We start from the raw sequence: 115,343 nt of genomic DNA, 5'->3' as shown, positions 1-115,343 counted from the left end.
CAAGGATCAGAAATACGATCACAACCGGCAGAATCGACGGGATCGTAATCGCCGTAATCTGCTTCACCCGGCTCGCACCGTCCATGGAAGCCGCCTCATACAGCTGCGGATTGATACCAGCAATGGCCGCTAAGTATACGATGGAAGAGAAGCCGATCTCCTTCCACACATTGGTCGCGGTCAGAATGCCCCAGAAGTATTTGGGCTCGGACATGAAGTTGATTGGTTCGTCGATGAGGTTTAGCTTCTGCAGCAGAATATTCAGGCTGCCATTGTCGGTGGATAGAATGGAGATAATCATGCCGGATACGATAACCCAGGACAAAAAGTGGGGCAAATAACTGATCGTTTGAATCACTCTTTTGAACGTTCGCCTTCCGATCTCGTTCAGCATCAGCGCGAGCAGGATCGGTGCGGGAAATCCGATGCACAGTTTAAGCATGCTGATCACCAGCGTGTTCCGCATAATCGTCCAAAACTCGGGCGCCTCAAAAAACATCACAAAATGCTTGAACCCGACCCAAGGACTGTTCATAAAGCCCCGAAACAGGCTATAGTCCTGAAATGCCATCAACACCCCATACATCGGAATGTAGCTAAATACAAAAATGAAAAGCATGGCAGGAATGACCATAAGCTGGAGATCCCACTGTCTGGCCAATTTCGTCCATGGCCCCTTCTTGCGATTAGGTTCCGGGTTGCGCTGGATTTCGGATGGCAACGACATTTTACTCCCCCTTTCTACATCTAAGGTCAGTTTATCTGACATATATCTTTAAGAATACTTGTCATTATTGTAGTGCAGCCCTTAGCTCATTTCTCTGCTAAAACGAGTAAAAACCAGCACTATTCCACTGGTTTTTACAACTGCTGTCTCTGTGAAGCCTTTGGCGTCATGCCAACATGCTTTTTAAAGAGCCTATTAAAATTGGTTAATGTGCGGAATCCGCATTCCAAAGCGACGTCCGTCACCTTCATCTGTCCTCCCTCCAGCAGCTTTATCGCCTGCTCAAGTCGGATATGAATGAGATACAGGAGCGGCGGCATGCCTACGGCCCGCTTGAAGATTTCGCTGAAACGGGACGGGCTGAGGTAAACGAGGGCAGCGAGCTCCTCCAGCGTCCAGGGATGGGCATAGTTCTCCTCCATGATCATGATCACCTGGCGCATCTTCTCCAGCTGCCTTTCACTGATGCTCGGCTCACTGCGGCCCTGGCCTTCAAAACGGCACTCCCGATTGACCGTGGCAAGAAATTGCAGCAGAAGCGAGTGTACCATCGTGGTGTAGGATCGCTGCTCTTGCTCATGCTCTGCCTGCATCTGCAGCAAAATAGGGCGGAGTTTATCCATGGCCGGGTGATCGCGGGGAATCAGATTGGAGAAATGCTTGCCCATTTCGCGAAACGGGCTGAACAGCTCGGGGTCGAATCTGAGGTTGTGAATAAACCACGTGGAGTCAAATGAGATGACCAGCATGACAAGGTCCTGGGATTCGTAAGCACAGTGCAGATCATTGGAGTTGATGAGCAGCACATCCCCCTGCTCGAACTCAAATTTCTTCCCGTTGATGACGTAATAACCGGTGCCGCTCTTGATGTAATTAATCTCCAGTACATTGTGCCAATGGAGCTTCTGATACAGGCTGGTCACACCGATCGTATCGGCGATTAGCACCGGATAATTTCTAGCCAATCTTACTTTTTCCTTGGGGATCGCTTCTTCGCGCAGCACAAATGTCATGACTAACACCTCACATCTTTTGTGTGTTTTATAACATTTAAACATACGTTTTTATGTTAATTATACTACCACCTCACCTTTGTTACTGTAAACGAGCAAAGTCTTAGTTTTTTCGCCAACAGAAACAAGCTGTCCCCCGCCATTTTCGGCTTCAGACAGCTTGTTTCTGTGTGACGATATCAAGTAAGACCGTTCATTCGTCAACGAATGACTCGATCGGGTCAGCTTCTCATGTGCTTACGAAGGACCAGCTAGCAGCTAGCTTGCAGGCGTAAATTTAATCCAGTCATAGTAAGCGCGGATCGGATGACCTGGATAGGTGAATTTCCCCGTCCATATTTCTGCCGGCCCCGCACCAGACCACAGGTTGACCATAATATACCCCGGACTTGTCGGCAGCGGGCCCCTCGAACCGGTTTCGGTGTGGACCAGCCTGCCGTCAACATACCACTTGATTGACGTCGGCGACCATTCAAAGGCATAGTCATGGAAATCGAGCGAAGCATCAAAGCCCAGGTCGATCACGGTGCTATGCCCACCAACCCCGTTCGTAAAATAGTTGGTTTCCATCTTCGTGGTGTCTTTGCCCAAAATTTCGATGTCGATTTCGTCATTGGAGGTACCTGGAGCAGCTCCGGAATAAGTAAACAGGCTTGTGACAAGGCCGGCTCCTTTGGCGGCCTTAATCCGCGCTTCGACCCGCCCGTATCCATATTTCTGGGTCGTGGCATATTCGGCTGATGCATAGGGTTTGCCCGAGCAGTTGGACGGGCAGCCTACATTATCGAGACGCAGAGCCATAATGCCATTGGAAAATTCCTGGTTGGACGCTTTCCAGCCAACGCCGAAGTCCACGCCGTTGCCCCAGCCGTCCGATGTGTAGAACATGCCGGGATTCGGCCCGTTCAGCGGCTCGGTAAACGCGGCCCCCTGGGCCTGGACCGGCTGGGTTGCAGATACGCTGATCAGCAGCGCAGCTGCGGCCAGCAAAGCCGTCATTTTCACTCGGATTGACATCCATTTTGTCATGAGTCACACCTCTTCCATGGATTTTTGAGAATGTGCTTGAACATCGCTGTCCTTGCCCTCCTGCTTTCTCGATTCCACCTCCTTCTCTTATTTACCTGTTATAATACACGAGCCTTGTTTGATGAACTGCGCTATTCCTATCAAAAACCTACACTATTATACTTTTTTTCCATATTTCTGTTCATCCTGTTTGCCATGCGGATCTGTAACAGGCAGCGAAATATGAATCACGGTGCCTTCGGTCTCTGTATCCAGCCTAACTTGTCCACCATGCTTCTCCACCGCCGCTTTCACGATGGAAAGTCCAAGGCCGCTGCCCCCGTCACTTCTGCGGGCCTGATCTCCGCGCACAAACGGATCGAAAATCGCTCTGCCCAGATGTTCAGGGATTCCTGGTCCGTTATCCCCCACCGTTAGATGAACGCCATTCTGTTCACGTAGCACCACCCAGACCCTGCCTCCCCTGCGGTTATATTTCAGTGCATTGGTCAGCAAGTTGGCAACCGCTCTTCTCATGTAGCCTTCATGACCATGAAGCCGCACGGGCCGCTCCGGTATGGAAATATCCAGTTCAATCCCCTTCTGCTCGAACGAGTCGTACAGATCGGCTGCGGTGGTCCGGCACAGCTCTGCAAAGTCCAATGGTTTCCGCTCAAAAGGAAGCTCGGTGCTCTCGAACTTCGTTAACGCAAACAGGTCATCGACCAGGGCAGCAATGTAAATCGCCTTGTTAAAAATATGGCTGGCATATTTCCTGCGCTGACGCTCATTCTCCTCGATGCCTAGGCGAAGCACCTCGGCATAGCCCTGGATCGTTGTGATTGGCGTTTTCAGATCATGGGCAATATCCATCAGCATCCGGCGTCGATCCTCCGCAAGCTTTCGATTCATCTGCTCCGCTTGCTCCAGCTTGTCCGCCATCCGGTTGAAATTACGCTGGATGTCCATCAGCTCACGGTTCGCAGGCATATGAAGCCGGCCCCCTTCCTCCCCCTCAGACATCTTCCCGAGCCGCTGGGAAATAGCAGCAAGAGGAGCCGTAATTCGTCTGGCTGTCATGCGGCTGTATAGCCACAGGCTCAAGAGAAATGCCAGCAGAAATAAGAGCAGCCCGCGGAGTATAAAACCCGAGAACACCCTGGTCTGTTCTTCATTCGGCTTCACCATCCGGCTTTCCTTCACAACAGCCCCGCTCGGGATAGCTACGAGCAACCGGTATTCCCGGCCCTCTTCGGTTATAAAAGGCGCCGCGGAATAATAACCTGAGCCGCCTTCATAGAACAGAGCGTTCAGCTCTTTTTCCGTGTAGCTGGTCCGGGCTTGTCCTTCACCTCGCACAAAGACCGAATTCAAGTTATCATCAAGGATCTGGATATAGCCCCCGAAATGGTGAACCGTCTCATACGGGATGTCCTCCCAGTTGTCGCGGATCAATTCATCCGCCTTCACCATAGGCAGCGTTTCGCTTAAGTAGACATCGCGCGCCCCGTACATATGGTTATACACCAGAAATCCGATCAGTCCCAGGATGACGGAAAACAGGATATAATTCATCATCAGGCTCGTATGCACACTCCTGCCCTTCATCTGAAATCATCCCCCTGGAGCGCCAGTTTATAGCCAAGACCCTTGATCGTAACGAGAAAACGCGGATCGCGGGCATTGTCCTCCAGCTTGTCCCTCAGCCTGCTGATCTGCACCATCACGGTGTTGCTGTCCTCAAAATAAGGCTCATTCCACACAGCTTCATAGATTTGCCGCTTCGTAAATATCCGTCCGGGCGCGCCCATGAACAGCTGTAGCAGCTTGTACTCGAGCGGTCCAAGCTGAACGGCCTCCCCCCGCTTGTACAGCATACAGGCACGGTGGTCCAGCGTTAGCGGACCGCATACCGTCCTTGAAGGCGGAGGCTGATCGGCCCCGGGGACAAGCGGCCTCCCCTCGTTTAACTCATAGTAGCGCCGCAGCTGCGCCTTGATCCTGGCGACCACCTCAATCGGACTGAACGGCTTGGAAATAAAGTCATCGGCTCCAAGCGCAAGTCCGGTAACTTTATCCACGTCGCCCGTCTTGGCTGACACGATAATGACCGGAAGGCGGAGCTTCTCGCGGATGCGGGCAATGAGCTGAAAGCCATCCAGCTCCGGCATCATAATATCAACCAGGGCCAAATCCACATGCTCCTGCGAAAGGATATGCCAGGCCTCACGGCCGGAATAGGCTTCCAGTACCCGGTAGTGCTCCCGTTCCAGAAACAGCCGGAGCAGCTCCACGATTTCCGTCTCGTCATCGGCGACAAGTATCGTATGCTTCTTCTGACGTTTTACTTGAAATTCCACAGTGATTTCCTCCCCAACAGTTAACGGCTGACCGCTGCTTCCTATCAGCCCAATATACACGATACTCCGCGAATTCAGGCTGCTGTTTTCACAAATTTAAGTTTTATGTAAGGTTGACTACAACCCGAGGACAGGTTGGCTTGATATGATCGTGATATGATGTAAATATGGAGGATCAATATGCGTACTTTCGAAATCTTACTGCTTATCGTTAACCTCGGACTGCTTATCATCTGCACGCTCTGGCCAAGCAGGCATCCGTTAAGGCTGCGCGCTGCGGCAGCCGGAATAACGGCGCTGCTGAGTATGATCCAGATGGTGGCCGAGGGCTTCCGCTGGCAGATGATCCCCGTGTATGCGGCAAGCGTACTGCTGGGACTGTCAGCACTTGATCTGATCCTAAGCAAGCACAAGCGCTCCCGGCAACCACGCCCAGGACCCCGCTTCGGCATCCGCTGGCTGCGGACCTGTGTTACGGTGCTGCTGCTTGTGATGTACACCGGCGTTTCTGTGGCGCTTCCGTCCCTGCTTCCGGTGTTCGCATTTGCCACACCAAGCGGACCGCACGGCGTCGGGACAACCTCCTTGATTCTCGTAGACGAGCGTAGAGATGAGCCCCATACGGAGGATCCATCCGACCACCGAAGGCTGGCGCTTCAGATCTGGTATCCTGCCAGCGTCGAGGAGCGTCCCCATGACAAGAGGGCCGATTATATCGAGCATCTCCCCGTTATATTGGAAGGCTTAGAGCAAGCGATCTCCATACCTCCGTTCCTGATGAGCCAGTTGCGATATGTGAAAACCCATGCCTACTGGGAAGCTGAAGTCGCTCTAGATCAGGAGCGCTATCCTGTGCTGCTTTTCTCCCATGGATTGACTGGCTTTCGCAATCAGAACACGTTTCAGGTTGAGGACCTGGCAAGCCGGGGCTACATCGTAGTTGGCATCGATCACCCTTATGACGCTGCTGCCGTCGTCTTCCCGGATCATACGGCCATGTTGAAGCTGGATAACCTGTCGGGCTTTGAAGCTTATGAGGCCAAAAACCGGCTGTGGGTTGAGGACATCAAGTTTGTACTTGATTATTTGGAGCGCGTAAGCCCGGCGGAAGAGGAGCATTTCCTGTCAGGCCGCATGGATATGGACAAGGTGGGCATGTTTGGCCACTCCTTCGGCGGAGCAACTGCCGCACAGATGCTGATGGAGGATCCCCGGATAAAAGCCTCCTTGAATATGGATGGCGCGCTGTACGGACAGCCGATTCCGGAAGAAGGCTTTGACAGACCCTATATGCAGATGAACGCGGACACAAGCATCGATTACGAAAATTTTGTCCAGTCTTTGGATGAAGCCATCGAAGCGTCCGGCAGCAGCCGCGAGGAATACGAAGCCTTCTGGGCCGAGATGACTTCCAGGCGCAACCATGCTGCTTCCGGAGATTCAGCGTATTCTATCGTATTGGCCAAAGCCGACCATATGAGCTTTACCGATTTCTATCTGTTCTCGCCGCTGCTTGCGCTGAACAGCACGTCTCCCCGGCAGCTGCACCATTCGGTTAATGAAGTGACGGCGGCATTTTTCGATCAATATGTGAAGGGGGAAGACGGCATATCCATTGAACGGACGATCGACAGCCTGCATGGCATCACAGCGGAACAACGCTGAATGACAGCCGGGGATAAGTCCGATGAACCAACGAAAAACCGGAGCGCACATGGGGTTCAAACAAAAGCCAGCTGTGCATCTCCGGTTCTATTGCGTTATGATGTCAAGCACGGATGATTAGCTTATGCCGAATAAACACAGGCCTTATTGTCCGCTTGCCGCCTGAAACTCTTCCAGATGCAGGACCCGTTCAGCAAAATTCCATACATAATCCGCATCACGCAGCCTGTCGCGGATCTGCTCTTCCCAGACCTCGGCATCCCGAAGCACGGATAAACTTCCTTCTTCTCCATACCAGGATTCCACCAGCTCCCTGTCCGCCACAAACACAGTCTCATCCTCGAACACAAACTTCAGCTTCTCGAGATTATCGATCATAACGAAATTCGCCGTTGCATTATGCCGTTGCATTATATAGAAGAATTTCCTTCAGCTTATGCGGGTCCGTATCGCCAGCGGCAGTCTGGTACCGGATTTCTGCCGTCAACACTTCGGGATATAGCTGGAACGTCCGCCCTATATTCCGAAACGGAAGAGAAGCGTTCAAGTTGATCAAATTCCCCGCATCCCCCATATATGGGCTGGCATAAGCCAAAGTGGGCTCAATGTGATGGGTGAGGGGATCATTCTGGTCCATTTCATACTGCTTAGCCTGCCTATCAAGCTTGGGCTTCACGTAACCTTCCATGACGGCCAACCCGATCATGCCGACCACCAGAAGCACGACAATCCATACGCCTGTACGTCTCATGACTGCTTCACCTCATACTTCGTGATATACTGCCCCGCCTTTCGCGTTGCCAGCGGAATAATGATCGTTGTCAGCGGAAGAACAAGCTGCAGCATCGTTTCATAGAAATCATAAGGCCCGCTAAAACCTACCTGTCGCCCAAACCATAGATCTGAGCCAAACTTAATGAGAAGACTGTATCCGGTTATCACGATAGCAAACAGCCCCCATAATATCCACACTCTTCGAATCATCCGCCCAATCTTGCCGGTATCTACCTGATCGATTTCAGCCGAGCTGGGAAAGCCTTTCTGCAGCATCGTAAGCAGCAGCACGCCGCCCGCTATCCCGAGCACCATGAACAGTGTGTTCACCATCACGCCTGAGAGGGTGAGCCTGGCGGGAATGGTCACAATCCAGGCGATGAAAACATACAGCAACGCTCCCTGCATGACATCATATCGATAACGATGAATATACACCGTCTGCTTGTCGTCAATAATGCTGTCGATATCGTCCAGATCCCGGATCGCCTGACTGATGGCTTCCTGATAATCCATACCGCTGCTCATACAGTCTGCGACCTTCGCTTCCAGATTGCTGAGAATCTCCTGTTTCAGCTCCATCACAGCTTTCGTCTTGCGCTTGTTGGCAAATAATCGGTCTACAAAAAGATTCAGATCATTTCTGTCCGTCACCTGATGCCAGCTCCTTTCCATCTCCAATGAGAACATCAATAATGGCTCGTGCAGCTTGCCATTCCTGCCATTTCACCTTAAATCGCTCCCGGCCATCGGGGGTAAGCGTGTAATATTTGCGGCGGCCGCCTTGCGTCTCCTGGCCCCAATAGGATCGGATCAGCCCCTGCTGCTCCAGCCTGCGTAGACTCGAATATAGCGTGGGCTCTTTGAGCTCAAATCTGCCGCCACTGCGAATGCCAAGCTCTTTAATAATCTGATAGCCGTAATTATCCGCATCCAGCAGTACCCGCAAAATAAAGGCGTCGATGTTCCCGCGAACCAGATCACTGTTATGTAACGACTCCATTAGGCTGTAACCCCCTTATTAACAACACAGGTACAATATAACGCATATAACTATGTCTGTCAAAGTAATATTAGAGACATAACGGACACCTTCCCTCTGTACTGTTCATGCAGCAGCGTTTACACATAAAAAAACGACCCGGAAAAGGTTGGCCCTCATTCCGGATCGTTTCGATCCCCATCGATGATGGTGGTCAGGTTACATCCATCTCGTAACCCTGCGCTGAAGTGATTTTATGATTTCGATTCAAGCGTTTTCTTCCAAACGCCAAGCAGCATGGCTGAAATAACAGCCCCAATCGCTACGGCCAGCAGGAAGAGCATCGCATGATTAGCCAGTGCGGCCACAAATATGCCTCCGTGTGGTGCCGGCACATTAATGCTCCACAGCTGGGTCAATCCGCCAGCAACCGCCGAGCCGAGAATACAGGAAGTGAGCACTCGCAGCGGGTCGGCTGCTGCAAACGGAATCGCCCCTTCCGTAATGAAGGATAATCCCATAACATAGTTTGTTATGCCTGATTTGCGTTCCTGCTCTGTAAACTTCGGTTTGAAGAAGGTTGTTGCCAATGCAATCGCAAGCGGAGGCACCATCCCTCCAGCCATAACAGCGGCCATCATAGCTCCATTCGTGTTGCCGCTAGAGGCAAATACCCCGATCGCGAACGTGTAGGCCGCCTTGTTAAAGGGGCCGCCCATGTCAATAGACATCATGCCTCCAAGCACAAGGCCAAGGATAACCGCATTGGCGGTTCCCAGATTGTTCAGGATGTCTACCATGCCCAGGTTCAGCCAACTGAACAACGGGGAGAAGAGGTAGAACATGATTGTTCCGGTGATGAGCAACCCTAACACCGGGTACAGCAGTATCGGTTTCAGTCCATCCAGCGCTCTCGGCAGGCCGGTAAACCACTTGCGAAGCAGAATCACGACATACCCCGCCAGGAATCCGGCTGCCAGTCCGCCAAGGAAGCCCGAGCTCGAATTCAATGCGATCAATCCCCCGACCATGCCAGGCATTAAAGCTGGACGATCGCCGATGCTGATCGCAATGAATCCAGCCAGTACCGGGATCAGGAAATGAAAGGCCCCTTCGCCTCCGCCAATGGTCTGGAGCAGCTGGACAAGCGGATGGTCAGCGCCCGCCAGCTGCTCCAACAGGAATGAAACAGCCAGCAGAATGCCTCCGCCAACAACAAACGGAAGCATATGGGAGATTCCGTTCATCAGATCCTTGTATATTTTGCTTCCAATTCCGCTCTTCTCGCCATCCTCCTGTGCGTCCGCGCCGCCGCTACTGTGATAAATCGGGGCATCTCCTGCCAGCGCTTTGCGAATCAGCTCCTCCGGTTTGCGGATGCCATCACTGACTGGCCTCTGCAGCACAGGCTTTCCGTCAAACCTGGACATTTCCACCTTTTTGTCTGCAGCGATGATAACCCCTTTCGCGCGCCGAATTTCATCCTCTGTCAGCACATTTCCTGCCCCTTCAGAGCCATTGGTTTCTACACGGATATTGACGCCCAGCTCTTGAGCCTTCTTAATGAGAGCGTCTTCAGCCATGAACGTATGGGCAATGCCGGTCGGACACGCCGTGACCGCTACGATCAAATCGTTTCCCTCATTCATATCCGCGTGTTCCTTCTCGGCTTTCTTCGCCTGCGAAGCTGTTGCCTTCTCCGCCTTGGCCTGTTCGGCTTTGGCTTCTTCTGCCTTAGCTTGTTCTGCCTTGGCTGCTGCTTCAGCCTGCTTGCTATCGAACAGCGCTGTAACTTCATCAGGCGTCCTGGTCTCCATTAACTGGCCGATAAACTCGGCATCGATTAACAGTTTCGACAGCGCAGCTAGCGTACGCAAATGGGTATTGCCCGCGCCTTCAGGCGCAGCAATCATGAAGAACAGATGCGCCGGCTCCCCGTCAAGCGCTGCGAAATCTACGCCTTGGTTGCTTTTGGCGAAGACCACGGTCGGCTCATTGACGGCCTTTGTTTTGGCATGCGGCATCGCAATGCCTCCCCCGATCCCCGTGCTCGATTCGGCCTCCCGCTTTAAGATCATCTCCTTGAACAAGACCGGATCGTTGATGCGGCCGCTAGCAGTGAGGCTTGCGATCAGCTCATCGATCGCTGCTTCCTTGGATGTCGCCTTCAAATCCATGATCATCGTTTCGCGGATCATTAAATCCGTTATCTTCATCGGTTCCACTCCCTTGTCCTCAATTTAGAGCGATGCTCTCGTGTTGCCCGTCATCTTGCTATATGAAAGCCTGCATCACCACTCGGTTATATTCACCTGCGGACAAAGCTCTTCGATCCGGCTTCTTGTCGCCAGATCGTCGGAGAACGCTGTCGCGCTTCCCGAAGCAACGCCGGTTCGAAAAGCCTCCATTAGCCCTTGGCCAAGCGCCAATGTTCCTACAAACCCGGCAATCATGGAATCCCCTGCCCCTACGGAATTGCGAACCGCACCGGCAGGTACATCCGCATGGAATACCCGATCCGCTGTAATCAAGAGCGCTCCTTCTCCTGCCATCGATACAAGAACATGCTGGGCGCCCATATCCAGCAGCTTTCGGCCGTAGGTGACTAGCTGCTGCTGCGTCTCCATCGCCACACCGAACAATTCGGCGAGCTCATGATGATTCGGTTTCACAAGCAGCGGTTTATGTTTCAAAGCTTTGAGAAGCGCTTCCCCGGTTGTGTCGATGACAAAATCAGCACCGGTTGTGCTGCACACCGAAGTTAAGCGATCATAGTAATCTGAACCGAGAGACGGCGGCGCGCTCCCCGACAGCACCACGATGTCTCCTTCACGAATCCGGGATAGCTTATGAACAAGCTCCTCTGCCTCCTCTTCCCGGATCATCGGCCCCAGACCGTTCACCTCGGTCTCATCTCCATGCTTGAGCTTAATATTGACTCGCGTATCATCCTGGATCGTGACAAAATCAGTGCGGATACCGCCCTTCGTTAACGTCTCATCCACGAAGCGGCCCGTAAATCCGCCCAAAAAACCAAGCGCCGTATTCTCCGCACCGAGTTGTCCCAGCACCCTGGATACATTAATCCCCTTGCCGCCGGGAAACTTTAAATCCCGTGTCATTCGATTGAGGCCGCCTAGCTGCAGCTCTTCTACTTCCACGACGTAATCGATGGAAGGATTCAATGTTACTGTATATATCATCATGATCCCTCAATTATTTTGGTTTTCTGTGAAATGACCTTTCTCCACGACGCGGATAAGGATTCCGTAATCAGCACGGCTTCATTCATATCCAGCAGCTTGGCAAAAGACACCTCGCCTATTTTGCTGGAATCTGCCAGGACGTAGCTTGTTGCCGATAACTGATGGGCCCGCCGCTTAACAAGCGCTTCCTCGGGATCCGGTGTCGTATATCCCATCTCAGGATCCACGCCATTGGCGCCCAGAAAGCAGCGGTCAAAGCGAAAGTTGTCCATATTCTGCAAGGCTATGCTGCCGATGACAGCCTTTGTATGCATCTTCATCATCCCGCCCAGCAAATAGCTCTTGATGCGCTTGCTCACCAACGCTTCAATATGAGACAGACCGTTGGTCACTACGGTAATATTATTTGCTTTTATGAATGGAATCATCGCAAGGGTCGTTGTCCCCGCATCCAAATAGATGCTTTCGCCATCCCTCACTAACTCCGCTGCCAATTTTGCGATAGTGTTTTTTTCTTGAATGTTTTTGGAAGATTTCTCGTCCATGCCGGGCTCCAGCATCTTGTCACCAGGCAACGCGGCCCCGCCATGAATACGCTTTAACATTCGGCGTTCTTCAAGGTCGATCAAATCCCGCCTGACCGTTGATTCCGAAGCTCCCAGCAGTTCAACCAACTCCTGAAGCTTTACGACACCGCGCTCTTGTAAGCGCTCTAATATGATTCGGTATCTCTCTTCTGTCAGCATTTGAATCCCCCTCCGATTTCTATCGTACCATAAAACCCGCAAAAAACAATCATATTATTTCATAATCATTCACAATCATTCAAAAATGTCCACGACGTCAACTTACAAAAACATAGATTTCAGAAAGCGCTTAACGATTCAAAATCTCTGTTCATTCGACATCGTTAGCGGTATAATGACGGAAGCTTGAACATGAAATCGTATATAATAAATACTATAAGGATTTGCTTCTATATTATTTTCCGGGAGGCTACACTTTGTACCGCAAATACAGCCGACAACTGAAGTATTACATCCTCAGACTGCTTCGTATGAAAAACAGCAACCATCGTATCGCAATCGGCTTTGCTTGGGGCTTCTTCCCATGCTGGTATCCTACGTTCGGAATCGGCATGGTGTTGTCCATGGTGTTAACCCGCGTCTTTCGCGGCAATATTCCGGCTGCCATTCTCGCTGCATCTCTCGGATCCTTTATTTGGCCGGCCTTGTTCTATCTGAATTACCGAATGGGCGTACTGATTCATCTGCTCGGATCTTCACCCGAAACGTTTGAAATTCACGAAGCGATCTCGGCTCCCGTTCCCGAAACGGACTATACGGAGTACACGGTCGAGACGGACTATGTTGGTAAATTCGGCCATATGGGCCTGAACTTTGCGATCGGCTCCATCGTGAACAGCATCATCTTTACTTTCTTGATTTACTTGCTGCTGCGCATCATCTTCCCGCGGATCCAGAAACCGCTGTTGAAGAAGCTGAGAACATCAACATCCCGCAAAACGGGGGCCCATGCCTAAACCAGGCGTCGGCTCCCGTTCCTCTTTCTGTTATTTTTTACAATTCTCCCTCCAAAATTTACATATATATGGAATTTAAATCGATATTCAATTGCTAGAATGAGTTCGAAAGACGAATTCATTTGAAGTGGGAGGGATATCATCCGTGAGTATGACATGGATCAAGTCAAAATGGTTGAAGCTTGTTCTCGCATTTTCGTTAGCTTTGCCGCTTCAAGCAAGCCTGCTATGGGACAGCCTGGAGCAGATTCATGCCGAAGGGCCTAGCGACCCGGCACCGTATATCGAAGCCAAGGTTGTGAATCACAACGCAGGCAAGAAGGTGCTATTCGACAACACGCATGCTCAAACCGCCGGGGCTGCAGACTGGGTCATTGATGGCGGATTTTCCGACTTTGGACATGCTCTTGCAAACGACGGGTTTTATGTAAAAGAACTGCGAAAGCTAACTCCCTTTACGTATGATGACTTGAAAGATTACGACGTCTTTGTTATTGCCGAGCCGAACATTCCTTTCAAAGCTTCCGAACAGGCGGCGATGGTGCGTTATGTTCAGGAAGGCGGCAGCATCTTCTTTATCGGCGACCATTACAATGCCGACCGCAACAAAAACCGCTGGGACGGATCCGAGTCGATGAACGGTTACCGCCGCGGTGCATGGGATAATCCGACGAAAGGCATGAGCCTTGAGGAGCGCAATTCCGAGGCGATGCAGGGCGTTGTCAGCTCGGACTGGCTGTCGGATAATTTTGGCGTCCGCTTCCGCTATAACGCGCTTGGCGACGTGACGGCCAATCAGATTGTATCCCCTAGCCAATCGTTTGGCATCACGCAAGGGGTATCGGCTGTAGCCATGCATGCCGGTTCTACCTTGGCGATTACCGATCCAACCAAAGCCAAAGGCATCGTTTATCTGCCTCAAACCCAAGCGGCCTGGCCTAACGCAGTCGATCAAGGGGTGTACAACGGAGGCGGCTTCGCCGAAGGCCCTTATGTCGCCATTGCCAAGGTAGGTGCGGGTAAAGCGGCATTTATCGGCGATTCCTCGCCAGTGGAAGATGCTACACCGAAATACTTGCGCGAAGAAAACGGCGCTCGGAAAACGACGTATGACGGATTCAAGGAAGCGGATGATGCTGTTCTCCTCGTCAATCTGATCAACTGGCTCTCTGAGAAAGAGAACTACACGAGCCTGGCCGATGTCAACGGACTGGAGCTTGATCCAGTGACCGCTCTGCATCCGTTCGAGATTCCTTCCGCTTCGACCGAACCGCAGCCTGAACCTTGGTCTGCACCGGCTGCAGGCTATAAATGGTATGATCGTTCTACCTTCAAACCGGGCTCCTATGGCGGTCCCGAAGCACCACCCGTCGTTACTTACGACTTCGTGAAGCAAAATGTGCTTCCAAACGCAGCCGATTTCCAAATTCGTGTCGTGGCAGAGCGTATGCCGCCAAATACAACGGTATCCGGATTCACAGCCGGGATTTACCTTACCGGAGGCACGCAGGTGGCGATGGTACAAAATGCAAACGGCAGCTGGCCGACATCCTATGGCTACAGCGCCCCATTCAGCCTGACCTCCGACAGCAGCGGACGAGCATACACGGATCTGACCGTACGCATCCGCCCTGGAACGAATGGTGCAGCGAATCTTCGCCTGCGGCTGAACGGCAACAATCTGATTACACAGTCGGTAACGATCGCGAACGTGCCGGCCGAGCCGCTTCCAGGCCTTGAGAATCCGGTTCCTTCCCTGCTATCCATCGCTGAAGCGCGCAGCCGCGCTGTCGGCTCCACCGTGACTGTAGAGGGTGTCATTACGACCAAGCCGGGCAGCTTCGGCGGACAAGGCTTCTACATTCAGGACCAAACGGCCGGCATCTACGTATTTCAAAACGCAACCGGGTTCAACCAAGGAGACCGCGTGAAAATTACGGCGCCGACTACACTGTACAACTCGGAGCTCGAGCTGACTGACCTGATCTCGATTGAGAAAAACGGGAGCGCCTCCCTCCCTGCACCGGTACGGGTAACTTCCATTCACGAGCAAAATCAGGGCCAGCTTGTTCAGCTTCAAAATGTGACCATCCGCAACATTCAAAGTGCAGCGCCCGCAGGCTCGTTTGAATTCAATGCCGTCGCAGCTGACGGGGCTGTAACGCTCGTTCGCGTCGATGCTCGCACCGGTCTGTCGCAATCCTCCTTCCCTTACCGGGAAGGGCAGCAAGTCAGCATTACTGGCGTGTCATCGATCTTCAGAAACACATACCAGCTGAAACCGCGGGATCTGGCCGATTTTGCACTGGCACAGCCATCGACGCTTCACAGCTCGCCGGAAGAGCTGGAGTGGGATCTGGCCAGTTAACATCTGACTTGACTTATCGTCTTATCGTCACCCTGTACAAGCAAATAGTAACCATTCCATCCCCTATCCGTTAATAAATCCACACAACCTAAAAGGTCGAAGCCAGGCTCGCACTGCAGCCATGTCTTCGACCTTTGGTCATTCTGTATAACATTACATACAGCCTCCCTGACCCTTGGTCCGGAAGCTTGGAATGATCAAGCGATAAGCCTGCCTCCGCTTATACAAGCTTCTTGCGAATATAACCGGAAATGAGATCAATTATCGTAATCATGACAATGATACCAAGCAGAATGATGCCAACGCGCGGCCAGTTTCGCGTACTGAGCGCAAAGATCAGCGGCGTGCCGATACCGCCAGCACCGATAACTCCCAGAATGGTAGCTGAGCGCACATTGATTTCAAAGCGGTACAGTGTATAATTCAGGAAGCCGGGCAGCACCTGCGGCACGACCGCATACCATAGCTGCTGAAGCCGATTCGCTCCCGATGCCATCAGCGCCTCGGACGGCCCGGGGTCAATCGCTTCCACCTCGTCGGCATACAGCTTGCCCAGCATGCCGATCGAGTTCAAGCCGAGTGCAAGCACACCGGCGAAGGAGCCAGGGCCAACCGCTTTGATAAAGAGCAACGCCATGATAATTTCTGGAAAGGTACGGATGAAGCTGAGCACCATTTTACCGGAACCGGAGATGAAGCGAAACCGGCTTATGTTGCGCGCAGCCCAGAAGGCAAACGGAATGCAGATCACAGCCGAAATCACTGTCCCCAGAATCGAGATGGCCAGCGTGTCCATCAATCCGCGCAGCAGATCCTCCCCCTCCGGGAGATACACATAATTCCAGTCAGGCGAGAAGATGCCTGCAACAATCGACCGCATAATTTGTCCGGCTGTTTCCTTGAACCCCGTAAACGGAACTCCGGAGAACGCCCACACGTACAACAGCACGAGCGCGATATAAATCAGCCAACGATATGGATTTTTCCGCGGTTTGCGGATGACAGTTGTCCCATTTTTCATCATAATAATTTCTCCCGCAGCTTCATGCTTACATAGTCGATCACCAACACAATCGCAAGCGTGAACAGAATAATGACACTGGTCTTGTCATATTCCAGAAAGCCCAGGGTCGCCTCATAATACAGCCCGATCCCTCCGGCACCGACAAGGCCCAGGATAGCGGCTGCACGCACATTGATTTCAAAGCAATACAGCACATACGACGTAAACTGGGCAGCTACCTGCGGCACAACGCCAAAGATGATCAGCTGGGTGCCGGTTGCCCCCACCGATCGCATCGCTTCGAGCGGCCCCTTGTCTATCGTTTCCAGCGACTCATAGGTCAGCTTGGCAATCAGCCCGACCGAGAAGACCGCCAATGCCAGAATGCCGGGAACCGGCCCGAGGCCAAATACGGCTACGAATAACGCGGCCAGCAGCAAATCCGGAATCGTCCGGACAAGATTGAGCACGAATCTCGCTGGAAAATAGATCCACCGGCTGGGCATTAAATTGCCCGCACACAGAACCGCTACCGGAATCGCCAGCAGTCCGCCAATCGTCGTGCCGATCAAAGCCATTCGGATTGTCTCCAGCATGCCGTTTGTGATGTTCTTAAAATAACTCCAGCGCGGAGGAAACATATCCCGGAGCAGGTCCAGCATGTTGGGCAGTCCGATCACCAGCTTGCTGAAGCTCGCCTCCGTCTGGACGGCACTTGCCCAGATGAGCACCAGAATAATCACGGCGGTCAGCCCGTGCTTCATTCGAGTCGGCGGCTTGGAAGGGTGTATCGCGGACTTGGCTGACGTAGGAAGAGGTGTTTTCATGCTGTCGTCACTTCCCCCAACAGCTCATCCTGCTGGATCGGCCGGCCATAGATTTCAGCAAACCGCTCGTCCGTCGCCTCGGAGACCGGCCCGTCAAACACCACTTCACCTGCGCGCAGCCCTACAATTCTCGTCGCATATTCCCGCGCCAGATCAATAAAATGAAGATTCACAATCATTGTAATGCCGAGCTCACTGTTAATCCGCTTCAAGTCATCCATAACCTGCTTGGTCGTTAGCGGATCAAGGGAAGCGACCGGCTCGTCGGCCAGAATGATTTTTGCCTCTTGCGCTAGCACGCGCGCAATGGCCACACGCTGCTGCTGTCCGCCCGAGAGCTGATCCGCACGGGTATAAGCCTTTTCTGAAATGTTGACCCGCTCCAGCGCTTCAAACGCCAGCTCGATGTCAGACTTCGGAAATCTGCCAAGCAGTGTGCGCAGTGTTGAATGATAGCCGACCCGCCCGGCCAGCACATTGCGCAGTACGCTGGATCGCTTGACGAGGTTGAAGCTTTGGAAGATCATCCCGATGTCGCGTCGAATCAGCCGCAGCGCCTTGCCCTTGGCGGCCGTAATCGATTTCCCTTCGATCAGGATTTCGCCTTCGCTTATATCGTGAAGTCGGTTAATGGATCGCAGCAGCGTCGATTTGCCCGCTCCCGACAACCCCACCACAGCTACAAACTCTCCCTTATCGAACCTCAGATTAATATTATTCAAGCCTTTGGTGTTGTTCGGATACACCTTGGATACATTGTGCAGCTCGATCATGATTAACTCCTTCTTTCCAAAAATAATAAGAAACTTGCCGTCAGCAAGCGGACAGAACGAACAGAGAAATAGAATGAGACAAGCCAGTACAGCGCGTTTGACGCTGAACCGGCTTGTCCGCTGTCCTTATACCTGCTGCGGCGAATGACCGCTATTCCGTTTTTACTTTGTTGTTGTATTCACGGACAATTTCGAAGTTGCTGTCATCGGACTTGACATAGCCTTCGTGGGTGTAGATGTCCTGGATAATGCTGCGGCCTTCAGGATCGTTGCCGATGTCGATAAAGGCCTGCGTAATTTTCTCCGACCATTCCGGATTCATATCTGTGCGCACGGAGATCGTGTCATTCGGAATCGGCTCCGTAAATGCCAGTACCCGTGTATCCTCAAATACCGACGCGTAGTCCTTGACGACCGTGTTGCGCGCATCCTGGAAGATCGCGGCTGCATCCACATCACCGTTCAGAACGGCGATTACGCCTTGGTCATGCCCTTTTACCGTTACCGGCGTTACATCCTGCAGCGGGTCCAGACCGTTGTCCATCAGCAGCGCAGCTGGCCATACATATCCGGCAGAAGAGGTTACGTTCTGGTAAGCAATCTTCTTCCCTTTCAGATCGGCTGGCGACTGAATTGGCGAATCCTTCTTCACAATCAGCATCGATTTATAAGAATCTACAAGTTCTTCTGTCGGGGCTCCCGTGGCATCGTCAACACCATAGCGCTGAGCCTGCAAAATCACTTCTGCAGCGCCCTTCTCTTTAGCCAGCACATAAGCCGTTGGCGGCAGGAAACCTACGTCAACCTGCTTGGAGGCCATCGCTTCAATGATCGTGTTATAGTCTGTCGATACGCTGACCTTTACCGGAATGTTCAGGCGATCCCCGAGCAATTTCTCCAACGGCTTTGCTTTCGCTTCCAGCGTGTCGGCATTTTGGGATGGAACGAATTGAACCGTCAGTTCAGTCGGAACATAGCCAACCGGGGCTTCCGCTTCGGTTTCCGCAGGAGTGCTGGCTGGTTCGGACGCTGAACCGTTGCTCGTGCTCCCAGTGTCTGTCGCACCTGTGGATGTGTTGTTACCGCCGCATGCACTCACGAGCAGTACCATGAGCAACAAAGGTAAAAACAATACAGACTTCTTCAATCTAAACCCTCCAAATGAGTTCTATTTTTTATTACTCGTCTACTATAAGTTCCATTTATTTACGGAATGTGAAACAAAAATCATAATTATGTAAAATTATAGGACATGCTGTCAGTTCAGACGCAATCTGCTAGAATAGCTTCAGCATACTGAATTCGCAAATAAGGAGCTGCGAGAATGACCATTCAAGAGCAACCCCGTCGTTTCACATGCGACATCGTGGTAACCAGCGATCTTCACGGTGCCATTCGTCCCGTTAATTACAGCACCAACAAGCCTGTCTCCACAGGTCTGGCCATGCTGGCGTCCCGGATCAGGGCGCTGCGAGAACAATCCCCAGAGCTGCTGCTCATTGACAACGGAGATCTGATCCAGGGCTCACCGCTGGCGGCACTTGCCGCGGCGAGCGCTGCCAGCCAGGGCGAATTCAGTCACCCGTGCATCCTTGCCCTGAACGAGTTGGCCTACGACGCGGCGGTCATCGGCAATCATGAGTTCAATTATGGACAAGCCCTGCTGCGCAAGGCTGTCCTAAGCTCCCGCTTCCCCTGGCTGTCAGCCAATATTGTGGAAACAGCCACCGGTGAACCCGCTTTTGGCCCCCCTTATCTCATTAAGGAACTGCCCCCTGGTATCAAGGTTGCCTTGCTTGGCGTCACCACCCACTACATTCCGAACTGGGAGCAGCCGGATCACATTGAAGGCTTGGCCTTTAAGGACGCGCTGGAAACGGTTCAAATCTGGGTAGAGCGGATTCGTGAGCAGGAGAATCCGGACCTCCTAATCGTCTGCTATCATGGCGGGCTGGAGTGTGATCCTGTCAACGGCGAGCCGACGGAGCGGCTGACGGGAGAAAATCAGGCATATGCCATGGCTCGGGATGTCAGGGGAATCGATGTGCTGCTCACCGGTCACCAGCACCGGCTGCTGGCCGAAGAGATTGACGGTGTTACGGTTGTACAGCCCGGTTCCGGAGGAACGGCGGCAGGCCATGTCTCTGTCGAGCTGGAACAGCTGCCCGGCGGCAAGTGGCGAATTCGGCAGAAACAGGCCCGTCTCCTGTTCCCAGAGAAGCAATTGCCACCGGATCCCATGATCATGAGGCTGACCGACGAGCTGGAGCACAGCACCCAGCAGTGGCTGGATCAGCCGATCGGCCACACCGAGGCTGACCTTTCCATAGCCAGTGCCTATGAACTCCGCCTGGCCGCTCATCCCTTTATCGATCTGGTTCATCAGGTTCAGATGGAGGCAACAGGTGCAGAAATATCCTGCACGGCACTGCTAAGCGAAAGCTCCCCGGGCTTCAAAGGGGAAATAACCGTACGCGACGTGCTGTCCAATTTCATCTATCCCAACACATTGACGGTGCTGGAGCTGAAAGGGCAAGACATCCGCGATGCCCTGGAGCAAACCGCACTTTATTTTCAGCTGAGCGAAGATGGCGCTATAAGGGTAAACCCGGCATTTACCACGCCAAAGCCGCAGCATTTCAATTACGATATGTGGGCGGGGATCGAGTATGTGCTCGATATCGGAAGAACGCCAGGCAGCCGGGTAGTGAAGCTGGAGCGCGGCGGCATCCCGCTGGATATGGAAGCGACCTATGCCGTTGTCATGAACAACTATCGCGCCGCTGGGGGCGGGGACTATTCGATGTATGTAGGGAAGCCTGTCCGGCTGGAGCTCGCAACCGAAATGGCCGAGCTGGTTCAGGACTATATCAGACGAAATCCGAAACTGTCAGCTTCACCGGTCAGCAGCTGGAAGGTTACGGCTCGCGGAGAGCAAGCTGCACATCAGTTTTAATAGGAAAGCACCCATCAACGACAATTCTCTGAAGCACCAGAAAGAGCAAGCCGCCGCACGAACGTGCAGTGGCTTGCTCTTCTGGTCTAAGCTGAATCAAGATGTATCTCTGCTTATCGTTAGACCCTTGTCCTCATGGAAGAATCCACGCTCTACGCGATAAAGATCGAAAAAAAACGCCAAGTTGGACGGGTTAAATTGCTCTCCTCCGGGACATCCACAACTTGGCATGCACAATTATGAATTCTTTCGATAACGCTTTCTGAAAATCAGTTCTTTTATTGTAAGTAATTGGCATATCATATACTACAGTAGACCAGCAGCTAAAGGGTGGCAGAATAGGAGGTGAAGAGAATGGCTGTGAATGAAGCCTTAACCTTAATGATTTCGTTCGCCACTCTGGTCGTGTCCATTCTTGCTTTCCATAATAAGAAATAGATCCATCCCGTTAAAGAAGAATCTATTTCTTACGTCTGGCAGGAGCAAGCGGCAATTAACCGCCCTTTTACTAGCATCGTCTGCTGTCCCAGGAGTCGGCCGACACCCGGCTCCTAAGCAATCCCCGGTTTGCTCCCTTGGTTAATACACAAAAATATCCTATTCCACGCAAAATCAAATTATTACTTGGGAATTTGTCAGTTATGCAAAAGCGGCTTCACCTTTTTAATGATATCCATCAGCTGCTTGGCACTGTTCTCATACATCGTTTTGGCATCTTCATTCGTCGTACTGAGGCTGAACAATTCAAGATCCGCCTGGCTCTTCTTGAGATTGGCGAATAACAGCTGCCGTTCATGGAACTGCGGCGTCTGAAGCATATCATCATACAGATCCACCGTTAACTCGCCATAAGTGTCCACCTGTGCCAGAAATACATCCTCGATCTTCGCCTGGTGCTTGGCCAGCTGATCGCGAAGCCAGCCTTCCGTATAGCCCATCATTCGCAGCGGTTCTGTCATCACCCTACCGTCCATCACCACAATCTAAGACGGCTTCTCGGGACCAACCTGAATGCCCATAGTTTTGGGGGTGAGCGACTGGTTCTCCCGCTTCAGCAGAACGTTAATCTCCCCGCTTCCTTCCATTAGCGCAAACTCGACATCAGCGAGCTTAAATATGTTTTTCTTCCGAAGCTCCTCCATTAATTCGTCTGCTGACAGACGCTCTTTTCGCATATTGTCTTCCAGCACCTTGCCATCCTTGATGAGAACGGTAGATTTGAAGCCGATAAAATCTCTCGCCTTCTTGCTCTTGATCTGCGCGTATTCCGTCAACAGCGAGATGCCGCCCCATACCCCCAGCGCAATCAGCCCCAAATACCAGTTCGATTGCACATCCAGCGACACGTAAGCAATCAGGTTACCCATCGTAATCCCGGTCAAGTATTCAAATAAAGATAACTGGGAAACCTGCCGCTTGCCCAGCAGTTTCGTCAGCAGAAAAAGTGCGATTGCCGCTACCAGCGTTCTTGCCGAGACTTCAAGCCATACAGGCATGAGTCCAACCTCCCATCTTTGAACAATCGACAGAGCAATATCTGTATAATTCATTCTGAAACCGGCCGACCTAGGGTGGAAAAATCCGAATGATCGTTTATGCATGGATCCGACTGAAATGTATCACATTATGAAACAGGAAAGGAGCTGAACGAGAGATGACAGTGGCTTCAGATGTCAAAACCTGCCTCGCCTCTTTAAAGAGTGCCCAGGCAAGCCTTGAACAATTCGCCTTATCCACCCAGGACCAAAATGCCAAAAATGTCTTCACACAAGCGGCGTCGCAAACTCAGCAAATTGTGGATCAAATTGCGCAGCGAGTGCAGCAGCTCGAGCAAGAGGAGCCCCAATACAAGGACTTCTAGCGCAGCACATTGAAAGAGTGATTGCGACCCGCCAACGATACAACAAGGCGCTATCCCCATCCCCCTGCTCCGCTTAGCAGGGGGTTTTCAGGTGTGCAACATTTGATATTGAGTTCTCCTTCTGCGCAAGGTAAAGTGTTACATAACGGAATTGAATAAGGGGGTAGAACTTATGGCATTAGGCAATCGCAAGTTCGATGTGATTACATTCGGGGAGTCGATGGGGTTATTCTATCCGGAAGGCGCCCGGGGGATCGGACAAGGCGGCAGCATGGCCCAATCGTTTGGCGGTGCAGAGAGCAACCTCGCCATTGGCCTGGCCAGACTGGGCTGTAGTTCCGGGTGGTTCGGTCAGCTCGGACAGGACCCGATCGGAACCGGCATATTAAAGACGCTTCGCGGCGAAGGTGTCGACGTCACTGCGGCCAAACAGACGGACAAGGCGCCGACAGGATTGATGCTCCGGCAGACCGTTCGCGGACAATCCTCCGTCTATTATTACCGGGCCGGATCTGCTGCCAGCGTGATGACGCCTGACGACATTGATCCTGAATACATAGGGCAAGCCCGCATTGTGCATTTCACAGGCATTACGGCCGCGCTCAGCAGCAGCTGTCTGGAGACCATTCGCCACGTCATTGCCGTCTGCAAGGAGCGAGGGGTCAAGCTAAGCTTCGATCCGAACCTGCGGCTTAAGCTGTGGAGCATCGAGCAGGCACGGCCGGTATTGCTGGAGCTCGCCCAGTCCTGCGACTACTTCCTGCCCGGATACGACGAATGCAAGCTGCTGTTTGAAACCGAGGATGAGCGCGAGATCATTCGCCGGCTGCGAGAATTCCCAGCGATGACCGTGATCAAGAGCATCGGGGACCGCAATGTACTTCTCAATGGAAGCGATACCATTTCCCTTCCGTTTGAAAAGGTCGAGCATGTGGTAGATACCGTAGGAGCAGGTGACGGATTCTGTGCCGGCTTCCTGGCTGGCATCGCCAAGGGCTGGTCGCCGGAAGAAGCCTTGTCGCTTGGTGGCTTGACCGGATCGATGGTGATTCAAGCGATGGGCGACTGGGAGGCGCTTCCGACCTGGGATGAAGTGGAGCAGCGGCGCGGTCTTACAGCCCATATCGAGCGCTAAGCCCCGTGATTTCCTTGATGATCGCTTGCAGGCTAACCGCAGTCGCGTCTTGACCTTATTATGACAAACCGATTAAAGGAGCATGAATCTATGAAAAAGCTAAGACTGATCCAACAGATCCAAGATGCCGGCGTTGTTGCCGTCTTGAGAGGAGATTCCCCGGAGGAAGTTATCCGTATGGCAGAGAAAGCAATCGAAGGCGGTATTAAAGTGATCGAAGTGACAATGACCGTTCCTTTTGCCAACGAAGCGATTACCGCACTTGCCAAGAAGTACACCTCCAGCGATCCTGAAGCGGACAATTACGCCATCATCGGGGCGGGCACCGTGCTGGATTCGGAGACAGCCAGAATTACAATTCTGGCCGGTGCAGAATTCGTGGTCTCCCCCGGGTTCGACCGTGACACCATTATGCTCTGCAACAGATATCGCGTTCCGGTTATGCCAGGCGCGGTAACCGTTCATGATATCGTCGCTTCCCTGGAGCTCGGGGTGGACGTCGTGAAGCTGTTTCCTGGCAACCTCTATTCCCCATCTGTCATTCCGTCGCTGAAGGGACCTCTGCCGCAGGCGAATATTATGCCAACCGGCGGAGTCAATCTGGATAATCTCCATGAATGGATTCAGGCCGGCGCCTTCGCGGTCGGCATCGGGTCCGATCTGACCAAGGATGCGCTCAAGACCGGAAACTATGATCTGATTGCAGACAAGGCGGATGCGTATATGAAAGCTTTCGACAAAGCTACAGCCTTCAAGAAGGCCAAGGCCCGCGGCTGACCCCTTGAAATGAAATAACCGTGCACTTCCCGGACTTGCAGCGGAAGGCACGGTTATTTATGATGCCATGAAGTTCTGTTTAACGTAATTAGCCCCGTAGCTATTCCTCCGGCAATTATGGTGCAGAGTGAATAGGCAAACGTGCTGCCTGACAGCAACACTCCCCCGATCCCGATAATGACCAGATCCATCAGCAGAATAATGACGCCGACATTAAGCCGGACATAGCGGGAGAGAAAATGCGCCAGCAGGTCGGTCCCCCCGGTGCTTGCATTATTCCTCAGCATAATTCCAAGGCCTGTCCCGATCAACGACCCGCCGAGCAGCGCGCTTGGAAATGCGCCCGGGGCAAACAGATCTAGGAAGTCTGCTCGGAAAGAAGAGAGAAGATCAATAACAAACGAGGATATCAGCATGCCTGACAGACTGTTATAGAAGATTTCGCGGTTCAGAATCCAGGCTGCCGCGAACATCGGAATACTGCACAGAATAATGACAAACCCGATATGAAGACCCAGCACATAATTGGCAATCAAGGCGATCCCGATCACCCCGCCGTCCAGCACTTTATGCGGGACAAGGAAAAAATCCGTGCCCATTGCAATCAGAAAGCTTCCGAGGACAATAATGACATGCTTTCGAAATGACAGCATTTCCCACATCTCCATTTTTCAGGCATGTCTAATCATATGCTTGTCATTTCAAAAACATTTCTCGACGAGGGGCAGCTCTTCATTTTAATCCTTCACATAGATCAGCCGTTCGGTTCGGGCCATAACCTTTGTTTTCAGGTACGGATCATACTCATAGCAATAATCTATGAAATATCCCGGCCGTTCCCCGTTCCACGCAAACACATCGTAATGGAGCGGAATCGTAAGATCAAATTTGGCCGCAGAGGCTAATTTCACCGCTTCACGAAAATCCATATTGCCCACGATGCCGTCCTGTCTGCGGAAAGCATCGCCGCCGTTGATCGGAACCATCCCGATATCAATCGGCTGCTCCTGCAGACGCTCCAAGAGCCCGGGATATACAACGGTGTCGCCAGCATGGTAGATCATCACCCCATTCATATCGATCATGTAACCGACATAACGATGCCCGTGCTCCGTCTCCTCCAGCTCCTCATGGGCGGCCGGAATCGGCTTGAGGCGAAAGCCGTCGTAATCCTTCCAGCGGTCGCATTCCGCGGCATAGAGACGGTCTTCCGCCACTCCCGCTTCGCGCATGGCGGCATGACAGCATCCCGGGGCCACAAAGATCGTGCGGGGATTCTGTTTCGCTATAACGGAAATCGTGGTCAGATCCATATGATCGTCATGTTCATGCGTAATCAGAACCGCGTCGGCATTTCCGACATCGGACGGGGACAGCGGAGCAGGATAAGCACGCTGTATCCCGGCTTTCTGCTCAAGTTCATCCGACAGGTACGGGTCAACATAGATGATCCGGTCTCCCCCCTTGATAACGACGCTCTCCTGTCCGAGAAACCAGACGGCTGCCGTATCCTGCGGCGTTCTCGTCCGGTTCATTTCCTCAATCAGCATCTTCGGGGTTCTTGCGGCTTGGGCATGAGCCTGGTCCGTCATAAGCCTTTCATCTCCTTTCAATTATCGAACCTAAGCGGATTTTGGATATGAACCTAGGTTACGCTTATGCATTACATTTCGGTGCCTTCTTGTTCATATACTACTGTAACCGATTTCTTTACTTGCTTGAAGCAGATTTATACCGATCCGTTTCATTTCTCCGGGTTATTTGCATTTCTAGTCAAAAAGTCATGAATCCGTTTGTATCCGGTAGTCCCTTCACTATATACTGTTACTAGGAAACTCTCACAGTACAGAAGAGGTGACTCGCATGGATTCAATGAAAGAAGCCTACGAACGATTGAATTTACCGGAAAATGCGTCCCGTGAGGAGCTTGAGGAACGCTATACGCTGCTGATGAAGCAGTTTCGTTCGGAACAGCGCCGCAATCCGGACAACGCCGAAGAGATCGAAGCCCGCTTCTCCGAAATTACAAAAGCGTACAAATTCATCCTGGAGGAAGAGCGCAGACGATCAGTAGAGGAAATGGCCCGGCAGCGTTATGCCAAATTCAAGGGCTTTGCCGGAACGGCAGAGAAGATCGATCATTTCCTTCGTTATTACAGATTTCACCTTCTTGGTGCAATCGCTGTCATTGGAATTCTCGTGTATGCTATCATCAGCTTTATCAATCATCAGGAAGAGAAACAGCGGCTGGCCAGCCTGCCTCCGGTCGATTTGTCCGTCATGTTCCTCGGGACTTACATGCTCGGGGATGCCGGCACGGATTACACACCGATTGAGGAAGCCATACTGGACCAGTTCCCGGAATGGCAGCGGGTCGAAGTGACGGTGACCTATGTGCCTCCGCTTGACTCTAGCAATCCGCAGGACGCCGCCATGCTGCAAAAAGCGCTGCTTATGCTGTCCACCGAACGGCCGGATATGTATATCATGGACGAGAACGCCTTCAATTGGGTCGGACATCAAGGCATGCTGCAGAACCTGGAGCCTCTCCTCCAAGGCGAACTTAAAGATTTGACGGCATCCGAGCAGATGCTCTCCGCTCCTATAGAAGAGGGCGGGCCGGAAGTGCCCGTACTGATCGATCTGATGAGCAGTCAGCTTGAAGAGCAGCTGCCGCTGCTTCGAAATGAATATTATGCAGGCATCAGCCACGGTGCGGAGCGCATTGAGCAGTCGGTAACCTTTATCAAGCGTTATCTCGAGAATCCGAAACAGCCGTGATCGCGGCGCTGCTCCCTGAAGGGATGTTTCAATCATTCCTTTTTCACACCAAACAAGTTATTCTATTAGTTAAGTAACCTAGTAAAGGGAGATGTTCATGTCTGGAAAAATAAAAATCTTCGCCGACAGCACCTGTGACCTTCCTTCTTCCTGGATTAAGGAATATAATATCGGAATTGTCCCTTTGTATGTCGTTTTTGGCGATGAATCGCTGCGGGATGGCGTCGACATCACGCCGGAGCAGCTATACGCCCGCGTGGATCAGGAAGGCAAACTGCCGAAGACAGCAGCTCCTTCCCCGTCCGACTTTATTTCTGCTTTCACACCTTTTATTGAACAGGGAGATGACATTCTGTTCATCGGCATATCCACCGAGCTGTCCTCCACATGCCAGAACGCACTGATTGCGGCCTCGGAGCTGCCGGAAGGAAGAGTGACCGTATTCGACTCCCGCAACCTGTCATGCGGCATCGGCCTGCTTGTTATGAAAGCGGTGCGGGCAGCCGAGAACGGAGCTGCCATGCCGGAGATTGTAGAGCTGCTCTCCAAGACCGTCGGCGAGGTCGACTGTGAATTTGTCATTGACACACTCGAATATCTATATAAGGGCGGACGCTGCTCGGGCATGCAAAATATCATCGGCAGCCTGCTCAAAATCAGGCCTGTCATCAAGGTCATTGACGGCAGCATGACCCCGGCTTACAAGGTTCGCGGCAAAAAGGAAAAGGCGCTGGAGCAAATGCTCAGCAACGCCCTCAGCCAGATCGATCAGATGGATAAAGATCTTATCATTGTTGTTCATACGATGGCTGAAGAGGAAGCCCTCTTCCTTCAGAAGGAGCTGCAAGCGAAGAGCGGTGCCCGCGAAGTTCAAATCTCGACCGCCGGCTGCGTCATTTGCAGTCACTGCGGGCCACAAACCGTCGGCATCATGTATACGAAGAAGACCGCCTGAACCGCAATTTCATATCATAGTTCATGAAACAAGACAGTGTTGCTCCCTTAATACAAGGGAGCTGCAGCTGTCTTTTTTTCAAGCACGATTCAGTATGAGTTTAGAAGCGAATTTTGCGCGCTCCGCTAAAATAGCCCGTCCGGTACAACATGGTGTGGAAAATAAATTCGAACACACCGAGTACAGCCACGATCAGAATGAGCTCCATAATGCTGATCTCCCAGCCTGATGTGCGTGAAATGCCCCATAACAGCATAAACGCCAGAAAAGCATCCGCTGCCGTGGCCGCCGCATTATTCGTTCTGGGCAAAATAATTAAATCTCCAAGCAAAAATGCAATTATCGTCAGTGCCAGAGCCGTTGTTGCCGCACCGATAAACGATGCACCCCCCAGCAGCATTAACAAACCTGCAACGATGACACCATTTCCGATGACCTTCACCATGAACATTCTCATGCCATTCACCATCCTCATCAGAGTTATTGGCTATCTGTGACAATATTAAACGGGTTGTCCCTTGATTAAACCTTCCTTATGAATTAGATTGAGCAGCGGATGCCCAATCTATACGTCACTGGACTTTGGTCTAGGTGTACACTTCCCCCGGGACGGAAGACAAATACGAAACCGCATGATATGGTTGTTCTAGCCAACGCCATTCGGCGAATCTTTATAAGAAAGGAGGTCAAGTTGCATGAAGAAACAAACACTCGGGGCGGGACTGTTGATTGTGCTCGGAGTTTTTCTGTTAATGAACCAGGGAAGCTCTATTGAAGCGGGGAACATCTTCTCGAACTTCTGGGCCGCTATTTTTATCATTCCGCTCGGCGTCCTGTTCCATTGGATGTATTTCTCGCTCACAGGGGCTAAAGGTGTCGGCCTTCTCATTCCAGGCGGAGTCCTGCTGACGGTGGGCGTTATCTGTCAGATTGCTACCTTGTTTGACAGCTGGGATATCATGTGGCCGGGGTTCATTCTGGCTCCCGCAGTGGGGCTGTTTGAGTTTTACTGGTTTGGGCCGCGCAACAAGTTTCTGCTGATTCCGATTAATATTTTGACCGTGCTGTCCCTGTTGTTCTTTGTTGTGTTCTCGATCGGTCCTATGCTTACATACGTCTCTGCTGTACAACCTTTTATCGCAATTGTGCTGCTTCTTGCCGGAGTATGGATGATGCTCGGCGCCAAAAAGCGCCAGGAGCCTTAATTGACATGACCTTGATAACAGCTGCAAAAGGAGCTATCGCGCATGGGACAACATCTCGCCCATCATGGCAATAGCTCCTGTTGTTGTTCAGTGCCATCCTGCTGATCCTTCCTGCTCCTTCGCACCCGGTTGTGATGCCCCTTCAGGCCCGGGACCTTACAAGGAAGAGACGGCTTGCGTGCGGACCTCGGCCACGGGGTCCGAATGCCGGAATCGATGATGGACACTGCGAAGATAACGAACCGTTCGCGTCCCCGAGTACATCATGACCGAATGCGTTTCCGCCCGTTGTCCCGTCAAGTATTTGACCCCGCGCAGAAACTCGCCTGAGGTGACTCCCGTGGCGACAAACATGACACCCTCGGAGCCGACCATATCCTCCAGTTGCAGCAGCTGCTCAGGATGCTCCAGTCCCATCCTCGTGCAGCGCTCATAGTCCTCCGCCGTCTCCGGAATAAGCCTCCCCTGAATTTCGCCGCCAAGGCATTTCAGTGCGGCGGCTGCAAGCACCCCTTCCGGGGCACCGCCTGAACCGACATACAGATCAACTTCGTTATCCAGGCAAGTCTCGATCGCACCCATGACATCGCCATGGGTCAGAAGTTTGATTCGCACCCCGGCATTTCGGAGCGCCTTGATCATGTCCTCGTGCCTTTTCCGATCGAGGATCGATACCGTCATCTCGGACAGCGGTCTGCCCAGAATCGCCGATGCCTTCCGCAGCGTCAGCTCAATTGGATCATCCAGGCTCAGCTTGCCTGCCAGCTCGGGGCCAGCTGCAAGCTTGTGCATATAAATGTCCGGGGCATGGAGCAGCTGGCCTCTTGGTGCAGCGGCGATGACGGACAGCGCATTGTTGAGACCATTCGCTACGGTCTCGGTTCCCTCCAGCGGATCTACGGCCACATCCATCTGCGGCCCTTGGCCATTGCCGACTCGTTCACCGATGTAGAGCATTGGGGCCTCATCCATCTCACCTTCGCCAATCACGACGACCCCATCCATCGCTACCGAATCAAACTGCTCCCGCATCCCGGTAGTGGCAGCCTCATCTGCACTGTTCTTGTCTCCTCTGCCTGACCACAATGCCGACCTCAGTGCTGCTTCCTCCGTTACCCTTACCAGTTCAAGCGCCAGTTGGCTCTCCATCGCCGCTCTCCTCCTCTAATCCTTATCTATGATGAATCAAATTCATAATTAGTCCAGCAGACTCTTCAATCGCTTTATCTGTCACATCGATGACCGGACACCCAAGATCGTTATACAGCAGCTTCGCATAGTCCAGCTCCTCTTGGATTCGCTCCAGCGTTGCATACTGCACCTGATGCGGGAGCCCCATCACCTTCAGCCGCTCGCTGCGAATTTTGAGCAGATGCTCGGCATCCATCGTCAGACCGATAATGATGCCCTGCTTCACCTCCTGCAGCTGCGATGGCAGCGCCATCTCGGGCACAACCGGGTAATTGACCGTCTTGTAGCCTTTATGTGCAAGAAACATCGACAGCGGTGTCTTCGATATCCGCGATACGCCAAGCAGTATAATATCCGCTTTAAGAATGGCGCTCACATCCTTGCCGTCATCATACTGAACAGCAAACTCCATCGCCTCCACCCGGCGAAAATAACTGTCGTCCAGACGATGAAGAAGGCCGGGCAGCCGCTTGGGATCATCGTTGAACGTATCGGCAAATGCCTGCATCATCGGACCCATAATATCCACTGCACGGATATTGAGCCGAACCGCTTCCTCCCGCATCGCCTCCCGAAGCTCTGGCTGCACCAGCGTATAAGCGACAAATCCGCCACGCCGGGCCACTTCCTCCATCAGTGCGGTCAGTTCCTCCTCGTCCCGCACATTCATATACCGCTTGATTTCCGTATTCGGAAGCTCGAACTGCCGCAGAGTCGCCTGCACGACAGCCTCTGCCGTCTCCCCAATCGAGTCCGAACATATCGCTATAAAATGCGTCGATGACTGATCCATCCCATTCCTCCCACTACTCCTCTGCTACCCTATCGAGCAACATTTTGATGATATTTGTTTTTGTAATTCGCCCAACGACCTTCCAGCTTTCGCCGGGTTGCCCGGAAGCGGAAGGAACGACAACCGGCAGACTGTCGATTTGCTGGGCGATAATTTTTCGAGCAGCATGGAGGACGGTATCCTCGGGCTGCACTGTGGTCACATTAGGGCGCCGGGTCATGATCATGCTGACCGGCATCGAGGAGGCCGACGGATTGCCAAGCGTTACCTTGAGCAGGTCCTTTCGTGACACGATTCCGGCCAGATGTCCATCCGCATCCGTGACGATGAGGGTACCCACATTCTCAAGAAACAGCGACACAACCGCTTCATGAATCGTTGTCGTCTCCCGGATGATGACAGGAACACCGTGCACATCCCCTACCTTCATCTCCAGCAGACGAAGCTTCTCCTCCCGGTCGGGTGTCCCCCGTTTCCCTAGAAAATAACCGACCTTGGGCTTGGCATCGATATAATCCAGAATGACCAGCTTGGATAAATCGGTCCTCAGGGTGGCCCGGCTGACATTCAGCATTTCCGCGATTTGGTCTCCGGTGATCGGGGCGTGTTTTTTTACGATATTGACGATATCCAACTGTCTAGGTGTCAGTTCGATAGTGATCCCTCCTGGTAGCCGCAGCTGTTTGCTCTCATTTTGTACACATTATTTTCCTGCTTGCGGATATAATACGTCATATATATTATATATGCAACATATTTTCGCCTGAAATTGGCAATAAAGGGCATCAATCATTTGGGGAGCAGTCATTGATAGAGACTATGGCTAAAATCTGCAACGATGATGACGAATCTAGATGTCCGCTATGTCTGCTGCGTCCGCTGTTAGAACGAACCCGTCATCAAAAAAAGCATGCTCCCAGGTCAAAGACCTGAAAGCATGCTTGATTCGCAGTTATGTGAACGACCGATTGCTTAATCCTCGCGGCGTTTGCCCGTGCATTCTTCATTGCCGCAGTAGCCATACAGAATTTTGACACCGTCGGTTGGCATCGTGTCGATAATATCACTGCAGCCGGTACAAATAATAAGCCCCCAATCCTGTCCAGAACCGTTTTTTGCCGCCTCGGGACTTGTTAACGCTCTCATTTTACTCCTCCTCAAGGTTTTTGTGTCGCAAGAAGCCGTCAAGAAGTGCGCTTAACTTCACCTCCAACTCCGTCAAAGGCTTCTTCCACGCTTTGATCCAACCGGCGCTAAAACTACGCTACATCTGTCTCCTTGCTCTGCTGTCTTATTCCTTATTGTATTGGGAGTTTTCGTCCGTTATGAGTAGCAAGTGATCTTATCGGGGGAAAAGTTGATTCATCATCTCCTGGATTTGATCCGCCAATGCTTGCTCCTCTTCCGCTGTGAGGTCAATCCATTGAATTATCTGCCCGCTTGCTATAAAGTCCTCAATCCTGTCCGGATCATGAACGGGTGAGGTTCGTGTTGCGGTCTGTTGGACCGCTTCGGCTTGCCTCCGGAGCGTATGCTGTGTTCGTTCCAGATAGGTGCCTTCATACCGGCCCTGGAAGTCATAATGATCCGTCACCGATTGACTTTCAAGCTGACGAAGTGCACCTGCTCGATCTGTCACGGTCTTGGTCGTGCTGCCCATGACAGAATAGCCTACGGTATCATACCTTCCATCGGTGTTTGGGGTATCCGCCAACCTCTCCATAACGACCAGTTCCGTTGTGATGACTTCTTCATGGGGATGCATATGATCCATTGCTGCAAATATCGTTATACAGATCAAAGCGAACAACATCGTAAGTTTTATCACGGTCCCGGGCGAGACCCGATTGCCGGCTTTCACAGCGCCAACTCCTCTATGAGTGATGATAATCATGATTTTTCCATATTTACCACTTATGAATATCATGAGGGCATGAGAGCTGTCAACTCATCCAAGATGTTAATATAGAAAAACCCCCGAGAACAGATCGGCTTCACCTCAGGGGCTAACCGGATCCATTCTACAGGGGTAACATATGCCATCCCTTAATGATTGCGTTTCAAAAATTCAACGATTCGGGCGTAAGCCACCTTCTCGTTCTCCTTCTTCGTGATGCCGTGGCCTTCATCATCGAACACCAAGTACTCGATATCCCGGCCCTGGGCCTGAAGCGCTTCAACAATCTGGTCCGATTCCTCTTTCACTACACGCGGGTCATTCGCGCCCTGAATGATCATCATCGGATTCACCATATGATCCAGATAGGTAATCGGGGAATCCTTGATAAACCGTTCCTTGTCCCGCTCCGGATTCCCAATCCACAGCTCCATCATCGGCTTCCAGTGTTCCGGAACCGAGTTGTAGAAGGTGAACAGATTGCTCACCCCGACAATATCGATGGCAGCTCGGAAATATTCCGGATTCCGGCCGGCCAAGAGCAGGGTCATATATCCGCCGTAACTGCCGCCCATCACAAACAGCTTCTCCGGGCTGGAGATGCCTTGCTCGAACAGCCAGTCCATGCCGGCAAGACAGTCCTTGCGCGGACCTTCTCCCCAGTCCTGCTCCACCATTTTGACAAACGAGCTGCCATAGCCCGAGCTACCGCGGAAGTTCGGACAGAAAATATGATAGCCCTGCGCAATGATGTACTGGAACATGGCACGGAACTGCTTGCGCTCCGCAGCCTGAGGTCCGCCGTGCGGCCAAAACACCGTGTAGCCGTTAGCCGTCTCCGGATTCGGACGGTACAGCAGCGCTTCAATCTCCATCCCGTCAAAGGATGAATAGGTGACCACATCCGGATAAGAAAGGTCTTTCTCCGTCAAGCCGGTCAGCACATTGTGGGTCAGCATCGTCCATGCGCCATCCGCATAGCGATAAATATTGTACGGCTTGACCGCACCGCGGGCGAGCAGGTACAGATTGCCCGACGGGGTCACATTCAATTGTTCGACAATATCCGCGGGTAAGGAAATGGATGTCAGCTCACCGCGATCCACCGAGTATGCATACAGCCGGTCCTCCACTCCTTTGTCCGTGACGATATACAGCGTGCGGGAAGCCTTGTGCCAGCGCAGCAGGCTCACGCTCTCGCGCTCGATGTGAACGAGAGGCTTGAAGCTTCGGGTTGCCAGATCGTACTCGGCCACATAGGGGAATTCCGCATCATAGTTGGTGACAAAATAGACTCGCTCATTGTCCGCAAACACAGGATCCCCCGCGATATGCGTCACATTCGGATCAGGCGTCAGACACTGCGGCTCTCCGCCCTCAGGAAGAATATAGCTCACATAGTAGGTATTGGCATATGCTTTTGTATATACCATTGTACGCTCATCCGGGCTTACGGCAGCAAGCTCGGTCGCCGCATCCTGCCCTTCAATCAGCAGCTTGTCCTCCTTCGTAACGAGATTGTACACCCGCGCATTCAGAAAGGACGGATTATCCTTGGAGGTGGAGTAATACAGCCTTTGGCCGTCCTCCGACAAATGAACAAAGTAATGCTTGGTATCCGGGTCCTCCCCCTCAAATAGCGGCAACGGATGACCGCCATTCCAGCGAAGCGCATGGAACTGATAGTTCTCATTGCCGTCACGGTCAAAGGCTGTCAATATATGCCGCCCTTCCGGGTCCAGCTTGATAAAGCTGCTGACCTGGTCATTGTATGTGAGCGGGTAAGGATAGGCTGTGGCCTCATTCAAGTCCATGGCCCACAGATTGAATTTGCCGCTGAGCGTGCTTGTGAACACAAGCCTGGATTCATCCGCACTGACCCCGAAAGCCCGAATCAAGTAGGTTTGAAAAAATTGCTCCACATCCGGTTTAGGAAACGGAATCATAGATAATTTCCCCCTGTCTATAAATTGTCCACAGGTCGATTAAAACGGGCACCGATTCAACGGTCATCCCTATGGATTATGTATCATTGTATCAAATTCGGCTCTGGCAATCATCGTCCCACTGCATGTCAGCTTTTGTCGCAGTTATAATTTGTTGAGCCTGTGCCAAAGCCCACATATCTCCTCCAACTCGCCATATATATGAGTATGAAACAGCTTTTTATCATGAGAAGGGGGGATTCTCGTGCACCAGGACGAGATAACGGCACTCGAACGCTCGATTGAGGAAATAACCGAGATTGCGGCAGGTTTTGGCCTCGACTTTTATCCGATGCGATATGAAATCTGTCCGGCGGACATCATATACACCTTTGGTGCCTATGGAATGCCCACCCGCTTCAGCCATTGGAGCTTCGGGAAAACCTTTCATAAAATGAAAATGCAGTATGACTTCGGTCTCAGCAAAATATATGAGCTTGTCATTAATTCCAATCCGTGCTACGCCTTTCTGCTCGACGGCAATTCATTGATTCAGAACAAGCTGATTGTTGCCCATGTGCTTGCCCACTGCGACTTTTTCAAAAATAATGCCCGCTTCTCCGCCTCAAACCGCAATATGGTCGAGAGCATGTCTGCCACAGCCGAGCGTGTCTCCCGCTACGAGCTGGAGCATGGCACCGCCGCTGTCGAGCAGTTCATTGATGCCGTGCTCGCGATTCAGGAGCATGTCGACCCTCAAATCATTCGGCCAGGCAATCTGGATAAACAGCGCCATAATCAGCGCCGGGAGATGGAGCGCAAGGAAGAAGCCAGGAAACAGAAGCCCCCTGGACGCTATGATGATCTGTGGGAGCTGGAGCAGAACACGAAGGAAGCATCCGAGGCGCCAGCCTCTCACCGCAAATTCCCGGCAGAGCCCGAGAAGGATCTGATGTGGTTCATCCAGGAGTACTCCCATGAGCTGGAGGACTGGCAGCGTGACATTATGAGCATGCTCCGGGAGGAGATGCTGTACTTCTGGCCGCAGATGGAAACCAAAATTATGAACGAGGGATGGGCCTCCTACTGGCATCAGCGCATTCTCCGGGAGATGGATCTGACAAGCGAGGAGACGGTGGAATTCGCCAAGCTTAACGCTTCGGTCGTGCAGCCTTCCCGCCACAGCCTGAATCCGTATTATCTCGGTCTGAAAATCTTCGAGGATATCGAGCGGCGCTGGGACCGGGATAAAATATTCGAGGTGCGCGAATACGATTCCGATACGTCCTTCCTGCGTAACTATTTGACCCAGGAACTGGTCGAAGACCTCGATCTGTATGTGTTTGAGAAGAAGGGGCCTGAATGGAAAATTACCGATAAAGCATGGGAAAACATACGCGATCAGCTCGTTGTCTCACGTGTGAACGGGGGCTCTCCGTATCTGGTTGTCACCGACGGCGATCATCTCCGCGCCGGAGAGCTGATGATCCAGCATATGTACGAAGGAATTGAGCTTGACCTGAAATATATGGAGCGCACCATTCCTTATGTTTACCGGCTGTGGGGAAAGCCAATCCATCTGCAAACCATCGTCGAAGGCAAGACCATTCTGTTCTCGTACGACGGCAAGAAGCTCCATCGCCGCTTTTTGTAGATGGCCGCGTCCACGGCACCCCCTCGCTAACAAGATCAGCAAGCCGCAGCAAAAAGGCACCCGCCTCGCGATCATTCCTGATCGCAGGGCAGGTGCTATTGCTGTCGGCCCTCCCGTTTTGCATAACGAGGGGAGAGCCTTATTATCATTAAACGCCAACTTCCTCGGCTGCATTCACCACAAGTCTCGGTTCATCTGCAGTTGCTTCCCCAGGCCCGGCTTCATCATATTGATGCTGAAGCGCTTCCAGATCCTCAGCCAGCTTCTCCATCATCTTGACGAAAGCTGCCAGCTCCTGTGAGCTTGCCGCCTGACCGCGGGCGTTGGCCGAAGAAATCTCCGATTTCTCCTCAACCTGCTTCAGCTTGGACGTAATGCTGCTGACCTTGTCCTGAATGTCCTCCATTGCAGAGCGCGAATGGCTGGCCAGCTTGCGCACTTCGCCCGCCACCACTTCGAACCCGCGTCCGAATTCGCCGGCATGCGCCGCCTCTATTGCCGCATTCAATCCGAGCAGATGACTCTGATCGGAAATCTCTTTGATAAGCTCGCCCATCTTCTCGATATGGAGCATCTCCTGACCGAGCTCGATCGTCAGCGAATGCGCCTTGTCCTGGGCCTCTGCCGTCTTCATTGCATTCTCCGCTATCAGCTCCGCGCTTTGATCGAGCTGAACCACCATCGCGGTCAGTTCCTGGACCGCAGCCGTAATCGCTTCCAACATATGCTGCTGCTTGGTTGCCAGCTGTTCGATCTTCTCCTTTTCCTTGACCTGATACGCTTCAAGCACAAGCTGGGAATCCAGATTGAACATCTTGCTTAGCGCATGAATGACCTTCATCCATTCTCCCGGAATGACCTGCTTCAGCACATCCGCAGCGATGTCCAGGTAGACCATATAACTTCCCAGATAGTAGTCCAGACTCAAGCCGATTCGGGAATGAATCTGGCCGACCTTGAGGCGGTTCTCGATGTAAGACTCGTCCACCACGCCATTGACGAGCGACAACCAGTATTGACGCTGCGTCTCCTTGAGCCTCTCCACCGTTGATGTCCGGTTAATAATTTCCATTAATACTGGCTGTGTGCCGATTTGCTCATATAACCGGTCCACCACCTCATCAACCACTTTAACAAACGCCGGCTGATAATCCGCCAAAAGTTTCAGGGTACTTTCGTCCAATCCCATATAGTTCAATTGGCGGCGTCTTTTCTCAGATACATTGATCATTGAAAATCCTCTCCTACGATATGACCTAAATCACAGTACTCCATGTCTTAGGGTCCATTATAGACCAAACAGACCAATCAGTCATAATCCCAAAGTCCCAATTCGATGATAAATATACCTAATTCTTATACAAAAAGACTGCCCTTGGTAACCTCTTCCCCCATTTCAATGTAGATGACGACATACCTTGTTCTTCCTGTACAAAAAAAGCTCCGGAGTCAGCAATCAACTCCGGAGCGTGGCTTCCATCAAAACAGGTTGTGGTGTTATCCCCGTTTATAGGTTTAAAATCCCCGGCCGGGGTGTAACCTGGAAGGCTTCCGCGAGATCCGCCAGCTGCTGATCGGTTATTCGCTGCTGAATGTCCTTCCCCGATACCAGCATGTAGAGCTCTGCGGCTTTCTCCACGGTCTCGATCAGGCCGAAGGCTTCATCGATCGAGCTGCCCGCCGCGAATATGCCGTGATGCGGCCAGATGACCGCACGGTGACCCTTCATCTTCTCAGCCGTGGCCCTGCCGATGGCATTGGAGCCCGGAACCATCCATGGCAGGATGCCAATCCCTTCCGGAAAAACAACGATGCATTCTGAGCACATCGACCATAACGTCTTCGTGAATGCTTTTTCATCCAGTTGATGAATAAAGGTCATCGCGATGGTGTGGGTCGCATGATTATGAATGACGGCCCGGTGGCTCGGATCCGCCTTCAGCCGCTCGATATGGCTAAGAAAGTGGGAGGCCAGCTCGCTTGTCGGAACCGCACCGTGGTTCAGCCCCCATAACAGCTCCAACTGCTCGCCGTCTGCTGATACCCGCAGAACACCAAGATTAGCCCCGGGCTCGGACAGCATGTTCTTGAAATATTTCCCTGAACCCGTAACGATAAAATACTTGCCCCTCAGCTCATGTACCGGAAAAGCAGGCTTGATAATGCGCTGGACGTGATGGATATCGATGTACTCGGCAACTTCATCCTCGGACAGTATATAGCTCACATTGCCGCCATTTCGTTCATCCCATCCATTTCTCCACATATGCTGCGTAATTTCGGCCAATTCTCGAACGAACGGAATTTCAAGCTCTCCAGCATCTCGTGTAACCATCGAAAGCGTTCTGTTCATCAGGGTCCTCTCCTCTTTCCTATCCCATCTTAATCTTACGGCACTTTACGCTGACAAGATGACTTGTAAGCGGGCTGCGTCTCCCTAAACTTGCAAACCTGCGACGGGTACCGTACCGGGGATATCGGCTTCTTCATGAACGATCTTGCTGGAACTACTATATAAAAAATGCGGTTTGGAGTATGTTATGTTTTTCACATTCACAAGGTGTTTATACGCCGCATATCGCAAACATACAAAAAAAAACGACCCTGCGCTAGCTTCCGCGCATGATCGCCCGATCTGTCTATCCCTTCATATCACCCTTGTTATTCTTGTGCCTGACCTTGAATTCTCCGGCAGGCCATTATTGACACTACTACCGGTTCAGCAAGCTGCCCACGTACCGCAGCAGTTCATTGGCACATACCGGGCAATAGCCGTGCTCCTCAATCAGCCGGGAACTAACCTCGTTGATTCTTTTCAACTGCACAGCATCCGGCGTTTTGGTCGAAGTTGTAATTTTGACGATATCCTTCAGATCAGCAAACAGCTTCTTCTCAATCGCTTCCCGCAGACGTTCATGGTTGTGGTATTCAAACTTCTTGCCCTTGCGGGAATAAGCCGAAATGCGGATCATAATTTCCTCGCGGAAAGCCTTCTTCGCATTCTCAGACACCCCGATCTGCTCCTCAATTGAACGCATCAATCTTTCATCCGGATCCATCTCCTCATCGGTCAGCGGATCGCGGATTTTGCTCCAGTTGCAGAAGGCCTCAATATTGTCCAGATAGTTCTCGAACAATGTTTTGGCGGATTCCTCGAAGGAGTATACAAACGCTTTTTGCACCTCTTTTTTGGCCAGCTCATCATATTCCTTCCGGGCCGCAGCAATGAAATTGAGATACCGCTCCCGCTCCTCCTTCGTTATCGAAGGATGCTGATCCAGTCCGTCCTTGATGGCACGCAGTACATCCAGCGCGTTAATGCATTGAAGATCCTGCTTAATCAAAGCGCTGGATATCCGGTTGATGACATAGCGCGGATCCACGCCGGACATGCCTTCCTCCAGATACTCGTTCTGCATTTCCTTGAGGTCGGCTTCCTTGTAGCCTTCCACCTCTTCGCCGTCGTACATCCGCATTTTCTTCACCAGATCCATGCCCTGCTTCTTCGTTTCCTTAAGGCGGGTCAGAATCGAGAATATGGCCGCCGAGCGCAGCGCATGCGGTGCAATATGAATATGCCTCATGTCGCTTTGGCTGATCAGCTTGGCATAGATTTTCTCTTCGTCGCTGACCCTCAGATTGTATGGAATCGGCATGACAATCATCCGCGATTGCAGTGCCTCATTCTTCTTGTTAGCGATAAACGCCTTGTACTCCGACTCGTTCGTGTGAGCGACAATCAGCTCATCCGCGCTTATCAGCGCGAACCTGCCGGCCTTGAAGTTCCCCTCCTGGGTCAAGGACAGCAAATTCCACAGAAACTTCTCGTCACACTTGAGCATCTCCTGGAATTCCATCAGCCCCCGGTTGGCCTTGTTCAGCTCGCCGTCAAACCGGTATGCCCTCGGATCAGACTCGGAGCCATACTCCGTAATGGTCGAGAAGTCGATGCTGCCGGTCAGATCGGCAATATCCTGAGACTTCGGATCAGAGGGACTGAACGTGCCGATGCCGACTCTGCCTTCCTCCGAAATGAGTACCCGCTCAACCTGCACCTTTTCAATATCCCCGCCGTATTCCGTTTTCAGCCGCAGCTGGCAGGCCGGGCACAGATTGCCCTCAATCCGCACGCCCAGCTCCTTCTCCACCTCCGGTCGCAGCTCCAGCGGAATAAGGTGCAGCGGCTCTTCCTGCATCGGGCATCCCGAAATGGCGTAGATCGCGCCGCGATCCGTCCGGGAATGCTTCTCCAGCCCGCGCTTCAGCATCGTAACGAGCGTTGATTTGCCTCCGCTCACCGGCCCCATAAGCAGCAGGATCCGCTTGCGGACATCCAGCCTGCGCGCAGCCGAATGGAAGTATTCCTCCACCAGCTTTTCGATGGCCCGATCCAGCCCGAATATCTCCTGCTCGAAAAACTTATATTTTTTGCGGCCGCCGCTCTCCTCGATACCGTACGATTCAATCATGTCATATACACGAGCATGCGCGGTCATGGCTGGGGAGGGGTCCTTCTTCAACATGTCGATATATTCCCTGAATGTGCCGCTCCACGCCAAACGGTCGCTCTCTGCACGATACGATGCTATGCGTTCGAAAATATCCATACCGCTACCTCCTATGAGTCTGTTTATGGGGATTGGCTTCCATTCCACAGCGCCAGGTTATAACACTCTATTTACAAAAAGGGTATTACATACCTATGCGGCTTGCTCGGAATAGTTGACCTTATTTTCGAAGCATTTTCCCGCTAATTCTCTGGTCAGCACGATCTCGCCTCCTCCCTCTCCCCCTGCGAATGCCGTGACCATGCTATACTGAAATTACATCAATATTACATCTTATAATATGGATAAAGGAGAGTTCCATGGCGATTAAGCACGAAGCCGAGCTGTACGCTCCGTTAAAGGCTTTTTTCGAAACGAACGGTTACATCATTAAAGGAGAGGTCCGCAATTGCGATCTGGTCGGAATGAAGGAAGGGATGAAGGAGCCGTTGATTGTCGAGATGAAGAAGACCTTCAACCTCGCCCTGCTTCTGCAAGGACTGGAGAGGTTAAAGCTGAGCCCGTATGTGTATTTGGCCGTCGAGAAGAGCCGGACGAAAAAAGGCGCTGTCAATCAGCGCTGGTCCGATCTGTGCGATCTGTGCCGGAGACTGGGACTTGGTCTGATGACCGTAACGTTCTACAAAACCAAAGCCCCGTTCGTGGAGGTGCTCTGCGAGCCTGAAGCTGCCGTGCAGACCGGAAGAACATCCCCAAGACGGAGAGAGCGGCTGCTGTATGAGTTTCATGAGCGGAGCGGGGATTATAATACCGGGGGAATTACGCGGGCGAAGCTGGTAACGGCCTACCGGGAAAAAGCGCTCCGCGTCGCCGCCGCGATCACGCAGCTCGCCGGTCCGGATGAAGCTGAGGATGCGGATGCGGAGGCTACGAATGATGCGGCCGGCCCGCGCGCGACTGCCGGAATCTCACCGGCCCAGGTGCGCGATGCCAGCGGCGTCGGCTCGGCCGGTGCAATCCTGCAGCACAACTATTACGGCTGGTTCAGGAGGATCAGCCGGGGGCGGTATGTCCTGACGCCTGCCGGACTGCAGGCGCTGCAGGAATATGCCCCGGTTGTGGACCAATCCCTCGGGCAGCTGCCTTTCGCCGCAAAGGAGGCAGCGCCTTTACCTTCACCGACTCCCCGTAAAAAGAAGAAGCGGCGTGCATCCGGTAAATCATGATCCGGCCCGGGCCGGATCAACAACAAAAAAAGGCTTCCGGTTTCAGGTTCTCCTCATAGACCTGAACCGGCAGCCTGCTGCCGTACGATGGGATTGCTGCCAATATTAGCTGCGAGCCGTGAATTCCGTGACGGCCTCGCTAATGAGATTCATGCCCAGCAGCAGTTCATCCCTACCGGGATGGGTGAAATTCAATCTTATACAGCCGTCAGCCTTCTCACTCGGCGAACACATGGAGCCTGGAAGAAAGGCGACCCCCTTTAATAAAGCGGCTCTCAAGAGCGCATCCCCGTTAAGCCCTGGCGGAAGCTCCACCCATAGAAACATGCCGCCCTCTGGCACCGCATAGCGTGCATGCTTCCACTGCTTGCGCTTCAGCAGCTCAATCATCAGCTTGAGCCGCGTCCGGTATTCCCGGTTCAGCATCCGGATATGCTCTTCCAGGTCAAAATGCTTCGAATCCAGCATGTGCTGGAGAATGCGCTGATTCAACAGACTGGACTGCCAGTCGGCCATCTGCTTCACAGCTGTCATCATTTCGATCAGGCGCCGATGGCCTGCCGCCCAGCCGGTCCGAAGCGCCGGAGCTACCGTTTTGCTGAATGACCCGATGTAGAGCACATGATTGCCCTGCGGCTGTTCCAGCGAGAACAGCGAGGGGATCCGTTCGCGGGCTTCAATCCCTTCTGCATCTGCAAAATACAAATCCCCGTAGGAATCATCCTCCACAATGAGCAGCTCATGCTTGGCACACCGCTCAAGCACCTGCCTTCGACGCTCCAGACTCCACATGACTCCTGTCGGATTCGTAAAATTCGGGGCCGCCATCAACAGCTTCGGCTTATGTTCCACAATCTGCCTCTCCAGCTCATCCGGGAGAAGGCCATCTTCATCGCCCTCGATTGGGATGATGCGGGCCCCTTGCAGCCGAAGCACCTGCAGCATGCCGGGAGAGGTCGGGCTTTCGATCAGAACCGGATCTCCCGGCTCAACATAGACCCGCACGAGCAAATCCAGCGCTTGCTGGGTTCCGGTGGTCAGCAGGATATGATCCGGCTGAACATGGACTCCTTTGCGCCTGCCAAGGTCCTGGCTAAGCCACTCCCGCAGCGGGCCATACCCCTCCGCCTCGCCATACTGCAGCGACCGCGGATCCTGGGAGAGTACAGCTGCTGCCGCTTCAGCCAGCGAATGCTGGGGGAACAGTTCTTCTGCAGGCAGCTCTTCCGCCAAGGAAATAAAAGAATCCCGCTTCGCAAGAGCTCGAATATTGCGCAGCGGGGATGTCAGCAGAGTCTGTGCACGGGAAGCAAAGGAATACTGCATGGAAGTCCCTCCTTAGCCGTAATCGTAAGCCTCGGGTCTTGTAAATCAGGTCCTGCATACAGCCAGCCAAGGCTGAACACATCTCATTTGCGAGCAGAAGCAGCCTTTAAAGGGTATTCCCGAAGTTCATTTATTATACCTTATACCCGATTTCACGCATATACTTGCCGGTTATGCCGGGTATACAGCGCATATTTCTCAATCGCCTGGGCCCGGGTCGACACCCCGAGCTTCACATAAATTTTCCGCAAATAATTGTCAATCGACCGGCGGCTTACTTGAATCTCGGACGCGATTTTATCATAAGTGATGCCCTGCACGATCCGTTCCATTATAAATGCTTCTGTCTCCGAGAGTGAAATTCCGCCTTCATTCATCGATGACGATGCCAGCGGCCATACTCCCTGTCTCACCCACTCCAGCGGCAGCGATGCAATGCCTTCCCGAAGTCCGGTAATCATATGTATGAGCTGGAACGTGGAGGACTGCTTGGACAGCAGCCCGCTCGCACCGCGGCTGATTAAGGATTGCAGTAACGACAGTCCATCGTTATCGGTAACGATAATCACATGGGTGCTGGGTGACATCTGTTTAATCCGTTCCAACAGCTCCTCGGACGTCTGATCCTGCAGTCGATAATCCAGAAGTACCACATTCGGCAGCAGGTCCTCCACCATCCGCATCCCGTCCGCTTCCGATGCTGTCATTCCCTCAACAACCAGATCCTTCTGTTCCTCCAATATTAATTTTGTCCCCAGCATGCTTGTAGGTTGACTGCCAATAATGACCACTCGCCAAACCTCATTCATAATCCCTTAAAACCTCCTGTTTCAGAGAACTTCAATACTATTAATTCTATTAAAGTAAAGCCCGCCTTCCGGACAACTATTCGACACTTGCGAATTCCCGTTGTTTGCAGCTATTTAGGGGTGAAGAGGCCGCGCCCTGAACTGCAGGCTTATCGTGGTAGAGCATGAAGAATGTTAGTTATGTATCCACATGGTTTAACAAATCTATACAGATTGTATCCTAACTTCAACTGCATAAGCAATCTCTTTTTAAGAATTAAGTCGGTTTTTATTCGTCTTTGCGAAAGCAATTCTGACATGATAGAATGAGAGCTGGTAAAATGAACGCTTTTAAGGGGTGAAAAATGTCGATGGAGACAGAAGTTCAAACAGCCTATGAACCCCGGGAGACAATGCAGCAAAAAGGGCCATCCGCCAAATGGTTCTGGATTTTTTGGATTGTTCTGATCGGGCTGGGTACAACCGCAGCCTACCTATATAGCAATCACCTGCAAGAACAGGCGATTGTCAAGCTTCAGGAGGATACACGCCAGCAGATGGCACAGTTTAAAGCGGAATACGAAGCGCGCTTCGGCGAGCTGGTGCTGGAGATCAATGACCTGCAGAGCAAGGTGCAGTCCTTCAACGAGCTGCTGACCTTCACGAAGGATCAGGCGACCGGGACGACCGATAACAGCAACAAGCTGTACAGCCAGTTAAGCGAAGTGGAGAAGCAGCTGAAGGAACTTGAGCGAAAAATGGAGCTGTTAAAGTGAAAGCATTAATATATGGCAAGCCGAAGCAGGTCAACCGGATGTTTATGCTCGCAATCGCTCCTTTTATCGGCATGCTGTTCTGCATGTGGCTGCTGACCAAGCCGCCGCAGCTTTCACTGCAATATGAGGAATATGTATCAGCTGACAGCTTGGCCAGCCAATCGGGCGTCATCAAGCAGGATCTGGATCTGGCTGCCGATGCCGCCAAACAGACGATCTCTTCCATTGAGGAGACGGCGAAACTGTATCAGCAGACGACCGCCGCCGTCAATTCCATTCTGAAGACGGCCCAGACGCAAGCGGCTCGTCCGGAGCATATCTATAACCGGCGAATCACCGCCAAGCTGGGCACCCCGATGGAGACGGTGAACAGCAACCGGATTCGAATTGAGTTATATAAAATCAATCCCGGAACATATAATGGCTATGCCATGAAAGTGAAGCTGAAGGATCCTTCGGCCATGACGATGTCGCTTGGCACAGGCCAGCCCGGCTCTGTCGAAACAACGATGAGAGCCGTTAGCCGGCACGGGGCGGTCGCCGGCATCAATGCCGGCGGATTCGCCGACGGGAATGGCGGTCGCCATCCGCTTGGCACCACAGTCATCAACGGTCAGTACGTGTCCGGATTTCATCCCAGCTTCAAGGACCTTACTTTTGTCGGGATGAGCAAGTCCGGTCAGCTGATCGGCGGCAAGTTCCACAGCAGACAGGAGCTGGATAAGCTGGAGCCTGCCTTCGGAGCAACGTTTGTCCCGGTGTTATTGAAGAACGGCAAGAAAATGGCCATCCCGGACAAATGGCGCACTTCGCCGGCTCGCGCCCCGCGCACGGTGATTGGAAATTACAAGGACGATCAACTGCTGATTCTTATCACCGAGGGCTATGATGAGAATGGCCGCTCCGGGGCAACCCTGCAGGAAATTCAGAACAAGCTGGTCAATCTCGGCGTAATGGATGCATATAACTTGGATGGTGGCGGCTCTACTTCACTCGTGCTGAATGGCAGAGTGGTGAACAAGCCTTCCGACGGCAGTCTGCGGCCTGTTCCGACACACTTCTTGTTTTTTAAGTAGAATTTAGCAAAAACCTGAAATAAGCTGGATGTTCTCATTTATTTTTTGCCGGAAGGTGGGTATAATAAGGATAGCTTAGCAGGAGGTGGGTTTTCGTGTCGTTCTCATTAACCTTTTGGATTGTCATGATCGTCTTTGCCCTTTATATGGTCGGTATTCTAACTGCCGCCTACAATGATGATAAAACCAAAGGCCTGTAAGACATGACTCCCTCAAGCGAGGGGGTCTTATTTATTTCGACAAAAAAGCATCGCATGATGCGATGCTATCATAATTGCTCGTATTAGGCATGCTTCGGAAGTTGTTGCATCTCCGACATGCATTGGGCACATAAGTAGCGCTCTTTAAATTCGCTTACCCCGTCCATAGATCCGCAGAACACACATTTCGGACGGTAACGCTCCAAGATGATATGGTCCCCTTGAACCAAAATCTCTACAGGATCGCCTTCGTTCATCTGATATCTTTTACGCAAGGATTTTGGCAGAACGATTCTTCCCAGTTGATCCACTTTACGAACTACACCAGCAGGTTTCATGATACTGTCACCCTCTTTCATTTCAACAATAAATTTCAAGTTAGAAAAAACCTGATATTTTGGGCCTAGTATAATAGTTCGATAAAAAGTTGTCGAATCCTGCTAGATTTTAAGAAATTGTTTGTTTTTTTTAAATTATATAGGTATACTGGATGATTTCTGCCGATTTCGGACTAAAATTACCTCTTCTATGCCATGCCAGGGTAATCCAATTGCCTTAAAGCTTCATATACGATGATGGCTGCCGAATTGGACAGGTTAAGCGAGCGCACTTTATCCGTCATGGGCATCCGAATGCAGGAATCCGGGTTCGCGGCCAGCAGCTCGGGCGGAAGCCCCTTGGTCTCTTTGCCGAATACGAGGAAGTCACCGTCCTGAAAGACGATATCACAATAGCGCTTGGTCGCTTTGGTTGATGTATAGAAGAAGCGGCCTTCCGGATATTTCTGCTGCAGCTCCTCAAAGGAATCGTGATATTCAATATGTACCGCATACCAGTAGTCCAGCCCGGCCCGTTTCAGCGTTTTGTCATCGGTATTGAAGCCAAGCGGGCGAACCAGATGAAGATGCGTGCCGGTAGCCGCGCATGTTCTGGCAATATTGCCGGTATTGGCAGGGATTTCAGGTTCAACAAGTACGATATGAAGTGCCATGTTATGATGTTCCACCTTTTAGATCATTTTATATTCTATTATAACTTATCCTATTCCCGATCTTGCTATGAAGAAAAAAAACCTTCCGCCAAATAACGGAAGGCATGCATACCCGATTCACTGTTATCCGCGGCTGCGCTTGAAGTGCTCCATGAACTGAACCAGCGCCTCGCAGCTTTCATACGGAACCGCATTATAGATTGAAGCCCGCAGGCCTCCGACGCTGCGATGACCTTTAAGACCGACAAAGCCTTCTTGCTCGGAAGCCTTGACGAACTCCTTCTCCAGTTCCTCGGAGGCAAGCCGGAAGGTTATATTCATGTCCGAACGGCTATCCACATCCACACAGCCACGATAGAAGCCGCCGCTTTGGTCAATCGCATCATAAATCAGGGACGCCTTCTTGCGATTCGCCTGCTGGACGCCTTCAAGTCCCCCGCGCTCCTCGATCCACTTGAGCACCTCATTTACCATATAAATCCCGAAGGATGGAGGGGTGTTGTACAACGAGTTGTTCTTCACATACGTGTCGTAACGGAGCATGGTTGGCAGATGCTTCGGCGACTCGGCAACCAGATCCTCCCGCACGATCACCACCGTTACGCCGGATGGACCCAGATTCTTCTGTGCGCCCGCATACACCAGGCCGAACTGATTCAGATCAAATGGCCGGCTCAAAATGTCGCTGGACATATCTCCGATAAGCGGCACCGACCCGGTGTCTGGAAACGCCTTGAACTGCGCGCCTTCGATCGTTTCATTCGAGGTCAGATGGAGATAAGCCGCATTGTCCTGCATCTGGATCTCCTGCAGCTTAGGCAAGGTCATATAATTGCTTGCTTCAGAGGAAGCAGCCACATGGGTGTTTCCGATCAGCTTGGCTTCCTTCAGCGCCTTGCTGGCCCAGCTTCCAGTCATTACGTAGTTCGCGGTCTGGCCTTCTTTAAGGAAATTCATCGGAATCATGGCAAACTGCGTGCTCGCACCGCCCTGAATGAAGAGCACCTTATAGCCTGTCGGATTGCCCAACAGAGCCAGCAACCGCGCCTGTGCTTCATTATGTACAGCTTCATATACGGCACCGCGGTGTGACATCTCCATAATGGACATTCCGGTATGTTGATAGTCTACGAATTCGGCCTGTGCGCGCTCCAGCACTTCCAGAGGCAGCGCTGCGGGTCCAGCGTTAAAATTATAGGCTCTCTTGCTCAAAAAACTCTCCACCCTTCTCTCTTATGAATGCTTATTTTATCGCCTATCATAGCAACAAACCGATGCTCGTTCAAGTGAAAATATGCTCTATGTATCCAATCGCAGCGATCGGCCTGAATATGAAGAGGCTGCCCCGCAAGATCCAAGGATCATTCGGGACAGCCTCGTACATATACAGATGATGGCTATTAGATGTCAAAGTACAGGGAGTATTCATGTGGATGCGTGCGGATGGAAATATCCTTGGCTTCTGCACGTTTGAACTCGATGAAGTTATCGAGGAACTCCTTCGTGAATACGCCGCCTTCAGTCAGGAACTCATAGTCTGCCTGAAGTGCATCCAGAGCTTCATCCAGGCTGCCTGGAACGCTGCGGATTTCTTTCTTCTCCGCATCGGACAGCTCATAGATGTTTTTGTCGAAAGGACCATAGCCCAGAGCGACTGGATCGATTTTGCGCTTGATACCGTCCAGACCCGCCATCAGCATTGCGGAGAAGGCCAGGTAAGGGTTAGCTGTGGAATCCGGTGTACGGAATTCGATACGGCAGCCCTTAGGCGTTACAGCCGCAACCGGGATACGAACTGCTGCGGAACGGTTACCTTTGGAGAATACCAGGTTAACTGGTGCTTCATAGCCAGGAACCAGACGCTTGAAGGAGTTCGTGCTCGGGTTGGTCAACGCGATCAGCGCTGGAGCATGGTACAGAATACCACCGATGTAGTGCAGCGCAGTTTCGCTCAGGTTAGCATATCCGCCTTTTTCGTAGAACAATGGCGTGTCGCCGTTGAAGATGGATTGGTGAACGTGCATGCCGCTTCCGTTGTCCCCGAAGAGCGGTTTCGGCATGAAGGTTGCTGTTTTGCCAAACTGACGAGCAGTGTTGTGAACGATATACTTGTATTTCAACAGGTTGTCAGCTGTTTTCTTCAATGTGTCAAAACGGAAGTTGATTTCCGCCTGGCCAGCCGTTGCCACCTCATGGTGATGACGCTCAACGCGCAGTCCGGCTTCATTCAGTAAGCGGCACATTTCACTGCGAATGTCCTGCTGGGAATCCGCTGGAGCTACTGGAACATAACCGCCTTTGACACGAACTTTGAAGCCAAGGTTTCCGCCTTCTTCAGCACGGTTGGTGTTCCAAGCTGCTTCTTCGGAATCTACCGTGTAGCTGGAGCTGTTCATGGAGCTTTGGTAACGGACATCGTCGAACAGGAAGAACTCGGACTCCGGTGCGAAGAATGCAGCGGTGCCGATACCGGTTTGCTGAAGGTATTTCTCAGCACGCTCTGCCACACCGCGCGGGTCGCGCTCGTAGGCTTCGCCTTCCGGAGTGAAAATGTTGCTCATGACATTCAGCGTTGGATGAGCTGTGAACGGATCAATGAAGAACGATTCTGGATCTGGCAGCATAACCATGTCGGACTCTTCAATTCCGCGGAAGCCAGGAATGGAAGAACCGTCGAAAGCTACACCGTTCTTAAAAGTCTCTTCATCTACTTCAGCAGCCGGCAGGGTAATGTGATGCGCCCGTCCCGACAAGTCTACAAAACGAAAATCGACCCACTCAATGTTGTTCTCTTGAATTGTTTGCAATACTTTCTCTACCGACATATCTCTTCCTCCCAGTTTCCGAACATTAAGACTAAAACAGCTTAACAATGTTCATAATCTTTGAAATTTCTTTTCGTCATTATATGCCGGGAGATAACCTGACGTCAATACCCATGTAAGGTATTTTTAAAAACCGCGTTATATATATTGACACAGAAAACCATATATTGGATGATCAGCAAAAAGACACCTGCTTCATCGAAGCAAGTGTCTACCTATTTATATTAGCCCTCGTCCAGACAGCAAACAACCTTTTGTAATCGGTTTCCTCACGCCTCTTTCCCTGCGCCCCAGAAACCTAACATCAATTAGACGCGTTGAAATTGCTCAGCAGGCGCTTTAGCCGTATTGAACGTTTTACCAACGAGCGGAGCCAGCTTCTCCAGATCTTTCAGCAAGGCCGCAAACTGATCTGGGAACAGGGATTGCACCCCGTCGCCTGTCATCGAGTTGTCCGGGTCGGTATGCATTTCGACAATGAGACCGTCCGCTCCGGCGGCTACGGACGCTTTGGACATCGGTTCCACCAGCTCACGACGTCCCGTGCCGTGGCTCGGGTCGGAGATCACCGGCAAATGGCTAAGCTGCTGCAAAACCGGAATGGCAGATAAATCCAGCGTGTTGCGCGTATAAGTCTCAAATGTTCGGATTCCCCGCTCGCACAGCATGACATTCGGGTTGCCGCCAGCCAAAATATACTCGGCTGCATTCAAAAATTCGTCATATGTGGCGCTGAATCCGCGCTTCAGCAGCACCGGCTTGCCACAGGTGCCCAGCTTTCTGAGCAGGTCGAAATTTTGCATGTTGCGCGTTCCTACCTGCAGAATGTCCGCGTACTCTGCACAGATGTCCACATATTCTGGTGTCATGACTTCAGTAATGGTCAGCAGGCCATGCTTCTGCCCGGCTTCCGCCATCATAATCAGCCCTTCGACGCCAATGCCCTGGAAGCTGTAAGGGCCTGTTCTCGGCTTGAACGCACCGCCGCGCAGCACCTGGCCGCCGGCAGCCTTCACAAGCCCGGCGATTTCATCAATCTGCTCCGCAGACTCGACAGCGCACGGACCGCCCATGACAACCAGGTTGCCGCCGCCGATTTTCGTGCCTTTGATATCAATGACGGTGTCATCCGGATGGAAGTCCCGGCTGGCCAGCTTGTAGGACTTGGAGATCTTCACGACATTCTCCACGCCCTTCATCTGCCGCAGATGCTCTGCAAGCTTCGGATTAACACTGCCGATGAGACCGATCACAGTTCGGTCCGCGCCTCTGGAAATATGGACCTGAAGCCCCTCTTTCTCAATTTCGGACACAATGTTCCGAATCTGTTCCTCGGGGGTCGTATTGGATGTAATGACGATCATAACGGGTACCTTCCTTCTCTTAGTCTATCTTATGCATGAATGCTTTCATTCACTTTTACACTTAATCGCTTGTTCGCTTTTAAGCTTTTATGCTTTTATCTAATAAAGCAAATATACAAAAGATATCCCTGTTCGTCAAGCCCAAAATGGTTTGAACAGGGATATCCGTCCAGATTATTCGATTCGCTTGTTACGCCTCTCGGTCACGCTGCGCGTCACCAGCGGCAGTATAATTCTTACCGTCGTGCCGATGCCGGGGCGGCTGAACAGCGTCACACCGTACTCCGGCCCGTAATGGAGCTTGATGCGCTGATCCACATTCCTTATGCCGTAGCCGGTGCTGCCCAGATCCTGGGCGCCTGTGCTGTACGTGGCAGCCCCTGGCGGAAAGCCGACGCCGTTATCAATAATTCTGAATTCCAGCCCTTCCTCCACGACGCTGCCTATGATGCGAATATGAATGTAATCGCCGGTCCATGCATGCTCAAGGACATTCTCGATAAAAGGCTGCAATATGAGCTTCACCGTCTCATACCGCACGACCTCGGGGTCAATGTCGTACTGAACCTGCATGCGGTTCTCATATTTGATTTTTTGGATATCGATGTAGGCCTGGGCTTGCTCCAGCTCATTTTTGACCGGGATGATCGTTCTGCCGTCATTAAGAGACAAGCGGTAAAACTTCGCCAGATCCAGTACCATACGCTGCAGTTTTTCCAGCTTGCCGAATTTGGCCAGCCGGCTGATGGAAGATAACGTGTTGTACAAAAAGTGCGGGTTAATCTGCGCATGCAGCGATTCCAGTTCCGCCTCCTTCTTCTGCAGATCGGCCAGGTACACCTCACGGATCAGCTGTCCGATATTGCTTCCCATCTCGTTCAGCGCTGCCGATATGTGCGTGAACTCGTCAGCCCCCTTGAAGTGAACCCGCTTGTGAAACTCCCCTTCCTGGAAGGAATCCAGCACGGATACAATCTTGGATACCCTGCGGCTGAAATATCGGGAGATGATCAGGCTGACCACGATAAAGATCGCAATGCAGACCACACAGATGAGCAGGGTCACATAGCGGATCTTCGCCGTATCCTTCTCGACGATATGGGAAGGCACAACCGCGATCAAATCCCACCCGAGTTGCGTGATCGGCTTGCGGATCAGCAGGTCCCCGTTATTGCGCAGCTCAGGCTCCTTGAACACCGTCGAATGCTTTCCTCCTGACGAGATCACAATGCGCCCCTCGCTGTCCGTCAGATAAAGCGCGGTTCCGTCCCCGATCTTTCGATAATCCATGCTCTCAAACAGGCTGGACAGATTCACATTGATTCGCATAAACCCAATCTCTCGGGGCTTGACGGAAGTGATATCGACCAATCTGCGGAGCAATGAGATGCGGTCCTTTCTCGCATCATCCTCAATCTGCTTCCACTGCATGGTGACACCGTACTGCTCCTCTTTCGGGTATTCGTGATACCAGTCCCTGTTCTCAAGCCGCTTGTATTGGTAAATATCATATAGACGGTTGTCCGAGTGCAAAGGGTCGGTCGTGCTGTAGCTGTCATAAATTTCACGTATTTCATCATTTTTCAGATAGATGGACAACCACACCTTCCGGTTGGCTGTGTTGATGGCGGTTTCAAGCTTGGGAATGAGGACATTGACGGTTGTGTCATAGCTGACCCAGGGGCTCTCGCTGAAGCGAAGCCGATTGTTAAAAGACATATCGAAATACAGCATATCCGACACGCGAGCGACATCTTCCATTTTGTAAGAGATATTATCGCTCATTTGATAGAGCGTCCCTTGAATGTTGTTGTAGGTTTGCTCCCTGATCGACTGCACCGCCAGCTGATTGGCGATATTTCCGACCAGCAGCACCGGCACAATAATAAACACGCAGTACGAAAGCATCAGCTTGTAGCCAAACGGCAGTCTGACCCGAATGCGTTCAAATTTTCCAGCCATAACACATCACGACCCCACATCTGAGATAAGCGAATGGTGCAAGTATTCGGTTAGGTATGTTTGCGTCTATATTCCAGCGGAGTCATGCCGTAAAACTCCTTGAATTGCCGGCTGAAATAAGGTAAATACTGATATCCCGTCAGGGAGGCGATTTCATATATTTTAAGCTTCGTTGTGACAAGCAGGCTCTTGGCCTTCTCCATCCGAAGCTTGATGACATAGTCGCTGAAATTATGACCGGTCTCTTCCTTGAAGATAACCCCCAGATAATTCGGTGAAAAAGAAAAGCGGTTCGCCATATCGCGCAAAGTAATGTTTTCATGCATGCGATCGCGGATCACGTCTATCATTTCCTCAATGAGACGCCCGTTTTTGGATGCTTTGCGAAATTTTAACTGTTCTGAGATTTCAAACACTTTCATTCTTAACCATGAAAAAATATCATCCAGCGTTTCAAATTGAAGCAGAATGTCCAGATTTTTCAGCTCGATGCCTAAAATCCGGAACAAGTCTTCATGCATCGTGTGCAGATGCTCATCCAGCTTTAATATAATATACATCGCGAGGTTCCGAACCGTAAATGTTGAACGGATGTTCGCCGCCAGATGCTGAATGGCCAAAATTTCATCATGAATGCCGACCAGATCATAGGATGCCATCGCCTTGAACAGCGCATCCAGCCGGATATCGAGACTCTCCACTTCCTCGCGGTTCTCCGTCGGCACCTCGTGGTACATAATCCACTGGCCTTTCCCGCGGAACATTTTGTAATCCAAAGCTCTGACCGCCATCTCGTAGGACTGGTGCAGGTCTTCGAGCTTATGCGCGTCCCCGCCCTCGCCCACCGTCACAGTGAGGCCGTATTCCTGCCGTAATTGTTCCAGAATCGCTTCAATCTCCGCCCGGTCACGATCCCCTCCGAACAGAACGGCTGTACGTTGATCTGTCACTCTGCATACATGGGCAAAACCGCCTTGATCCAAAGCCATATGCAGCTGTGCCATGTACTGTTCCCGAATTCCTCTCCTCTCCTCGGACACCTGTTGCTGGCTTCGCCAGGAACTCATTTCGTCCAACTCGAGCAGCGCCACGCGGATAGGCCATTCATGCTCCGCCCAACGATACTCCCTCTTCATGATTTCCAGGACCGCGCCATCATAAGGCTGCTGCAGCAACCGCAGCAAATACTGATGCTTCAGAATCGGAATCATCTGCTGATAGGCCCGCTCCGTTTCCTTCCGGCGATGAAGACGATCCAGCTCCTGCCTCGCTTTTGTCAGCTCCTGGATCAACTCCTCGTCCTCCATCGGCTTGAGCACATAGCTGCACGCATTCAGGGCGATCGCCTGCTTCACATAACTGAAATCCTGATACCCGCTAATAAAAATGACCCGCAAATCTTCATGATGCTTGAGCGCACGCTGAGCCAGCTCGATGCCTGTCATGTTCGGCATCCGCACATCGGTTACCAAAATATCGATAGGTTCCTTCTCCAGCACCTCCCAGGCGGCGAAGCCATTGGTGACCGCGCCCGCAATCGTCATACCGAGTTTTTCCCATGGAATAAAGCTCTTCATGCCTTCTAGATCCAGTATTTCGTCATCTGCAAGCAGCACTTTATACACGGGCCCCATCTCCCCCCATAAATTCCGATAAGGGTATACTGCTTAGCGCAGCATACCCTTACGTTTCTCATTATATTGTTATTCCCCACGCATTTTGGCCAGGTTCTCTTGCCATTTTTGCGTCTTGAATGCCAGAAGCTTGTCGAAACCAGCTGTTTGTGCATCCGCCTCAGCCTTGTCGAGAATGGCCAATACTTCTGCATCATCTTTCGCATACAGGGCTTTCGCTCTAGCTTCTGTAAAGATATCTTCTACGCGTTGACGAATAATTCCTTCCTCGCTGTCCGGAGCCGGATCGAGGTTAATAAATTCGGTAGCGTTAGCTTGTGTTTTCCAAGTAATTTCATACTGCCAACGTGTGGACCAGTTACGCTGTTCCTCAGGAAGCGTGCTTTCGTACTTGGCTTTTGCCTGGTCGATAAACACCGTGTTACCGTTCCATTGAACATTCGTCGTAGTTGCTTGAAGCTTGCCGAGGCCTGCCGCATCCGTCACGTATTTCTCTGTGAACTTCGGCATTACCCCTTCTTCTTCCCAACCATCCCAGTATCCGCCTTCAGGTCCCCACATGAGGATCGATTGACCTTCCGGTCCAGTATACCAATCCAGGAAAGCGAAGATCGCTTCAGGATCCTTGGCTGCTTTTGTAATGACACTTACGTTCCAGCCGAGCTGGTTGTAAGTGCCCGGGAAGATTTTGTTCTTATCCAGACCTGGCTTCGCAATCGGCCAGATCATGAAGTAACCTGCATCCGGATCTTGAGCCGTCAATTCAACATGCGCATTCATCGCATTCTCGGTCGGGCTGGATGCCGAATATACGGCAACACGGCCAGCCATAACTTTCTCTTTCACCTGGTCAGCAGTTTGTGTCATTGCGTCTTGCGTGATCAGTCTTTCGCGGAACAGCTTTGCAGCGTACTGCATCGACTCGCGGAATGTAGGATCCAGGAAGATCGATGTCAATTGGTCGCCTTCAGGAACACCGCGGATCGAAATCCAGCGTGTCAACGCATTTTCTCTAAAGGCAGAGTACAGCGTTTCGATACCTTGACCTTCGATACCCGGCTCGTAAGGCACAACCTGATTGCCGTACTTCTCTTTAACAGCTACGAGGTAGTTGTACAGATCATCGGTTGTTTCCAGTGGAGGCTCACCGAGCTCTTCGTAAATCTTTTTGTTCACAACATAACCTGCGTTGCCGTTCGGCTGGCTCGTGTACCAGTTCGGGAACTGATACAGCTTGCCGTCTTCGGAACGAAGCATGTTAATTCCTTCTTCGCCGAGCCACTGCTTCAGGTTCGGGTATTTATCGAGATAATCATCAAATGGAACCAGCATATCGGCCTGACGAAGCTTATCGACGTCCGGTCCGCGCTCCATCCAGATGACGTCCGGCAGCTGACCGGAGGCAATCATCGTGCTGAATTTCTGCTGCGCGTTGCCTTGGGAGTTGATAGGAACTACGTTGACTTTTTTGTTCTCTTTAATCCATTTCGTAGCGTCATCATCGCCCCAGTTCGGCATTGTGTACCAGTCATAGTGACCGTAGAAGCTGAATTCCAGCGGCTCCTCACCTAGCACATATGTGTCGGATTCAGCGGAGGTATTGTTCTCAGTCCCGTTATCGGATGGCGTCGGCGTCGGTTCTGCCGTATTCGAATTGCCTCCCCCGCTGCAGGCGGAAAGCATCAGCATAGCTGCCAGCAATATGATCAGCGATGTGGACAGCGATTTTTTTCTTTGCCTCATTCTCGAATTCCCCTTTCGTTCTTCCCTCTTTATTTATGTCTAAAGCCTCCTCGGCTTCAAACAACAGACAGATAAGCTATTCCTTCAAGGAACCAATCAGAACCCCTTTAACGAAATGCTTTTGGACAAACGGATAGACCATAATGATCGGAATCGTGGCCACAATCATCGTTGCCATGGACAGCGATTTGGTGGTTACGCTTTGCATTCTGGACAAGACCGCTTGCGAAGCCGAATCCAGGTTGCTCATCTGCTCTGACATGATGTTCGAGTTCAGAATCTGATTCAGAATAGTCTGAATCGGCAGCAACTCGTTTTTCGAAATATAGATACTTGGGAGGAACCATTCATTCCAGTGCCCGACCGCAGTGAACAGCGACAGGGTCGCGATGACCGGACCGGACAGCGGCAGAATAATTCGGAAGAAGATCCCCCAGTTACCGGAGCCGTCAATTTTTGCCGATTCCTCCAGACCGGCCGGAAGCCCCTGGAAGAAGGTACGGAAGATGATCATATTCCACACGCTTACAAGCGTCGGAATAATGTACACCCAGAAGGAATCCATCAGCCCGAGGCTGCGAATCAGCATGAAGCTCGGGATCAAGCCCCCGCCGAAGTACATGGTGATGATACACATGATCATATAATATTTACGTCCAATCAGCTCACGCTTGGTCATTCCGTAAGCGAAGATGGAGGTTACCAGAATCGAACAGAACGTACCGACTACCGTACGGGCCACCGAAATTGCAAAGCCGTTCAGCAGCCGCTTATCTTGAAAGACAATCTCATAGTTCTCCAGTGTAAAGCTTCTCGGCCAGAAGGTGACACCCCCCATTGCCGTATCCGCTCCGGTATTCAACGACACGACTAGCGCATTCCAAAACGGATAAAATGTCACAAAAGCCAGCAGTGTAAGAAAAATGTATATTACGACCATCATTACGCGGTCCCCAAATCCAAGACGTACCAATGCTACCCGCTCCCTTCCTCAGGATGTTTGATTACCATAGACTGTTTCCTGACCGGCGTGCGATCAAGTTCGCTATCGTCAGCAGCATGACGCTGATCACTGCTTTGAACAAGCCTACAGCCGTTGCGTATGAGAAACGAGAATTTTCGATACCGATTCGGTAGACATACGTATCAATGACGTCGGAAACCTCTCTCAGCACCGGGTTTTTCGCCAGGAGCAAAATATCCTCAAAGCCTGCACTCAGCAGATTGCCGATCGACAGAATCATGAAAATGATAACCACCGGCATGATCGATGGAAGTGTAATGGTGAAGATTTGCCGGAACTTGCTCGCGCCATCCATATCTGCCGCTTCGTACATATGCGGGTCAACGCCCGCCACAGCGGCCAAATATACGATCGACGAGAATCCGATCTCCTTCCATACTCCTGTCGTTACGAGAATCGCCCAGAAGTACTCCGGAATTGAGAGGAAATTGATTGGCTCCTCCACCAGATTCAGATTCGTCAGCAGAATGTTCACGCTTCCATTGTCGGTCGAGAGCATGGAGATCACAAAACCCGACACGATAACCCAGGACAGAAAGTGCGGCAAGTAGCTGACCGTCTGTACCATCCGCTTGAAGAACATATGTCTGACCTCATTCAGCATCAGCGCCAACAGGATGGGCGCCGGAAAGCCGATGAAAAACTTGAGGAGACTGATGACGATGGTGTTGCGCATGACGTTCGCAAACTCGGGAGCCTCGAAGAACATTCGGAAATGCTTCAGGCCTGCCCATGGACTCTCTGCCATACCTTTGAAAATGTTATAATCCTGGAAAGCCATCAGGATGCCGTACATTGGGATGTAACTAAATACAAAAATCAATGCCAGTGCCGGAAGAACCATCAGCTGAATGTCCCACTGCTTCGCAAAACGAACCGCGAGGTTATCTTTCTTCCGTTTGGGAACAGGTTTCTGCTCCATTGAGATCTGTGCCATAATCTTCCCTCCCGCTTGTGCCCCTATCGTACAGTTTGTCTATGAATCAAATTGTAATCGAAGGGCGCGGGTATGACTATTTGCCTAATCAACGAAAAATGATACTTATCAATCCAAAAATAAAACGCTTACATCGAGTGAGAAGTTAATGTCACGCAGCAAGAATCACACAGGGGGGGGGGCCGTCCCTTGCCACCGATTCATCCCGGTCAAGCGCCACGGTGCTTGCGCCTGATTCCTGTAACCTAGGATGAAAAACATAAAAAACTGCACCTCCAACGTTAGACGGTGTCTAACAAGGGGGTGCAGTTCCACTACGCCTTGCTCTTCGTCCGAACCGGCGGCAGCAGCTTGCTCATATTGATCGTCCGCTTGATCTCCCAAGTCTCCGGACAGTCATGTTCATACTGCTCCAGATAGGCAATAACCTCTTTCGTAATCGGCGTCGGCGTGGATGCGCCCGACGTGACCGCCACCTTGTTCACGCCTTCCAGCCATTCCCGCTTCAGCTCTGACACATCTCCGATCCGGTATGCCGTCACACCTGCAATCTCTTCAGACACCTGTGCGAGACGGTTCGAGTTGTTGCTGCGCGGATCCCCGACGACAATGACCAGATCGGCCTGACCTGCCTGCTCTGCAACCGCCTCCTGACGCACCTGGGTTGCCAGGCAGATCTCATTATGAATCTCCGCGCCGGGAAACCTTGCGAGCAGCTTGCTCATAATATGCTTAATATCCCACTGGCTCATCGTCGTCTGGTTCGTGATAATGATTCTCGATGAAGGGATGTCAAGCTGGTCGATCTCATCCTCCGTCTCGATCAGATGAACATGCTCCGGTGCAATGCCGATGGCTCCCTCCGGCTCGGGATGGCCTTTCTTCCCGATGTAGATAATCTCATAGCCGTCGGCCGCCTTTTCACGAATCAGGTCATGTGTTTTGGTCACATCCGGACAGGTGGCGTCCAAGGTTGTCAGACCTTTGTCGCGAGCCAGCTTCCGAACCTCCGGGGATACCCCGTGCGCCGTAAAAATGACGGTTCCGCTCTCCACCTGGTTTAGAATCTCCACACGGTTGGGCCCGTCGAGCGTAATAATGCCTTCATCCTCAAAGGATTTTGTCACATGACTGTTATGGACAATCATGCCCAGTATATAGATAGGCCGAGGAAGATCGAGATTCTGCGCCGCTTGCCGTGCCAGCACCATCGCATCCACAACACCGTAGCAGTATCCTCTCGGCGATATTTTAATCACTTCCACTGATCCTCACCTGCTTCCCACGAAAATTACCGCTGTACCTGTTCATTATACCTCTATTCAAGAGGAGGAGCAAAAACGAGCGGAAGCCATATAATAAACGTGCTGCCTTCGCCCCGCTTCGTCACCACTTCCACAGAGCCTTCATGGACATCAATAATCCATTTGGCAATGGACAGTCCAAGGCCGGTACCTTCGGTTACTCCCCGGGATTGGTCCGCCCGATAGAAGCGGTCGAAGATATGCGGCACCTCGTCTTTATCCATGCCGATGCCGGTGTCCGCAATCCGGATGCCGACCTGTCCCTTGTACAGCACAGCATCGAGCGACACCACGCCCTCCGGCGTATATTTGAACGCATTCTCGATGAAAATGAACAGCATTTGCTGCAAATAATCTTTGTTACCATTGATGTAGATACTGCCTAGCATCATGAAATCCCCGACCTTCCAGGCCGCGGTTCTTTTCAAAAATTGCGCTCTCCGGGCGACCTCTTCAAGCAACGGCCGAAGCGGTATGGCCGATTTCTCAAACGTCTTTCCGGTATCCGCCCGGGCCAGAGACAACATATCGTTCACCAGCCGGCTCATCCGTCTCGCCTCATCGGCAATATCCCCGATCGCCTCCATCGATATTTGCTTCAGCGCCTCTTCATCCAGATCCGGCCGATCCTCGGGCGGGGAAGTCCATATTTTATGCAGCAGATCGACATTGCCGCGAATGGTCGTCAGCGGTGTTCTCAGCTCATGCGAAGCATCGGAGACAAAGCGCCGCTGCGCCGCATACGCGTCCTCCAGTTCTTTGTAAAAGCCTTCGGTCCGGGACAACATCCCGTTAAATGTCCCGATCAGTTGTCCGATTTCATCCGGCGGCCCATCATACTCAATCCGCAGGCTCAAGTCCGTCCCCTTCTGGATGCGCTCGGCCGCTTCCGTCACCTTGCCGATCGGGCTGATCGACTTGCGGGCCAGGAACAGCCCGAAGGAAGAAGCAATGACCAGCGTAGCCGCCGATCCCATGATCAGGATGGTCTGAAGCTGCTTGAGCGTATCCTCAATTTGCCTTGTGCTTGCACCAATCTGGAGCCATCCGGCCAGGCTGCCCGTGTATTGCTCAATCACGGGGTGACTGTAGACCAGGAACGGGTTGCCCCCGAGGCTGACTTTGGAGAAAAATGCCTCGGTCGCCGCTTTCTCCACACCTGGCACTTCAAACATCAACCCGCTGAATTTCATATTATCCGATCGCCAGGTCGAGTTATTGCGAATCGTGAACGTCTGGACATACAAGTCCATATCCTCCAGCCGAATTTCCGAGGAGCGGTTCGGCAGCACCTCAATGATGCCTTGACCAAAGCTCACTCTTTTGGCCTGCTGCCGGATGCGCTGCTCGAGTTCACTGTACGTGTACAGATTCACAAAAGTATAAATCGCCGTGCTGAATATGACCAGCGTCACGAATAGAATGCTTGTATACCATGCTGTAAGCCGCAACCGTATCGACATGCTAGCTGTCTCCTCTTAAAATATACCCTGCTCCGCGAATCGTCTGGATCAGCCTTTTGCCCCCGTTCTCCTCCGTCTTCTGGCGAAGCATGGCAATATAAACCTCAAGCACGTTGGATTCCCCGCTGTAATCATATCCCCAGATTTTATCCATAATCGTATCGCGTGACAGCACGCGCCTTGGATTTTGCATAAATAGATGGAGCAGCTCGAATTCCTTCGCCGTCAGTTCAAGCCGCCGTCCGCCGCGCAGCACCTCTCTTGAATCCGTGTCCAAGACAAGATCCTCGAAGGTAAGACGCTGGCTGGAGGAATCGTCGCTCGGTTTCCGGCGCAGCAAAGCTCTGACGCGGGCCAAAAGCTCTTCGAGCGCAAACGGCTTCACAAGATAATCATCCGCCCCGATATCGAGCCCCTTTACCCGATTCTCCACCTCATCCTTGGCGGTCAGCATCAGGACAGGCACGGTGCTTCCGCCTTCGCGCAGCCTCCTGAGCGCCTCAAAGCCGTCCACCTGCGGCATCATCACATCCAGAATGACCGCATCGGGCTCCTCGGCGAGGATCATTTTGAGGCCCTCTGCACCATTGGAGGCAGTCATGACATCATAACCCTCGAACGCAAGCCCTCTGCGCAGCATTGATATAATTTTGTCATCATCATCTACTATTAATATTCGGGATCGCATCACGGCATCTCCTCTATCTATGAATCAGCATCTGTTGCTTACTTATTCCAACCCCATTATATCGGTCCGGTTTAATGCAAGACAAGCGGAAGGCTTCTTCCCTTCCGCTTGTTCGTCCCTTCATGTATGGCGTTAACGCCGCTGCTGGGATTGTTCAAATTCGTTCCGATCACCGATCGTGAGCGGCAGATCGATCTGCTTGCCATTGCGAATGACATTCAGTGTAATATCATCACCGACATTTTTGCTCTGGATGAATTCGATCAGATCCAGGTGGGTCGGATATTTCTGTCCGTCAACCCCCACAATGATATCGTACTGTCTCAGATCCGCCTGATATGCCGGCGAACCGAAGACGACGCTGTTCACATAAGATCCTTCCGTCACATCGGTCCCAAGCTGCTGGGCAATCTGGGAGGTCACGGTGCCCAGTTCTGCGCCAATGAACGGAACCGGATCCTTAGGCACATCCTGGCCGTTCTTCAGATAGTCGACCGCTTCCTTGATCGTGCTGGAAGGAATCGCAAACCCGATGCCCTGTGCCTGGGAGCTGACAGCTACGTTCATTCCGATAACTTCACCCTTCAGGTTAAGCAGCGGGCCGCCCGAGTTCCCCGGGTTGATGGACGCATCGGTTTGCAGCAGATTTTTGTAGTTACGGTCCGCTTCATTGTTCGTTCCTGGAATTTCGATGCTGCGCTCCTTGGAGCTGAGCACCCCGGCTGTGACCGTATGGTCAAATCCTTGCGGGTTCCCGATGGCAACCAGCCATTCACCCACTTTCAATGCCTCCGAATCCCCAAGTGCCACCGTCGGGAAATCCTCGTCCCCTTCGATCTTCAGCACCGCCAAGTCAAGCTCATAGCTGGACCCGAGCAGCTTCGCTTCATAAGGCTTCTTGTTTCCTTGGAGCGTAACCTGGATCACGTCCGCGCCATGGATAACATGCTCATTCGTCAGAATGTAGCCTTCCTTGTCAAAGATGAAGCCAGAGCCAATGCCCTGCGCCCGGAGGGATTCGTCGTTTCCGCTTCCCTCGCTCTCACTTCCTTCGCTGCCGCTTCGACCGCCGCCGAAAAAGTACCAGAACGGGTCATTCCCGTACGGGTTCGCGCTGCGGGCGTTGCTGCTCTTGACAAAGGTATTGATCAGCACAACCGACGGGCTGGCTTGATCCACGACGCTCGATACGTCATTCGCATTCGTCGGGATCGACACGGCGGCCGGCGTCGCCCCGCCGCTATTGGTCGGCTGGGACTCGGTCACCGGTGCATCGCCACCAGACGACAAGGCGGCCTCCGGCGTAAACATGTTCGTCCGGTCCGCAGCAAACATCAGGCCTGAAATGACGAGCACCCCGGCCATGAAGGATAGAAATAACGATTTGAAGGAGCTTCTCGGCCTGGAACTATAGTTCCGGTTCCGGTTGCGATTCGCGTTGTCCGGCAGGCCTCCGCCCTGTCCTTCTCCGCCGGAAGACTGCCGCGTCAGTCCTGTCGGAACCGGCTTCACAGGCTCCGGAGCCGTCACCTCCACCTGCTGGGGCTCCATCTGCCGATAACCATCCCGCCCCTCTGAATCGTTATCGTTTGAAATAGACCGGAACGGTCCGTACGAATAATAGTAGGATGATTCATTCGATGAAGAAGACTCCTCTTGTTTCTGTTTCTGTTCAGGTTCTTCGTCGGGGTATCCGAAGCGTTTTCTCTGATCGTCCATAAGTGTCTTTACCTCCTATGTTAAATCACTTGATTCCAAGTGCTACATGACTAACTGTTTCTATTGTGTACTATAAACCTTAATAGTACCTTAAAAACAATTAAAAGGCAGATAAAAAGACGGCTCTCCCCGGCTAAAACAGCGTTTATTGCGTTTTCACCCAGCCTTTTCGGTGGGCGTATATCGCCAGCTGGGTTCTGTCCTCCAGCTCGCATTTCATCAGCAGGTTGCTGACATGAGTTTTCACCGTTTTGATGCTGATATGGAGCTCCTCGCCGATCTCTTTATTGCTTTTTCCTTCCGCTATCAGCAGCAGCACTTCCTTCTCCCGCTCGGTCAAACCGGATTGATCCTCATCGACCATATGACGGCGAATTCCGCGCGTAAGCGCATCGGACACGTCCTTGGTCATCACCGGCATGCCGCGATAGGCTCCCTGAAGCGCATAGATCAGCTCATCAGCGGAAACGGTCTTCAGCACATAACTTACCGCTCCGGCCTCGACGCAGTCAACAACCAGCTCATCTTCCAGAAAGCTTGTCAGAATGACGATTTTCTGATCCGGAAACTCCGACATCACCGCCTTGGTCGTCTCTGCCCCGTTCATGATCGGCATCATCAAGTCCATCAGAATCAGATCCGGCCGGGCATCCGGGGCTTTTCTCAGCTTCTCCAGCACCTCGAGTCCGTTGGCAGCCTCGTCAATGACTTCGAAGCCGGGGTCCAGCGATAAATAAGTTTTCAGGCCCATCCGCACCATATCGTGGTCATCGGCCAGCATGATCTTTATGGTATCCATATCATTTCCCCCTTGTTTACTTCACCGGCACAGCGGCTTCCTCCTCAAGATCGTCATGCTCATCGGACGGTCCTCCAGAGCCGTTCTCTTCTCCGAACAGCGGAATGTTCACGCGCACGGTGGTGCCGGCCCCCTGCCGGCTTATAATATCCACCTGTCCCCCCAGCTTCTCTGCCCGCTCCCGCATCGTGGACAGCCCGTAGGAGCCCTGTTTCTGCGTTAAATCGTCAAACCCGCAGCCATCATCACTGATGCTGAGCACAACGCGCTTCTCTTCCTCGCGCAGCGACATGCTGACCATGGACGCGCCCGCGTGCTTGACAATGTTGGCCACCGCCTCCTGAATGATTAGGAACAGCTGATGCTCGATGGCCTCGGACACTCCGCCGTAAACCTCAACATCCTTCACGCCCTTGAGACTGTTCTGCCGGCAATAATCCGGGAACCAGCGCTCCAGCGCCTCCTCGAGCGTCCGACCCTCCAGCTCTACCGGGCGAAGCTGTGCAATGAGCGCGCGCATCTGCTTCTGGGCAATATGGGACATTTCGATTAACTGGGAGAGCACCTTCTCCCCATGCTCCGGATTTTTCTTGAGTACAGCTGGTAATGAAGAAGCGGACATGTGTATGGCAAAGAGCTGCTGGCTTACCGTATCATGCAAGTCTCTTGCCATGCGTCGGCGTTCCTCCAAAACTGCAGCTTCAGCGGCGATTTCCTTCTCGATCACATCCTGCTCGCCCAAGCGCTGCAACAGCTTCATCTTCTTCTCCAGCGCCTCGGTCATGGTGTTGAATTCCTCATAGACGCGCGCGAAAGAACCGTCTTCTGCGGCTGGCAGCCTGACCGTCAAATTGCCTTTGGCCACCTGTAGCATGTTCAGATGCAGCAAATCCAGCGGACGCTGAATCCGTTGTCCGGCGATATAGCCGGCAATGCCTGTGAACAGAACAATACCGACCGAGTAATAAACCCACAGTCGGTTGTCCTGAATATGAATGTATCCCCATTCGTCCGCAGCGTACAGGAATACGGCAACTCCTGCTCCGATGAGCAGAAAATACAGCATAAGCACCCATTTAGTATTCTTCAGAAAACTCATCATCGACATGCCGGTTACCCTACCCTGTTCACTTTAATATCGCCGATAAACACGCTGACATGAATGCGGATCCTCTTCCCTGCTTCCCTGTAGTACGGGCTCTCGATGCCCGAGCTGCTCATAAATCCGCTTCCTTCCTTCTGATCCAGCACCTTCATGTCGCCGATAAACGAGCTGGTCGACACATGGATGCCGAGGTCCGAATCATTCGGTACAAACACTTTGACGTCTCCGATAAATCCGGAAATGTTAATGCGGGTTTCGCCGTACGGAATCTGGGCTTTGGTCAAGTCGAGCACCGTATCCCCGATAAACTGGGAGATGTTGGTCGGCTTCAGCGAAAAGTATTCCTTGCCCATATGCACATCCCCGATAAAAGCGGATTTATTCACTGTATCGTGATGGGACCATCTGGCGCCACTTCTATTGGGGTCATCTCGGTCTTCGTAGTACCGGTGACCCTCCTCTTCATTATAACCGTAATGCGGATCCGTATCGTCATAGCGGTAGCCTCTTCTTCCGGATGCGGCCGTATGATCCCTATGATTCGCATGATCGGTATGCTCCTGTTTCGGCTCCTGCTGCGGTTTGCCAAACTTGCGTTCAAACACCTCATCAAGCGAAGAATCGAGCGGAACGGCCTCCGGCGGCTCTGGCGGAATCGGGCTCTGCCGACGGTCAGGCTCCGGGGCAGGCGGCGGCTCAGGCGGCCGGCGGTTATTTCTCGGCTGTAGAATGACCTGCAGGCCGAACAGAATCAAAGCAACCGGAATCGCAAATTTGATTAAATCTCCAAACGAGAACCATACATAACCCAGGTTGCGTCCCAGAAAATAAAGGCCAAGCAGAATTGGCACCAAAGCGCCCCACAGCACCCCTGCACCAGATGCAAAGATCAGGCTTTGCAGGCCGAACCAGATCAAGATGACCGGCCAGAATGTCGATATGAGATAGCCGATGCTTACATTAATAAAACCAAGCTGATTTAGAAAAAACAATACGCCGATTCCGATCAGGAACAGGCCGCCGAATAACTGGCTCCATCCTTTTTTACTCATGGTCACATCCCCTTGCCTTCACTTCTTTTGGTAACTACAGTGTACAACATCCTGAAGGAACGATATAGCGGCGGCGGGATGAAAATCAACTCGGTCTCCAGACCGAGGCACTGGATAATAATGGATCACGTCTTCTATATAGAAAAACCCCCGCCAAGTGCAGGGGTTTTGTATAAAGCATGAAACGAGGGTTGCCACCGGCTAACTAACCTTAACGGTTTGTTTTGTGGTCGCCTGGCGCGTTCAGCTCGCCAAACTCCGCGTCAAACTTCTCGTTTGGTTTTTTGTAGTTCTCTTGAACCTTCGATTTGCCCTTCGGGTTGCTGGCAATGCTTTGATCTTCAGCAAACTCGGCATTGAACTTTTCGTTCGGTGTCTTGAAGTTTTCCTGAACTTTATTCTTTTTCACCGTCTTCACCTCCTGGTTATCTTCATACCATCATCCTCTTCAGGGGTTTGGCCCCCGAACAGTAGTATGTGATGAACCGGCGGGGCTTATGCGAGCTCGGGTAGTAAGTCCAGTGGCTGCCGGGAATCCGGGGTCAAATCGCTTCCTCCAGCACAGAGCTTGGCAGGAAACGGTACGTTTCAATCGCTTCTCCGAACTTTTTCAACATCGCTTCGGTGCATTTTCCGCTGCCTTTTCGAATGAGCTGCACCTCGACATCCTTTTTACCCCACTCCTCATACACTTGCTCGGTTGTGGCAAAATACAGATCGATCTTCCGACCCTTGATGGCAGAGCCGATGTCCGCGACGATCCCGTACCCGTAACCCGGGATATACAGAATGCTGCCCAGCGGAAATACAGATGGATCGGCAGCGATCGTGGACAGCGTATTTCGGTCTCGCTTCACCTTCACCCCGGAATACGTAATGCCATACTGGGGATGACCGGGTCTTTTACCAGTCGATTCATATCCTGCTGTATATCCTGTTGCCGTCACTGTCACCGTATGCAGCACCTGATCATCTCTTGGAGCCAGTACTGCCATCGAAGGATGGCCGCCTTTTCTGGTTGCTTTGACGCCGTGATCATCGCGCTGCTGCTCGTCTTCGGCAAGCGTTATATGTTTATTAACTTTTCCGATGCTAACCAAATTCAGGGCATAGAGATGCGCCATCTCCATAAAACTTGAGCCTTCAATGAATGCGCTCGATTTCTGTTCGCTGTGGGACACGCTGTAGGAATCACTTAATACCGGCTGCCAGTGACTTGCATTCGCCGTTACCGGCGGTTCGAGCAGCCAAGCGATAACGAGCCCGCACAAAAAGAACCCCTGCCATGTTTTTCGTTTGTTCATTGCGAATACCTCCCCCTTACTAGCGAGGGTTCCCGCAACTTCAACGGTTTATACATGACAGGGGTTGAAATGTTACCCTATGATCGAGCTAGTAATGGGGCAACCATCTGCAGCGGTCTACAGTTCCCGTACAACAGAAAGCTCTCGCTTGCATAGGATTACACAGCGTGCGTCTGGATTTCCTCACGCAGCTTGGCGATGATATCATCCAGCGGCTGAGCGCCAATATCCCCTTCCCCGCGCTTGCGGACGGATACAGCGCCAGCGTTCTTCTCATTCTCGCCAACGATGAACATATACGGAATTTTCTCCAGCTGCGCTTCGCGAATCTTATAGCCGAGCTTCTCATTACGGAGATCCGGCTCAACCGAGATGCCTGCCAGTTGCAGCTTCTCCGCTACTTCCTTGGCATAATCCTCAAATGCGGTAGACACCGGAATCACCTTCACCTGCACCGGAGCAAGCCAAAGCGGCAGAGCGCCTGCAAAATTCTCCAGCAAGAACGCGGCAAATCGCTCCATGGTGCCGAGGATGCCGCGATGGATGACGACCGGACGATGCTTCTGACCATCATCTCCGACATATTCAAGCTCAAAGCGTTCTGGCAGCAGGAAGTCGAGCTGTACAGTAGACAGCGTCTCTTCTTTGCCAAGTGCCGTCTTGATCTGCACATCGAGCTTCGGTCCGTAGAAAGCAGCCTCGCCTTCCGCCTCGAAGAACGGCATATCCAGCTCCTCTACAACCTCGCGCAGCATGCGCTGGGACATTTCCCACATCTCATCGTTCGGGAAGTATTTCTCGGTATCCTGCGGATCTCTGTAGGATAGGCGGAAACGGTAGTCCTGAATGCCAAAATCCTTGTACACGGTCATAATCAACTGGATAACCCGTGCAAACTCTTCCTTGATCTGATCCGGACGGCAGAAAATGTGGGAGTCGTTCAGCGTCATCGCCCGAACCCGGTGAAGTCCTGTCAATGCGCCGGACATCTCATAGCGATGCATCATGCCAAGCTCTGCAATCCGGATCGGCAGATCGCGGTAGCTCCGCATGTCGCTCTTGTACACCATCATATGGTGCGGACAGTTCATCGGACGAAGCACGAGATCTTCATTGTCCATCGACATGACCGGGAACATATCCTCCTGGTAATGATCCCAGTGACCCGATGTTTTGTAGAGATCCACGTTGCCAAGCACAGGGGTATACACGTGCTGGTAGCCAAGACGCTCCTCCAGATCCACGATATAACGCTCAAGGGTGCGGCGGAGCTTCGCCCCGTTCGGAAGCCAGATCGGCAGACCTTGTCCTACGAGCTGGGAGAACGTGAACATTTGCAGTTCCTTGCCCAGCTTGCGGTGATCGCGCTTCTTCGCTTCCTCCAGCAGATGCAGATGCTCATCGAGCTGCGCTTTCTTCACAAACGCGGTCCCGTATACACGCTGGAGCATTTTGTTCTTGCTATCCCCACGCCAATAAGCTCCGGCCACATTCATCAGCTTGAACACTTTGATTTTTCCGGTTGATGGCACATGCGGTCCACGGCAGAGGTCAAAAAACTCCCCTTGCTCGTAAATCGTAATGACACTGTCCTCCGGCAGATCATGGATCAGCTCAAGCTTGTACGGATCCCCCAGTTCGCCAAAAATCCGCAGCGCTTCCGCACGGCTCACTTCCTTGCGCACGATTGGCAAGTTCTCGCCTACGATGCGCTCCATTTCCTTCTCAATCTTCTGCAGATCCTCCGGATTCAGCGGCTCTTCAAGATCCATATCATAGTAGAAGCCGTCCTCGATGACCGGTCCGACTCCCAGCTTCACTTCCTTGGCGCCATACAAGCGCTTCGTTGCCTGTGCCAGCAAGTGAGCTGTACTGTGGCGGATCACTTCAAGCCCTTCAGCCGAATCCTGGGTTACGATTTCTACGAGGGCACCTTCCTCAAGCGGCGTCGCCAAATCGACCAGCACCCCGTTTAATTTTCCTGCCACTGCGTTTTTCTTCAGCCCGCTGCTGATGGATGCAGCCACATCCTCAATCGAGCTGCCTGCCTCATATTCACGGACCGAGCCGTCTGGCAGTTTAATACTGATAGCCACCTTACATTCCTCCTCAAAGCATACGTTGGTTTAATTTCACGTTTCCTGTTCCATTCTCGCAGGACATAACAAAAAACACCCGTCCCGCAAAGGGACGAGTGTTATACCCGTGGTTCCACCCTAATTCGATCCTCGGTCACACTGGCCCGCGCCAGGGCCGATCCGAAGGATCCTTCATCAGCATTGAATAACGGTCATGAACCGGTGAAGCCTACTCTTACGAAAAATGAATCCCATAATTTCGACCGCACAGCTACAAAGGGGTAAATCAATGACGCACCGAAGGGAATTTCAGCCGGGTTCCCTCTCTCTGGAACGGATCTAGCCGATTGACTCATGTCTTTGTCATAGCTTTTACGTGAATTTATGAGATATTATAATCCTGCTGGCCAGAATACGTCAAGTCATCATGCGCCCGCTTCCGAGAAACACACTGCATTCCGGACAGCTGCAGCATATCTGAGCCCGGTTGTCAAAAATTTGGGCCAATGTCATAATGACCGGCAAATCAGGATTTCGCGTGTGAATGATCATTCGGGCCGGGGAAACCGCAATCAGTGTGCTGACGATCATATCTTCGATTTCCATTTCCTGATCCAGCCTCTCAATGATGAGTCCGTCCTCTTGCGGCCGCTCGATCGGCCTCAAGTTGCCATCCAGCAGCAGGAAATCTTCTTCGCCCTTGTGGATGACGTGGACGATCGGCATTTTGGGCTCCTGAAAATAAACAAAATACTTCAGCAGACTCACAAACTCCTCATACTGCTGATCCAGGATAAACTCATCAACGGCGTACTCCGCCAAGTCGCGCAGCTCTTGCTCATAAGTGTGGAGGCGAAACGTCAGGAAGCCGTTCAAATTGAGCTCAGGCCCCTCAAGCAGACACTGGTCAATGCCTTCAACCAGCTTCCGTCTGCGGCTTTGCCAATATTGGGCAGCCTCCCCTTCATTGGACAGCAGCTGGAAATAGCATTGCAGAATTCGTTCTGCCTCCTCTTCATCGTCAAACTCGAACTCCGAGTACAGTAGCCGTGCAGCAAGCTCCTGCTCCCTCTCCTCCATAATGTAAGCAGTAACCGCCTCGGAGATAAGCCGTCGCAGCTCCTCCGCAGACAGCGTCCAGGTCGACAGCGGCAGCTTGCCGGAGCAAGTCCAAGTGACCCGGGCTTCTGCAGCGCTGAAAGCAAATTTCAGCTGCTTGCATCGCTTATGTAGCTCCTTCTGCTTGTCTGACAATATACGGCGAAATGCCTCCTTCTCATGATCCGACCGTGTATCGATTGAGATGCTGAACAGTTCCATGGAATCACTCCTTTCGAGTTCCCTTTTCAGTATATGGGGAGTGGCAGGGGGATATACGGAACATCAGCTTGGAAAAACAAGCAAGTCCTTATGAAGCAACGCATCAGCCTTACTATAAAAAACACCCCGTTCACTCCGGCTCAGCCAGACGATCGGGGCGGTGCTTCGCTATACGATGACGTTGTACTCGAGGCGGAAACTGTTCCCACAGAAAAAGTGTGAGTGACCAAGGAAGCCTTGATCACTCACACTTCGGATGATGGATAAACACAGATTAGTTCTGCATCACAAAATCGCGCTCGACGGTGCTGTTATCCTCAAACACACGCAAAATTTCGTACCGGGTATTCCGCTGAGCCGGAATATGTCCCGCTTCACGAATCAGACGAAGAATGGACTCGATGTTGACCTTGTATACCGCACCTGCGGAGGATACAACGTTCTCCTCCATCATCGTGCTGCCGAAGTCATTACAACCGTAGCTTAGCGACAGCTTGCCAATGTCCGGCCCCATCGTCACCCAGGACGATTGAAGATTCGGCACATTGTCAATGGCAAGCCGGCCGATGGCCACCGTCTTCAGATAAGCCTCCGGCGTCTCCCGCTCCCGCTTCAAATTGGTGTTGTCCGGCTGGAACGTGAATGGTATAAAGGCGAGGAAGCCTTTGGAATCCCATCCGTTCTGAATGCATTCATCCTGCGCATCGCGGATGCGCAGAAGGTGGAGTGCGCGCTCCTCCATCGTCTCGCCCAGGCCGATAACCATCGTCGCCGTCGTGTTCATGCCGAGCTTGTGGGCGGTCTGCATCACGTCCATCCACTGGCGCCAGGAACCCTTGAGACGGCTGACTTTTTTCCGGATTCGATCGTCCAGAATTTCAGCTCCGCCGCCAGGCAGCGAATCCAGTCCCGCATCCCGCAGCTCGCGCACCACTTCTTCCAGCGGCAAGCCGGATACCTCCACCATCTTCATGATCTCGGCAGGCGAGAAGGAATGCATCGTAATGTTCGGGAAACGCTTCTTGATGTTCCGAAGCAGGTCGGTGTAATAGCTGAATGGCAGATCCGGATTCGTGCCGCCCTGCATCAGTATTTCCGTCCCGTTCACATCCTGGGTTTCCTGGATTTTCTGGAAAATGGTCTCATCCGGAAGAACATAGCCCTCAGAAGAGCCAGGTCTGCGATAGAATGCGCAAAAGCGGCAGTATACGTCGCACACATTCGTATAGTTTATATTCCGTCCAATTACAAAGGTTGTAATCGGGTCAGGATGCAAACGCTTGGTCATGATGTTCGCGGCATGGCCTATTTTCTCCACTTGATCGCTTTCAAACAGCGTTACGGTGTCCTCCAGGTTAAGGCGTTCTCCCCGCAATGCTTTATCCAAGATACGATCGATCGTACCCATATTGATAGCCTCCTATCTGCAGCAAATTCGCAGTGGCAAGTAAACTCTTGTCTTCACCATCCTACCACATTCCCGGTTCAAAAACGACATCCCGAATGAAACGGGATGCCGTTGTTCATGAATTCATAACATTTAAGAAGATATATAAGGCTCATATCAGATATAAGTGCTTGACTTCCAGCAAAGATGCCGCTACGGGGAATGAGGGGACTTCCGATCGCTCTTGCCCGGGGTACTTGCCTTCATTCGCTGCCAGGTTTATCCGCTCAAGCGCCGTTAAGCGCCTCGCTGAGATCCATAATCAAATCATCCACGTCCTCAAGCCCGACAGAGAAGCGCAGCAGACCGTCCGTAATGCCTCTCTCCTGACGCACCTCTGCGCCCATTGCCGCATGGGACATCATCGCCGGATAAGACAGAATGCTCTCCACAGCCCCAAGACTGACAGCTACAAGCGGCAGCCTGACGCGGTTCAGCACCTGCTTCGCCCGTTCTCCGGAACCTACATCAAACGAGACGACCGCTCCATATCCGGTCGACTGCTTCTCATGAATCTCGCGCCCCGGATGATGCAGCAGGCCCGGATAATAGACCCGCTCGATATCGCTGCGCCCCTGAAGCCAGGCTGCAAGCTTGGCTGCGCTCTGCTCACTGTGGGCCATTCGCGCCCCGAGCGTCTTCATGCCCCGCATAAGCAGCCATGAATCCTGAACGCCGAGCACCGTCCCGAGCCCGTTTTGCAGCTTCTTCAGCTCCGCCGCAAGCTCTTCCGTTCTGGCGACAGCAAGACCGGCCAGCACGTCGCTGTGGCCCCCGAGAAACTTGGTTGCACTATGAATGACAATATCGACACCCAGTTCAATCGGACGCTGATAGTATGGGGTCATGAACGTATTGTCCAGCAGCGTCAGCAGGTCGTGTTCCTTGGCCCAGCTCGTCACGCCGCTGATATCCGTTATTTTTAATGTTGGATTGGATGGTGTCTCCATATATACAGCTTTGGTATTTGGCCTGATTGCTGCCTTGACCTGCTCCAGATCGGTCATGTCGACGAACGTGCTCTCGATGCCCATGCGGTTCAGGATGGTGGTCAACAACCGGTAAGTGCCGCCATATACATCCTCGGTAACAATCATATGATCGCCGGCGGACAGCAGCATGAAGCTGCTGGATATGGCAGCCATGCCGGAGGAATACGCGAACCCGCGCACGCCGCCTTCCAGCAGCGCAATGTAGTCTTCCAGCGCTTGCCGGGTCGGATTGCCGGAACGGCTGTAATCATGAACCGGCGGATGATTGACGTCTTCGTGATGAAAGGTTGACGCCTGATAGATCGGGACGCTTGACGCTCCGGTCGTGCGATCGATCTCGCCTCCGAAATGAAGCAGCTTAGTTTCAAACTTCAACGGATCGGTTGAATGTCGGTCCGAACTCATCGCAGCTCGCCTCCTTCCACCTCGGCCATCGCTGCGTTCAGCGCTTGATCCAGATCAGCAATCAGGTCCTCGGCGAATTCGATGCCGACTGAGAAACGGAGCAGACGGTCATCTACGCCAACCGCTTCCCGAATCTCAACCGGAATATCCGCATGCGTCTGTACGGCCGGATAGGTCATGAGCGATTCGACCCCGCCCAGGCTTTCTGCGAAGGCAATCAGGCGAATATGCCGCAGCACCGGTTCTACATAGCGGGCATCCTTCACCTTGAAGGAGAAAATTCCGGTATTGCCGCTGGACTGGCGGCTCTGAATATCGTAGCCCGGATGTTCCGGCAGACCGGGATAGAATACTTCCTCCACAGCCGGATGTCCCTGCAGGAAGGTCGCAACCGCCGTCGCATTCGACTGATGGCGCTCCATTCGGAGGGCCAGCGTCTTCATCCCTCTCATTAACTGATAGGAGTCGGACGGGCTCAGCACCGCTCCGATCGAATTATGAAGAAAGGCCATCTCCTCGGACAATTCCTTGCCCTTCGTTACAATCAGGCCTGCCAGCACATCGTTGTGACCGCCCAGATATTTGGTCGCGCTATGTACGACGATATCGGCTCCAAGCTCAATCGGCCTTTGAAAATAAGGCGTGAGCAGCGTGTTGTCCACGATTGTCAACAGCTGGTGACGACTTGCCCATGTGCAAACCGCTTCAATATCGGTAATCATCATAAGCGGGTTGGTCGGCGTCTCGATGAATACCGCCTTTGTATTTGGCTGCCGCGATTGCTCCAGCGCATCCAGATCGTTCGTATCCACATAGGTTGCCGTTACCCCGAACTTGGACATAATCCGCTCCAGCAGCCGATAAGTGCCGCCGTACAAATCCAGGGATACAATCAGATGATCCCCCTTGCCAAACAGGGCAAATACGGTTTGCAGCGCAGCCATGCCCGAGCTGCAAGCGAATCCGGCATCCCCGGATTCCAGCTCCGCGCAGGCATCCTCCAGCACTTGTCTCGTCGGGCTTTTCGTGCGGATGTAATCAAATCCGGTGCTTTGGCCAAGCTTGGGGTGGCGGAAGGCCGTTGCCTGATAGATCGGGAAATTGATCGCGCCGGTTACCGGCTCCTGAACCGAACCGATCTGGGCTAGCCGGCTTTCGATATTCAACGGTTTTTTATCCATATCATTGCTCCTCCTCGGGTGTGCGCGCTAGATTTGCGGGCCGATGTCATACGGTGTCTCTTGGTACACATAATAGTTCAACCAATTCGAGAATAAAAGGTTGGCATGTGCCCGCCATACGGACCGTGGTTGCCTGGACGGGTCGTTGTTCGGATAATAATTAACGGGCAGATCAATCTCCATCCCTTTTGCCACATCGCGATCATATTCCCATTTCAGCGAGTCTGGATCATATTCGGAATGACCGGTAGCAAATATTTGCTTGCCATCCTTGGAAGCTACCAGATATACGCCGGCCTCCTCCGATTCCGACAGAATGACAAGATCCTCATGCTGGGCAATGTCCTCGCGGCGAACCTCGGTATGACGGGAGTGCGGAACGAGGAACATCTCATCAAATCCCCGGAGCAGCTTCGTACAGGGCTCGTTAACCGAATGCTCGAATACGCCAAAGCATTTCTTCGGCAGGCTGTATTTCGGAACTCCATAATGATAATACAAGCCGGCTTGGGAGGCCCAGCATATGTGCAGGGTAGACGTCACATTCGTCTTGGTCCACTCAAATATTTCCGTCAGCTCATTCCAGTAGTTCACCTGCTCGAACTCCAGCTGCTCCACCGGAGCGCCAGTAATGATCATGCCGTCAAAACGGCGATTTTTGACCTGCTCGAACGTTTTGTAAAACGTGGAGAGATGCTCAGCCGACGTGTTTTTGGAAATGTGGGAGCTCGGATGGAGCAGCACCACATCGACCTGCAGCGGCGAGTTACCAATTAACCGAAGCAGCTGCGTCTCGGTCGTTTCCTTGGTAGGCATCAGATTCAGGATAGCAATTCGCAGCGGACGGATGTCCTGATGGAAGGCCTGGCTTTCATCCATCACAAAAATATTTTCTCCAGACAACACTTCTTTAGCTGGCAGCGCATCTGGAATTTTAATCGGCATGTGAACTCACTCCTTCAAAATAATTGACGAATCGATTCATGCTTTCAAGAGAAAGAGCGATAAGTACCTTGAAACGCAAGAAAACCTTTCTCCGAAGAGAAAGGTCATCATATACGTATTAACTATGCGCCTCTCTCATCTGTCAGAATGCCTGCGTTTTTCAAAAACGCAAACCATGCATCCTGCAAGAATTAGCACCGTGCGATGTTGCCGCCGGTTGCCGGGTTTCATAGGGCTAGTCCCTCCACCTGCTCTTGATAAGATTTCGCTGTATTCGATTGTCACAAGACTGTTGTTAGATTTACTTTAAATCAATAATTTTTTTTCGTCAAGAACCTCTAGCTTTATCGTCACATATTCCTCGCGGTTTCCATACCCTGTACAACAGCGTCATATCCGGCCTATATTTCATCTTGAAAGGTCGTACACCCGGCGTTATACTAGACAAGTGCTGCAACAACATTGATGAAAGAGGTGACATGGAAGATGGACGGTGACCCGAGCCAGAAGCTGGATAACCAGGAAGCACAACCGCATAGGACCAAGATCAGCTCACCGGCGGAGGGCGGCGTTATTTTTCATGCGCTTATATAGAAGGCTTTAATGAGAGAAACCTAAGTTCTTCGCCCGTTCTTCCCCGGCAAGCTGATATCTTGTGCTTTTATGCGCCAATTTTCACGAATGGAAATGGAGTGATATCAGATGAAAATCCGGTTGGTTGATGCGGGTGTTTTTACACCTGTCGAAGACATCAGAGCCACCCTGACGGCCCCGGAAAGCGGCTTTTATTGGCTGGATGCCGATGTGGACGATCTGGAGGAACTGCAGCCGCTATTTTCCCTCCACGACCTTGCGGTCGAGGACTGCTTGAGCGAAGAGGAACAGCGGCCGAAGATTGAAATTTATGAAGATCATTACTTTATTGTAGTGAACAGCATTCGCTTTGATGATGAGGAAATCTTTCTGCGGGCGCTTAACATCTTTCTTGGACGGCATTTTATCATTACGGTAACGAAGCAAAAAATCCACGAACTTCGCACACTGAAACCTCTTCTATGGGAAGAGGAGGTCAGCACGCCGGACCGCTTCCTGTATCTGCTGATCGACCTTGTGACCGACAACTACTTCTCCGTCGGGGACCGAATCGAGGCGCGGATCGAGAAGCTGGAAGAAGATATTCTGATGCATACCAAGAAGGCCCATCTGCATGAGATTATCGGTCTTCGCAGTGAGATTCTGTGGCTGAAGAAGGTGCTCGGTCCTCAGAAGGAAGTGATCAACACCCTGAATAAAAAGGATCTTCGGCTCATCGATGATCAGCTGCAAAAGTACTTCAGCGACATCTACGAGAACGCCGTCAAAATTTCCGAGACGTTCGAGACGTATCGGGATCTGATGGGCAACCTTCGGGAAGCCTACCAGTCCAGTATCGCCAACCGCGCGAACGAAATCATGCGTGTCTTTACGGCGATTACAACCATCTTCATCCCGCTTACGCTGATCACCGGCATATACGGAATGAACTTCGAGTATATGCCTGAGCTAGAATGGAAATATTCCTATTATGTTGTCATCGGGATTATGGTATCTGCGGGTCTCCTAATGTTCTATCTTTTCCGTAAAAAGGATTGGATCTGAAATGAAAAACGCTGTCTCACAAGCTAGAGTAGCTGATGAGAGACAGCGTTTTTTAGGTTTATTCATCGCTTGTCACAGCAGCCTGAGGCTTTCCTCACGTCTAACCGACATTTCTTCGTCTGTCCGAATTTCGACTGTCCGCCCCCCCTGCGCTCCGGCGGTAACGGATCCGGATCAGACGGAGGCGTTCGTACAGCTGTTCTGTCGTGCTTGTCCCATCCGCCTCCTGACCATATACCCGCTGCAGGACAGGCTTCAGGAACGTGTCGCCCAGCTCCTCGAAGGCTTTCCAAATTGACTTCTGCTCCTCCTCCGGTACCGCGTTCAGCTCCAGCTGAATCAAGGCATCGGTATCATACCCGTCCTTCTCCAGCTCTTCCAGCTGCTCCAGCAGCTCACGCCGGGACATGGCGGTCCGCTCTTTCAGCTGCATGAGAGACGCCCCTTCGGCTATGCCGGACAGCATGACCCTGCGCGTGCGAAATCGCTCCAATTCCTGCTTGTACTTGGCCTCCTTCTGCTTGTACAGCCAGGCTACATATTCTTCCTCCCTTAGCGCATCATAGACCCAGTCAAGCGGAAACGCGGTCGTGCGCGCCACCTTGGACGTCAGCTCCAGCCACTCTGCACCATGCTCTGATGCCTTGCTGGCACCAATGCCCGGCAGCTGAAGCAGCTCCTCCTCCGTCTGCGGAATGAAGGCGCTGATTAGTCTCAACACACGATTGCTCGCGACGAAATAAGGGGCCTTTCTTCCCGAAGCCGCCTTCTTGCGCCGCCAGGCACACAGCTCGGTGTACAGCTCCTCGTTACCGTACAGCTCGCTGTAGCACTGCAGCTTCTGGGCCGTCTGCTGCTTGCCTGCCACTTCCTGCGGCTCATGAAACACGCCTTCAATCATAGGTCTGTAGCCATCTCCAAGCTTGACTGCCAGCCGGTGACGATAAACGTACAGCATTTCATTCCACGAACTGCCTTCATACCATTCCTCATCCACTGCCTCGCCGTCAAGCTCCATATCCCGCCAACCAAGGCGCCACACGCCTTCCTCCTCCCCAATCCAGACCTGTGCGAATTGCGCCAGGCCCTCCTGGTCTGTTCTCGACATTTGATTCATAAACACAATCTGCATGTTACGACTCCTCCCGCTACGCATTTCAGTACAACGACAAAAAGCACCCCTCCGCCGCTACTCGCGGCTGGAAAGGTGCTTCCTTATCCGTTCCGTTATACTGTTACAGTTATAATACCATATTCTGTAATGTAATCAAGCCTTTATCGCACAGCTTTCTCTAACTGTCCATGACCATGGCTGTAAGGTGGTAACGAACTTCTTCCGCTTAGTTCGCCTCTTCAGCCAAAGCCAGCTTCGCCAAGGCCAGCGCCCCGCACAGCCCCGCATTGTCGCCAAGGCCCGGAGGAACGATGAACTCGTCAATCTGATCCCCAAGGCTTGGATGCTGAACATAGCCCGCAAGCAGCTCCTGAAGCTTCTTGCGAATCATCGGGAACAGCTGCTCCTGCTTCATCACGCCTCCACCCATCACGATGCGCTGCGGGGATAGAATGAGCACATAATTCATCAGTGCTTGGGCCAGATAATAAGCCTCCATCTCCCATGCCGGATGATCCGGCGTAAGCTCGGCGCCGGCAACTCCCCAGCGTTTGCCAAGCGACGGACCTGCGGCCAGCCCCTCCAGACAGTCCCCATGATACGGGCAAGTTCCTTCATAGGTGTCTTCCGGATGACGGCGCACGTAAATATGGCCCATTTCCGGATGTGACAAGCCGTGGATCAATTCGCCGGAGACAACGGCTCCTGCACCCACACCTGTGCCAATCGTAATATACAGGCAGCTGTCCAGCCCTTGGGCAGCCCCCCATGTATATTCGCCCAGCGCTGCCCCGTTCACGTCAGTATCGAAACCGATCGGTACCGGAAAGCGCTCCTTCAACGCATTCACAATGTTGAAGTTGCTCCAATGAGGCTTCGGTGTGGTTGTAATGCTTCCATATGTAGGACTTCCTTTTACCGGATCAATCGGTCCGAAGGAACCGACGCCAATAGCAGACACATTCTTATCCGCGAAAAACTCAAACACCCGGCCCATCGTTTCTTCCGGTGTCGTCGTTGGAAAGCTTACACGCTCCACGACAGTGCCGTCCTCATTACCGATTCCGCACACAAATTTCGTTCCACCCGCTTCAATTGCTCCCAGTATACTCATGCTCGTTCATCCCTCATTTCATCATGTTCACCGGCCGGTGCGCTCTCGTCGTCCCGAACCTGCAGCTGCCAGAAGCAGCCAGGAAAACAATATAATGACCGCCGTCCAGGTCCACGCCAGCCTGTGATCCCCGTTGCTGACGGCAACATATATCGCAGTCGGCAGCGTCTGGGTTTTGCCGGGAATATTACCGGCTACCATCCAGGTCGCTCCGAATTCACCCAATCCTCTTGCAAACGCAAGGATGTATGCCGCCATCGCTGATCGGCTTACGAGCGGCAGTGTAATCCAGCGAAGCACTTGCCACTCCCCCGCTCCTTGCGACCGGGCGGAATCCTCCAGCTCGCGATCAACCGAGTCAAAGCCGGCCCGCATGCTCTGATACACAAGCGGAAAAGATACGACCACCGCGGCGATGACCGCAGCGCCCCAGCTGAATATAATCGGCTGTGCGAACAGCCACTCCGCCAGTCTGCCGACCCAGCTGTTCCTTCCCAGCACGACCAGGAGGATAAAACCGATCACGGTCGGCGGCAGAACAAGCGGCAGAATGAGAAAGGTCTCCACCATCGCCTTTCCCGGAAACATGCGGCGAGACATCCATCTGGCTGCCGCAGTTCCGAGTATAAAGGCCAGGATGCTGGACAGCAATGACGTTTTTAACGAAAGCCATACCGGCATCCAGAATAATTCCGATGATGACACCTACATTCCCTCCATTACAACAAAACCCGCCTGCTCAAAGATGTCCTTCACTTCATCCGTGCTCAAAAATGCCAGCAGCTCCGCAGCTTCCTTCGGATGAGAAGCGATGAGCGGCACAGCTGCAGGATACTCTATCGGGCTGTGCAGCTCCGGATCCAGACGCAGCACCGTCTCCACCTGATCGGACTGCAGGGCATCGGTCTCATACACAAATCCGGCATCCGCATTCCCCGACTCCACGTAAGTAAGCACCGCCGTAACATCCTTGGCATAAACCGCCTTGGTCTCCACCGCTTCCCACAGACCGACATGCTCCAGCGCTTCCCGGGCATAACTTCCGGCAGGCACCGTCTCCGGCTGGCCAACTGCCACAATACGAACCTGTTCCCCGGTTATATCGCCGAGCTGCCGGATGTGCGCGCTGCCTTTCCGCTCAATTAGCACAAGCGAATTACGAAGCAGTACCCGGATATCCTGCTCAGCTACAACCCCTTTATGGACCAGACGCTCCATCGGTTCCCTGGCGGCAGATATGAACAGATCCGCCGGCGCTCCCTGCTCCAGCTGCTGAACCAGCGCGCCAGAGCCGCCAAAGTTGAACCTCAGCCGCACCCCAGGATGGGATGCCTCAAACCTCCGGCCCGCTTCCTCCAGCGTTTCCTTCAGGCTTGCAGCCGCGGAAACGATCAGCTCGGTAGGCGGCTCCGCTCCTCCGCTTTCGCCACCAGAAGTCGCAGGCGCTGCGGATTGACCCTCAGCGCAGGCAGACAAGATGATAAGCATCATAGCCAGCAGGCAGGGGAGTCCATATCGTGTCATGCTTCTGTATAGCCGTGAAGCTATCGCTGTTCTCATGAAACGGTCGCTTCCCCGAACATATGAGCCAGGCTCTTCATTTCCAGCTCCTCCAGCTTGGCCAGGGCCCGGCTGTGGTCAATTTCCAGCAGGCACAAATCCAGCTCGCATTCCAGCGGAACCTCGCAATAAATTTCGGCCAAAGATCTCGACAGATGCAGCATATCGAGATCAGACTCAATTTTGGTGCGGACCCCTTTAGCCAGTGAATCGAGATTGGCCAAAATCCCTTCCACGGTCTGATATTGCTGAATCAGCTTCAGCGCCGTCTTCTCCCCGATGCCGCGGACACCCGGATAGTTATCGCTCGTATCTCCCATCAAGCCCTTCATATCCACAATTTGATGCGGCAGGAGGCCTTTCTCGGCATAGAGCGTCTCCGGGGAATAGACCATGTAATTACCATGGCCTTTCTTCATAATAATGACGGAGGTGGATTCGTTGACAAGCTGCAGCATGTCGTGATCCCCCGTCAGCACCATCACCTGCGATTGGGCGCCGAAGCGTCTGGCCAGCGTTCCGATGCAATCGTCCGCTTCGTAACCTTCCACACCCAGATTGGGAATGCCAAGGCATTCCGTTACCTCCCGGACGAGGGAGAATTGGGGAATCAGGTCATCCGGCGCTTCCATCCGGTTGCCCTTGTAAGCCGCAAAATGCTCTGTCCGGAAGGTCTTCGATCCCATATCCCAGCAGCATGCAACATGCGTCGGCTTGAACGTATCAATCGCGTCCCATAAATATCGCAAAAAACCATATACGGCATTGGTAGGCACACCCGACTTGGTGCGGCGAATGTACCCGCTCGCAGCCGTGGCATAATACGCCCTGAATAATAAAGCCATCCCGTCGACCAGCATCAAGGATGGCTGCTTGTTCGGTGTCAAGTTTAATCGCTCCTAACTGTTCTCTTCATGATCCATCTAGCAGTTCCCTGCCATTATATCATATCCCTGCGGTCCGTTGGGGACGAGATGTCAGGCCGAATCACATATCCACCTATTGGCATCATCTTGCTACTGGCCAGCCCCGATATTCGTCTAGGCTTCGCGTTACTGTCCGCCCCAGCTCTCCTGGAACTGCTCTGCCTTGAAGCCGACCGTCACCCGGGTACCGTCCGTCACGATCGGACGTTTGATCAGCCTTCCGTTCGAAGCCAGAAGGGCGATTTTCTCTTGATCAGACATTGCCGGAAGCTTGTCCTTCAGCTGCATTTCCTTGTAAACCTCACCGCTTGTATTGAAAAACTTCTTCAGCTCCAGGCCGCTTTTAGCTATCAAGTCTGCCAGTTCATGCTCTCCCGGCGGCTGTTCAAAAATGTGAACAAGCTCAAGCTCATGCCCTTGCTGTTGCAGCCATTTCACGGCATTGCGGCAAGTGCCGCATTTCGGATACTGATATACTGTCAATTTGCTCATATTTCAACAACTCTCCTTGATATTTGCTATTAAAATTTTTGAAAGTTTGCCTAGCGAGTTTCTTCCATGTCCGCATTCCCGATTCCAAGCATGTCAGCGTACCCTCTGCTGCAAGCGCTGCTGCAATGCCGCCATATCCTCCGGCATCGGAGCGGAGAACGTCATCTGCTCCCGTGTCATCGGATGAACGAGCGTCAGGCTCGCCGCATGCAGCGCCTGTCTGCTTATGCTCTCATCAAGCGCCATAACCCGTGCCAGCGCCGGGGACGAGGCAGCCTCCGCCCGTGAATCGTCCATACCTTCAACCTGCAGGGAAGTGTCCGCCTTCCCAGGGCCGTCGATCCCCCGGGAGCTGTAGAGTGGATGCCGGTACATCCGATCCCCGATCAACGGACAGCCGATGCTGGTCATATGTACGCGAATCTGATGAGTCCGTCCGGTTTCAAGCTTGAGCGCCACGAGCGAAGCCCCATCATACTCCTCGCGCACTTCGTATCGCGTCAGGGAAGGATACCCATCGGCCGTTATGATCCTTCGATGCGGCTCCTCAGGGTCACGGTCGATCGGCCCGTCCACCGTCCCTACGGCCGGATCGGGCGCGTTGTGAACAAGCGCCAGATAGCGCTTGTCGACCGTCCCGGCGATCATCTGCTCGGATACATGCTGGTGAACAAAAGGATTTTTCGCAATAGCGAGAACGCCCGACGTTTCCTGATCGAGCCGATGAATGGCACGAAACCGATATTTCCAGCCCCGGGACTGCCAATAGTGTACAATTCCGTTCGCCAGCGTGCCTGTGTAATGGCCGTGTGTCGGGTGAACGATGATCCCTGCCTCCTTGTTCACGACAAGCAGATGATCATCCTCGTATAGAATGTCCAGCGTCATCGGCTGCGGCAAAATATCATCGGATACCTCCTGCTGCATCCGAATCTCCACAAGATCCCCGGGCTTTACCTTCTCGCTGATATACACCCGCTTGCCGTTCAGCTGAATGCCCTGCTCCGTCAGCTTCAGTCTTGACAGCAGCTTCCGGGAAATCCCCATCCGCTGCTGCAGCACGGTCTTGAGCAGCATTCCGCCGTCTTTGTCAGGAACTGTGTATGCAATCGGCGGATAATAGTCTTCCATTTCTTATCGAAACACCTTTCCGCTTCGGACATATTCTACATCCGGCACACCTGCTTTTACATTGGCCGCGCGAGCCGCAACGAAGAAATAATCCGACAATCTGTTCAAATATTTTCGCACCTCCGGATTGATATCCACCGAACGGGCGAGGGTAACCGTCAGCCGCTCTGCACGGCGGCATACGGTACGGCATACATGCAGTGCGCACGACAACGCACTACCGCCAGGCAGAATAAACCGCTCCAGCGGCGGATTCCCTTGCTCCAGCTCATCAATCCACTGCTCCAGCCGCTCCACCATATCGGCCGTCACCTTGTAGCGGCTCTCATCCTTTTTGGCATAGGACAAATCAGACCCGCTATCGAACAGCTCGTGCTGGATCAGAAGCAGCTGCTCTTCCATCTCCTCATAACCGCTTTGTTTGGCGGCATGCACCGCCTGCCCTACAAAGCTGTTCAGCTCGTCAATCGTGCCGTATGCTTCCACACGCGCATCGTCCTTCGGGACGCGGCCACCGATGATCGACGTTTCCCCGGCATCCCCGGTTTTCGTGTATACCTTCATCGCTCCTACCTCCGTTATCCTCAGTTTATGTTCAATATATCATAACAAATGCGAATACCAAAAAGGAGACCCTGAAGGTCTCCTTCTATCCCGATCCTTATTTCTTCTTCGGATAAGTCTTCATATATTCGTTGATTTTCAGGTCAAGCAGACTGCTGATCTCAATCACAATATCTGACGTAAAGGACTGCTCTTCCATAAAGATTTGTTCCATCTTCTGCCGGAGCATGTGAATTTCATCTTCCAAGGTGATTTCCTGAGGAGTAGACTTTGCTGATTTAATTGACCATTTACCGTGCTGGTTGTCCTCAGCCATAAAATCTCCACGGTAGTTCGACAATTCATAATCATATAACATCGATGACCCCTCCTTGGAAAGTAAAATTCTGCTCCCAAAATAAAATTATACCATATCAATCAGTTAAGAAAAAGTGAAAATTTTGTTAATTCAAGGAAAATCTCAATCTGATTTCTATGCATTCATTGAGGAGCCATCCCTTAGGTCAGTTTGGCTACAAAATTGCCCATACGATCCAGCGCTTCATTTAGCTGCGTTATGGACGTCGCATAAGAACAGCGAATGAAGCCTTCGCCGCCCATACCGAACGCGGACCCCGGCACCGCGGCCACTTTCGCTTCGGTCAGCAACCGCTGGGCAAACTCATCGGATGACAATCCGGTGCGCTTGATGCTCGGGAACGCGTAGAACGCGCCGTTCGGCTCATGGCATTCCAGCCCGATGTCGCACAGTCCCTGTACGATCAATCTGCGACGCTGGTTGTAGGACTCCACCATCCGGTCCTTCTCGCCCATGCCGTTGCGAAGTGCCTCAAGGGCGGCAACCTGGCCCATTGCCGGCGCGCACATCACCGTATACTGGTGGATCTTCAGCATTGCATTGATCAGCTCCGGATGTCCGCATACATAGCCCATCCGCCAGCCCGTCATCGCAAATGCCTTGGAAAATCCGCTGACCAGAATGGTCCGGTCGATCATGCCCGGCATCGAGGCAAAGCTGACATGCTTGCCCTCATAAGTCAACTCGGCATAAATTTCGTCCGAGATCACAATCAGATCATGCTTCTTGACCACTTCCACAATCGGCAGCCAATCTTCGTAGGTCATGATCGCCCCTGTCGGGTTGCTGGGATAGCAGAGGATCAGCACTTTGGATTTGGGCGTGATTTTGGCTTCCAGCGCCTCGGCCGTCAGTTTAAACTGGTTCTCGGCCGTGGTCTCGATCCCTACCGGCACGCCGCCGCCAATGGATGTAATCGGCGAATAGGAGATGTAGCAGGGCTCTGGAATCAGAATCTCATCCCCCGGTACAACCAAGGCCCGCAATGCCAAATCAATGGCTTCACTGCCTCCGACCGTCACAATAATCTGATTGGCCGGATTGTACTCGACATGAAAGCTGTCATTCAAGTATTCAGCGATCGCCTCGCGCAGCTCCGGCATTCCTGCATTGGAAGTGTAGCCGGTAAAGCCACGTTCAAGGGAATATACACAGGCCTCACGGACATGCCACGGGGTCACAAAATCCGGCTCGCCGACGCCAAGCGTAATGATGTCCTTGTTCCCGCTGACGAGATCGAAAAATTTCCGTATGCCCGACGGCTGAATATCTCTAACCTGCGGCGCCAAATAGGAAGTCATCGATTTCCTGTTCTTCTCTGAAAGCTGCTCTTCATTCACAATCATGGCACACTCTTCCTTCTGTCAGACTATAGAATGTGTAACAGCGAAAGCCACGGCACTCTATACTCGTAAAAAAATTTCCGCTGTAAATCGCGGTCAGTCTGCTCGCAAATCCTTGCGATGTCAATGTTATGGAGAAATCAGAAGACGATTGTCTTCTTCACGTTCTTCGAAAATAATGCCGTCCTGCTTATATTTCTTCAAAATAAAATGCGTCTTGGTCGACAATACGGAGTCGATCGGCGACAGCTTCTCCGATACAAAATTGGCTACCTCGCGCAGGTTAGCCCCCTCCACCTCAACCAGCAGGTCGTAAGCGCCGGACATGAGATACACCGACTTCACCTGCGGGAACAGATAGATTCGCTCGGCAATGCCCTCAAAGCCTCTGCCGCGCTCAGGGGTAATCTGCACCTCGATCAGCGCAGTCACCTTCTCGTCATCCACCTTGCCCCAGTTCACTACGGTCGCGTACTTCACGATAACATGATCGCGCTCCAGCTCTGCAATCGCCGTTTTCACTTCTTCTTCCTCCACACCCAGCAGCGTGGACAATAGAGCCGGCGATCTTCTCGCATCCTCTTTCAGCAGGTCAAGCACCTTCAACTTCAATTCGCTTAGCTCTTCCATATTCGTTCCTCCAGCTCTAAATTACGAAAACCGTCCATGAACAGATCACGAAACAGAGATTAATACCTATATTACAATATCTCACATCCGATGTGCAAAAGAAAAAACCGATTCCCGCGTAATTGCTTTTCGCGCTGGAAATCGGTTTGTAGCGGGAACTACCGTCCCCGCAAGAGGTCCGGTTACATATACGTCGGCGGGCTGACATTCGCCGGATGCTCACCGACGTTTGGCGTATGTGCGAATGTGCCGATTCCCGCTGACTTCTGGCTGATCAGGTCACGGGTCTTCTGAACCGTCTGCTGTGCCTGCTGATGCTGCTTGTCCACGTCCATTTTCAATGCATGTGGAATGGAGGCAGAATATTGGTTTTGCTGCTGGATCAGATGATACATCTCGCCCTGCAGTTTGAGTGTATCCATCGTCAAGTTCGTGAACATTTGTCTTACTGTAGGACAAGACGCCTCGGTTGTAGCCGTTGTATATTCACGAACGGTCCGTTTCAGCTCTCCCAGAATGAAATTGAGCAATTCCTCCTGCGGCAAGAATGAAGCTTCGTTCTGCGTTGCCATCTTGTATAGTTCCTCCTTATTTCATAAATGTGTCAACAGGGACAAGTCGGCTTGAGTCAAGCAAACGAATGCCAACCGCCTTTACCTTTACCACACCCTAGCCTGCTCTTTACTGCGGCTGAGCCGGGGCAATTCCTTTATGGGCTTCCAGCGCACCCACCAGTTCGTTCAAATGCTGCTCATGCCGCTGCACGAATCCCATCAGGGCCTGCTGCACCATCTTGTCCTGAGCGCTGGCCGCGGTTGCAGCCGCGTGCTTGGCGAGCATGCTTTCGTTGGAAATGCAGTCAACGATATAGTCTAGTTCCTTGGACGTCAAGGGCAACATCTGATTTTGATTTTGAGTCGTCATGCTGTTAATCCCCTTTCCATATAGAGTCACACCCGTAGTATGCCTTCTCACGCAAAATCTATGTTCCCGTGGGTAATATTAACGTAAGCCGCATACACAAAGGGAGGTTCTAGCAATGCAGCTTACATTCGGCACTACCCCCTGGACATATCTGGACTCCACTGCCCATATCCCCCGTTACCCCCGTCTGGAGGAGAGAACGGATTGTGACGTGCTCATCATTGGCGGCGGCATCAGCGGCGCGCTGGCCGCATATATGCTAACCGAGCAAGGGGCCAAGACGGTGCTGCTGGAGAAAAGCCGCGTCTGCAGTCAAAGCACCGGAGCCAATACCGGGCTGCTTCAATTTATGAATGATGACTCGCTTACCCAAATTATCCAGATGTTCGGCGATGAACGCGGGACCCGAATTTACGAATTGTGTACCGACGCTATTGTTCAGTTGGGACGCATTGCTCAAGGGCTGTCCGTCGATGCCCAATTCATACCGCGGAGCTCCCTGTATTACTCAAGCACGCCGGAGGAGGCCGGCTCCCTCCGTCAGGAATACGATCTGCTGAAACGGAAGGGATTCCCTGTTTCCTATTGGGACAGGCAGCAGATCAAATCCGCCTTTCCCTTCTCGAAGTCGGCTGCCATATACTCGCACGGGGATGCCGAGGTCAATCCGTTCCGGCTTGGGCTGGGCTTGCTGGAAAAGGCTGCTTCTCAGGGGCTGCGAGTATACGAGAGAAGCGGTGTAAACCGCGTTGCCTATACGGATACAGAAGTGACTGTGTACACGGAGACTGGCGCTGTCCTGGCCCGAAATGTCATTTGGGCTGCCGGCTATGCTCTGCAGGACTGGAAGCCTGATGCTATTGCCGAGCGGGTGTTTACGTATGCGCTGCTGACCGAGCCCGTTCAGGACCTGTCCTGGTGGCATGAGCGCGCTCTGATCTGGGAAAGCCATCGGCCTTATCTGTACTTTCGCACGACGCCGGACAATCGCATTATCGCCGGGGGACTCGATGAGCCCATCCGGGAATTGCATCGTCCGGCCAAGCTGCTGCAGGAGCGAAGCGAGCGGCTGCTTCAGGATCTGGCGCGGCTGTTTCCTGAACTGAGCAGCATCCGTCCGGCTTGCAGCTGGGGCGGAGTATTCGCCAATACGGTAGACGGCCTGCCGCTCATAGGGCCTCACCCCGAATATCCGCACAGTTATTTTATCGAGGCGTATGGCGGCAACGGCATGGTGTACAGCTACATCGCTGCCAGGCTGCTCGCGGATACGCTGGCGGGACACCAGCGGGAGGAGCTGGCCTGGTTCGATCTCTGGCGCTCGTTTTCGCACCCATCCGCTCCCCACTCCAACTGAAACAACCTCCAGCTCGGCTATGACGCCAGTCTGGAGGTTGTTTTTGGAACAATCGTATAGGTAGGCTAAGCAGCATGCTGCTTCCAGGAAAAAAGCTTGCGCATGAACATCCAAGCCCCGACGGGAGAGGCGCCCAGCAAAAGCATCAGCAACGTGATCGTGGACGGGTCGCGGCGAAAAGCAAGCACCCCTATAAAAATGAGCAGCCCCGCAATACGCCCGGTCATAAGACTCAGTTCCCTCAGCGCCACAAGCTCCACTCTTTTCTCAACGTTATCGCGGTTGGCGCCCATCAGATCGAAGCTGACCGAGACGGCAGGCAGCATGAACAAAGGAATAAACAGCGACGTTCCAATTCCGAGAATGAGCAGCGTCACATAATTCACCTTCCACAGCAGCGGCACGATCACAATGAGCAGCAGAACCGCCCCCACCAGCATTCCGACGCTTCGGCGGTGCGGCTTGAACCACTTGCCGGCCACCCAGTAGCTGACAAGCGATACCAGGGACGTAATGAGGGCAAACTGCCCGATCTTCGCTTCCTGGTCTGTCGCTACATAGACAAGGATAAAAATAAGGAAGGAAAATACCCCTTCCCTAATCCCCTGAAAGATCAATCCCCCTACGGCATGACGCCACATGCGGCTCTCCTTCAGCTTGCGATAGCCCTCAAGCCAGTCGTAGCCGCCCTGAACCGGGCGCTTGCGGAGAAAGAAGCTGAGGACCACGGTAGCCGCGTATATGATCATCGACACGGTGAATATAAACCGGTATCCCCGCTCCCCGTGCATCATCGTAATGATTAAACCCGCAGCCCAAGGCCCGATAATGCCGGTCACAGAACCAAGCAAGCCGAGCCAGCCGTTGAACCAGTCCCGGTTGCTTGCCTCCGATATCTCAAAATAGACGACGTTAAAGGCGAGCCAGAACAAACCAAGCGACACACCAAGAAGAAGCCCGAGCGGCCATATATATTCTACCGCCTGATTCCCGGCCCACAACACGCATAAATAAAAAAGCCCCGACACCCCTATGCCGAGGCGAAGCGCATTCATTTTATTGTATTCCTTCACCCATTTGCCGGCTGCTATGAACGTAATCCCGAGCGCAATCTGCTGCGCAATCGTAAACCAGCCAAGCATGGCGTAATCCTGACGGCTTTTCCACAAATACACATTAAGGAATGTGCCCGACAATGCGCCGGATAACATAAACAAAGCATGCACCGTTAACAGAAGTACAGACTGAGGGTCCTTGTTTCGACTCATTCCAGATCCTCCCTTGGCTCTACACTTGAAGTCCTGGCTATTGTACCCCCAAGGCGTCAAGTTCATGAACGGGAGCCTGTCCATCTCATGCCAAAATAAATAAGAAAAAGCCAACCCCCTCTATCAATCGAAGGGGATTGGCTTAATTGGTGCGAAGGCTACTTCTGGTTATCGATAAGCCCTCGAATAAGTCGCAAGCGGTCTTCCTCGGCCAAGCTGGTATGCACCTGGAAGCATCCCGGACAAATATATACATGCAGATCAAACGGCGGCTTCAGCAGCGGCCCTTTGACGAGGGCTGGCGTAGCCGGCGTGAATCCTTCCTCGACCCGCTGGGTTCCGGCCAGCAGCATGTACTCCCGACAGTGAACGCATTCCGGCGCCTCTTCCTGCTCATCAAGCAGCTTCTCCACCGACTCCTCGAACGCGTACAGGTCCACATCATCACCGTACTTGTCAATCGTGCGCAGCGACGACAATGATTCGGTCTCCGGGGGCCAGAACGAACCGGACGCTGTCTCCTCCTCATCATCGCGATCCGAGATGTCTACTTCCTCATCCAGCTCCGCTTCTTCCTCTTCTGTGCCCAGTGCAATATTCAATGTGCGGTACCCTTTCAGCTCATTGGCGCAATGAGGGCAAGTCTCCTCTGGACCTATCTCCTCATCCCACACAATTTCAGTTTGGCACCATGGGCATACTGTAGGTTCCATAGGCTCTTCATTCCTTTCCATATTCAAACGGCCTTCCCCCATTCAGGCAGCAGGCCCTTGTACTCCCTATCTATTGGTTCATCAAATACACGATGCCTGATACAAAAAAGATCAAGGCAACCGCAAACAGAATTCGCGGCAAATATTTCATCCTCTTCGTCCCCCCGAAGCCATCAATATGAATCGGTTAACATCCGCTTGCGTTCCTGCTGATCATCCCAAAATGCTGGAGCCGATAATGTAAGACAGCGACACGGTAATCAGCATGACCGTCAGCCCCACCGCACGGTTATCCTTCGAAATTTCCTCATCAACCGAGAATACCGGTGTTAAAAACTCCAGCAGCAGATAGGCAACCAGCAGCAGTATAAACCCGAAAAAGGACCACTTGATCATCCCGTAAATCGAGGTATTCGCTGTAATACTGTATCGCATTACGTTGCATAGTGCAAAAATTTTGCCTCCGGTGACCATTGCAGCCGCTACATTTCCTTTACGTATCTCATCCCAGCAGTTGTATTTTGTCACCCATTCAAAACAGGACAGATATACGATAAGCGCCAAAATCGCCACCGAGAAAAAGCCGACCAGCACACCCAGCGGATGTGTCAGCAATTGATCGATCATTTCCGTCATTGCTCTCTTGTTCCTCCCCAAGCTGCACCTCGCCGCTCAGGCTCAAGGCGCACCGAATTGTGCTTCTATTGTATACGCACGGAAAGAGATGCTGGTTTCTTATTCTTAGTTAACGACAACGCTATTTCAGCTCCGCGATCGTCACACCGGCACCGCCTTCTCCATAATTACCGAGACGGTAGCTCTTGACATGCTTGTGCTTCCGCAAATACTCCTGAATGCCGGAGCGGAGAATGCCGGTTCCTTTGCCGTGAATGATGTAGATTTGGCCCAGATTACCAAGGAACGCCTCGTCGATAAACCGGTCGACCTCAATTAGCGCCTCTTCCAGATTCGCCCCGCGCAGATCAAGCTCATTGCGGATGCTCGCATCCCTTGTCCGCTTGAGCACCGTCGCCTGCTGTCTTGGCGCCTGCTTAGAAGCCGGAACGGACTCCGACAGCAACTCGAGATCGTCCAGAGCCACCTTCATTTTCATGATGCCAAGCTGCACGAGTGCTTCCTTCGAGCCAGCCAGCTCAACGACATGGCCCTTCTGATTCAGGCTGAGCACTCTCACCTCATCGCCGGCCTCAATGCTGCGCTGCTTCTTGCCTGCCGTCTGGTGGCCAGCCTTTCGGCGCTGCTCCGGCACAGCATCTTCCAGCCTTTTGCGGGCGGCAATCAGCTTGTGGTCTTTCACCGCTGCGCCTTCTTCCTGAGCAAGCTTGCGAAGCTCGGCAATGATGTCTTCCGCTTCGCTCCGAGCCTTATCAACGATCTTCTTGGCGTCGGTGCGAGCTTTCTCCACCAGTTTGTCCCGCTGCTCCTCCAGCTTCTGCAGCTCCTGCTGATGGCGAGCCCGCAGCGCCTCCATCTCCTGGCGGACCTGCTCCGCACGCTCGCGCTCGACTTCAGCAGAATGCCGATTCTCCTCCAGAGAAGCAATCATATGCTCCACCCGCTGATCTTCTTCCTTCACCTCGCCGCGGGCGAAGTCGAGAATCGTTCCCGGCAGACCAAGCCGCTCTGCAATCGCAAAGGCGTTGCTTCGGCCAGGAACGCCGACCAGCAGTCGATACGTCGGGCTCAAGGTGTTGATATCAAACTCCATGCTCGCATTGATAACCCCTTTGCGCTCATACGCGTAGGCCTTCAGCTCGGAATAGTGGGTTGTCGCGACCATGCGGCAGCCGGTGCGGTGGATATGTTCCAGGATCGCAATGGCAAGCGCCGATCCTTCTGCCGGGTCTGTGCCAGCGCCGACTTCATCGAGAAGAACCAGGCTTTTCGGAGTCATCGTGTTTAATATCCGGATAATATTGGTCATATGGCTTGAGAAGGTACTCAGGCTCTGCTCGATGCTCTGCTCATCGCCGATATCGGCAAAAATCGCATCGAACACGCACATCTGGCTCCCCTCTTCCGCCGGAATGAAGAGACCCGACATCGCCATCAGATTCAGCAGGCCGATCGTTTTCAGCGTGACCGTCTTGCCCCCGGTGTTCGGACCGGTCACGATGATGGAGGTGAAGTCATTGCCAAGCTCCACGTCAATCGGAACGACCTGTTCTCTCGGAATCAGCGGGTGCCTTCCTTTTCTCAGCTTCAGATAGCCTCTGTCATTCATGCGCGGAAGCACCGCTTTCATCACATGGGCCATCCGCGCTTTGGCAAAAATAAAGTCAAGCTGTCCAACGATGTCGATATCCATCGCGATCAGGTCGGCCTGCTCGCCGACTTTGGCGCTCAGCTTCTGCAAAATCGCTTCAATTTCGCGCTCTTCGCGAATCCGCGTCTCCCGCAGCTTGTTGTTCATCGCTACAATCGATTCCGGCTCGATGAACAGGGTTGCGCCTGAACCGGACTGATCATGCACGATCCCGCCAAAATAAGAGCGGTACTCCGCCTTAACCGGGATAACAAAGCGATCGCCGCGAATGGTAATCAGCTGATCCTGGAGCATCTTCGCTACCGATTGTGAACGAATCATGGACTCCAGCTTTTCCCGGATGCGGGCCTCGCCGTTTCGCAGCTCCCGTCTGATCTGGGCCAGCTCCGCGCTTGCGGAATCCAGCACCTCGGCCGTGTCGTCGATGCATGCCTTGATGTCATCCTCCAGCGGCTTCTGCTCCGAGATCAGCTCGCTAAGGTTATACAGCATCTCGATCGGCTCATCCTCGTGCACCCCTGCGATAAAGCGCTTGAGCCGCCTCGACCCATGAATCGTATTGGCTGTGGCCAGCAGTTCATGCGTGCCGAGCGTCCCGCCGATCTTCGCCCGCTTCAGCGCTTCCCTCACATCGGTAATGCCGCTCAAGGACGGTGTTCCTTTAAGCCGGTCGACAGTGTAAGCCTGATCGGTCGCAGCCAGCAGGCGCTTCACCTCTTCCAGCTGTGCGACAGGCTTCAACTGTTCAGCAGCCGTACGCCCCATCGACGTTTGTGTATATTCTGTTAATGTATTTAAAATCTTCCGATATTCCAGCGTTTTCAAAATCTTGTCATCCAAAGAAGTTCACTACTCCTCTCAATCAATGCCTATATTATAACGAAAGCCGGACAAATAAGCTATTTCCGTTCTTCGGCTTATGGATAAATCCTTCCATACATAACAACAGCAAAGATGGAACAAAATAAATTCTGCGTAACACTCCAGTTCCTATTCTAAGGAGGCAAACAATCATGCAATTTCTCGGGCATGTCGTTCGATTTATCGTAGCCGCGCTCGTTCTTATGGTTGTGGGATGGATCGTTCCCCAATTCTCGGTAGGCGGATTTGGCAGCGCCTTGCTGCTCTCCCTTGTCATTGCCCTGATCGGCTGGGCGATTGAAGGGATTTTCGGCAAAAAAGTTACGCCTTTCGGACGCGGGATCGTAGGCTTCCTGGTCAGTGCACTTGTTATCTACATTGCCCAGTTCGTCGTTGGTGGCGTAAGTGTGTCTGTATTAGGCGCCATTCTTGCAGCACTCGTGATCGGGATTATCGATCTGTTCATCCCTGTCTCGACGCCGTTTGAAGCCGGTAAAAGCAGAAACAACGACTGATCTGGTGCTTGATCAGGGGATGAGCTGCTTGTGCAGCGTAAAACAGGGAAGGCTGCCCTTAAGGTCTTTGAGCTTAGGGCGGCCTTTGCTGTTTTTTTGCGGTTACTCACATTGAAGATTAGACCGTCCACTCATAGCAGGACAAGCAGCGTTCACCAATTTTTCAAATCAGACATGTGCATCCTTTTCCAATCTGGGCTATGATAAAGGTTGAAAATTCATATTTATTTTATATATAGGGGAGAGTAATATGAAAAAAAGCATTGCACTCGCGGTGACGTGTGCTCTTCTTCTTGTACTGGCAGCCTGTGGCGGAAATCAAAACGAAGCCCAGAATGATTCCGGCATTATGGAGACCGGTGTGGCTCCTGAAGCAGAGCTTGTAATCAAAGGCTCCAACTTCAAGTTTGATCAGGAGGAGTATCATTTGAAGAAGGGGGTGCCTGTCCAAATCTCTTATGAGAACGAGGAGGGCAACCACGGCATTATGATTCCCGGCCTTGGCCTTCAGCTTGACCGCAACAACAACTCCAAAGTTATCGTTCCGGAGGAAACCGGGGAATTTGAAGTTTCCTGCTCCATCATGTGCGGTTCCGGACATAGCCAGATGATCTCCAAGATCATCGTTGAGGAATAAGCAGCACCATCATCTGAAATGATGACATAAGCAGCTATTGCTGCTGTATAACGTTATTCGTAAAAGAGCGATCATCCGTGGCCGTCTGGACCATGAATGACCGCTCTTTTATTGCATGTATGCCACAGACTGGCCGCGCCCATGCCCCGCCTAGACAGCGAAAGCATGGAGAACAGGCCAGCAGCCGGATGTTAATGCTGATCCTGCTCAATCAGTTCAATCCACTCGTTGTATTCCACCTGAAGCTTGGCGTATTCATCCTGCAGCTTCGCATATTCATCCTGCAGTTTGGCATGCTCCTGGGCCAGCTTCTCACTCTTCTCCGCCTGCATCTCTTGTTCGGACTGCATCATCCGATACTGATGCATCACCATCTCATACTGCTCTCCAAGCTGGGCATATTGTTCGGAGGCGCTATTCTTCTCCTCCTCCAGCCGCTCGCAGGTCTGACGGGAAGCGGCAATCTCGCGCTGCCATGTCTGAAGCTCCTCCTCATAAGCACGCTGAGCCTGCTGCAGCTCGTTGCGCTCGGCAGCCAGTTCATCGTACTTCGACTGCCAGCTGGCCATCTCTTGTTCCGAGCGGGTCAGCCGCTCTCTTAGTTCCTGCTCCGCCTGCTCGCTGACTGCCGCCTTCTTGCGCAGCTCCTCCAGCTGGCTGGAGACCGTGTCATACTCTTCCTCCAGCATGGCATACAGCTTGGCTGTTTCCTCTTCCCGAAGCGCCGCCTCCTTGCCGAAACGCTCCAGCTCTTCGTATTTCAGCTGAAGCTGCTTCAGCTCCTCCTGCGCACGGATGCGGCTGGCTGCCGCTCTCTCCGCCTCGTCCTTCAAAGCTGAGAGTTCCTGCTGCAAGGATGTCAAGCTCTCTTCCAGCGTCTCGTTAGCTTCCATCAGCTCCACGATTCGCATCTCGAGTTCGCCGGTTTCCTCCTTGCGCTGCTCGGCCAGCTTGCGCCATGACTCCAGCTCGGAGTTTAGCGACTTGGCCTCTTCCTGCAGCTTGCGGTTCGTCTGGTTGGCGTCAACGACAAGCTTCTGCAAGCGGCGGCGCTCCTCCTCGGATTTGGCCTCTTCCGCTTTCCGTTCATGCAACTCCTGCGCCTGTTCCTCGACCTTCGCACGGGCAGAGGTCAGCTCCTTGCGCAGACCATCCGCCTCTTGCTCTACGTTCGCAAGCTGCTCCTTCAGCTTGGCCGAGTCGGTGCGAATCGCATTCATATCCTTCTCCGCCGCAGATAAGCGAGTCTTCAGCTGCTCGCCTTGACTACGCTGCTCAGCCAGCTGCTGCTCCATCTTCCGCGCTGCTTCCGTATGCCGCTGCTCGCTTTGAGCCAATGCTTGCTTTCGGCTGTTCTCCAGCTTGTCCAGTGCTTGCTTGTGCTCATCCGCCAGCTGTTTCAGCTGCTGCGCATGATTGCGCTTTAGATCCTCCAGTGCCTGCTTGTGGCGCCGTTCCATTTCCTCAAGCTCGCCTGTCCGCTTCTCCTCAAGCTGCCGCTTCTCCTCCGACAATGCCTGCACCCGCTCGGACTCCTTCTGAAGCAGCTCCTTCGTCCGCTCGGCCTCTGCGCTCAAATTCTCATTCTCGGCACGATATTGCTCGGCCAGCGCGGTCTTCTCCGCCAGCTTCTGCTCCATTTGCTCACTCTGCTGCCGATGCCGCTCCTGCTGTTCAATCTGCAGTCCCTGAACTTTGGCAAGCTCGGAGCGCAGCTCGTTACGCTCGGCCGTGAGCTGTCTGGCTTCATCGCGGTACTGCTGCATCTGCAGCGCTTCCTCTGCCATATGTACCGCTGCAAGGACAGCGATGCGCGGGGTGTCCAGGCGCGAATGGTTCTTGGAAATGGTGCGCATACGCTCATCTACATAACTGGCAACCTGCTTCGTATACTCCGCGCTGTTGCCAACAAGTTTATAAGAAGTTCCGTATATCTCTACAGTTACACGAGAACGGTCCGGTGTAGTCACAGTTGTGCCCTCCTTCAAATGTGAGTAGATTCTAAGATGTCTGTCAGTGGTCATGCCTCTTTCATCATTATATATGAGAAAAGATGTCCAGACGAACCTTCATGTTGTCGGGGCAGTCGAATCCTATCATCAAGCAAGAACAAATAGCCCGCATCGAATCTCTTACCGTAAATGGATTCGATGCGGGCTTTCACAATTCCTGCTATTTTCTTAATTCCGCGCCAAAAGTTTGCTCCAGCGCCAAAACGGCTTTTTCCGTCACTGCTGCGACTTCTTCATCCGTCAGCGTCCGCTCTTGATGGCGGTACGTGAGCGAGATCGCAACGCTCTTTTTCCCTTCGCCAAGCTTGCTTCCTGTGAACACATCGAATACTCTGACGTTTTGCAGCAGTTCGCCCGCATGCTCGCGAATGACACGGATCAGTGCAGCCGCTTCGATCGCTTCATCAACCACGATAGCCAAATCGCGCTCCATGCCCGGGAATCGTGGCAGCTCGCGGTATTGCACACGGCTGTTCGCCAGCTCGTAAAGCGGCTCAAGCCGAATTTCCGCGGCATACGTATCCTCCAGGTCCAGCTCCTGCTGAATCGTCGGATGAATTTGCCCCAGAATCCCGAGCAGCTGCTTGCGCTCGCCAGTTCCGACATATACCGAGGCCGAGCGTCCAGGATGGAAGCTCTTCGGCTGATTCGCTTCATACGAGACTTGATCGGCATCGATGCCCAGATAGCTGAGAATGCTCTCCAGCGCGCCCTTCAGATCAAAGAAATCGACCTTCTCCGGCTGTGTGTTCCACTGCTTCGTTCCTTTGCGCCCGGACAGCAGCAGTCCGAGAACCGGGCTTTCCTCAGGCTGACGAGTCAGCACGTCCTCATCGGTGTGGAACAAGTTCCCGATTTCAAACAGCGCCAGATCCGGCTGTTTGCGGTTGCTGTTATACACCGCAACATCCAGCAGCTGCGGCAGCAGGCTTGTGCGCAGCACGCCGCGATCCTCACTCATCGGCATCGCCAGCTTAACCGCCTTGGCAGCCGGGTTAAGTCCTGTAAAAGCTTCAGCCTGCTGCGGATGAATGAAGGAGTAGCCAAGCACCTCCTGGAAGCCGCCATGCGTCAGCAGCTTGCGCAGCGAGCGGCGAACCGCCTGTGCCTTCGTCAGTGCGCCTGGTGTTGTCGGCCCTTCAATCGCCGTGGTCGGAATGTTGTCATAGCCGTACAGACGCGCAACCTCTTCAATGAGATCCACATCCAGCTGGATGTCTCCGCGGCGGGTTGGCACTTCAACGTCCAGCAGGCCCGTATCCGCGTCACCGCACGGGAAATGCAGGCGGCTGAAGATCGTTTTGACCTCAAGCAGCGACAATTGCGTGCCCAGATAACGATTCAGCTTCTCCAGCGACAGCTTCAGCACTTTCGCTTCAGCCTTCGCATCGCCGGCTTCTACGATCCCCTGATGCACAGCCCCTCCGGCATATTCAGCCATCAACTCCGCCGCACGGTTCAGTGCCGGAATGACAGCCGCCGGATCCACTTCCTTCTCGAACCGGGAGCTGGCTTCCGAGCGCAGGCCGAGCTGGCGGGAAGTTTTGCGTACCGTCCCGCCATCGAACTTCGCCGACTCCAGGAAAATATTGACCGTAGCGTCTGTGACCTCCGAATCGAGGCCGCCCATCACACCGGCTAGAGCGGCTGGCTTTCCGCCCGAGGCGATGACCAGCATATGCGGCTCAAGTCTGCGCTCCTGCCCATCGAGCGTCACCATCTTTTCGCCGGCTTCCGCAAGACGAACATGGATGGCGCCGTCTGTCAACCGATCCGCGTCAAACGCATGCAGCGGCTGTCCGTACTCCAGCATCACATAGTTTGTGATATCCACGATGTTGTTGATCGGACGAATGCCAGCTGCCATCAGACGGTTCTGCATCCACAGCGGAGATGGGCCAATGGTCACACCGGCAATATAGCGGGCCGCATAATGGCTGCATTGCTCCGGGGCATCAATGCGGACAGCGATGCGATCCGATGCCGGATTTCCGGTTTCTTCCAGATTCTTCTCCGGCTGCGGCAGCGTCAATTCCCGTCCCAGAATAGCGCTCACTTCATACGCCGCGCCAACCATGCTAAGGCAATCCGAACGGTTTGGCGTCAGATCCAGCTCCAGTACCTGATCGTTTAGCCCAAGCACCTCAACAATAGGTCTACCGATTTCCGTATCCTCCGGAAGAACAAGAATCCCTTCCTGAAGCTCCTTTGGAAGCAGCTTGTCATTCATGCCCAGCTCTTTGGCAGAACAGATCATGCCTTGGGACAGCACGCCGCGCAGCTTCGCTTTCTTGATGTCGAGCCCGCCCGGCAGCTTGGCGCCCACCAGCGCCACCGGCACCTTTTGTCCGGCATCCACATTTTTCGCTCCGCATACGATCTGCAGGTCCTCTTCTTGACCGGCATCCACGATGCATACGTTCAGCTTGTCGGCGTCCGGATGCTTCTCCTTGCTCTTGACATATCCGACGACCACCTTGCTGACCCCTTGATTGCGATTCTCAATAATATCAATCTCGATCCCTGCGGAGGTGATGCGGCTGGCCAGCTCCTCGGCCGTCACACCCTCCAGCGATATATAATCCGATAACCACTCGGTTGATACTCTCATCGTTTTCTCACTTCCCTTGTCGTTAAAGTTAGATCCGTGCGAACTGATTCAGGAATGACATGTCATTGTTGAAGAAGTGACGAATGTCATCCACGCCGTATTTAAGCATCGCGATGCGCTCAACCCCCATGCCGAAAGCAAAGCCGCTATACTTCTGCGGATCATATCCGCCCATCTCCAGCACCTTCGGATGAACCATCCCGCAGCCCAAAATTTCAAGCCATCCGGTATGCTTGCACACCCTGCAGCCACTGCCGCCGCATCTCACGCAGGACACATCCACCTCGGCACTTGGCTCCGTGAACGGGAAGAAGCTCGGACGCAGGCGGATGCGCGTATTATCGCCAAACATCTCCTGCACGAACTGCAGCAGCGTTCCCTTCAGGTCACTCATGCGAATATTCTCACCGATGACCAGCCCTTCGATCTGGTGGAACTGGAAGGAGTGAGTCGCATCATCATCATCCCGGCGGAATACACGGCCTGGACAAATGATTTTCACCGGCGCTTCCCCGGCCATTGCCAGCATCGTGCGCGCCTGTACCGGCGAAGTCTGGGTCCGCATCAGCAGATCCTCTGTTAGATAGAAGGAATCCTGCATATCACGGGCCGGATGGTTCTTCGGCAGATTAAGCGCCTCGAAGTTGAAATAGTCAGTCTCCACCTCCGGGCCCTCCGCGACGCGATAGCCCATGCCGATAAAAATATCCTCGATATCTTGGATAACCTTGCTGAGCGGATGAATCGCTCCTTGGGTTAATTTGCGCCCAGGCAGCGTCACATCAATCTTCTCGGCGCGAAGTCTCTCCTCGGTCTCCTTGGCGCGGAACGCCTCCTGCTTCTCGGTAATCACCTGTTCAATCGCTCCGCGTACATCGTTGGCAACTTGTCCAATGACCGGACGCTCGTCTGCGCTAAGTTGGCCCATACCGCGTAAAATTTCGGTAAGCGCCCCTTTTTTGCCAAGATACTTCACCCGCAGATCATTCAGCTGCTGCGGATCACTAACGCCTTGCAGCTCGGACAAAGCCGCCTGCTTCAATGCTTCCAATTTCTCTTTCATAGCTGTTTGCACACCCCTTCATAAACTCGTAAAGCTTCGGCTCGTTAACATCATCAAGGACAGAACCACTTTCCCGGAAAACAGACCGCGCCCTCACACGGAAGCGGAATTTGTGTTGTGATATAAGGAAGCCGGGTCCTTCCAACCTTCTAAGCTTGCCTATATCAAAAAAGGCCTTTTCTCCCGCAAGGGACGAAAAGACCGTGGTACCACCCTAATTCACACACGCCCATCACCTTACGAACGGCTGGCTTCAGCCTCCGCTTGATACAGCTTCAGCCTGAACGGCTTACTGCCTGACGCCAAGCGATTCGCAGCAATGCGCATGCTCACTTTGCCGACGTAACGAATCGGACCCGTTACCCCCTACTGACCGGCGCCCGGCCGTGTTCAGGGGACTGCTCCGGAGCGAACTTCAGCAGCCTGATTCCGTGAAGATACTTTCAATCCATGGCATCTTCTCCCTGTACAGAAGCACTGCTTACTCTTCTCCATCATTGCATTTGGATATAAACATCATGTCTCATTATATTCATTATTGCCCTCCATGACAAGCGCATATCCTGACAGAAGGACAAAAAAGAGCGCCCGCCATGCTCGCCTAGGCAACAGCCTCATCCATTCACGCACGAGGCCAAGATCAAATTCATCTTTTTGATTTGTTAGCCTGCATGGCGCCCAGCTCTTCACGCAGCGCGCGAATTTCGCGAATGCGCTGCTGCTCCACCTCAGCCTCAGCCGGTTCAGCCTGTAGCAGCTCCTGAATGCGGTACTCCAGCTCCATGCGCCGATTATCCTTGCCAGTGTCTCCATGGATCACCGTGGTACGGGCCGCCTGCTCCTCTTCCTCCATCACAGTGCCTTCAAACCAGGCCGGCTGGCCGTCATCCTGCAGCGTAAGCAGGCGATTCGCCACCTGGCGAATCAAATACCGGTCATGGGAGACCAGCACCATCGCTCCCGGAAAGGAGGTCAGCACATTCTCAATCACTTCCCGGGTATCCACGTCGAGGTAATTGGTCGGTTCATCCAGTACCAGTAGATGCGCGCCGCTGAAGTACAGCTTCAGAAAAGCCGCACGGCATTTTTCACCCATGCTGAGATCTCCAATCTTCTTGTACACATCATCCCTGCTGAACAGAAAGCTTCCGAGAAGTGTTCGAGCCTGGCTTTGGGTCATCTCGGGCAAGACGAGCAGGCTGTCCAGCAGCGTAGCCTCCTGGTCCAAGTTGTCGAGCTCCTGGGAGAAATACCCGATGTTCAGCGCCGGATGGAGCACCACCTTCCCCTCCTGCGGATCCAGCTGCCCGAGCAGCAGCTTCAGCAGCGTCGTTTTGCCGCTTCCGTTCGCTCCCCGCACAGCAATCCGATCCCCGCGGTTCACCTGAAAGCTAAGCCGGTCAAACAGCCTGCGGTCACCGTAGGAAAACGACATATCCTCCACCCGGACGAGCGTTTTGGCCCCAAGCTCCTCCGCAGTCAGCTTCATATTCAGCTTCCGGACCTCCTTCGGTTTTCTGACCGCCTCCGACTCCAGCCGCTCAAGCGCCTTTTCCTTGGCATGATAGCGGGATATATTTTTATTGGCCTTGGCCTTGTAAAAGCTTGCGGTAATCTTGACCTCTTGATCTCCGGCAGCATTATGCGCCTTGTGGAACCATTCCCTGTACCGCCGGATCGATTCCTCCAGCGCTTTGCGTTCCTGCTCCTGCTTGCGATGCAGCGCCTCCTGCTCCCGGAGCTCACGCTCCTTCTCTCTCCTGTAGGCGGTATAGCCTCCCTTGTAGCGCTTTAGTCCGGCAGAGGTAAGCTCGCAGACAGCGGTCGCCGTGCGGTCGATAAATTCACGGTCATGGGAGACGTACAGCACCGTCCCTTTATACTCCTGCAGCCACTGCTCCAGCCACAGCAGGCTTTCCTGGTCCAGATGGTTGGTCGGCTCATCGAGCAGTAAGAACCGCGGCTCCTGGATCAGCAGTGACGCCAGCATCGCCCTTGTCTTCTGACCGCCGCTCAGACTGTGAAAAGGAGCGTCCCACAGCTGGCTTCCAATACCCATCAAGCTAAGGAAGCGTTCCACATCCGTCTCCCACTGAAAACCGCCAAGCGACTCGTAGTTTTCCATTAGAAGGCCATATCGCTCCAGAATATCTGTCCCCTCGGCATCGACGGAAGACTCATCCGTCTGCATCTTCCGCTCCGTTTCTTCCAGCTCCATTTTGAGCCGGGACAGCGCCTCGTTGCTTTTGCGCCGGACGGCTTCCAGCACACTCGCATCCCCCCAGGACGGCTCCTGTTCCATCCAGCCCCAGGCCGAGCGGGGCAAGCGGATGTCGATGCGCCCACCAGCAGCCTCACGCTCTCCGGTCAACAGGGACAGCAGGGTCGACTTGCCGCAGCCGTTTCGCCCGAACAGCGCAAGCCGCTCCCCTTCAGCGATCTCCAAATTCACATGTTCAAAAATCATTTTGCCAACCAGCTCAACTCGCAGATCCGTTGCTTTCAATATGATGGTCATGCCTCATCATCCTTTCCATTTGGCGGGAATAAACGCTAAAAAACCGCAGACAGTTGTCTGCGGCGGATAAGAGGAATGATGTAAGGTGACCGGCCTGGCGTGTGATCTCTGCCATAAGTCCAAAGCAAATAGGCATCATGTCTACTCCCGCTGGAGTTCCATGAGAAAGAATACACTGCTATCCAGGGATTATGAATGAATGCAATTCCAGCTCCTGCAAGCTGTGAGTCTCATCCTTCGGGCACACCTAATCTTCCCCTCTACCACCGTAGAGTAAGCGTCTGCTAACAAACCTGTGCAGCTGTCGCTTAATAAAAAGATAGGTGTACTTACTTCATCGGACGATAGTACCTCACATTCTTGGAATTTGCGTTCATTATACCAGAAGACGAGTACCGATGCCAAGTGCCGTTGCACGCTTCCAATAGTAACCGGCGATTCCAATATCAAAAACTGCAAGCCCCATCGGGTTGAAGAACACCGGCTCCCGCCGATCGGTCTGCAGCAGCTTCCGTTGCAATACAACATCAGCCAGGGTAATCACGTCGCGCTTTTGTAGGCCAAAGCGCGTATGCAGCAGCTCGATATCCGTGTTTTCCCGGCATACTTCTTCCCAGTCATCCACGACCACCGTAGCGATATGGGCCACGCTGTCCGGAGCATAATCACGCAGGGACACGCCGAGCAGCAGCATCCCTGGACGCGGCCGTTCATTGATATACCGTTCGTTAGAGACAGTACATGTAGCAAAAACATCCGAATTTCTATAAACTTCGCGCCAGTCTTGAGCCACCACCGTGAGCGGACGCAATTCAGCAGGAACCGCTGATACGTCAACGCCCTTCAGATCATAGAGGAAGACCCGCTTCAGCTTCATCCCGAGCAAAGCGGCGCACATGCGAAGATGCAGCTGGCCAATCGGCCCCCAGCCGATGATCCCCAACGCCACGTCAGGCCAGCCCTGCATCTCCATGTAAGCCTGCAGCATCATCCCGCTAACTGCCGCCGTCCGAAGTCCGCTAAGCAGCCCGCTGTGAACAATAGCCACCGGCTGCCCCGTATCCGTATCGTTCAATATGACCGTGTTATGAGCTCGCGGCAGCCCATGCGTTGGATTGTCCGGGAAACTGGCAATCCACTTGATCCCGGCCAGTTTGACGTCCCCTCCAACATAAGCGGGCATAGCAATGATCCGGTTCCGCGGGTTCTGAAATCTTAAGTAAGGCTTTAGCGGCCGAACGGTATCCCCTTCCTCTTCGGTGCGCAGAACCTCTTTTATTACTCCGGTCAAAACAGGCCAGTCGATCCCCGCTTCCCGAATATGATGATCATTTAAATACAGCATGCCGTTCATCCCTCCACCACACACGGATCAAAGCCCAGCACACGCCTCACCCACGCATCGTCATATACCGTATCCAGATAGCGCTCGCCCCGGTCCGGAAGAATCGCGGCACAAACCGCCCCCGGCGAAATGGCTGAGCGCATGCGGAGGATGGCGGATATGACGCCGCCGGAAGATGCGCCGGCCATAATGGCTTCGTGTTGCAGCAGCAGCCGGCAGCCCTCCACACATTCGCGGTCGGTTACATGCTGCACCAGGTCAGCCATATCCGGCCGGTACAATCCCGGAACGAGCGCGGCCCCGAGCCCCGGGAAAGCGCGTGAGCTTTTCTCTCCGCCAAATATAACGCTTCCAACAGCATCGACCGCCACAATCGTGGTATTCCAGCCTTTCGAACGAATAAAATCCGCGCAGCCACGGAGGGTTCCACAGGAGCTTACACCGCAAAAAAGATAATCGACCGGCCCCAAAGCCTCCCCGATTTCCCGCATGGTCGTCTCTGCATGAGCCAGGCTGTTATCCGGATTGGCGTACTGATTCGTCCAATAGGCATGCGGAATTTCGGCTACCAGCTGCTGCACCCGCTTGATCCGTGCGGGCAAGAATTCACGCGTTTCCGGATCCGGCTCAGACACGAGCTCAATCTCCCCGCCGTAGCTTTGGATGATGCGTTTATGCTGCTCCGTCGTCCGGGGGTCCACTACACAGATAAAGCGCAAGCCCAGCAGCCGGCATAGCTGAGCAAGGCTGATTGCCAGATTGCCTGAGCTGGATTCAATCACAACGCTTTGCGCGGTAATGTCGCCCCGCCTCAGCGCTTCCCTGAGCAGATATAAGGCCGGACGGTCTTTGGCGCTGCCGCCGGGATTCATCCCCTCCAGCTTCCCGTACACATGAAACGGCTCATTTTGAAACAGCCTTGACAGGGCTGCCAGCGGGGTTCTGCCGATAACATCTGCAATGCCGCCTTCCAGTTTCATCTGCGCTCCCTCATTTGTCATAATATATTCTTTTAAGCTTGACGGCCTCATGCGCACCGCCCCCCTCCGGACTGCCGGCGACGACCTGAATTCGGCCGACCAGCCCTGCGCGGACCATGGCACTGATCTCCGGTATTCGTTCCTCCAGTTCGTCTCGCACAGCGTCCAGTTGGGATTGAGGAATAGCAGGAGCCGCTGCCCCATTGCTACCGCCAGAATCCACGTACACGGTAAGCCCGTGTACATCCATATGAACCCGGATAACAACCTGACCAAGATGGCGATAGACGATGTCCTCGATATCATAAATGCTGATTTTCTCACCATGCTTGAGATCCGGCCCGATCCTCTTGACCACGCTGTGGAAGCTCATTCGCTTCATCCCATCGACCATGATCGGCCGTAGATCACGGACAACATCATATGTTACATAGCGGATAGCAGGAAAGGCCTCCCTGACGGTAGATGTCAGCACCAGTACCTGCTCGCCTGGAGGAAGCGGGTCGATGCCCTGGCCGAGCTGCTCCGTCCCGATCCCTTCCGCCATAAGCCCTTCCGTCAGAAGGTATCGCCCAAGCTGATGGGAATAGTAGGCCATCGTGCCAATCTCAATCGAGCCATACGTATCGGTGATGCACGCTGTCGGCAGACCGAGGCGTTCGGCAACCCCCGCAATCCACCCGGGCGAAGCGATCTCGCCGACCAGTATGACTTGCCGTATCCCGTAATGCGCAGGGTTCGGCGATGCCAGCACAATTCGTTCCAGTATGGACGGCATCGTATACAGCACCTCCGGGCGGAAGCTCTGAAGCTTCTCCAGATGCCGGGCAATCGGAAGCTTGTAGGAGATCGACTCGGCCTTCATGCCAAGCTGCCTGAATACTTCCACCGCCGTCGCCTCGGCATGCCCCGTCCCCATATCGGCTAGTGCAGTCCGGTAGCTACCGGAACCGAGAATCGTCCGGTACACGTCCCGCTTGATCCGCAGATATGCGTCTTCATCCGACGGTGTGTAATATATCGACTTGCGTCTGCCCGAGCTTGTGCCCGACGTTCGATATTCTGAAATCCCGGGGCGGGTGGCCAGCATATTGTCTGCCGTGTAATAGTGGCGCTCCAGCACCGGGGACGTAACGAAGGGAAGCTGTGCTAAAGCTCCGATTTCGCTGCGAACGTCCAGACCTGCCCACGGAACGTACCAGGGGCAGCAGGCAGCTACTTTAACGATCACTGTCTCCAGTTCTTCCGGCGTGATCACAAGGGAAGCTCCTTCCTGACCAAACTGTTTACCCATTCCCAACATCATATGCAAATAGGTGAATTCCCGTATGGGACACTCACCCCGTTAACCTGTCTTTCATCACTGATTGGCATAACGATTCCCGGACGAGACGGAATAAGTTATCGAATGGGCGGGGAACCACACCTCCCGATTGACTGGGCATACAATAGCGGTAAGAGTGGCCAGTTTATATGGAAAGAAGGGACATCATTTGGCCCGCAGACTGATCAAAGGCAAAATGCATGCTCACGCGCTGATGCAATCACACCCGGGGTTGGCCAAGCGCTTGCCGACCCTCCGGTGGATGAACCGCAGCACACTTGTCAGCATGCTCAATCAATACGGCATGGTGTATATTAAACCCAATCTTGGCTCCCAGGGGAACGGGGTGATCCGGGTCGAGAAGCATCCGCAGCACTACAAATTTCATGCCGGGACCGCAGTGAGCGAATTCAGAAGTTATGATGCCATGTATGCCGCCCTCGCCCCACACACCAGGCGTAAGCCATATGTGGTGCAGAAAGGCATCCATGTGCTGAGGCACAAGGGAAGACCCTTCGATTTTCGGGTGATGATTCAGCGAAATCCGAAGCGGGATTGGGAATGCACAGGCATCTTTGGCCGCCTAGCCCACCCGGGGAAGGCGGTCACGAACGGAAGCCAGGGCGGCACCATCTATGAACCATCCGCTCTGCTCGCCCCACGCGCCGGCACAAGCCGAACGCCGTACCTGCTCCGCATCATGAACCGCCTGGCCTATAAAACCGCGGCAACACTCAGCTCAAAGTATCCGCAGCTGAACGAATTGGGGCTGGATATCTGTTTAGACCGGAAGCTTAATCCCTGGATTCTCGAGGTCAATACGATTCCGGATCCGAAGCCGTTCACACTGCTGCCGAACCCGCGCATGCTTCCGAGAATAATCGCTTACGGCCGCGCCTACGGCAGGCGCTACAATCTCAAAGTGACCAAAGCGAGAAAGGCCTGATTAGTTCAACGTTCCGTTGTACGTCGGCGATGCTCCTTATCACGCGCGGTCGTTGTAAGCGCCGTTCAAGGATTGGAGCACAACGCTAACTGCCCGCCGACAGATATCGGCGGGCAGTTCCATATGGCCAGAAAGCGATGCTTGAAGTTAGGACTGCATCTGCCCCACGACTTGCCCCCTTAGTGGAAGCTGCCGCAAACCATACCAGCAGAAAACAAAAAGAGAATCCCTTGCTACAGCAAGGGATTCTCTTCTTCTATCCGTTAAGCGGGTGATGGGAATCGAACCCACGCTACCAGCTTGGAAGGCTGGAGTTCTACCATTGAACTACACCCGCATATTCCCACAAAAGTGATGTAAACTCCGCAGTGAACCTCTCATTACCTTTGCGGGGCTCATATCAAAAGCATAAACGAATCGGGACGACACGATTTGAACATGCGACCCCCTGGTCCCAAACCAGGTGCTCTACCAAGCTGAGCTACGTCCCGTCATGATGAAGCGCCGTTCTTAACGACAAAATTAAATATACCACGCTGAGAAATAAATTTCAACCATTTTTTATTGGGATTCAGAATAAAAAGATCGAAGATCAGGACTCGGTTGCGAGCCGATCTTCGATCCTCGATCTTGACCACAAGCTGGTCCTCAGGACTTTTTCTTCGGTTCAAACGTCACTTCCGGTGTCGTCAGCTTGTCATAGAAGTCCACAAATTTATCCTTGTCCTCCGACGCCCGCAATGCCATGGCCGAGCGAGGGTGTTCATCCAGCGTTCCCGTCACCATATACGGGATGATGTATCCCCACTCCACCTGTTCGCGAAGCGGAATCATGAAGCGTTCAATAATATCAAGGATTGGACGCAGCTCATACTTCGTCCCTTTCAGATGCGTGACCAGCAGCTCCGTCGGGCAGTTGCCCGCCGCGCGTCCCATGCCGTATACGGAGGCGTCCAGCAGCTCAACGCCAAGCTCTGCAGCCACCAGTGTATTCGAGAACGCCAGCTGCATATTGTTATGGGTATGTACGCCAAGCCGCTTGTTCGGCAGATGCGTCTTGAACTTGTTGACCAGATATTCGATGTCCTTGTGGTCCAGACTGCCATAGGAATCGACGATGTATACAACGTCCACTACACTTTCCTTGATTAGTTCGAACGCCTCAAGCAGCTCATTCTCCATCACATTGGAGAGAGCCATAATGTTCAGGGTCGTTTCATATCCCCGTTCGTGGAAGGTCTGAACGAGATCAAGCGCCTTGTCCACATCTTTGATGTAACAGGCGACGCGGATCAGATCAAGCAGACTCTCTTCACGCGGCAAAATATCATCCTCATCCACACGGCCAATGTCGACCAGAGCGGACAGCTTCGTTTTCCCCTTGTGCGGGATAACCTCTCTCAAAAAGTCATCATCAAGAAAACGCCACGGTCCCGCCGAATCCGCCCCTTTCAGAAGCTTCGGCGAGTTCTTGTAACCAATCTCCATATAATCCACGCCGGCCTCATTCAGGCTGGCATATAAATTTTGAACGAATTCCACACTGAAATCCCAGTTGTTCACCAATCCGCCATCTCGAATCGTACAATCTACGATCTTCGTGTGACTGCTCTTGATCACGTCGTTACACTTCCTCTCGGCAAGTTTTCTATTCATAATACTTGAAGCCCCGGCAAAAATCAAAGCAAAAATGGCGAAACGCCGGGTGCTCGGACATCGTATCTAAATATAAGCGGCACACCTGCTGCGAAAAGTGCTCAGGTACCAACATCCACAGGGGCATTATAGAGCAGCAGCATAGGGCAGCAAAGAAAAAGCCATTCCTCTCGGAACAGCTTGGATTTTCTTCATTATATTAAATTTCCGGCATGTGCAGCTTGGGGAATGTAATGACAAATTCGGTTCCTGCTCCAACCTGACTGTCCACAGAGATGGAGCCGCCATGGTTTTTGATGATGCGGTAGCTGACAGATAAGCCCAGGCCTGTACCGCTTTCCTTCGTCGTAAAGAATGGGTTGAACAGATGATTGAGCGTATTTTGATCCATGCCTCCGCCGTTGTCCGAGATGCAAATGTTGACATGCTTATCTCTGAGCTGCGTAGAGATTTCAATTCGGCCTGACACATCATCATGCTCTCTTTCATCAATGGCATCCAGCGCATTTTTAATAATATTCAGAATGACCTGTTTAATCTGCTTCACATCGACCGATATAAAGGTGGGCGGTTCTTCGTCAGTATGTAATATAATCTGACACCCCTTCATCAGCGCCTCGCTCTCGGTGAGCAGCACTACTTCCTTGAGCAGAGAGGACACCGAGATGACGGTCGTTTCCGGTGCGGAAGGCTTGGATGAATTCAAAAACTCATATATTATATCATTTGCGCGATCAATTTCCGTCAATATGATTCGGGCATACTCGTCCTTGCCAAGCGTAACCAAATGGGGGCGCAGAAGCTGAATAAATCCTCTGATGGATGTCAGAGGATTTCGGATTTCATGAGCTATGGATGCTGATATTTTGCCAAGCATAGCCAGCTTATCGTTCTGGTAAGCCGTTTGCTCAATCTGCTTAAAATCAGACACATCCTTAACACTGATCAGAAAATCCCCTTCCATCTGGTCACCATAAGTCATCGTTATCAGCCAGGAGCGGCCATACTCATCAACCAGCTCATGAAACCTTCTTCGATGGAAGATCGTCTCACGAAACAATCTCAGTATCTTTTTCTTTTTAAACCTGGACAACTGCGGATGCCGCAGCAGCTGTGTGAGCGTGCAGCCGGTTAGCGACTTTCTGGGCACGCCCAGCAGCTTTGCCATCTGCACATTAACAAACGTCAGTACTCCATCCGCATCAAAGAGGATGATCCCGCTATCCAGATTCTCCAATATATTCTCATACTTGTTCCTAATCAATTGACTCGATTGAAAGGAACGAATCGCTTGCAGCTCCGATTCACGAATTTGACTCAACAAGATGGCCCCCCCTTTTCTCAAAAAAGTAGAACTCACCACGACAACATGCATGCGACCCACAAAAATCAGCTTGTCCTTGAATCAAAAACAGCTAAGACGCTGCTAACATTGGTTTTTCTCCATGATAGGCAACTCAATGCGCAAACGTCAATCAGAAATCCTGTCGAATAATGGACCCTCTATCATGCCCTCCCAAGCATTTATGTATGATGAAATAGCGACAACCCCATCATTTGGCCCTGTTAGCAAACTAACATACATTATTTACCCAAAAATCCCAAAATGAAACATTAAAAAAGCCTCGGTCATAAACGAGGCTTCGGAAGTTTCAATCTATGGCTGCTGCTGGAGACGAAGTCTGCGTTGACTCATCACTGCCAAGCGCCTCTTTAATTCGCCTTGCCATTTTTCATCCTTCATCCATTTGGCAACTGCAAGCAGATCCAGCGACATATCAATTTGATTCTGTACGACCGTGAGCGGATCTTCCGACTCGCGGTTGACAACATTCTCGAAGATGGAATCCTCATCCTCCATCACATAATCCTGGAAATCGACATGGGAAGCGCCGTCCCCATGGGCGTATTCCGCCAAAATCTCATATTCGTTCTCTACCCGATAATGAACCTCGACCCGGTGACAAACCGGACAGAAAAGCAGGGGAACATTATGTACTTGAGTCCGATAATGCTTAAGCGTACCTTTTGTACCCATCATACTAGCCCCGCAGCAAAAACTCATACCGTTCACCCTCCTCGAATCATACTCGGCCATTTCAAGTTATTGTATTCGCTTTCAGCGTCTATAATTCCTGCATGCTCAACCATCGCCTTGAAAATTAGGCCGATATGACTAGTTTTCTATTGTATACAGTATAATTCAACAAGACGGCTGCATTTAAACATAAGATTCTCTTTTTCCCACCATAATTCCTGTTCTCCGGTGAAAAAAAACCTCATGGTCTGAAAGAACAGATCATGAGGGGTGACTGACTTCGGAAAATGACAGCGCCCGGGCCGGATGCTCCGGCTTGACTTGCACCGGCTGACAGACCAAGCGATGGGCGATGATTGACATCCTCATCAATATCTGTATGAGAACATTACTAGTGTCTACGCATTGTTGCTGTTCTAAACGTCTCACTAAAAATGTTATCATCCCACTATTCCCAAGTCAATATTATAAAAACTATCATCTTAAAATGATTATAATTAAATTCGTGTTATTGGCGAATCGCAGCAGCGATCAGATCGCCCATCTCGGTTGTGCTCAGCGCCTTGCTCTTGTCTGTCGCGATATCCGCCGTGCGATGCCCGGCATCCAGCACTTCCGAAACCGCCCGCTCAATCGCATCGGCTGCTTCGGCATAACCAAAGGTCAGGCGATACATCAGTGCTACCGACAGAATCGTGGCAATCGGATTCGCCAGGCCTTGGCCGGCGATGTCCGGTGCGGACCCGTGCACAGGCTCGTACAAACCGAAGGCGCCTTCGCCCATCGAAGCGGAGGCCAGCATACCGATCGAGCCGGTCAGCATCGCTGCTTCGTCACTCAAAATATCGCCGAACATGTTCTCTGTCACGATAACATCGAAGCTTGCCGGGCGGCGAAGCAGCTGCATCGCACAGTTGTCAACGAGCACATGCTCCAGCTCGACATCCGGATACTCCGGAGCGATCCGGTTGACCGTCTCACGCCACAGGCGGGACGTTTCCAGCACGTTTGCTTTATCAACAGAAGCCAGCTTCTTCCGGCGCTTCTGGGCAATTTCAAATGCCTGGCGAACAATGCGCTCGACTTCGGCCGTATTGTACACGCAGGTGTCTACCGCCTCTTCGCCGCCTGCGCCTTCACGTCTGAACTTCTCGCCGAAATAAATGCCCCCGGTAAGCTCGCGCACGACCATCAGATCGGTTCCTTCAAGCACTTCCGGCTTCAGCGTCGATGCATCCTTCAAGCAGTCAAAAATAACGGCCGGGCGAAGGTTCGAGAACAGGCCCAGCTCCTTGCGAATGCCAAGCAACCCGGTTTCCGGACGCAGTTCCTTCGGATTGTTGTCCCATTTCGGCCCGCCTACAGCGCCAAGCAGAACAGCGTCGGCGCTTCTGCATACGCGCAGCGTCTCCTCAGGCAGCGGTGTCCCCTTCTCGTCAATGGCGATGCCGCCAAACAGGGCATGCTCGGTTGTAAAGGAATAGCCGAATACTTCTTCCGTACGCTTTATAATTTTTTCCGCTTCCGCCACCACTTCAGGACCAATGCCGTCCCCGGCGATCACGGCGATTTTCTTCGTTTCTGACATCCGTTGTCACTCCTTCATTATGAGCACCATGCTCAATATCTTCTAGTTACTGTTGTAACATACTTCCGCCTATATTGACCAAGATACAGAAACTATGAACTTAATTTGTTTTGCCTATAAGTAGGGGGGGCGAGCCGAAGGGTGGGTGCTTCGAGGACGTACTTCCTTGATAGGGGCTCCGTTGATGCATTTCCTTGTGGGGATGCTCCGATGACGTACTTCCTTGATAGAGGCTCCGATGACGCACTTCCTTGATAGAGGCTCCGATG

General features: G+C 52.6%; 102 protein-coding genes, 2 tRNA genes, 2 pseudogenes and 1 riboswitch (1 of these 107 running past the window's edge). Of the genes and pseudogenes, 20 read left to right on the top strand and 86 right to left on the bottom strand.

All coding sequences use genetic code 11. The features are described 5' to 3' along the window. The 5 genes from CHH67_RS17075 to CHH67_RS17055 form a co-directional block, all read right to left on the bottom strand. On the bottom strand, positions 1-727 hold the 5' portion of the coding sequence (locus CHH67_RS17075; RefSeq protein WP_095266407.1) for an ABC transporter permease. It extends 230 nt beyond the left edge of the window; 727 of the gene's 957 nt are visible here — the first part of the coding sequence; it begins with the start codon at positions 725-727; the stop codon falls past the left edge of the window. A 134-nt stretch (positions 728-861) separates the two neighbouring features. Then, positions 862-1,740 (bottom strand): AraC family transcriptional regulator, encoded by an 879-nt coding sequence (locus CHH67_RS17070; RefSeq protein ID WP_095266406.1) that lies wholly within the window; start codon positions 1,738-1,740, stop codon positions 862-864. A gap of 258 nt (positions 1,741-1,998) precedes the next feature. Further along, entirely contained in the window at positions 1,999-2,769 is a 771-nt protein-coding gene (bglS, locus tag CHH67_RS17065; RefSeq protein WP_095266405.1) for a beta-glucanase, read from the bottom strand. 156 nt (positions 2,770-2,925) lie between these two features. Next, positions 2,926-4,326 carry a HAMP domain-containing sensor histidine kinase gene (locus CHH67_RS17060; RefSeq protein WP_244908230.1) on the bottom strand — a complete coding sequence of 467 codons (1,401 nt, stop codon included), beginning with the start codon at positions 4,324-4,326 and terminating at the stop codon, positions 2,926-2,928. Between the two features lie 26 nt (positions 4,327-4,352). Then, positions 4,353-5,108: a response regulator transcription factor gene (locus tag CHH67_RS17055; protein ID WP_095266403.1), complete on the bottom strand. Its 756-nt coding sequence runs from the start codon at positions 5,106-5,108 to the stop codon at positions 4,353-4,355. Between the two features lie 180 nt (positions 5,109-5,288). Between CHH67_RS17055 and CHH67_RS17050 the strand changes: the two genes are divergently transcribed. After that, entirely contained in the window at positions 5,289-6,773 is a 1,485-nt protein-coding gene (locus CHH67_RS17050) for an alpha/beta hydrolase family protein (protein ID WP_095266402.1), read from the top strand. Between the two features lie 144 nt (positions 6,774-6,917). Here the strand turns inward: CHH67_RS17050 and CHH67_RS26805 are convergent, their stop codons facing one another. The 7 genes from CHH67_RS26805 to CHH67_RS17020 all read right to left on the bottom strand — a co-directional run bounded on the left by CHH67_RS26805 (position 6,918) and on the right by CHH67_RS17020 (position 12,481). Further along, positions 6,918-7,184 (bottom strand): hypothetical protein, encoded by a 267-nt coding sequence (locus CHH67_RS26805; protein ID WP_244908229.1) that lies wholly within the window; start codon positions 7,182-7,184, stop codon positions 6,918-6,920. Beyond that, entirely contained in the window at positions 7,171-7,524 is a 354-nt protein-coding gene (locus CHH67_RS26800) for a DUF4825 domain-containing protein (protein ID WP_244908228.1), read from the bottom strand. Before CHH67_RS26800 ends, CHH67_RS26805 begins: the two co-directional genes overlap by 14 nt. Further along, the gene (locus CHH67_RS17040; protein WP_095266401.1) at positions 7,521-8,201 is read right to left on the bottom strand and encodes a permease prefix domain 1-containing protein; all 681 of its coding nucleotides are present in this window, start codon (positions 8,199-8,201) and stop codon (positions 7,521-7,523) included. Before CHH67_RS17040 ends, CHH67_RS26800 begins: the two co-directional genes overlap by 4 nt. Next, positions 8,185-8,550, bottom strand: a complete 366-nt coding sequence (locus CHH67_RS17035) for a PadR family transcriptional regulator (protein ID WP_095266400.1) — start codon at positions 8,548-8,550, stop codon at positions 8,185-8,187. The genes CHH67_RS17040 and CHH67_RS17035 overlap by 17 nt, the downstream gene beginning before the upstream one ends. 233 nt (positions 8,551-8,783) lie before the next feature. Continuing rightward, entirely contained in the window at positions 8,784-10,745 is a 1,962-nt protein-coding gene (locus CHH67_RS17030; protein WP_095266399.1) for a PTS fructose transporter subunit IIABC, read from the bottom strand. A 75-nt stretch (positions 10,746-10,820) separates the two neighbouring features. Continuing rightward, positions 10,821-11,732, bottom strand: coding sequence for a 1-phosphofructokinase (pfkB, locus tag CHH67_RS17025; RefSeq protein ID WP_095266398.1), 912 nt, complete (start codon positions 11,730-11,732; stop codon positions 10,821-10,823). Further along, positions 11,732-12,481, bottom strand: a complete 750-nt coding sequence (locus tag CHH67_RS17020) for a DeoR/GlpR family DNA-binding transcription regulator (protein WP_095266397.1) — start codon at positions 12,479-12,481, stop codon at positions 11,732-11,734. The genes pfkB and CHH67_RS17020 overlap by 1 nt, the downstream gene beginning before the upstream one ends. Before the next feature lie 257 nt (positions 12,482-12,738). Here CHH67_RS17020 and CHH67_RS17015 point away from each other — a divergent pair, with 257 nt between their 5' ends. Both CHH67_RS17015 and CHH67_RS17010 read left to right on the top strand, forming a co-directional pair. Then, complete coding sequence (locus CHH67_RS17015; RefSeq protein ID WP_095266396.1) at positions 12,739-13,278, top strand: DUF2062 domain-containing protein; 540 nt, start codon at positions 12,739-12,741, stop codon at positions 13,276-13,278. 151 nt (positions 13,279-13,429) lie between these two features. Beyond that, positions 13,430-15,586: pseudogene (locus CHH67_RS17010) on the top strand (DUF5689 domain-containing protein); the annotation flags it as partial. 280 nt (positions 15,587-15,866) lie between these two features. On the opposite strand, the gene phnE (CHH67_RS17005) reads toward CHH67_RS17010, so the two are convergent. From phnE (CHH67_RS17005) to CHH67_RS16990, 4 genes are all read right to left on the bottom strand, one after another. Further along, positions 15,867-16,670 (bottom strand): phosphonate ABC transporter, permease protein PhnE, encoded by an 804-nt coding sequence (phnE, locus tag CHH67_RS17005; protein ID WP_095266395.1) that lies wholly within the window; start codon positions 16,668-16,670, stop codon positions 15,867-15,869. Next, on the bottom strand, positions 16,667-17,476 hold the full coding sequence (gene phnE / locus CHH67_RS17000) for a phosphonate ABC transporter, permease protein PhnE (RefSeq protein ID WP_095266394.1): 810 nt from the start codon (positions 17,474-17,476) through the stop codon (positions 16,667-16,669). The genes phnE (CHH67_RS17005) and phnE (CHH67_RS17000) overlap by 4 nt, the downstream gene beginning before the upstream one ends. After that, entirely contained in the window at positions 17,473-18,249 is a 777-nt protein-coding gene (phnC, locus tag CHH67_RS16995; RefSeq protein WP_095266393.1) for a phosphonate ABC transporter ATP-binding protein, read from the bottom strand. Before phnC ends, phnE (CHH67_RS17000) begins: the two co-directional genes overlap by 4 nt. A gap of 151 nt (positions 18,250-18,400) precedes the next feature. Beyond that, the gene (locus CHH67_RS16990; protein ID WP_483406831.1) at positions 18,401-19,360 is read right to left on the bottom strand and encodes a phosphate/phosphite/phosphonate ABC transporter substrate-binding protein; all 960 of its coding nucleotides are present in this window, start codon (positions 19,358-19,360) and stop codon (positions 18,401-18,403) included. Between the two features lie 213 nt (positions 19,361-19,573). On the opposite strand from CHH67_RS16990, the gene CHH67_RS16985 reads away from it, so the two are divergent. Continuing rightward, complete coding sequence (locus CHH67_RS16985; protein WP_095266391.1) at positions 19,574-21,205, top strand: bifunctional metallophosphatase/5'-nucleotidase; 1,632 nt, start codon at positions 19,574-19,576, stop codon at positions 21,203-21,205. Between the two features lie 354 nt (positions 21,206-21,559). Continuing rightward, positions 21,560-21,643: a putative holin-like toxin gene (locus CHH67_RS27220; protein WP_369680154.1), complete on the top strand. Its 84-nt coding sequence runs from the start codon at positions 21,560-21,562 to the stop codon at positions 21,641-21,643. Positions 21,644-21,840: 197 nt separating this feature from the next. On the opposite strand, the pseudogene CHH67_RS16980 reads toward CHH67_RS27220, so the two are convergent. Next, positions 21,841-22,701, bottom strand: a pseudogene (locus tag CHH67_RS16980) (DUF421 domain-containing protein). A gap of 158 nt (positions 22,702-22,859) precedes the next feature. Between CHH67_RS16980 and CHH67_RS16975 the strand changes: the two are divergent. From CHH67_RS16975 to CHH67_RS16965, 3 genes are all read left to right on the top strand, one after another. Continuing rightward, on the top strand, positions 22,860-23,066 hold the full coding sequence (locus CHH67_RS16975) for a DUF1657 domain-containing protein (protein ID WP_095266390.1): 207 nt from the start codon (positions 22,860-22,862) through the stop codon (positions 23,064-23,066). A gap of 172 nt (positions 23,067-23,238) precedes the next feature. After that, positions 23,239-24,201, top strand: a complete 963-nt coding sequence (locus CHH67_RS16970) for a sugar kinase (RefSeq protein WP_095266389.1) — start codon at positions 23,239-23,241, stop codon at positions 24,199-24,201. A 90-nt stretch (positions 24,202-24,291) separates the two neighbouring features. Beyond that, positions 24,292-24,978 (top strand): bifunctional 2-keto-4-hydroxyglutarate aldolase/2-keto-3-deoxy-6-phosphogluconate aldolase, encoded by a 687-nt coding sequence (locus tag CHH67_RS16965; RefSeq protein ID WP_095266388.1) that lies wholly within the window; start codon positions 24,292-24,294, stop codon positions 24,976-24,978. Positions 24,979-25,031: 53 nt separating this feature from the next. Here CHH67_RS16965 and CHH67_RS16960 read toward each other — a convergent pair whose 3' ends face one another. Further along, positions 25,032-25,631: a YitT family protein gene (locus CHH67_RS16960; protein ID WP_095266387.1), complete on the bottom strand. Its 600-nt coding sequence runs from the start codon at positions 25,629-25,631 to the stop codon at positions 25,032-25,034. 84 nt (positions 25,632-25,715) lie between these two features. Next, positions 25,716-26,570 carry an MBL fold metallo-hydrolase gene (locus CHH67_RS16955; protein ID WP_095266386.1) on the bottom strand — a complete coding sequence of 285 codons (855 nt, stop codon included), beginning with the start codon at positions 26,568-26,570 and terminating at the stop codon, positions 25,716-25,718. A gap of 271 nt (positions 26,571-26,841) precedes the next feature. Here CHH67_RS16955 and CHH67_RS16950 point away from each other — a divergent pair, with 271 nt between their 5' ends. Together CHH67_RS16950 and CHH67_RS16945 are read left to right on the top strand one after the other, a co-directional pair. Beyond that, entirely contained in the window at positions 26,842-27,759 is a 918-nt protein-coding gene (locus tag CHH67_RS16950; RefSeq protein ID WP_095266385.1) for a J domain-containing protein, read from the top strand. Positions 27,760-27,856: 97 nt separating this feature from the next. Beyond that, positions 27,857-28,714 carry a DegV family protein gene (locus CHH67_RS16945; RefSeq protein WP_095266384.1) on the top strand — a complete coding sequence of 286 codons (858 nt, stop codon included), beginning with the start codon at positions 27,857-27,859 and terminating at the stop codon, positions 28,712-28,714. A gap of 100 nt (positions 28,715-28,814) precedes the next feature. Here the strand turns inward: CHH67_RS16945 and CHH67_RS16940 are convergent, their stop codons facing one another. Next, positions 28,815-29,171 (bottom strand): DUF2512 family protein, encoded by a 357-nt coding sequence (locus tag CHH67_RS16940; RefSeq protein ID WP_095266383.1) that lies wholly within the window; start codon positions 29,169-29,171, stop codon positions 28,815-28,817. 238 nt (positions 29,172-29,409) lie between these two features. On the opposite strand from CHH67_RS16940, the gene CHH67_RS16935 reads away from it, so the two are divergent. Continuing rightward, positions 29,410-29,919, top strand: coding sequence for a hypothetical protein (locus CHH67_RS16935; RefSeq protein WP_095266382.1), 510 nt, complete (start codon positions 29,410-29,412; stop codon positions 29,917-29,919). A gap of 156 nt (positions 29,920-30,075) precedes the next feature. On the opposite strand, the gene glpX is transcribed toward CHH67_RS16935, so the two are convergent. From glpX to CHH67_RS16905, 6 genes are all read right to left on the bottom strand, one after another. Next, on the bottom strand, positions 30,076-31,068 hold the full coding sequence (gene glpX / locus CHH67_RS16930) for a class II fructose-bisphosphatase (RefSeq protein WP_095266381.1): 993 nt from the start codon (positions 31,066-31,068) through the stop codon (positions 30,076-30,078). Between the two features lie 22 nt (positions 31,069-31,090). Continuing rightward, a complete protein-coding gene (locus tag CHH67_RS16925) occupies positions 31,091-31,903 on the bottom strand; it encodes a pyruvate, water dikinase regulatory protein (protein ID WP_095266380.1) in 813 nt (270 codons plus the stop codon). A 13-nt stretch (positions 31,904-31,916) separates the two neighbouring features. Next, the gene (locus CHH67_RS16920) at positions 31,917-32,537 is read right to left on the bottom strand and encodes a helix-turn-helix transcriptional regulator (protein ID WP_176475614.1); all 621 of its coding nucleotides are present in this window, start codon (positions 32,535-32,537) and stop codon (positions 31,917-31,919) included. A gap of 338 nt (positions 32,538-32,875) precedes the next feature. After that, positions 32,876-33,049, bottom strand: coding sequence for a GapA-binding peptide SR1P (locus CHH67_RS16915; RefSeq protein WP_095266378.1), 174 nt, complete (start codon positions 33,047-33,049; stop codon positions 32,876-32,878). 196 nt (positions 33,050-33,245) lie between these two features. Continuing rightward, positions 33,246-33,764, bottom strand: a complete 519-nt coding sequence (locus CHH67_RS16910; protein WP_095266377.1) for a hypothetical protein — start codon at positions 33,762-33,764, stop codon at positions 33,246-33,248. A 185-nt stretch (positions 33,765-33,949) separates the two neighbouring features. Then, positions 33,950-35,746: a S9 family peptidase gene (locus CHH67_RS16905; RefSeq protein ID WP_095266376.1), complete on the bottom strand. Its 1,797-nt coding sequence runs from the start codon at positions 35,744-35,746 to the stop codon at positions 33,950-33,952. Between the two features lie 244 nt (positions 35,747-35,990). Between CHH67_RS16905 and CHH67_RS16900 the strand changes: the two genes are divergently transcribed. After that, positions 35,991-37,379 carry a SpoVR family protein gene (locus tag CHH67_RS16900; RefSeq protein WP_095266375.1) on the top strand — a complete coding sequence of 463 codons (1,389 nt, stop codon included), beginning with the start codon at positions 35,991-35,993 and terminating at the stop codon, positions 37,377-37,379. A gap of 148 nt (positions 37,380-37,527) precedes the next feature. Here the strand turns inward: CHH67_RS16900 and CHH67_RS16895 are convergent, their stop codons facing one another. The 3 genes from CHH67_RS16895 to CHH67_RS16885 form a co-directional block, all read right to left on the bottom strand. Then, a complete protein-coding gene (locus CHH67_RS16895) occupies positions 37,528-38,610 on the bottom strand; it encodes a globin-coupled sensor protein (protein WP_095266374.1) in 1,083 nt (360 codons plus the stop codon). A 276-nt stretch (positions 38,611-38,886) separates the two neighbouring features. Continuing rightward, the gene (gene rhaD / locus CHH67_RS16890; RefSeq protein WP_095266373.1) at positions 38,887-39,732 is read right to left on the bottom strand and encodes a rhamnulose-1-phosphate aldolase; all 846 of its coding nucleotides are present in this window, start codon (positions 39,730-39,732) and stop codon (positions 38,887-38,889) included. Positions 39,733-40,090: 358 nt separating this feature from the next. After that, on the bottom strand, positions 40,091-41,986 hold the full coding sequence (locus CHH67_RS16885; RefSeq protein WP_095266372.1) for a PrkA family serine protein kinase: 1,896 nt from the start codon (positions 41,984-41,986) through the stop codon (positions 40,091-40,093). Between the two features lie 260 nt (positions 41,987-42,246). Here CHH67_RS16885 and CHH67_RS16880 point away from each other — a divergent pair, with 260 nt between their 5' ends. Next, a complete protein-coding gene (locus CHH67_RS16880; RefSeq protein WP_095266371.1) occupies positions 42,247-43,113 on the top strand; it encodes a DUF2161 family putative PD-(D/E)XK-type phosphodiesterase in 867 nt (288 codons plus the stop codon). Between the two features lie 105 nt (positions 43,114-43,218). Here CHH67_RS16880 and CHH67_RS16875 read toward each other — a convergent pair whose 3' ends face one another. Further along, a complete protein-coding gene (locus CHH67_RS16875; protein WP_095266370.1) occupies positions 43,219-44,439 on the bottom strand; it encodes an aminotransferase-like domain-containing protein in 1,221 nt (406 codons plus the stop codon). Between the two features lie 152 nt (positions 44,440-44,591). Further along, a complete protein-coding gene (locus CHH67_RS16870) occupies positions 44,592-45,248 on the bottom strand; it encodes a response regulator transcription factor (RefSeq protein WP_095266369.1) in 657 nt (218 codons plus the stop codon). 350 nt (positions 45,249-45,598) lie between these two features. On the opposite strand from CHH67_RS16870, the gene CHH67_RS16865 reads away from it, so the two are divergent. Next, a complete protein-coding gene (locus CHH67_RS16865; protein WP_095266424.1) occupies positions 45,599-46,003 on the top strand; it encodes a hypothetical protein in 405 nt (134 codons plus the stop codon). Positions 46,004-46,041: 38 nt separating this feature from the next. Next, on the top strand, positions 46,042-47,079 hold the full coding sequence (locus CHH67_RS16860) for a phosphodiester glycosidase family protein (protein WP_413773602.1): 1,038 nt from the start codon (positions 46,042-46,044) through the stop codon (positions 47,077-47,079). 283 nt (positions 47,080-47,362) lie between these two features. Here CHH67_RS16860 and CHH67_RS16855 read toward each other — a convergent pair whose 3' ends face one another. The 25 genes from CHH67_RS16855 to metA form a co-directional block, all read right to left on the bottom strand. Continuing rightward, positions 47,363-47,617, bottom strand: coding sequence for an AbrB/MazE/SpoVT family DNA-binding domain-containing protein (locus CHH67_RS16855; protein WP_095266367.1), 255 nt, complete (start codon positions 47,615-47,617; stop codon positions 47,363-47,365). 188 nt (positions 47,618-47,805) lie between these two features. Further along, a complete protein-coding gene (gene trmL, locus CHH67_RS16850) occupies positions 47,806-48,270 on the bottom strand; it encodes a tRNA (uridine(34)/cytosine(34)/5-carboxymethylaminomethyluridine(34)-2'-O)-methyltransferase TrmL (protein WP_095266366.1) in 465 nt (154 codons plus the stop codon). 123 nt (positions 48,271-48,393) lie between these two features. Further along, positions 48,394-49,482: a 3-phosphoserine/phosphohydroxythreonine transaminase gene (gene serC / locus CHH67_RS16845; RefSeq protein WP_095266365.1), complete on the bottom strand. Its 1,089-nt coding sequence runs from the start codon at positions 49,480-49,482 to the stop codon at positions 48,394-48,396. Positions 49,483-49,670: 188 nt separating this feature from the next. Beyond that, entirely contained in the window at positions 49,671-51,095 is a 1,425-nt protein-coding gene (glnA, locus tag CHH67_RS16840) for a type I glutamate--ammonia ligase (protein WP_095266364.1), read from the bottom strand. Between the two features lie 308 nt (positions 51,096-51,403). Then, positions 51,404-52,459 carry a 3-deoxy-7-phosphoheptulonate synthase gene (gene aroF / locus CHH67_RS16835; RefSeq protein WP_095266363.1) on the bottom strand — a complete coding sequence of 352 codons (1,056 nt, stop codon included), beginning with the start codon at positions 52,457-52,459 and terminating at the stop codon, positions 51,404-51,406. 174 nt (positions 52,460-52,633) lie between these two features. Next, a complete protein-coding gene (locus CHH67_RS16830; protein WP_095266362.1) occupies positions 52,634-54,421 on the bottom strand; it encodes a sensor histidine kinase in 1,788 nt (595 codons plus the stop codon). A 50-nt stretch (positions 54,422-54,471) separates the two neighbouring features. Beyond that, entirely contained in the window at positions 54,472-56,046 is a 1,575-nt protein-coding gene (locus CHH67_RS16825; RefSeq protein WP_095266361.1) for a response regulator, read from the bottom strand. Between the two features lie 78 nt (positions 56,047-56,124). Further along, on the bottom strand, positions 56,125-57,798 hold the full coding sequence (locus tag CHH67_RS16820; protein WP_095266360.1) for an extracellular solute-binding protein: 1,674 nt from the start codon (positions 57,796-57,798) through the stop codon (positions 56,125-56,127). Between the two features lie 76 nt (positions 57,799-57,874). Next, a complete protein-coding gene (locus CHH67_RS16815; protein ID WP_095266359.1) occupies positions 57,875-58,771 on the bottom strand; it encodes a carbohydrate ABC transporter permease in 897 nt (298 codons plus the stop codon). Between the two features lie 31 nt (positions 58,772-58,802). Continuing rightward, complete coding sequence (locus CHH67_RS16810) at positions 58,803-59,759, bottom strand: ABC transporter permease (RefSeq protein ID WP_095266358.1); 957 nt, start codon at positions 59,757-59,759, stop codon at positions 58,803-58,805. 314 nt (positions 59,760-60,073) lie between these two features. Beyond that, the gene (locus CHH67_RS16805; RefSeq protein WP_095266357.1) at positions 60,074-61,024 is read right to left on the bottom strand and encodes a 4-hydroxy-3-methylbut-2-enyl diphosphate reductase; all 951 of its coding nucleotides are present in this window, start codon (positions 61,022-61,024) and stop codon (positions 60,074-60,076) included. A 53-nt stretch (positions 61,025-61,077) separates the two neighbouring features. After that, the gene (locus tag CHH67_RS16800) at positions 61,078-62,526 is read right to left on the bottom strand and encodes a sensor histidine kinase (protein ID WP_095266356.1); all 1,449 of its coding nucleotides are present in this window, start codon (positions 62,524-62,526) and stop codon (positions 61,078-61,080) included. 1 nt (position 62,527) lies between these two features. Further along, positions 62,528-63,214 (bottom strand): response regulator transcription factor, encoded by a 687-nt coding sequence (locus CHH67_RS16795; protein ID WP_095266355.1) that lies wholly within the window; start codon positions 63,212-63,214, stop codon positions 62,528-62,530. Positions 63,215-63,346: 132 nt separating this feature from the next. Further along, the gene (locus CHH67_RS16790) at positions 63,347-64,933 is read right to left on the bottom strand and encodes a S1C family serine protease (protein ID WP_095266354.1); all 1,587 of its coding nucleotides are present in this window, start codon (positions 64,931-64,933) and stop codon (positions 63,347-63,349) included. 145 nt (positions 64,934-65,078) lie between these two features. Continuing rightward, complete coding sequence (locus tag CHH67_RS16785; RefSeq protein WP_095266353.1) at positions 65,079-65,732, bottom strand: response regulator; 654 nt, start codon at positions 65,730-65,732, stop codon at positions 65,079-65,081. A gap of 16 nt (positions 65,733-65,748) precedes the next feature. Continuing rightward, positions 65,749-66,834, bottom strand: coding sequence for a sensor histidine kinase (locus CHH67_RS16780; protein WP_095266423.1), 1,086 nt, complete (start codon positions 66,832-66,834; stop codon positions 65,749-65,751). Positions 66,835-66,845: 11 nt separating this feature from the next. Continuing rightward, positions 66,846-67,895 (bottom strand): cell wall-active antibiotics response protein LiaF, encoded by a 1,050-nt coding sequence (gene liaF, locus CHH67_RS16775; RefSeq protein WP_095266352.1) that lies wholly within the window; start codon positions 67,893-67,895, stop codon positions 66,846-66,848. Between the two features lie 205 nt (positions 67,896-68,100). Beyond that, positions 68,101-68,298 carry a hypothetical protein gene (locus CHH67_RS16770; protein WP_095266351.1) on the bottom strand — a complete coding sequence of 66 codons (198 nt, stop codon included), beginning with the start codon at positions 68,296-68,298 and terminating at the stop codon, positions 68,101-68,103. A gap of 133 nt (positions 68,299-68,431) precedes the next feature. Then, positions 68,432-69,037: a 3D domain-containing protein gene (locus CHH67_RS16765; RefSeq protein WP_413773601.1), complete on the bottom strand. Its 606-nt coding sequence runs from the start codon at positions 69,035-69,037 to the stop codon at positions 68,432-68,434. 314 nt (positions 69,038-69,351) lie between these two features. Beyond that, complete coding sequence (gene thrS / locus CHH67_RS16760; protein ID WP_095266349.1) at positions 69,352-71,289, bottom strand: threonine--tRNA ligase; 1,938 nt, start codon at positions 71,287-71,289, stop codon at positions 69,352-69,354. Between the two features lie 399 nt (positions 71,290-71,688). Then, a complete protein-coding gene (locus CHH67_RS16755) occupies positions 71,689-72,591 on the bottom strand; it encodes a putative sporulation protein YtxC (RefSeq protein WP_095266348.1) in 903 nt (300 codons plus the stop codon). Between the two features lie 274 nt (positions 72,592-72,865). Continuing rightward, entirely contained in the window at positions 72,866-73,999 is a 1,134-nt protein-coding gene (gene mqnC, locus CHH67_RS16750; protein ID WP_095266347.1) for a cyclic dehypoxanthinyl futalosine synthase, read from the bottom strand. A gap of 266 nt (positions 74,000-74,265) precedes the next feature. Next, entirely contained in the window at positions 74,266-75,435 is a 1,170-nt protein-coding gene (locus tag CHH67_RS16745; RefSeq protein WP_095266346.1) for an aminotransferase class V-fold PLP-dependent enzyme, read from the bottom strand. Beyond that, positions 75,432-76,616, bottom strand: a complete 1,185-nt coding sequence (locus CHH67_RS16740) for a PLP-dependent transferase (RefSeq protein ID WP_095266345.1) — start codon at positions 76,614-76,616, stop codon at positions 75,432-75,434. Before CHH67_RS16740 ends, CHH67_RS16745 begins: the two co-directional genes overlap by 4 nt. A gap of 27 nt (positions 76,617-76,643) precedes the next feature. Continuing rightward, positions 76,644-77,561 carry a homoserine O-acetyltransferase MetA gene (gene metA / locus CHH67_RS16735; protein WP_095266344.1) on the bottom strand — a complete coding sequence of 306 codons (918 nt, stop codon included), beginning with the start codon at positions 77,559-77,561 and terminating at the stop codon, positions 76,644-76,646. 132 nt (positions 77,562-77,693) lie between these two features. Further along, positions 77,694-77,825: riboswitch (SAM riboswitch) on the bottom strand. A gap of 438 nt (positions 77,826-78,263) precedes the next feature. On the opposite strand from metA, the gene corA reads away from it, so the two are divergent. Next, positions 78,264-79,199 (top strand): magnesium/cobalt transporter CorA, encoded by a 936-nt coding sequence (corA, locus tag CHH67_RS16730; RefSeq protein WP_095266343.1) that lies wholly within the window; start codon positions 78,264-78,266, stop codon positions 79,197-79,199. 100 nt (positions 79,200-79,299) lie between these two features. Here corA and CHH67_RS16725 read toward each other — a convergent pair whose 3' ends face one another. The 13 genes from CHH67_RS16725 to CHH67_RS16665 form a co-directional block, all read right to left on the bottom strand. Then, the gene (locus tag CHH67_RS16725) at positions 79,300-80,331 is read right to left on the bottom strand and encodes an HRDC domain-containing protein (protein ID WP_095266342.1); all 1,032 of its coding nucleotides are present in this window, start codon (positions 80,329-80,331) and stop codon (positions 79,300-79,302) included. 208 nt (positions 80,332-80,539) lie between these two features. Beyond that, positions 80,540-81,427 carry an ROK family protein gene (locus tag CHH67_RS16720; protein ID WP_095266341.1) on the bottom strand — a complete coding sequence of 296 codons (888 nt, stop codon included), beginning with the start codon at positions 81,425-81,427 and terminating at the stop codon, positions 80,540-80,542. 27 nt (positions 81,428-81,454) lie between these two features. After that, on the bottom strand, positions 81,455-82,108 hold the full coding sequence (gene modB, locus CHH67_RS16715) for a molybdate ABC transporter permease subunit (RefSeq protein WP_095266421.1): 654 nt from the start codon (positions 82,106-82,108) through the stop codon (positions 81,455-81,457). A gap of 24 nt (positions 82,109-82,132) precedes the next feature. Beyond that, a complete protein-coding gene (gene modA, locus CHH67_RS16710; RefSeq protein ID WP_244908226.1) occupies positions 82,133-82,987 on the bottom strand; it encodes a molybdate ABC transporter substrate-binding protein in 855 nt (284 codons plus the stop codon). Beyond that, positions 82,984-83,874 (bottom strand): 5'-3' exonuclease, encoded by an 891-nt coding sequence (locus CHH67_RS16705; RefSeq protein WP_095266340.1) that lies wholly within the window; start codon positions 83,872-83,874, stop codon positions 82,984-82,986. Before CHH67_RS16705 ends, modA begins: the two co-directional genes overlap by 4 nt. Before the next feature lie 165 nt (positions 83,875-84,039). Further along, complete coding sequence (locus CHH67_RS16700; RefSeq protein ID WP_095266339.1) at positions 84,040-84,405, bottom strand: arsenate reductase family protein; 366 nt, start codon at positions 84,403-84,405, stop codon at positions 84,040-84,042. Between the two features lie 93 nt (positions 84,406-84,498). Next, positions 84,499-85,536 (bottom strand): RluA family pseudouridine synthase, encoded by a 1,038-nt coding sequence (locus CHH67_RS16695; RefSeq protein ID WP_095266338.1) that lies wholly within the window; start codon positions 85,534-85,536, stop codon positions 84,499-84,501. Between the two features lie 3 nt (positions 85,537-85,539). Then, a complete protein-coding gene (locus tag CHH67_RS16690) occupies positions 85,540-86,100 on the bottom strand; it encodes a cob(I)yrinic acid a,c-diamide adenosyltransferase (protein WP_095266337.1) in 561 nt (186 codons plus the stop codon). A gap of 97 nt (positions 86,101-86,197) precedes the next feature. Then, the gene (locus CHH67_RS16685; RefSeq protein WP_095266336.1) at positions 86,198-86,458 is read right to left on the bottom strand and encodes an aspartyl-phosphate phosphatase Spo0E family protein; all 261 of its coding nucleotides are present in this window, start codon (positions 86,456-86,458) and stop codon (positions 86,198-86,200) included. Between the two features lie 140 nt (positions 86,459-86,598). Next, positions 86,599-87,804 (bottom strand): aminotransferase class I/II-fold pyridoxal phosphate-dependent enzyme, encoded by a 1,206-nt coding sequence (locus tag CHH67_RS16680; protein ID WP_095266335.1) that lies wholly within the window; start codon positions 87,802-87,804, stop codon positions 86,599-86,601. A 126-nt stretch (positions 87,805-87,930) separates the two neighbouring features. After that, entirely contained in the window at positions 87,931-88,431 is a 501-nt protein-coding gene (locus CHH67_RS16675; RefSeq protein ID WP_095266334.1) for an Lrp/AsnC family transcriptional regulator, read from the bottom strand. Positions 88,432-88,613: 182 nt separating this feature from the next. Next, on the bottom strand, positions 88,614-89,003 hold the full coding sequence (locus tag CHH67_RS16670; RefSeq protein WP_095266333.1) for a spore coat protein: 390 nt from the start codon (positions 89,001-89,003) through the stop codon (positions 88,614-88,616). Between the two features lie 109 nt (positions 89,004-89,112). Further along, positions 89,113-89,355 (bottom strand): hypothetical protein, encoded by a 243-nt coding sequence (locus CHH67_RS16665; protein ID WP_095266332.1) that lies wholly within the window; start codon positions 89,353-89,355, stop codon positions 89,113-89,115. Positions 89,356-89,470: 115 nt separating this feature from the next. On the opposite strand from CHH67_RS16665, the gene CHH67_RS16660 reads away from it, so the two are divergent. Further along, complete coding sequence (locus tag CHH67_RS16660) at positions 89,471-90,712, top strand: NAD(P)/FAD-dependent oxidoreductase (RefSeq protein WP_095266331.1); 1,242 nt, start codon at positions 89,471-89,473, stop codon at positions 90,710-90,712. Positions 90,713-90,777: 65 nt separating this feature from the next. On the opposite strand, the gene CHH67_RS16655 is transcribed toward CHH67_RS16660, so the two are convergent. The 4 genes from CHH67_RS16655 to CHH67_RS16640 all read right to left on the bottom strand — a co-directional run bounded on the left by CHH67_RS16655 (position 90,778) and on the right by CHH67_RS16640 (position 95,820). Continuing rightward, complete coding sequence (locus CHH67_RS16655; RefSeq protein ID WP_095266330.1) at positions 90,778-91,980, bottom strand: MFS transporter; 1,203 nt, start codon at positions 91,978-91,980, stop codon at positions 90,778-90,780. A 158-nt stretch (positions 91,981-92,138) separates the two neighbouring features. Further along, positions 92,139-92,693 carry a hypothetical protein gene (locus tag CHH67_RS16650; RefSeq protein WP_095266420.1) on the bottom strand — a complete coding sequence of 185 codons (555 nt, stop codon included), beginning with the start codon at positions 92,691-92,693 and terminating at the stop codon, positions 92,139-92,141. A gap of 213 nt (positions 92,694-92,906) precedes the next feature. Continuing rightward, positions 92,907-93,329 (bottom strand): DUF350 domain-containing protein, encoded by a 423-nt coding sequence (locus CHH67_RS16645; protein WP_095266329.1) that lies wholly within the window; start codon positions 93,327-93,329, stop codon positions 92,907-92,909. 121 nt (positions 93,330-93,450) lie between these two features. Continuing rightward, on the bottom strand, positions 93,451-95,820 hold the full coding sequence (locus tag CHH67_RS16640; RefSeq protein ID WP_095266328.1) for an endonuclease MutS2: 2,370 nt from the start codon (positions 95,818-95,820) through the stop codon (positions 93,451-93,453). 173 nt (positions 95,821-95,993) lie between these two features. Between CHH67_RS16640 and CHH67_RS16635 the strand changes: the two genes are divergently transcribed. After that, positions 95,994-96,356: a phage holin family protein gene (locus CHH67_RS16635; protein WP_095266327.1), complete on the top strand. Its 363-nt coding sequence runs from the start codon at positions 95,994-95,996 to the stop codon at positions 96,354-96,356. Positions 96,357-96,606: 250 nt separating this feature from the next. Further along, a complete protein-coding gene (locus CHH67_RS16630; protein ID WP_095266326.1) occupies positions 96,607-96,993 on the top strand; it encodes a cupredoxin domain-containing protein in 387 nt (128 codons plus the stop codon). A 191-nt stretch (positions 96,994-97,184) separates the two neighbouring features. Here the strand turns inward: CHH67_RS16630 and zapA are convergent, their stop codons facing one another. The 7 genes from zapA to CHH67_RS16595 all read right to left on the bottom strand — a co-directional run bounded on the left by zapA (position 97,185) and on the right by CHH67_RS16595 (position 108,816). Then, complete coding sequence (gene zapA, locus CHH67_RS16625; protein ID WP_095266325.1) at positions 97,185-98,963, bottom strand: cell division protein ZapA; 1,779 nt, start codon at positions 98,961-98,963, stop codon at positions 97,185-97,187. 202 nt (positions 98,964-99,165) lie between these two features. After that, positions 99,166-101,616 (bottom strand): phenylalanine--tRNA ligase subunit beta, encoded by a 2,451-nt coding sequence (gene pheT, locus CHH67_RS16620; RefSeq protein WP_095266324.1) that lies wholly within the window; start codon positions 101,614-101,616, stop codon positions 99,166-99,168. A gap of 28 nt (positions 101,617-101,644) precedes the next feature. Then, positions 101,645-102,679, bottom strand: a complete 1,035-nt coding sequence (pheS, locus tag CHH67_RS16615; RefSeq protein WP_095266323.1) for a phenylalanine--tRNA ligase subunit alpha — start codon at positions 102,677-102,679, stop codon at positions 101,645-101,647. 646 nt (positions 102,680-103,325) lie between these two features. Then, positions 103,326-105,197, bottom strand: coding sequence for a ribosomal protection-like ABC-F family protein (abc-f, locus tag CHH67_RS16610; RefSeq protein ID WP_095266322.1), 1,872 nt, complete (start codon positions 105,195-105,197; stop codon positions 103,326-103,328). Positions 105,198-105,573: 376 nt separating this feature from the next. Then, positions 105,574-106,542: a 2,3-diaminopropionate biosynthesis protein SbnB gene (locus CHH67_RS16605; protein WP_095266419.1), complete on the bottom strand. Its 969-nt coding sequence runs from the start codon at positions 106,540-106,542 to the stop codon at positions 105,574-105,576. 5 nt (positions 106,543-106,547) lie between these two features. Next, positions 106,548-107,543 carry a 2,3-diaminopropionate biosynthesis protein SbnA gene (gene sbnA, locus CHH67_RS16600; protein ID WP_095266417.1) on the bottom strand — a complete coding sequence of 332 codons (996 nt, stop codon included), beginning with the start codon at positions 107,541-107,543 and terminating at the stop codon, positions 106,548-106,550. Beyond that, the gene (locus CHH67_RS16595; RefSeq protein ID WP_230875653.1) at positions 107,533-108,816 is read right to left on the bottom strand and encodes a phenylacetate--CoA ligase family protein; all 1,284 of its coding nucleotides are present in this window, start codon (positions 108,814-108,816) and stop codon (positions 107,533-107,535) included. Before CHH67_RS16595 ends, sbnA begins: the two co-directional genes overlap by 11 nt. A gap of 199 nt (positions 108,817-109,015) precedes the next feature. Between CHH67_RS16595 and CHH67_RS16590 the strand changes: the two genes are divergently transcribed. Continuing rightward, complete coding sequence (locus CHH67_RS16590) at positions 109,016-109,792, top strand: YheC/YheD family protein (protein ID WP_095266321.1); 777 nt, start codon at positions 109,016-109,018, stop codon at positions 109,790-109,792. Between the two features lie 266 nt (positions 109,793-110,058). On the opposite strand, the gene CHH67_RS16585 is transcribed toward CHH67_RS16590, so the two are convergent. From CHH67_RS16585 to leuB, 6 genes are all read right to left on the bottom strand, one after another. Continuing rightward, positions 110,059-110,129, bottom strand: a tRNA-Gly gene (locus tag CHH67_RS16585). Positions 110,130-110,209: 80 nt separating this feature from the next. Continuing rightward, positions 110,210-110,283: transfer RNA gene (locus tag CHH67_RS16580), tRNA-Pro, on the bottom strand. 157 nt (positions 110,284-110,440) lie between these two features. Continuing rightward, complete coding sequence (locus CHH67_RS16575) at positions 110,441-111,448, bottom strand: aldolase catalytic domain-containing protein (protein WP_155617880.1); 1,008 nt, start codon at positions 111,446-111,448, stop codon at positions 110,441-110,443. Between the two features lie 199 nt (positions 111,449-111,647). Continuing rightward, positions 111,648-112,772: an ATP-binding protein gene (locus CHH67_RS16570; protein WP_095266319.1), complete on the bottom strand. Its 1,125-nt coding sequence runs from the start codon at positions 112,770-112,772 to the stop codon at positions 111,648-111,650. A 333-nt stretch (positions 112,773-113,105) separates the two neighbouring features. Beyond that, a complete protein-coding gene (locus CHH67_RS16565) occupies positions 113,106-113,513 on the bottom strand; it encodes a hypothetical protein (protein WP_095266318.1) in 408 nt (135 codons plus the stop codon). A 481-nt stretch (positions 113,514-113,994) separates the two neighbouring features. Further along, positions 113,995-115,074: a 3-isopropylmalate dehydrogenase gene (gene leuB / locus CHH67_RS16560; RefSeq protein WP_095266317.1), complete on the bottom strand. Its 1,080-nt coding sequence runs from the start codon at positions 115,072-115,074 to the stop codon at positions 113,995-113,997. Positions 115,075-115,343 lie beyond the last annotated feature (269 nt).

This window comes from Paenibacillus campinasensis (assembly GCF_002272015.1).
In the GTDB taxonomy this organism is placed as follows: domain Bacteria; phylum Bacillota; class Bacilli; order Paenibacillales; family Paenibacillaceae; genus Paenibacillus_AQ; species Paenibacillus_AQ campinasensis.
Note: the sequence above shows the minus strand (reverse complement) of the source record. Positions and strands in the feature narration are given on the sequence as shown.

What these genes read in the sequence shown, in the direction of transcription:
- CHH67_RS17070 (WP_095266406.1), bottom strand. Translation starts at nt 1,740, where the DNA reads ATGACATTTGTGCTGCGCGAAGAAGCGATCCCCAAGGAAAAAGTAAGA.
- bglS (WP_095266405.1), bottom strand. Translation starts at nt 2,769, where the DNA reads ATGACAAAATGGATGTCAATCCGAGTGAAAATGACGGCTTTGCTGGCC.
- CHH67_RS17060 (WP_244908230.1), bottom strand. Translation starts at nt 4,326, where the DNA reads ATGATGAATTATATCCTGTTTTCCGTCATCCTGGGACTGATCGGATTT.
- CHH67_RS17050 (WP_095266402.1), top strand. Translation starts at nt 5,289, where the DNA reads ATGCGTACTTTCGAAATCTTACTGCTTATCGTTAACCTCGGACTGCTT.
- CHH67_RS26805 (WP_244908229.1), bottom strand. Translation starts at nt 7,184, where the DNA reads ATGCAACGGCATAATGCAACGGCGAATTTCGTTATGATCGATAATCTC.
- CHH67_RS26800 (WP_244908228.1), bottom strand. Translation starts at nt 7,524, where the DNA reads ATGAGACGTACAGGCGTATGGATTGTCGTGCTTCTGGTGGTCGGCATG.
- CHH67_RS17035 (WP_095266400.1), bottom strand. Translation starts at nt 8,550, where the DNA reads ATGGAGTCGTTACATAACAGTGATCTGGTTCGCGGGAACATCGACGCC.
- CHH67_RS17030 (WP_095266399.1), bottom strand. Translation starts at nt 10,745, where the DNA reads ATGAAGATAACGGATTTAATGATCCGCGAAACGATGATCATGGATTTG.
- pfkB (WP_095266398.1), bottom strand. Translation starts at nt 11,732, where the DNA reads ATGATATATACAGTAACATTGAATCCTTCCATCGATTACGTCGTGGAA.
- CHH67_RS17020 (WP_095266397.1), bottom strand. Translation starts at nt 12,481, where the DNA reads ATGCTGACAGAAGAGAGATACCGAATCATATTAGAGCGCTTACAAGAG.
- phnE (WP_095266395.1), bottom strand. Translation starts at nt 16,670, where the DNA reads ATGATGAAAAATGGGACAACTGTCATCCGCAAACCGCGGAAAAATCCA.
- phnE (WP_095266394.1), bottom strand. Translation starts at nt 17,476, where the DNA reads ATGAAAACACCTCTTCCTACGTCAGCCAAGTCCGCGATACACCCTTCC.
- phnC (WP_095266393.1), bottom strand. Translation starts at nt 18,249, where the DNA reads ATGATCGAGCTGCACAATGTATCCAAGGTGTATCCGAACAACACCAAA.
- CHH67_RS16990 (WP_483406831.1), bottom strand. Translation starts at nt 19,360, where the DNA reads ATGGTACTGCTCGTGAGTGCATGCGGCGGTAACAACACATCCACAGGT.
- CHH67_RS16985 (WP_095266391.1), top strand. Translation starts at nt 19,574, where the DNA reads ATGACCATTCAAGAGCAACCCCGTCGTTTCACATGCGACATCGTGGTA.
- CHH67_RS27220 (WP_369680154.1), top strand. Translation starts at nt 21,560, where the DNA reads ATGGCTGTGAATGAAGCCTTAACCTTAATGATTTCGTTCGCCACTCTG.
- CHH67_RS16975 (WP_095266390.1), top strand. Translation starts at nt 22,860, where the DNA reads ATGACAGTGGCTTCAGATGTCAAAACCTGCCTCGCCTCTTTAAAGAGT.
- CHH67_RS16970 (WP_095266389.1), top strand. Translation starts at nt 23,239, where the DNA reads ATGGCATTAGGCAATCGCAAGTTCGATGTGATTACATTCGGGGAGTCG.
- CHH67_RS16965 (WP_095266388.1), top strand. Translation starts at nt 24,292, where the DNA reads ATGAAAAAGCTAAGACTGATCCAACAGATCCAAGATGCCGGCGTTGTT.
- CHH67_RS16960 (WP_095266387.1), bottom strand. Translation starts at nt 25,631, where the DNA reads ATGCTGTCATTTCGAAAGCATGTCATTATTGTCCTCGGAAGCTTTCTG.
- CHH67_RS16955 (WP_095266386.1), bottom strand. Translation starts at nt 26,570, where the DNA reads ATGACGGACCAGGCTCATGCCCAAGCCGCAAGAACCCCGAAGATGCTG.
- CHH67_RS16950 (WP_095266385.1), top strand. Translation starts at nt 26,842, where the DNA reads ATGGATTCAATGAAAGAAGCCTACGAACGATTGAATTTACCGGAAAAT.
- CHH67_RS16945 (WP_095266384.1), top strand. Translation starts at nt 27,857, where the DNA reads ATGTCTGGAAAAATAAAAATCTTCGCCGACAGCACCTGTGACCTTCCT.
- CHH67_RS16940 (WP_095266383.1), bottom strand. Translation starts at nt 29,171, where the DNA reads ATGAGAATGTTCATGGTGAAGGTCATCGGAAATGGTGTCATCGTTGCA.
- CHH67_RS16935 (WP_095266382.1), top strand. Translation starts at nt 29,410, where the DNA reads ATGAAGAAACAAACACTCGGGGCGGGACTGTTGATTGTGCTCGGAGTT.
- glpX (WP_095266381.1), bottom strand. Translation starts at nt 31,068, where the DNA reads ATGGAGAGCCAACTGGCGCTTGAACTGGTAAGGGTAACGGAGGAAGCA.
- CHH67_RS16925 (WP_095266380.1), bottom strand. Translation starts at nt 31,903, where the DNA reads ATGGATCAGTCATCGACGCATTTTATAGCGATATGTTCGGACTCGATT.
- CHH67_RS16915 (WP_095266378.1), bottom strand. Translation starts at nt 33,049, where the DNA reads ATGAGAGCGTTAACAAGTCCCGAGGCGGCAAAAAACGGTTCTGGACAG.
- CHH67_RS16905 (WP_095266376.1), bottom strand. Translation starts at nt 35,746, where the DNA reads ATGATTCCGTTTCCTAAACCGGATGTGGAGCAATTTTTTCAAACCTAC.
- CHH67_RS16895 (WP_095266374.1), bottom strand. Translation starts at nt 38,610, where the DNA reads ATGATCAATGTATCTGAGAAAAGACGCCGCCAATTGAACTATATGGGA.
- rhaD (WP_095266373.1), bottom strand. Translation starts at nt 39,732, where the DNA reads ATGAACAGAACGCTTTCGATGGTTACACGAGATGCTGGAGAGCTTGAA.
- CHH67_RS16885 (WP_095266372.1), bottom strand. Translation starts at nt 41,986, where the DNA reads ATGGATATTTTCGAACGCATAGCATCGTATCGTGCAGAGAGCGACCGT.
- CHH67_RS16880 (WP_095266371.1), top strand. Translation starts at nt 42,247, where the DNA reads ATGGCGATTAAGCACGAAGCCGAGCTGTACGCTCCGTTAAAGGCTTTT.
- CHH67_RS16875 (WP_095266370.1), bottom strand. Translation starts at nt 44,439, where the DNA reads ATGCAGTATTCCTTTGCTTCCCGTGCACAGACTCTGCTGACATCCCCG.
- CHH67_RS16870 (WP_095266369.1), bottom strand. Translation starts at nt 45,248, where the DNA reads ATGAATGAGGTTTGGCGAGTGGTCATTATTGGCAGTCAACCTACAAGC.
- CHH67_RS16865 (WP_095266424.1), top strand. Translation starts at nt 45,599, where the DNA reads ATGGAGACAGAAGTTCAAACAGCCTATGAACCCCGGGAGACAATGCAG.
- CHH67_RS16860 (WP_413773602.1), top strand. Translation starts at nt 46,042, where the DNA reads ATGTTTATGCTCGCAATCGCTCCTTTTATCGGCATGCTGTTCTGCATG.
- CHH67_RS16855 (WP_095266367.1), bottom strand. Translation starts at nt 47,617, where the DNA reads ATGAAACCTGCTGGTGTAGTTCGTAAAGTGGATCAACTGGGAAGAATC.
- trmL (WP_095266366.1), bottom strand. Translation starts at nt 48,270, where the DNA reads ATGGCACTTCATATCGTACTTGTTGAACCTGAAATCCCTGCCAATACC.
- glnA (WP_095266364.1), bottom strand. Translation starts at nt 51,095, where the DNA reads ATGTCGGTAGAGAAAGTATTGCAAACAATTCAAGAGAACAACATTGAG.
- aroF (WP_095266363.1), bottom strand. Translation starts at nt 52,459, where the DNA reads ATGATCGTCATTACATCCAATACGACCCCCGAGGAACAGATTCGGAAC.
- CHH67_RS16830 (WP_095266362.1), bottom strand. Translation starts at nt 54,421, where the DNA reads ATGGCTGGAAAATTTGAACGCATTCGGGTCAGACTGCCGTTTGGCTAC.
- CHH67_RS16820 (WP_095266360.1), bottom strand. Translation starts at nt 57,798, where the DNA reads ATGAGGCAAAGAAAAAAATCGCTGTCCACATCGCTGATCATATTGCTG.
- CHH67_RS16810 (WP_095266358.1), bottom strand. Translation starts at nt 59,759, where the DNA reads ATGGCACAGATCTCAATGGAGCAGAAACCTGTTCCCAAACGGAAGAAA.
- CHH67_RS16800 (WP_095266356.1), bottom strand. Translation starts at nt 62,526, where the DNA reads ATGTCGATACGGTTGCGGCTTACAGCATGGTATACAAGCATTCTATTC.
- CHH67_RS16795 (WP_095266355.1), bottom strand. Translation starts at nt 63,214, where the DNA reads ATGCGATCCCGAATATTAATAGTAGATGATGATGACAAAATTATATCA.
- CHH67_RS16790 (WP_095266354.1), bottom strand. Translation starts at nt 64,933, where the DNA reads ATGGACGATCAGAGAAAACGCTTCGGATACCCCGACGAAGAACCTGAA.
- CHH67_RS16785 (WP_095266353.1), bottom strand. Translation starts at nt 65,732, where the DNA reads ATGGATACCATAAAGATCATGCTGGCCGATGACCACGATATGGTGCGG.
- CHH67_RS16780 (WP_095266423.1), bottom strand. Translation starts at nt 66,834, where the DNA reads ATGATGAGTTTTCTGAAGAATACTAAATGGGTGCTTATGCTGTATTTT.
- CHH67_RS16755 (WP_095266348.1), bottom strand. Translation starts at nt 72,591, where the DNA reads ATGGAACTGTTCAGCATCTCAATCGATACACGGTCGGATCATGAGAAG.
- mqnC (WP_095266347.1), bottom strand. Translation starts at nt 73,999, where the DNA reads ATGGGTACGATCGATCGTATCTTGGATAAAGCATTGCGGGGAGAACGC.
- CHH67_RS16745 (WP_095266346.1), bottom strand. Translation starts at nt 75,435, where the DNA reads ATGAGTTCGGACCGACATTCAACCGATCCGTTGAAGTTTGAAACTAAG.
- CHH67_RS16740 (WP_095266345.1), bottom strand. Translation starts at nt 76,616, where the DNA reads ATGGATAAAAAACCGTTGAATATCGAAAGCCGGCTAGCCCAGATCGGT.
- metA (WP_095266344.1), bottom strand. Translation starts at nt 77,561, where the DNA reads ATGCCGATTAAAATTCCAGATGCGCTGCCAGCTAAAGAAGTGTTGTCT.
- corA (WP_095266343.1), top strand. Translation starts at nt 78,264, where the DNA reads ATGAAAATCCGGTTGGTTGATGCGGGTGTTTTTACACCTGTCGAAGAC.
- CHH67_RS16725 (WP_095266342.1), bottom strand. Translation starts at nt 80,331, where the DNA reads ATGCAGATTGTGTTTATGAATCAAATGTCGAGAACAGACCAGGAGGGC.
- CHH67_RS16720 (WP_095266341.1), bottom strand. Translation starts at nt 81,427, where the DNA reads ATGAGTATACTGGGAGCAATTGAAGCGGGTGGAACGAAATTTGTGTGC.
- modB (WP_095266421.1), bottom strand. Translation starts at nt 82,108, where the DNA reads ATGCCGGTATGGCTTTCGTTAAAAACGTCATTGCTGTCCAGCATCCTG.
- modA (WP_244908226.1), bottom strand. Translation starts at nt 82,987, where the DNA reads ATGAGAACAGCGATAGCTTCACGGCTATACAGAAGCATGACACGATAT.
- CHH67_RS16700 (WP_095266339.1), bottom strand. Translation starts at nt 84,405, where the DNA reads ATGAGCAAATTGACAGTATATCAGTATCCGAAATGCGGCACTTGCCGC.
- CHH67_RS16695 (WP_095266338.1), bottom strand. Translation starts at nt 85,536, where the DNA reads ATGGAAGACTATTATCCGCCGATTGCATACACAGTTCCTGACAAAGAC.
- CHH67_RS16690 (WP_095266337.1), bottom strand. Translation starts at nt 86,100, where the DNA reads ATGAAGGTATACACGAAAACCGGGGATGCCGGGGAAACGTCGATCATC.
- CHH67_RS16685 (WP_095266336.1), bottom strand. Translation starts at nt 86,458, where the DNA reads ATGTTATATGATTATGAATTGTCGAACTACCGTGGAGATTTTATGGCT.
- CHH67_RS16680 (WP_095266335.1), bottom strand. Translation starts at nt 87,804, where the DNA reads ATGATTGTGAATGAAGAGCAGCTTTCAGAGAAGAACAGGAAATCGATG.
- CHH67_RS16675 (WP_095266334.1), bottom strand. Translation starts at nt 88,431, where the DNA reads ATGGAAGAGCTAAGCGAATTGAAGTTGAAGGTGCTTGACCTGCTGAAA.
- CHH67_RS16670 (WP_095266333.1), bottom strand. Translation starts at nt 89,003, where the DNA reads ATGGCAACGCAGAACGAAGCTTCATTCTTGCCGCAGGAGGAATTGCTC.
- CHH67_RS16665 (WP_095266332.1), bottom strand. Translation starts at nt 89,355, where the DNA reads ATGACGACTCAAAATCAAAATCAGATGTTGCCCTTGACGTCCAAGGAA.
- CHH67_RS16660 (WP_095266331.1), top strand. Translation starts at nt 89,471, where the DNA reads ATGCAGCTTACATTCGGCACTACCCCCTGGACATATCTGGACTCCACT.
- CHH67_RS16655 (WP_095266330.1), bottom strand. Translation starts at nt 91,980, where the DNA reads ATGAGTCGAAACAAGGACCCTCAGTCTGTACTTCTGTTAACGGTGCAT.
- CHH67_RS16650 (WP_095266420.1), bottom strand. Translation starts at nt 92,693, where the DNA reads ATGGAACCTACAGTATGCCCATGGTGCCAAACTGAAATTGTGTGGGAT.
- CHH67_RS16645 (WP_095266329.1), bottom strand. Translation starts at nt 93,329, where the DNA reads ATGACGGAAATGATCGATCAATTGCTGACACATCCGCTGGGTGTGCTG.
- CHH67_RS16635 (WP_095266327.1), top strand. Translation starts at nt 95,994, where the DNA reads ATGCAATTTCTCGGGCATGTCGTTCGATTTATCGTAGCCGCGCTCGTT.
- CHH67_RS16630 (WP_095266326.1), top strand. Translation starts at nt 96,607, where the DNA reads ATGAAAAAAAGCATTGCACTCGCGGTGACGTGTGCTCTTCTTCTTGTA.
- pheT (WP_095266324.1), bottom strand. Translation starts at nt 101,616, where the DNA reads ATGAGAGTATCAACCGAGTGGTTATCGGATTATATATCGCTGGAGGGT.
- pheS (WP_095266323.1), bottom strand. Translation starts at nt 102,679, where the DNA reads ATGAAAGAGAAATTGGAAGCATTGAAGCAGGCGGCTTTGTCCGAGCTG.
- abc-f (WP_095266322.1), bottom strand. Translation starts at nt 105,197, where the DNA reads ATGACCATCATATTGAAAGCAACGGATCTGCGAGTTGAGCTGGTTGGC.
- CHH67_RS16605 (WP_095266419.1), bottom strand. Translation starts at nt 106,542, where the DNA reads ATGCTGTATTTAAATGATCATCATATTCGGGAAGCGGGGATCGACTGG.
- sbnA (WP_095266417.1), bottom strand. Translation starts at nt 107,543, where the DNA reads ATGACAAATGAGGGAGCGCAGATGAAACTGGAAGGCGGCATTGCAGAT.
- CHH67_RS16595 (WP_230875653.1), bottom strand. Translation starts at nt 108,816, where the DNA reads ATGGGTAAACAGTTTGGTCAGGAAGGAGCTTCCCTTGTGATCACGCCG.
- CHH67_RS16575 (WP_155617880.1), bottom strand. Translation starts at nt 111,448, where the DNA reads ATGAATAGAAAACTTGCCGAGAGGAAGTGTAACGACGTGATCAAGAGC.
- CHH67_RS16565 (WP_095266318.1), bottom strand. Translation starts at nt 113,513, where the DNA reads ATGAGTTTTTGCTGCGGGGCTAGTATGATGGGTACAAAAGGTACGCTT.
- leuB (WP_095266317.1), bottom strand. Translation starts at nt 115,074, where the DNA reads ATGTCAGAAACGAAGAAAATCGCCGTGATCGCCGGGGACGGCATTGGT.